Annotated in this window: 106 protein-coding genes, 1 tRNA gene and 1 riboswitch (2 of these 108 running past the window's edge); of the genes, 55 read left to right on the top strand and 52 right to left on the bottom strand. The window is 59.2% G+C overall.

What is annotated here, in order from left to right:
- On the top strand, positions 1-164 hold the 3' portion of the coding sequence (locus tag JZY08_RS18615; RefSeq protein ID WP_216333094.1) for a prephenate/arogenate dehydrogenase family protein. It extends 766 nt beyond the left edge of the window; only the last 164 of its 930 coding nucleotides appear in the window; its start codon lies beyond the left edge, outside the window; the stop codon is at positions 162-164.
- Positions 165-326: 162 nt separating this feature from the next.
- Here the strand turns inward: JZY08_RS18615 and JZY08_RS18610 are convergent, their stop codons facing one another.
- Positions 327-1,328: a DUF2125 domain-containing protein gene (locus JZY08_RS18610; RefSeq protein ID WP_216333093.1), complete on the bottom strand. Its 1,002-nt coding sequence runs from the start codon at positions 1,326-1,328 to the stop codon at positions 327-329.
- 49 nt (positions 1,329-1,377) lie between these two features.
- Between JZY08_RS18610 and JZY08_RS18605 the strand changes: the two genes are divergently transcribed.
- Entirely contained in the window at positions 1,378-1,929 is a 552-nt protein-coding gene (locus JZY08_RS18605; RefSeq protein ID WP_080838054.1) for a gamma-glutamylcyclotransferase, read from the top strand.
- Here the strand turns inward: JZY08_RS18605 and JZY08_RS18600 are convergent.
- The 4 genes from JZY08_RS18600 to ftsE form a co-directional block, all read right to left on the bottom strand.
- Positions 1,902-2,699 carry a 1-acyl-sn-glycerol-3-phosphate acyltransferase gene (locus JZY08_RS18600; protein WP_216333092.1) on the bottom strand — a complete coding sequence of 266 codons (798 nt, stop codon included), beginning with the start codon at positions 2,697-2,699 and terminating at the stop codon, positions 1,902-1,904. The genes JZY08_RS18605 and JZY08_RS18600 overlap by 28 nt on opposite strands.
- Before the next feature lie 114 nt (positions 2,700-2,813).
- Positions 2,814-3,551, bottom strand: a complete 738-nt coding sequence (locus tag JZY08_RS18595) for a YdcF family protein (RefSeq protein ID WP_137039161.1) — start codon at positions 3,549-3,551, stop codon at positions 2,814-2,816.
- A 113-nt stretch (positions 3,552-3,664) separates the two neighbouring features.
- Positions 3,665-4,672: an ABC transporter permease gene (locus JZY08_RS18590; protein WP_216333091.1), complete on the bottom strand. Its 1,008-nt coding sequence runs from the start codon at positions 4,670-4,672 to the stop codon at positions 3,665-3,667.
- On the bottom strand, positions 4,665-5,324 hold the full coding sequence (ftsE, locus tag JZY08_RS18585; protein ID WP_003497447.1) for a cell division ATP-binding protein FtsE: 660 nt from the start codon (positions 5,322-5,324) through the stop codon (positions 4,665-4,667). Before ftsE ends, JZY08_RS18590 begins: the two co-directional genes overlap by 8 nt.
- A 200-nt stretch (positions 5,325-5,524) precedes the next feature.
- Between ftsE and JZY08_RS18580 the strand changes: the two genes are divergently transcribed.
- The 3 genes from JZY08_RS18580 (at position 5,525) to JZY08_RS18570 (ending at position 7,311) form a co-directional block, all read left to right on the top strand.
- Positions 5,525-6,196 carry a DUF3426 domain-containing protein gene (locus tag JZY08_RS18580; protein ID WP_216333090.1) on the top strand — a complete coding sequence of 224 codons (672 nt, stop codon included), beginning with the start codon at positions 5,525-5,527 and terminating at the stop codon, positions 6,194-6,196.
- Positions 6,197-6,266: 70 nt separating this feature from the next.
- Complete coding sequence (gene hpt / locus JZY08_RS18575) at positions 6,267-6,809, top strand: hypoxanthine phosphoribosyltransferase (RefSeq protein ID WP_003497442.1); 543 nt, start codon at positions 6,267-6,269, stop codon at positions 6,807-6,809.
- Positions 6,810-6,951: 142 nt separating this feature from the next.
- Complete coding sequence (locus tag JZY08_RS18570; RefSeq protein WP_003497441.1) at positions 6,952-7,311, top strand: response regulator; 360 nt, start codon at positions 6,952-6,954, stop codon at positions 7,309-7,311.
- A 263-nt stretch (positions 7,312-7,574) separates the two neighbouring features.
- Here the strand turns inward: JZY08_RS18570 and JZY08_RS18565 are convergent, their stop codons facing one another.
- From JZY08_RS18565 to argH, 4 genes are all read right to left on the bottom strand, one after another.
- A complete protein-coding gene (locus tag JZY08_RS18565; RefSeq protein WP_216333089.1) occupies positions 7,575-10,262 on the bottom strand; it encodes a TIGR02302 family protein in 2,688 nt (895 codons plus the stop codon).
- Positions 10,263-10,440: 178 nt separating this feature from the next.
- A complete protein-coding gene (lysA, locus tag JZY08_RS18560) occupies positions 10,441-11,709 on the bottom strand; it encodes a diaminopimelate decarboxylase (protein WP_035222590.1) in 1,269 nt (422 codons plus the stop codon).
- Positions 11,710-11,722: 13 nt separating this feature from the next.
- Positions 11,723-11,926, bottom strand: coding sequence for a lipoprotein (locus tag JZY08_RS18555; protein WP_003497438.1), 204 nt, complete (start codon positions 11,924-11,926; stop codon positions 11,723-11,725).
- Positions 11,927-12,020: 94 nt separating this feature from the next.
- Positions 12,021-13,421, bottom strand: a complete 1,401-nt coding sequence (gene argH / locus JZY08_RS18550) for an argininosuccinate lyase (protein ID WP_216333087.1) — start codon at positions 13,419-13,421, stop codon at positions 12,021-12,023.
- A 24-nt stretch (positions 13,422-13,445) separates the two neighbouring features.
- Between argH and JZY08_RS18545 the strand changes: the two genes are divergently transcribed.
- Positions 13,446-14,114, top strand: coding sequence for a TlpA disulfide reductase family protein (locus JZY08_RS18545; RefSeq protein WP_216333085.1), 669 nt, complete (start codon positions 13,446-13,448; stop codon positions 14,112-14,114).
- 66 nt (positions 14,115-14,180) lie between these two features.
- Here the strand turns inward: JZY08_RS18545 and JZY08_RS18540 are convergent, their stop codons facing one another.
- The 7 genes from JZY08_RS18540 to JZY08_RS18510 all read right to left on the bottom strand — a co-directional run bounded on the left by JZY08_RS18540 (position 14,181) and on the right by JZY08_RS18510 (position 19,497).
- Positions 14,181-15,062, bottom strand: coding sequence for a 3-hydroxybutyryl-CoA dehydrogenase (locus JZY08_RS18540; protein WP_216333084.1), 882 nt, complete (start codon positions 15,060-15,062; stop codon positions 14,181-14,183).
- Between the two features lie 117 nt (positions 15,063-15,179).
- Positions 15,180-16,109, bottom strand: coding sequence for an electron transfer flavoprotein subunit alpha/FixB family protein (locus JZY08_RS18535; protein WP_216333082.1), 930 nt, complete (start codon positions 16,107-16,109; stop codon positions 15,180-15,182).
- A gap of 25 nt (positions 16,110-16,134) precedes the next feature.
- On the bottom strand, positions 16,135-16,881 hold the full coding sequence (locus tag JZY08_RS18530; protein WP_216333080.1) for an electron transfer flavoprotein subunit beta/FixA family protein: 747 nt from the start codon (positions 16,879-16,881) through the stop codon (positions 16,135-16,137).
- Positions 16,882-17,063: 182 nt separating this feature from the next.
- Entirely contained in the window at positions 17,064-17,837 is a 774-nt protein-coding gene (locus JZY08_RS18525) for a rhomboid family intramembrane serine protease (protein WP_216333078.1), read from the bottom strand.
- A 32-nt stretch (positions 17,838-17,869) separates the two neighbouring features.
- The gene (locus tag JZY08_RS18520; protein WP_216333076.1) at positions 17,870-18,448 is read right to left on the bottom strand and encodes a cob(I)yrinic acid a,c-diamide adenosyltransferase; all 579 of its coding nucleotides are present in this window, start codon (positions 18,446-18,448) and stop codon (positions 17,870-17,872) included.
- 1 nt (position 18,449) lies between these two features.
- Entirely contained in the window at positions 18,450-18,647 is a 198-nt protein-coding gene (locus JZY08_RS18515) for a twin transmembrane helix small protein (RefSeq protein WP_003497428.1), read from the bottom strand.
- A 16-nt stretch (positions 18,648-18,663) separates the two neighbouring features.
- On the bottom strand, positions 18,664-19,497 hold the full coding sequence (locus tag JZY08_RS18510) for an SDR family oxidoreductase (RefSeq protein ID WP_216333073.1): 834 nt from the start codon (positions 19,495-19,497) through the stop codon (positions 18,664-18,666).
- 181 nt (positions 19,498-19,678) lie between these two features.
- On the opposite strand from JZY08_RS18510, the gene JZY08_RS18505 reads away from it, so the two are divergent.
- On the top strand, positions 19,679-20,593 hold the full coding sequence (locus JZY08_RS18505; RefSeq protein ID WP_216333071.1) for a YihY/virulence factor BrkB family protein: 915 nt from the start codon (positions 19,679-19,681) through the stop codon (positions 20,591-20,593).
- Here JZY08_RS18505 and gluQRS read toward each other — a convergent pair.
- Complete coding sequence (gluQRS, locus tag JZY08_RS18500; RefSeq protein WP_216333069.1) at positions 20,561-21,460, bottom strand: tRNA glutamyl-Q(34) synthetase GluQRS; 900 nt, start codon at positions 21,458-21,460, stop codon at positions 20,561-20,563. The two genes, JZY08_RS18505 and gluQRS, sit on opposite strands and share 33 nt — an antisense overlap.
- Before the next feature lie 38 nt (positions 21,461-21,498).
- On the opposite strand from gluQRS, the gene JZY08_RS18495 reads away from it, so the two are divergent.
- Complete coding sequence (locus JZY08_RS18495) at positions 21,499-22,155, top strand: DNA-3-methyladenine glycosylase (protein ID WP_216333067.1); 657 nt, start codon at positions 21,499-21,501, stop codon at positions 22,153-22,155.
- Between the two features lie 6 nt (positions 22,156-22,161).
- Here the strand turns inward: JZY08_RS18495 and JZY08_RS18490 are convergent, their stop codons facing one another.
- Positions 22,162-23,580 (bottom strand): short-chain fatty acyl-CoA regulator family protein, encoded by a 1,419-nt coding sequence (locus JZY08_RS18490; protein ID WP_216333065.1) that lies wholly within the window; start codon positions 23,578-23,580, stop codon positions 22,162-22,164.
- A gap of 118 nt (positions 23,581-23,698) precedes the next feature.
- On the opposite strand from JZY08_RS18490, the gene JZY08_RS18485 reads away from it, so the two are divergent.
- From JZY08_RS18485 to JZY08_RS18450, 8 genes are all read left to right on the top strand, one after another.
- Entirely contained in the window at positions 23,699-25,231 is a 1,533-nt protein-coding gene (locus JZY08_RS18485) for an acyl-CoA carboxylase subunit beta (protein ID WP_216333063.1), read from the top strand.
- Positions 25,232-25,333: 102 nt separating this feature from the next.
- Complete coding sequence (gene yghU, locus JZY08_RS18480) at positions 25,334-26,230, top strand: glutathione-dependent disulfide-bond oxidoreductase (RefSeq protein ID WP_082185485.1); 897 nt, start codon at positions 25,334-25,336, stop codon at positions 26,228-26,230.
- A gap of 105 nt (positions 26,231-26,335) precedes the next feature.
- On the top strand, positions 26,336-26,713 hold the full coding sequence (locus JZY08_RS18475; RefSeq protein ID WP_003497414.1) for a hypothetical protein: 378 nt from the start codon (positions 26,336-26,338) through the stop codon (positions 26,711-26,713).
- Between the two features lie 37 nt (positions 26,714-26,750).
- Positions 26,751-27,590: an Abi-alpha family protein gene (locus tag JZY08_RS18470; protein WP_216333061.1), complete on the top strand. Its 840-nt coding sequence runs from the start codon at positions 26,751-26,753 to the stop codon at positions 27,588-27,590.
- Between the two features lies 1 nt (position 27,591).
- The gene (locus JZY08_RS18465; RefSeq protein WP_216333059.1) at positions 27,592-29,595 is read left to right on the top strand and encodes an acetyl/propionyl/methylcrotonyl-CoA carboxylase subunit alpha; all 2,004 of its coding nucleotides are present in this window, start codon (positions 27,592-27,594) and stop codon (positions 29,593-29,595) included.
- 146 nt (positions 29,596-29,741) lie between these two features.
- The gene (gene scpA, locus JZY08_RS18460) at positions 29,742-31,883 is read left to right on the top strand and encodes a methylmalonyl-CoA mutase (protein WP_216333057.1); all 2,142 of its coding nucleotides are present in this window, start codon (positions 29,742-29,744) and stop codon (positions 31,881-31,883) included.
- A 13-nt stretch (positions 31,884-31,896) separates the two neighbouring features.
- On the top strand, positions 31,897-32,313 hold the full coding sequence (gene mce / locus JZY08_RS18455; RefSeq protein ID WP_216333055.1) for a methylmalonyl-CoA epimerase: 417 nt from the start codon (positions 31,897-31,899) through the stop codon (positions 32,311-32,313).
- A 176-nt stretch (positions 32,314-32,489) separates the two neighbouring features.
- The gene (locus tag JZY08_RS18450; RefSeq protein ID WP_216333053.1) at positions 32,490-34,034 is read left to right on the top strand and encodes a glycerol-3-phosphate dehydrogenase; all 1,545 of its coding nucleotides are present in this window, start codon (positions 32,490-32,492) and stop codon (positions 34,032-34,034) included.
- A gap of 17 nt (positions 34,035-34,051) precedes the next feature.
- Here the strand turns inward: JZY08_RS18450 and JZY08_RS18445 are convergent, their stop codons facing one another.
- On the bottom strand, positions 34,052-35,293 hold the full coding sequence (locus JZY08_RS18445; protein WP_216333052.1) for an ROK family transcriptional regulator: 1,242 nt from the start codon (positions 35,291-35,293) through the stop codon (positions 34,052-34,054).
- Between the two features lie 241 nt (positions 35,294-35,534).
- Here JZY08_RS18445 and xylF point away from each other — a divergent pair, with 241 nt between their 5' ends.
- The 4 genes from xylF (at position 35,535) to metE (ending at position 41,503) form a co-directional block, all read left to right on the top strand.
- Entirely contained in the window at positions 35,535-36,575 is a 1,041-nt protein-coding gene (gene xylF, locus JZY08_RS18440) for a D-xylose ABC transporter substrate-binding protein (protein ID WP_003497403.1), read from the top strand.
- An 80-nt stretch (positions 36,576-36,655) separates the two neighbouring features.
- Complete coding sequence (locus JZY08_RS18435; protein ID WP_137039138.1) at positions 36,656-37,969, top strand: sugar ABC transporter permease; 1,314 nt, start codon at positions 36,656-36,658, stop codon at positions 37,967-37,969.
- Between the two features lie 18 nt (positions 37,970-37,987).
- Positions 37,988-38,770 (top strand): ATP-binding cassette domain-containing protein, encoded by a 783-nt coding sequence (locus tag JZY08_RS18430; protein ID WP_082185495.1) that lies wholly within the window; start codon positions 37,988-37,990, stop codon positions 38,768-38,770.
- A gap of 69 nt (positions 38,771-38,839) precedes the next feature.
- A riboswitch (cobalamin riboswitch) is annotated at positions 38,840-39,056 on the top strand.
- A 98-nt stretch (positions 39,057-39,154) separates the two neighbouring features.
- Positions 39,155-41,503, top strand: a complete 2,349-nt coding sequence (gene metE / locus JZY08_RS18425) for a 5-methyltetrahydropteroyltriglutamate--homocysteine S-methyltransferase (protein ID WP_216333050.1) — start codon at positions 39,155-39,157, stop codon at positions 41,501-41,503.
- A 197-nt stretch (positions 41,504-41,700) separates the two neighbouring features.
- On the opposite strand, the gene JZY08_RS18420 is transcribed toward metE, so the two are convergent.
- The 7 genes from JZY08_RS18420 to JZY08_RS18390 form a co-directional block, all read right to left on the bottom strand.
- Positions 41,701-41,934 (bottom strand): hypothetical protein, encoded by a 234-nt coding sequence (locus JZY08_RS18420; protein ID WP_164056790.1) that lies wholly within the window; start codon positions 41,932-41,934, stop codon positions 41,701-41,703.
- A 94-nt stretch (positions 41,935-42,028) separates the two neighbouring features.
- Positions 42,029-42,466, bottom strand: a complete 438-nt coding sequence (locus JZY08_RS18415; RefSeq protein WP_082185500.1) for a helix-turn-helix domain-containing protein — start codon at positions 42,464-42,466, stop codon at positions 42,029-42,031.
- A gap of 136 nt (positions 42,467-42,602) precedes the next feature.
- On the bottom strand, positions 42,603-43,745 hold the full coding sequence (locus JZY08_RS18410) for a hypothetical protein (protein ID WP_216333049.1): 1,143 nt from the start codon (positions 43,743-43,745) through the stop codon (positions 42,603-42,605).
- Entirely contained in the window at positions 43,742-44,455 is a 714-nt protein-coding gene (locus tag JZY08_RS18405) for a TfuA-like protein (RefSeq protein WP_216333046.1), read from the bottom strand. Before JZY08_RS18405 ends, JZY08_RS18410 begins: the two co-directional genes overlap by 4 nt.
- Complete coding sequence (locus JZY08_RS18400; RefSeq protein WP_216333044.1) at positions 44,455-45,672, bottom strand: YcaO-like family protein; 1,218 nt, start codon at positions 45,670-45,672, stop codon at positions 44,455-44,457. Before JZY08_RS18400 ends, JZY08_RS18405 begins: the two co-directional genes overlap by 1 nt.
- 16 nt (positions 45,673-45,688) lie before the next feature.
- Positions 45,689-46,117, bottom strand: a complete 429-nt coding sequence (locus JZY08_RS18395; RefSeq protein WP_003497386.1) for a hypothetical protein — start codon at positions 46,115-46,117, stop codon at positions 45,689-45,691.
- A gap of 8 nt (positions 46,118-46,125) precedes the next feature.
- Positions 46,126-48,078 carry a BTAD domain-containing putative transcriptional regulator gene (locus JZY08_RS18390; protein WP_216333042.1) on the bottom strand — a complete coding sequence of 651 codons (1,953 nt, stop codon included), beginning with the start codon at positions 48,076-48,078 and terminating at the stop codon, positions 46,126-46,128.
- 172 nt (positions 48,079-48,250) lie between these two features.
- Here JZY08_RS18390 and JZY08_RS18385 point away from each other — a divergent pair, with 172 nt between their 5' ends.
- A complete protein-coding gene (locus JZY08_RS18385) occupies positions 48,251-48,742 on the top strand; it encodes a hypothetical protein (RefSeq protein WP_216333041.1) in 492 nt (163 codons plus the stop codon).
- Positions 48,743-48,925: 183 nt separating this feature from the next.
- On the top strand, positions 48,926-49,249 hold the full coding sequence (locus tag JZY08_RS18380) for a hypothetical protein (protein ID WP_253204141.1): 324 nt from the start codon (positions 48,926-48,928) through the stop codon (positions 49,247-49,249).
- A gap of 29 nt (positions 49,250-49,278) precedes the next feature.
- Here the strand turns inward: JZY08_RS18380 and JZY08_RS18375 are convergent, their stop codons facing one another.
- Positions 49,279-50,418: an ROK family transcriptional regulator gene (locus tag JZY08_RS18375; protein ID WP_216333040.1), complete on the bottom strand. Its 1,140-nt coding sequence runs from the start codon at positions 50,416-50,418 to the stop codon at positions 49,279-49,281.
- 93 nt (positions 50,419-50,511) lie between these two features.
- Between JZY08_RS18375 and JZY08_RS18370 the strand changes: the two genes are divergently transcribed.
- The 6 genes from JZY08_RS18370 (at position 50,512) to JZY08_RS18345 (ending at position 56,749) form a co-directional block, all read left to right on the top strand.
- Positions 50,512-51,885 carry an ABC transporter substrate-binding protein gene (locus JZY08_RS18370; protein ID WP_082185509.1) on the top strand — a complete coding sequence of 458 codons (1,374 nt, stop codon included), beginning with the start codon at positions 50,512-50,514 and terminating at the stop codon, positions 51,883-51,885.
- Between the two features lie 68 nt (positions 51,886-51,953).
- Entirely contained in the window at positions 51,954-52,865 is a 912-nt protein-coding gene (locus JZY08_RS18365; RefSeq protein WP_216333039.1) for a carbohydrate ABC transporter permease, read from the top strand.
- A complete protein-coding gene (locus JZY08_RS18360; RefSeq protein ID WP_216333038.1) occupies positions 52,865-53,953 on the top strand; it encodes a carbohydrate ABC transporter permease in 1,089 nt (362 codons plus the stop codon). The genes JZY08_RS18365 and JZY08_RS18360 overlap by 1 nt, the downstream gene beginning before the upstream one ends.
- A 5-nt stretch (positions 53,954-53,958) precedes the next feature.
- A complete protein-coding gene (locus JZY08_RS18355) occupies positions 53,959-55,071 on the top strand; it encodes an ABC transporter ATP-binding protein (protein WP_216333037.1) in 1,113 nt (370 codons plus the stop codon).
- An 11-nt stretch (positions 55,072-55,082) separates the two neighbouring features.
- A complete protein-coding gene (gene ugpQ / locus JZY08_RS18350) occupies positions 55,083-55,808 on the top strand; it encodes a glycerophosphodiester phosphodiesterase (protein ID WP_216333036.1) in 726 nt (241 codons plus the stop codon).
- Positions 55,809-55,834: 26 nt separating this feature from the next.
- A complete protein-coding gene (locus JZY08_RS18345) occupies positions 55,835-56,749 on the top strand; it encodes a TIM barrel protein (protein ID WP_003497370.1) in 915 nt (304 codons plus the stop codon).
- Between the two features lie 83 nt (positions 56,750-56,832).
- On the opposite strand, the gene JZY08_RS18340 is transcribed toward JZY08_RS18345, so the two are convergent.
- Positions 56,833-58,230, bottom strand: a complete 1,398-nt coding sequence (locus JZY08_RS18340; protein ID WP_216333034.1) for a family 16 glycosylhydrolase — start codon at positions 58,228-58,230, stop codon at positions 56,833-56,835.
- Between the two features lie 297 nt (positions 58,231-58,527).
- On the opposite strand from JZY08_RS18340, the gene greA reads away from it, so the two are divergent.
- Positions 58,528-59,010, top strand: a complete 483-nt coding sequence (gene greA, locus JZY08_RS18335) for a transcription elongation factor GreA (RefSeq protein WP_216333032.1) — start codon at positions 58,528-58,530, stop codon at positions 59,008-59,010.
- 83 nt (positions 59,011-59,093) lie between these two features.
- Here greA and JZY08_RS18330 read toward each other — a convergent pair whose 3' ends face one another.
- The 3 genes from JZY08_RS18330 to JZY08_RS18320 all read right to left on the bottom strand — a co-directional run bounded on the left by JZY08_RS18330 (position 59,094) and on the right by JZY08_RS18320 (position 62,397).
- A complete protein-coding gene (locus tag JZY08_RS18330) occupies positions 59,094-60,512 on the bottom strand; it encodes an O-antigen ligase (protein ID WP_216333030.1) in 1,419 nt (472 codons plus the stop codon).
- 128 nt (positions 60,513-60,640) lie between these two features.
- Positions 60,641-61,978 (bottom strand): SGNH/GDSL hydrolase family protein, encoded by a 1,338-nt coding sequence (locus JZY08_RS18325; protein ID WP_216333027.1) that lies wholly within the window; start codon positions 61,976-61,978, stop codon positions 60,641-60,643.
- Positions 61,979-62,256: 278 nt separating this feature from the next.
- Positions 62,257-62,397, bottom strand: a complete 141-nt coding sequence (locus JZY08_RS18320; RefSeq protein ID WP_216333025.1) for a hypothetical protein — start codon at positions 62,395-62,397, stop codon at positions 62,257-62,259.
- On the opposite strand from JZY08_RS18320, the gene JZY08_RS18315 reads away from it, so the two are divergent.
- Complete coding sequence (locus JZY08_RS18315) at positions 62,391-63,539, top strand: glycosyltransferase family 4 protein (RefSeq protein WP_216333023.1); 1,149 nt, start codon at positions 62,391-62,393, stop codon at positions 63,537-63,539. The genes JZY08_RS18320 and JZY08_RS18315 overlap by 7 nt on opposite strands.
- A gap of 8 nt (positions 63,540-63,547) precedes the next feature.
- Positions 63,548-64,639: a glycosyltransferase family 1 protein gene (locus JZY08_RS18310; RefSeq protein WP_216333021.1), complete on the top strand. Its 1,092-nt coding sequence runs from the start codon at positions 63,548-63,550 to the stop codon at positions 64,637-64,639.
- A 38-nt stretch (positions 64,640-64,677) separates the two neighbouring features.
- Here JZY08_RS18310 and JZY08_RS18305 read toward each other — a convergent pair whose 3' ends face one another.
- The 7 genes from JZY08_RS18305 to JZY08_RS18275 all read right to left on the bottom strand — a co-directional run bounded on the left by JZY08_RS18305 (position 64,678) and on the right by JZY08_RS18275 (position 74,336).
- Positions 64,678-65,883, bottom strand: coding sequence for a glycosyltransferase family 4 protein (locus JZY08_RS18305; protein WP_216333019.1), 1,206 nt, complete (start codon positions 65,881-65,883; stop codon positions 64,678-64,680).
- A gap of 87 nt (positions 65,884-65,970) precedes the next feature.
- Complete coding sequence (locus tag JZY08_RS18300) at positions 65,971-67,530, bottom strand: O-antigen ligase (protein WP_216333018.1); 1,560 nt, start codon at positions 67,528-67,530, stop codon at positions 65,971-65,973.
- Positions 67,531-67,609: 79 nt separating this feature from the next.
- Positions 67,610-68,266, bottom strand: coding sequence for a hypothetical protein (locus tag JZY08_RS18295; RefSeq protein ID WP_216333448.1), 657 nt, complete (start codon positions 68,264-68,266; stop codon positions 67,610-67,612).
- Between the two features lie 13 nt (positions 68,267-68,279).
- On the bottom strand, positions 68,280-70,538 hold the full coding sequence (locus JZY08_RS18290) for a polysaccharide biosynthesis tyrosine autokinase (protein ID WP_216333016.1): 2,259 nt from the start codon (positions 70,536-70,538) through the stop codon (positions 68,280-68,282).
- A gap of 128 nt (positions 70,539-70,666) precedes the next feature.
- Positions 70,667-71,575, bottom strand: a complete 909-nt coding sequence (locus tag JZY08_RS18285; RefSeq protein WP_137039118.1) for a hypothetical protein — start codon at positions 71,573-71,575, stop codon at positions 70,667-70,669.
- A 185-nt stretch (positions 71,576-71,760) separates the two neighbouring features.
- A complete protein-coding gene (locus JZY08_RS18280) occupies positions 71,761-72,810 on the bottom strand; it encodes an acyltransferase (RefSeq protein ID WP_137039117.1) in 1,050 nt (349 codons plus the stop codon).
- Between the two features lie 197 nt (positions 72,811-73,007).
- Entirely contained in the window at positions 73,008-74,336 is a 1,329-nt protein-coding gene (locus JZY08_RS18275; protein WP_216333015.1) for a hypothetical protein, read from the bottom strand.
- 480 nt (positions 74,337-74,816) lie between these two features.
- Between JZY08_RS18275 and JZY08_RS18270 the strand changes: the two genes are divergently transcribed.
- The 4 genes from JZY08_RS18270 (at position 74,817) to JZY08_RS18255 (ending at position 80,237) form a co-directional block, all read left to right on the top strand.
- A complete protein-coding gene (locus JZY08_RS18270; protein WP_216333014.1) occupies positions 74,817-76,052 on the top strand; it encodes a glycosyltransferase family 4 protein in 1,236 nt (411 codons plus the stop codon).
- A 162-nt stretch (positions 76,053-76,214) separates the two neighbouring features.
- Entirely contained in the window at positions 76,215-77,693 is a 1,479-nt protein-coding gene (locus tag JZY08_RS18265) for a lipopolysaccharide biosynthesis protein (RefSeq protein WP_216333013.1), read from the top strand.
- A complete protein-coding gene (locus JZY08_RS18260) occupies positions 77,686-79,011 on the top strand; it encodes a polysaccharide pyruvyl transferase family protein (protein WP_216333012.1) in 1,326 nt (441 codons plus the stop codon). Before JZY08_RS18265 ends, JZY08_RS18260 begins: the two co-directional genes overlap by 8 nt.
- An 8-nt stretch (positions 79,012-79,019) precedes the next feature.
- Positions 79,020-80,237: a glycosyltransferase family 4 protein gene (locus JZY08_RS18255; protein WP_216333011.1), complete on the top strand. Its 1,218-nt coding sequence runs from the start codon at positions 79,020-79,022 to the stop codon at positions 80,235-80,237.
- 50 nt (positions 80,238-80,287) lie between these two features.
- Here JZY08_RS18255 and JZY08_RS18250 read toward each other — a convergent pair whose 3' ends face one another.
- The 3 genes from JZY08_RS18250 to JZY08_RS18240 form a co-directional block, all read right to left on the bottom strand.
- Entirely contained in the window at positions 80,288-81,076 is a 789-nt protein-coding gene (locus tag JZY08_RS18250; RefSeq protein WP_003497324.1) for a metallophosphoesterase family protein, read from the bottom strand.
- Positions 81,077-81,337: 261 nt separating this feature from the next.
- Positions 81,338-81,943, bottom strand: coding sequence for a transglutaminase-like cysteine peptidase (locus tag JZY08_RS18245; RefSeq protein ID WP_035242857.1), 606 nt, complete (start codon positions 81,941-81,943; stop codon positions 81,338-81,340).
- Between the two features lie 145 nt (positions 81,944-82,088).
- Positions 82,089-82,364: a hypothetical protein gene (locus tag JZY08_RS18240; protein WP_253204139.1), complete on the bottom strand. Its 276-nt coding sequence runs from the start codon at positions 82,362-82,364 to the stop codon at positions 82,089-82,091.
- Positions 82,365-82,679: 315 nt separating this feature from the next.
- Here JZY08_RS18240 and JZY08_RS18235 point away from each other — a divergent pair, with 315 nt between their 5' ends.
- On the top strand, positions 82,680-83,237 hold the full coding sequence (locus tag JZY08_RS18235; RefSeq protein WP_035242856.1) for an HNH endonuclease: 558 nt from the start codon (positions 82,680-82,682) through the stop codon (positions 83,235-83,237).
- Positions 83,238-83,267: 30 nt separating this feature from the next.
- Here the strand turns inward: JZY08_RS18235 and JZY08_RS18230 are convergent, their stop codons facing one another.
- Positions 83,268-83,783 carry a disulfide bond formation protein B gene (locus JZY08_RS18230; protein WP_003497317.1) on the bottom strand — a complete coding sequence of 172 codons (516 nt, stop codon included), beginning with the start codon at positions 83,781-83,783 and terminating at the stop codon, positions 83,268-83,270.
- A 970-nt stretch (positions 83,784-84,753) separates the two neighbouring features.
- Here JZY08_RS18230 and JZY08_RS18225 point away from each other — a divergent pair.
- The 6 genes from JZY08_RS18225 (at position 84,754) to JZY08_RS18200 (ending at position 91,320) form a co-directional block, all read left to right on the top strand.
- Positions 84,754-86,166 carry an ABC transporter substrate-binding protein gene (locus JZY08_RS18225; protein ID WP_253204137.1) on the top strand — a complete coding sequence of 471 codons (1,413 nt, stop codon included), beginning with the start codon at positions 84,754-84,756 and terminating at the stop codon, positions 86,164-86,166.
- A gap of 75 nt (positions 86,167-86,241) precedes the next feature.
- Positions 86,242-87,249, top strand: coding sequence for an ABC transporter ATP-binding protein (locus tag JZY08_RS18220; RefSeq protein ID WP_216333447.1), 1,008 nt, complete (start codon positions 86,242-86,244; stop codon positions 87,247-87,249).
- Positions 87,246-88,238 (top strand): ABC transporter ATP-binding protein, encoded by a 993-nt coding sequence (locus JZY08_RS18215; RefSeq protein ID WP_216333006.1) that lies wholly within the window; start codon positions 87,246-87,248, stop codon positions 88,236-88,238. The genes JZY08_RS18220 and JZY08_RS18215 overlap by 4 nt, the downstream gene beginning before the upstream one ends.
- Positions 88,238-89,173 carry an ABC transporter permease gene (locus JZY08_RS18210; RefSeq protein WP_216333004.1) on the top strand — a complete coding sequence of 312 codons (936 nt, stop codon included), beginning with the start codon at positions 88,238-88,240 and terminating at the stop codon, positions 89,171-89,173. Before JZY08_RS18215 ends, JZY08_RS18210 begins: the two co-directional genes overlap by 1 nt.
- A 46-nt stretch (positions 89,174-89,219) precedes the next feature.
- Complete coding sequence (locus JZY08_RS18205; protein ID WP_216333446.1) at positions 89,220-90,053, top strand: ABC transporter permease; 834 nt, start codon at positions 89,220-89,222, stop codon at positions 90,051-90,053.
- A 19-nt stretch (positions 90,054-90,072) separates the two neighbouring features.
- Complete coding sequence (locus JZY08_RS18200) at positions 90,073-91,320, top strand: Xaa-Pro peptidase family protein (RefSeq protein ID WP_301183740.1); 1,248 nt, start codon at positions 90,073-90,075, stop codon at positions 91,318-91,320.
- A 33-nt stretch (positions 91,321-91,353) separates the two neighbouring features.
- Here the strand turns inward: JZY08_RS18200 and JZY08_RS18195 are convergent, their stop codons facing one another.
- Positions 91,354-92,265 carry a LysR family transcriptional regulator gene (locus JZY08_RS18195; RefSeq protein ID WP_216333000.1) on the bottom strand — a complete coding sequence of 304 codons (912 nt, stop codon included), beginning with the start codon at positions 92,263-92,265 and terminating at the stop codon, positions 91,354-91,356.
- A 436-nt stretch (positions 92,266-92,701) separates the two neighbouring features.
- Positions 92,702-92,786: transfer RNA gene (locus JZY08_RS18190), tRNA-Leu, on the bottom strand.
- 295 nt (positions 92,787-93,081) lie between these two features.
- Here JZY08_RS18190 and uppQ point away from each other — a divergent pair.
- Positions 93,082-93,723 carry a polysaccharide biosynthesis GNAT family N-acetyltransferase UppQ gene (gene uppQ, locus JZY08_RS18185; RefSeq protein WP_082185551.1) on the top strand — a complete coding sequence of 214 codons (642 nt, stop codon included), beginning with the start codon at positions 93,082-93,084 and terminating at the stop codon, positions 93,721-93,723.
- A 46-nt stretch (positions 93,724-93,769) separates the two neighbouring features.
- On the opposite strand, the gene JZY08_RS18180 is transcribed toward uppQ, so the two are convergent.
- From JZY08_RS18180 to secA, 5 genes are all read right to left on the bottom strand, one after another.
- Positions 93,770-95,041 (bottom strand): GNAT family N-acetyltransferase, encoded by a 1,272-nt coding sequence (locus JZY08_RS18180; RefSeq protein WP_003500218.1) that lies wholly within the window; start codon positions 95,039-95,041, stop codon positions 93,770-93,772.
- 8 nt (positions 95,042-95,049) lie between these two features.
- Positions 95,050-96,465, bottom strand: coding sequence for a Wzx-type polysaccharide biosynthesis protein UppV (uppV, locus tag JZY08_RS18175; RefSeq protein WP_216332998.1), 1,416 nt, complete (start codon positions 96,463-96,465; stop codon positions 95,050-95,052).
- A 57-nt stretch (positions 96,466-96,522) separates the two neighbouring features.
- Positions 96,523-97,725, bottom strand: coding sequence for a glucans biosynthesis protein MdoC (gene mdoC / locus JZY08_RS18170; protein ID WP_216332996.1), 1,203 nt, complete (start codon positions 97,723-97,725; stop codon positions 96,523-96,525).
- Positions 97,726-97,807: 82 nt separating this feature from the next.
- Positions 97,808-98,701 carry a DMT family transporter gene (locus JZY08_RS18165; protein WP_216332994.1) on the bottom strand — a complete coding sequence of 298 codons (894 nt, stop codon included), beginning with the start codon at positions 98,699-98,701 and terminating at the stop codon, positions 97,808-97,810.
- A 144-nt stretch (positions 98,702-98,845) separates the two neighbouring features.
- The gene (gene secA / locus JZY08_RS18160) at positions 98,846-101,563 is read right to left on the bottom strand and encodes a preprotein translocase subunit SecA (RefSeq protein WP_216332992.1); all 2,718 of its coding nucleotides are present in this window, start codon (positions 101,561-101,563) and stop codon (positions 98,846-98,848) included.
- A 243-nt stretch (positions 101,564-101,806) separates the two neighbouring features.
- Between secA and JZY08_RS18155 the strand changes: the two genes are divergently transcribed.
- From JZY08_RS18155 to JZY08_RS18130, 6 genes are all read left to right on the top strand, one after another.
- On the top strand, positions 101,807-102,670 hold the full coding sequence (locus tag JZY08_RS18155) for a peptidylprolyl isomerase (RefSeq protein WP_216332990.1): 864 nt from the start codon (positions 101,807-101,809) through the stop codon (positions 102,668-102,670).
- 92 nt (positions 102,671-102,762) lie between these two features.
- Positions 102,763-104,004 (top strand): bifunctional glutamate N-acetyltransferase/amino-acid acetyltransferase ArgJ, encoded by a 1,242-nt coding sequence (gene argJ / locus JZY08_RS18150; RefSeq protein ID WP_216332988.1) that lies wholly within the window; start codon positions 102,763-102,765, stop codon positions 104,002-104,004.
- An 18-nt stretch (positions 104,005-104,022) separates the two neighbouring features.
- The gene (locus JZY08_RS18145) at positions 104,023-104,799 is read left to right on the top strand and encodes an N-acetyltransferase (protein WP_216332987.1); all 777 of its coding nucleotides are present in this window, start codon (positions 104,023-104,025) and stop codon (positions 104,797-104,799) included.
- Entirely contained in the window at positions 104,796-105,209 is a 414-nt protein-coding gene (gene mutT / locus JZY08_RS18140; protein ID WP_003500233.1) for an 8-oxo-dGTP diphosphatase MutT, read from the top strand. The genes JZY08_RS18145 and mutT overlap by 4 nt, the downstream gene beginning before the upstream one ends.
- A gap of 159 nt (positions 105,210-105,368) precedes the next feature.
- A complete protein-coding gene (locus tag JZY08_RS18135; RefSeq protein WP_003500236.1) occupies positions 105,369-105,683 on the top strand; it encodes a hypothetical protein in 315 nt (104 codons plus the stop codon).
- 96 nt (positions 105,684-105,779) lie between these two features.
- Positions 105,780-105,971 carry a Flp family type IVb pilin gene (locus tag JZY08_RS18130; RefSeq protein WP_003500238.1) on the top strand — a complete coding sequence of 64 codons (192 nt, stop codon included), beginning with the start codon at positions 105,780-105,782 and terminating at the stop codon, positions 105,969-105,971.
- A 15-nt stretch (positions 105,972-105,986) separates the two neighbouring features.
- Here the strand turns inward: JZY08_RS18130 and JZY08_RS18125 are convergent, their stop codons facing one another.
- Complete coding sequence (locus tag JZY08_RS18125) at positions 105,987-106,868, bottom strand: methyltransferase domain-containing protein (RefSeq protein ID WP_216333445.1); 882 nt, start codon at positions 106,866-106,868, stop codon at positions 105,987-105,989.
- A 143-nt stretch (positions 106,869-107,011) separates the two neighbouring features.
- Here JZY08_RS18125 and JZY08_RS18120 point away from each other — a divergent pair, with 143 nt between their 5' ends.
- From JZY08_RS18120 to JZY08_RS18105, 4 genes are read left to right on the top strand one after another with little or no spacing between them, the layout of a single operon-like run.
- Complete coding sequence (locus JZY08_RS18120; RefSeq protein WP_216332985.1) at positions 107,012-107,803, top strand: ComF family protein; 792 nt, start codon at positions 107,012-107,014, stop codon at positions 107,801-107,803.
- A 60-nt stretch (positions 107,804-107,863) separates the two neighbouring features.
- Positions 107,864-108,118 (top strand): glutaredoxin 3, encoded by a 255-nt coding sequence (gene grxC / locus JZY08_RS18115; protein WP_035243594.1) that lies wholly within the window; start codon positions 107,864-107,866, stop codon positions 108,116-108,118.
- Positions 108,119-108,147: 29 nt separating this feature from the next.
- Entirely contained in the window at positions 108,148-109,008 is an 861-nt protein-coding gene (locus JZY08_RS18110) for a carbon-nitrogen hydrolase family protein (protein WP_216332982.1), read from the top strand.
- Positions 109,005-109,433 (top strand): DUF1178 family protein, encoded by a 429-nt coding sequence (locus JZY08_RS18105; protein WP_137039049.1) that lies wholly within the window; start codon positions 109,005-109,007, stop codon positions 109,431-109,433. The genes JZY08_RS18110 and JZY08_RS18105 overlap by 4 nt, the downstream gene beginning before the upstream one ends.
- 130 nt (positions 109,434-109,563) lie before the next feature.
- Here JZY08_RS18105 and ubiG read toward each other — a convergent pair whose 3' ends face one another.
- Positions 109,564-110,310 (bottom strand): bifunctional 2-polyprenyl-6-hydroxyphenol methylase/3-demethylubiquinol 3-O-methyltransferase UbiG, encoded by a 747-nt coding sequence (ubiG, locus tag JZY08_RS18100; protein WP_216332980.1) that lies wholly within the window; start codon positions 110,308-110,310, stop codon positions 109,564-109,566.
- Between the two features lie 258 nt (positions 110,311-110,568).
- Between ubiG and JZY08_RS18095 the strand changes: the two genes are divergently transcribed.
- Positions 110,569-111,369 carry an SH3 domain-containing protein gene (locus JZY08_RS18095; RefSeq protein ID WP_216332979.1) on the top strand — a complete coding sequence of 267 codons (801 nt, stop codon included), beginning with the start codon at positions 110,569-110,571 and terminating at the stop codon, positions 111,367-111,369.
- Positions 111,370-111,437: 68 nt separating this feature from the next.
- On the opposite strand, the gene JZY08_RS18090 is transcribed toward JZY08_RS18095, so the two are convergent.
- Positions 111,438-111,695, bottom strand: a complete 258-nt coding sequence (locus JZY08_RS18090; RefSeq protein ID WP_216332978.1) for a DUF2934 domain-containing protein — start codon at positions 111,693-111,695, stop codon at positions 111,438-111,440.
- Between the two features lie 282 nt (positions 111,696-111,977).
- Between JZY08_RS18090 and JZY08_RS18085 the strand changes: the two genes are divergently transcribed.
- Positions 111,978-112,294, top strand: the 5' end (the start) of a protein-coding gene (locus JZY08_RS18085) for an enoyl-CoA hydratase/isomerase family protein (RefSeq protein ID WP_216332977.1). Its footprint extends 754 nt past the window's final position; 317 of the gene's 1,071 nt are visible here — the first part of the coding sequence; it begins with the start codon at positions 111,978-111,980; its stop codon lies beyond the right edge, outside the window.

Below are 112,294 nucleotides of genomic sequence, written 5' to 3'. Positions count from 1 at the left end.
CCGAGGACCTCGCCTCCCTGCAAAGGGCGATCCGCTGGGGCGAAGGCGACAAGCTGTTCGAGCTGTTTTCCCGCACCCGCGCCATCCGCCGCTCCATCGTCCAGGCCGGTCAGGACGTCGACGCGCCGGACTTTGGACGGCACGCTCTGGATCAGAAGAAGTAGGGCGCAGCGTAAGGCAAACGCGATTCTCTCTTCGTCATGCCGGACTAGATCCGGCATCCAGCCACGGCGCGTCCGCGCCGTGGGATGAGTCTTGCGCGATCAAGGACTTGATCGCACTGGACCCCGGATCTAGTCCGGGGTGACGGAGCGGGATGCGAAAACTCAGATCGGCGGGATCTTGCCAAGCGGAATGAAGCCGCTGACGGTGGCGCGACCGCGATCGACCACGAGATCGACGGACGCCCTGTCGCCGCCGCCGGCGAGCGCGCCGAGCAGCTTGCGGGCCGTGTCGATGGTGGATTGCAGCTGCGGAAACGCCTGCTTGGCATTATCAGACCAGGCGCCGAGCTTTTCGATCTCCAGCTTGAACTGACCGGAGAGATATCCTTCATTATCGAAGGAGAAGGGGCCGCTGATGCGCATGGTGCGGCCCTCGCCGATATCGGCCACCAGCCGGCGAAGCTCGCCGCTTGCGCCGTACAGGCCGGATCTGTCGCTGCCGTCGACCATGCCCGCCTTGCCGGCGAGCGTGACATCAACGATGGCGTCGAGGCGGGGAAGGATCTGCGGCCAGTCCTTGATGACGGTAGCCGAGTCGGTCAGGGTTATTGCACCGTCGAGATCGGCGCCGTTCTGGCGCAGGTGCATTTCCGTCTTTACGGCATCAAAATCGATGGTCTGGCCGGTGACGGAGGACACCGCCTGCGCCTTCAGGCCGTCGATGACGAGCGACGTGCGGTCGATACCCCTGAGCTTGGTGACGATGCTCGATTGCATGTTCTGCCAGGCGGCCGAAATCGTCAGGCCGTGAGCGGTGCGGATTTCCGCCGGCGAATCCAGTTCCCAGACGATGTGGCCGGGATTGTAGACCTGCGCTGCCGAGCGCAATTCGCCAAAGGAAGCGGAAACGCCGTTCTGCTTGTCGTCCACCATCACCTTCGAGCAGAAGAGGCCGATGCGGAACGGATAACCCTTGAAGGCGATATCGCCGCATTCGCCGCTGACATTTCTGGCCTGTGAGGGAGATATCACGTTCAGCACCGTCTGCTTTAGCCTGTCGGCGGCATAAAACCACCCGGCCGTGTAAAATCCGATGACCAGCACAATGGCGATACCAAGCCAGAGGAATTTTTTGGAGGTGCCGGATTGGCTTGACGCTGCCATATTGATCTCCGATGAACAGACTTCAGGTAATTTTGATTTGGCTTGGGATATGGACGATTTTTGGGTCTTTGGCTACGGTTCGTTGATGTGGAACCCCGGCTTCGCCTTTGAGGAGAGGCAGCAGGCGCGGCTGCATGGCTATCGTCGCTCGCTCTGCATCAGTTCCAGCGTCTATCGCGGTACGGAGGAAAAGCCGGGCCTCGTGCTGGGGCTGGAGCGCGGCGGTTCCTGCCTTGGCGTTGCCTTCCGCGTCAGGGGAAAGGACCACGACCCCGTCATGACCTATCTGCGTGAACGTGAACTGATAACGAATGTCTACAAGGAACGTGTTGTTGCAATTGCCTTTGCCGATGGCCGGCGCGGCAGCGCGGTGACCTATGTGGCCGATCCCGCGCACGAGCAATATATTGGCGGTCTGGGTGTGACCGAGGCGGCGGTCATCGTCGCGGCCGCATCGGGTCGCTCCGGCCCGAATACGGACTACGTCTTCAATACCGTGCAGCATCTGCAGGATATGGGCATTCGCGACTCGCTGCTGGAAAGCATTGCCGCCAATGTCGGTACGCTCGCGGCTCAGCCGGCGGCTGTGTCCTTGCCCTGAAGTTCAGCGATACGCTTAATGGCGGTCGGCGGTAGCGGCAGGTGCGGATTGTTGCGCGCGGTGTCCAGCAGCAGTTCGTCGCTCGCCTTCTCCGTCACATCGATCAATCGCTTGAAAAACACGTCGGGGTCGAGCCCCGGCTCGATGGCCGGCAATATCCGCACCTTGAAATGGCCGGGATAACGCATGGTCGAACGGCGTGGCCAGAAGAGGCCGGGGTGCATGGCGACCGGAATGACCGGAACCTGCAGGTCGCGATAAAGGCGGGCAATGCCATAACGATATTCAGGCTCGGCGCCCGGCGGGCGACGCGTGCCTTCGGGATAGATGATCAGTTCGCGGCCGGCGGCCATTTCCTCTTTCGCCCGCTCCATCACCTTCAGCATGACCTTGCCGCGCGCGGCGCGGTTGACGGGGATCATGCGCTGCTTCATCGCATACCAGCCAAATAGCGGGATCCACAAAAGCTCGCGCTTCAGAATATAGACCGGGTCGGGAAGGTTGGGCAAAAGCGCATAGGTATCCCAGAAGGACTGGTGCTTGGGCGCGAAGATGCAACCGGTCTCCGGAATGTTTTCCAGGCCCTCTATCTCGAAAGTCGTTCCGACGATGGTTTTCATCAGCCAATGGTTGGAGCGCGCCCAGTTCTTGGGGATTTCGTAGGCGATCTTGCGCGGCAGGATGAAATAGATCGGCGTCAGCACGATCATGCGGACAATCAGGTTGAGATAAAACAGCGTATTGAAAAGAAAAGAGCGCAGCTTGAGCATCAACAGCCTTCCCGGGATGCAGCCGTTCCGAAACTTTGAGCGCCTCGATGCCGGATGCCGATGCCAGACGCCTACACGAAAACAAGGGGCGGCAGCAAGCGTGTTTCTGGCAGCTTACGAGGAAGCCGCCGTTACTTTCGGTGGAGCGTGATCGGCGGCGCCCTTGCGCAGGCCGTCACCCTTGCCAAAGCCGGTCAGGTCACGCCCGGCCGCCGCCACGAACTTCAGATATTCGTAGAGCATTGTTCTCACCACATCCGGCTCCGCGAACCAGTTGGTGCGGGCAAGGTCCGCGCTGATGACGGGGTAGGCGATGAATTCGGTCTGCGGGCTGGCGTTGCGCAATTCATGCAGGCTGCGATGCATATGGTAATTGTTGGTGACAACGACGATGGCCGAATAACCGTGATCGCGTATCCAGCTTGCCGCCTCATTGGCGTTGCCGATCGTATCAATGGCCTTGTAGCCCATATCCACGCAGCAGGAAAACATGTCCGAAGAGCCCTGCGTCATCTTGCGGATCTGCGAACGGGTGGTGGCGGGGTTGACGCCGGAAATCAGCAGACGTTTGCCCACACCGTCACGCAGCAGGCCGACCGCCTGTTCAATGCGCTGGTAGCCGCCGGTCAGAACGATGATCGCATCGCCCTTCGCGCCCTCCGGCGGGCGCATGGAGGCGACGGAATCGGCAAACCACAGGAAACCGCCCGAAAAAGCACCGAGAGTGATGACGCAAAGCAGGATGAGACCGCGAATAAAACGGCGCAGGCGGCCACGCCGCGACCAGAGGCTCTTTTTTGCCGGTCGCGTGGTCGTCTGATCCTGATCCTGGTCCGTCCGACTCACAAACATTCCTCCTGAATACTCGCCGATTAAGGCAAGGAACAGGCATTTTTGTCCACCGTCCGCAGGTTACATCCGGCTCGTGAAGGTTTCAGTTTTCCCGCAAAATCTCAAAGCCGGGGTCACGATGCAAGGCCGTCACTTTTCGACGGATCGGAGCGCACGCGATCGATATCGTCGATCGTGCGGATGACGGTTACGCGCGCCGTGATGGTGGTGAGAAGCGCGATGATGATCATCGTTGTGGCGATGCCGATGTAACCGCCGAGACCGACCGAAAAGGAGCCGAAAAGCGCACTTGCCTGATCGCTCTGCGGTGTGGCGACAGTGCTCGACTGCCAGAAACCGGCTGCAAGAAAAACCGTCGCCGCCAGCGCGCTGCCCGCCGCTGCCCCCTTGAGGCTGATTTTCAGGAAGTGCTTCTGGAATTCCCGCGCGACGAAGCTGCTTTCGGCACCGACGAAATGCAGGACCTCGACGATGTGCCGGTTGCCGGAAAGCGCGCCGCGGGTGGCGAACACCACCGTCAGCACCATGGCGGTGAAGACGAGAATCAAAACGCCGACGCCGATCATGACCGTGGTTCTGGCCATGGAGACCAGCCTGTCCACCCATGTGCGGTGGTCGTCGAGAAACGCCTGCGGAAGTTCGGCCTTCAGCATGTCGCGCATTGCCTGAAAATCGGGCGGGTTGTTTTCGTCGATGGTGATGACGACGAGGCGCGGGATCGGCAGTTCGGAAAGGTCGAGACCGCTGCCGAGCCATGGTTCCAGCAGGCGTGACGTGGCGGCATCGTCGAGGATCGTGCCATCGCGCGTGCCGACGAAGGTGAGCGCCAGATTGCGTGCCTTGTTCAGTGCCGCCGTCATGTCCAGCCCGTCCTCGGGCTTGATCTGGATGGTGATCTCGCGGGAAATCTGGCTCTGCCAGGTGGCGGCGGTGGCGCGCACCATGGAGACCGCACCGAGTGTGAGGCACGCAAGAAAGGCCATGATGGCGATGACCACCATCAGTGCGTTGCCCTGAATGTTGGATGGCGGCAGAATGGGCGCCATCGGGCGGATGCGCATCGGCGGGCGCTTCGGCGTCGTTGCCTCGGGTCTCAACTGTTTGCGGTTGATCTCATTCATAGATGTCGAGCCGCCCTTCGGTCAGGATCATCCGGCGCGCATCGATCTGGTCCATCAGGCCAAAATCATGGGTGGCGATGACGACGGCCGTGCCCAGCCGGTTGAGTTCCAGAAAGAGGTTGAGAAGGCGCTTGGCCATCGGCGGATCGACATTGCCGGTCGGCTCGTCGGCCAGCAATATTTCCGGCTGGTCCATCAGCGCGCGGGCAATGGCGGCGCGCTGCTTTTCCCCGCCCGAAAGGATGGCCGGCAGCACATTGATGCGCTCGCCAAGGCCCACCCATTTCAAAAGCTCGATCACGTCGTTGCGGTAGGCGCTTTCTTCTTTGCCGCGCACGCGCAGTGGCAGGGCCACATTCTCATAGGTCGTCAGATGATCCAGCAGCCGGAAATCCTGAAAGACGATACCGACGCGGCGGCGCAGCATCGGCAGCTCGCTGCGCGGAATGCGCGACACATCGCGGTTGAACATGCGGATATTGCCGCGTGTCGGCTGCAGCGACATCAAGAGCAGACGCAGAAGCGTCGTCTTTCCGGCGCCCGAAGGCCCGGTCAGAAACTGGAACGAACCCTTGGGAATATCGAAGGTCATGTCCCTCAGGATCTCGGGTCCCATGCCGTAACGCAACCCGACATTTTCGAAATGGATCAACGGACTTCCAGTCTCTTCGTTTCGTGGTGGTTCGCAAGCCGCCGGCGCGTGAGGCCCGGATGCCGCCGTTTAACCCGGTTCCGGTGGCCTGTGCGAGGCGTTTTTGCGAAGCATTAACCAATTAAATTTAAAACTTGGCAGGATTCGTTGCAATGCCCAGTTTTGCGGGCCGGAAAACCTGACCGGGGAATTCTATGGCTATGTTCCGTTCATCTCGCCGGCAAGCGGCATTCGATTTCGACCTCCTGATGCCGGAAGCGCCGGCGCGCCGGGCGGCGCGGGCTGCAGGTCCAGGCCCCGACGTGGTAGACGCGGAATTTGTCACCATCAAGGAAAACCGTGCGCGTCAGCCCGGAAACGACAACCGTGGTGCGGTGCGCCGGCAGAAGGAAAAACCACCCGTCACCGCCGGAGTGCTCGGTTTGGCGTTCGTCGGCTGGGTGGATCGCAAATTGTCGCGCCTGTCAGCGGATGCCTATTCGGCGCTGGTCGCGGGGCTGGCCATTTTCGTTTTCGTCTGCTCCGGGGGCCTGTCGGTCGTCGTGCCGGAAAAATCGGCTGTTGCCGCGCCGGTGAACCCGCTTGCCATTTCCCATGTCACCATCACGCCGCAGGAGGCGGGCGGCATGGATGTCCTTCTCATCAACGGCATCGTGGAAAACAACGGCACCGCGCTTGAAGACGTGCCGGCACTTCGCGCCGATCTCTTCGTCGCCAAGGGGCAGCTGGTGGCCAGCATGGTCATCGAGCCGCCGGTGAAGCAGATGCAGCCCGGTTTCAGCCACGGATTTTCGGCAAAGTTGCGCCATCCCGGTGGAAAAACACCGGAGATCAAGCTTTCCTTCGTCGAGGCGGGTGCGTCCGAACGCTGATTGTGCTAACGCGTGATCCTCGTATTTTTACTGAAAGGTAAAATCGGCAAGGCGCAGCACAGGAGAAAGAATGCCCGTCGTCCGTGGAAAAAACATCGAGCCGCTGTACACGGCCGAGCAGATCGCCGAGCGCAATCGCGATATGGCCAAGCATATAGCCGGCGGCCCGACCAAGGATTTGCTGGTCATTGCCGTGCTCAAGGGATCGTTCATTTTCGCGGCCGATCTTATCCGCGCGCTGCATGACAGCGGCCTTGCTCCCGAAGTCGAATTCATCACGCTGTCGAGCTACGGTGCCGGCACGGTTTCGCAAGGGGTGCGGATCGTCAAGGATATCGACAGCGACGTGAAGGACCGCGATGTCCTCTTGATCGACGATATTCTCGAATCCGGCCGCACGCTGCGTTTTGCCAAGGAGCTGCTCTACGAGCGCGGCGCCCGTAACGTCACCATCGCCGTGCTGCTCGACAAGAAGGTCAAGCGCAAGGAAGATCTGGAGGCCGATTATGTCGGCTTTGAATGTCCTGACTATTTCGTTGTCGGTTATGGCATGGATGTCGCCTACGCCTTCCGTGAGCTGCCTTTCGTCGGCGTCGTGACCGGCGACGCCTGACCCATTCTGCCGTGCCGGTTTGATACATGCCGGAGACGCCTCATTAACCATTCACCCAGCGAAACCCTGGGTGTTTACCTCTTGAAAAGAGGAGCCTGCGATGTTGCTCACGGCTGGAAATGATGCCCAGGAGCAATGATTGATGGCGAAGATTTTGATTACCGAAGATGAGGATGCATTGCGGGCTTTCGTCGCCCGCGCGCTGCGTCTCGACGGTCATGAGACCCATGAGGCGGCAGACGGCGAGCAGGGGCTGGAAAAGCTCCAGGAGACCAGTTTCGATCTTCTTCTTTCGGATATCCGCATGCCGGTCATGGATGGCATCGAGCTGGCGCACCGCGCCGCCGAACGCTTCCCGGCCATGCGCATCCTGCTGATGACCGGTTATGCCGAGCAGCGCGAACGGGCGGACGATCTGGCTGAAAAGATTGTTGACGTCGTCTCGAAGCCCTTTGCGCTTCCGGATATCCGCAAGGCTGTGGCGCGCGCGCTTGCGGCTTGAACGGCGAGACTAAGGAGATTTGAAGGGCGGCCTTCGTGCCGCCTTTTTTGTTGGCCGGACATCACCGCAGTCGTTGTTGCTCTATACCCACCCTCCGTCATTCCGGCCTTGAGCCGGAATCTAGCCAGCCCAAGTCCTTGGGCTGAAAGAACTCTTTCCGCCGCGCAGATGCGCGTCAACTGGATGCCGGATCAAGTCCGGCATGACGGAAAAGTTTAGGCGGTGAGGACGTAACGAGCCGCAGCATTACCTGTGCGTAACCCTCATTGTATATCCAGCAACCGCTCCAGATACCGCCGCTCGATTTCACCGGGCGGATTGTTGCCGAGCTTTTCGCGGATCGCCTCGAGGATTTCGCGGGCGCGCTGCACGTCGATCTCATCAGGCACCTTCACTTGGTCGCCGAAATCCGGGCCCGTCGTGCTGCGTGGGCGGCCGAGCGGGTCGCGGCCGTTCTGGCCGCCCTGGCCCGCCATGCCTTCCTGACCTTGCCCCGGCTGCTGGCCCTGCTGGCGCATCGCCTGCATGATCTGGCCCATCATGTCCTGTGCGCCCTGTCGCAACGCGTTCAGTGCATTGCCCTGGCCTTCCACCGCCTGTTCGCCCTGGCTTTTGCCGAGTGCTTCGCCGGCGCCTTCCATTTCCTGCTGCGCCTTGCCGAAGTTTTCCCCCGGCTCCATGCCGAGATCGCGAAGGCCCTGCTGCAATTCGCCGAGCTGCTTGCCGAGCGCATCCTGCTGCGCCCGCAGGTTTTTCAGCGCCTCGCGCAATTGCTCGGCGGTCATCTGGTCGCTCGGCTGTCCGCCCTGCTGGCCATTCTCACCCTGCTGGCCCTGTTGCGGCTGCTGACCGTTTTCACCCATTTGCGGGTCACCTTCGCCCTCGCCATCCTGTTGTGGATCGCCGCGCTGCATGCGGTCACGCAGCGCCTGATCGAGCTTGAAGGTCTCGTCCATCAGCTTTTGCTGCTGTTGCAGAATTTCGCCGAGCTTGTCGATCTGCTGGCGCATCTTGCTGCTCTGCTGTTGCCCCTGCTGGCCCTGACGCTGCGGCCGGCCCGCCTGCAGATTGTTCATCATGCGTTGCAACTGCGAGAGCATTTCCTGTGCCGCGTCACGGTTGCCGGAGCGGGCGAGGTTCTCGATCTGGTTCATCATATTTTCCAGATCGCGCTGGCGCAGAACGTTTTGCGCCTGCTGGTTCATGTTGGCTTGTGGCGCGTTTTGCATGCGCTGCGCAAGCTCGCTCATGAATTGCTGCATCGCCTCGCGCAGTTCCTGCATCAGCTTGGCAACCTCCTCATCGGAGGCATTGCGCTGAAGCGCTTCGGAGAGTGCGTTCTGCGCATCACGCAGGCGTTTCTCCGCCTGAGACAGATCGCCATCCTCGATGCCGAGCGCGATCTCCCAGAGGTAATCGGCGGTATTCTTCAGCATCTCCTCATTATAGGCGAGCCGCATGCGGGTCTGCGCCGATTGCAGCAGGAGATAGTGCGTGGTGTTGGGAATGGTTTCCTCCGGACGCAGGCCCACCGCCTCGTTATAGGCAATCGCCTTCGGCATCTGGCGCGTGTCGAGCGAAAAGATCTGCCGCTGTTCGGCAATGGAGGCCGCCAGCGGTTCGGAGAAGTTGCGTCCGGGCAGCACCATCTCATGCGCCGGGCTGCGGCCGGTCTGGCCGGCACCGTCGGTCGCCACCAGCGTGATACGAACGCGTTTGCCCGCCATCGGATGTTCGGTCAGGTTGCGGCTTGTCAGCCCCTTGATTTCGCGGTTGTTCTGCCGCGGCAGGTCGAGCTTGAACTCCGGCGGCGGGTAAAGTGCCGTCGCACCTTCCGCAATGCCAAGCGGCTCAATGATGGCATGCGCTTCCTTCAGGCCGTAATCGTCCTTGGCGGTGAAGCCCACTTCAAGCGCGCCATTGACGGCGCGGCGCGGCATGTTGTCGAAGGCGATGGTGGGCGGCTGGTCGGGGATGACATTGAACATCCATTGTTCACCGTTCGCGGTGATCATGCCGCTTTCGGTTACATCCATGGCAAAGGTGCGCGGCGCGACAGACTGGTCCGGCGTGCGGGTTTCCGGCTGAACAGCCACGTCGCCGCTCGCACTGTCCGCACGCTTGGCCTCAGGCGCAAGCTTCTGCAGGGCGCCTGCCGTCTCGGGTTCGAATGTCACTTCTTCGCCGCCATCACCGCCGGTCATGCGGATCGTCAGCTTGGAGGATTGCGGCACGGAAACAGCGTCACGGTTGGTTGCGTCACGTCCGGTCAGGAAAATCGGCGCGCGGCCGGTATAGGATGGCGGCGTGACCCAGGCATCGAGACGGATGTCGGGATTGAGCGGACCGACAGCCGGTCGGCTGCGGAAGGCATCGGCAATCGTGCCCGCGCCGTTGGAATAGGAAAAACCGAAGGCGGCGGCCAGAAGAAGGGCGGGAACGGCGCGCAGCGCGAGGCGGTCATAACGGGCGATATCGGGTTTCGGCAGGCCGGCATTCAGCGCGGCGATGCGCTCCGCCATGCGGATCTGATGTTCTTTCCAGAGCGTTCGGGAAAAAGGCGTATCGAAGGCCGGTTCGTCCTCCTGCACGCCAACCGGCTGGTGCGCGAGACCGTTGCGATCTTCAAGCAGGCGGGACGCGTCGTTATCCGTCGGCCATTTCAGCCGAAGGATCGGCAAAAGCGTGGCGATGAAACTGAAAACCAGCACGAAAACAACGCCGAGTCGCAGGAAATCCGGCATGTGCCGGTAGAGACCGAACCAGGCAAGCGCCAGAAACACGGCGGCGATGGAGAGCGGCCACAGCGTTTTCGGCGCAATTTTTTCCGAAAGCAGTACGATTTTAGCGAAGAAGCGCTTGGCGGCAACCCGGCGGGCAAGGTCCGGCCGCTGCGCGAACGCGCCGGTCGGGCGCTTTCTGCCTGTCCTGTCCTCTCCGGCTGTGGTCATCAATCCGTTCTCCCGGTTCTGGCCACGTCGAACGCCATTCCCGGAACGGCGAGCTGTTTCATGTCACGGAGCAAGGATAACATTCTTTGTGGCGAAGACGAGGGCACCTAAGCCCTCACCCCCATTTTTTAGGCAGCTTCGCTTGATTGTGATCGACCAACCGGTGACGCAGGCGAGATCAATCGAGCCAGGCAGGCACGGAATCGAGCGCGATCAGCTCTTCATAGGTGCCGCGCGGGCGAATGACGTGGAATTTGTCATCCTTCACCAGCACTTCAGGCACCAGCAGGCGCGAGTTGTAGGTGCCGGCCTGCACCGCGCCATAAGCACCCGCGGAACTGACGGCGATCAGGTCGCCCGGCTGCGGCGCAGCCATCTCCCGGTCGAGCGCCAGATAATCGCCGGTCTCGCAGACAGGTCCAACGATATCGGCCTTGATGCGCGGCGCGTCTGCGGCGGGCTGCACCACCGGACGGATGCCATGATAGGCCTCATAAAGCGTCGGGCGGATGAGGTCGTTCATCGCGCCGTCGACGATCACGAAGGTCTTTTCGCCGCCGTCCTTCACATAGATCACTTCGGTCACCAGAATGCCGGCATTGCCGACGATTAGGCGGCCCGGCTCGGTGACGATCTTGCAATTGAGGCTCTTCAGCTCATTCTTGACGATATGGGCATAGGCATCCGGCAGCGGCGGCGGATTATTGTCCTCGCGATAGGGGATGCCGAGACCGCCGCCAATATCGACATGGCTGATCGTGTGGCCGTCGGTGCGCAGCGCCTCGACAAGTTCGCGCAGCAGCCGGAAGGCATCCTCGAAAGGCTGCAATTCGGTAATCTGGCTGCCGATATGCATGTCGATGCCGGTGACTTCGATGCCGGGCAGGGTGGCGGCATGGGCATAGACCGCGCGGGCGCGCTCATAGGAAATGCCGAACTTGTTCTCTTTCTTGCCGGTGGAAATCTTGGCGTGGGTGCGCGCATCCACATCCGGATTGATGCGGAAGGAGACATGCGCCCGCTTGCCCACTTTCACGGCGCGCAGGTTGAGGACTTCCAGTTCCGGCTCGGATTCGATGTTGAAACAGTAGATGCCGGCTTCCAGCGCATAATCCATTTCCGCAACCGTCTTGCCGACGCCGGAAAACATGATGCGGCTTGCCGGAACCCCGGCTGCGAGTGCGCGGCGCAATTCGCCGCCCGAGACGACGTCGATGCCAGCGCCGAGCTTTGCCAGCGTCTTCAAAACCGCCTGATTGGAATTGGCCTTCATGGCGTAACAGACCATGGCGTCCACATCCGCAAAGGCGCCGGAAAACACCTTGTAATGGCGCTCCAGCGTCGCGGTCGAATAGACGTAGAAAGGCGTGCCGACCGCCTTGGCGATCTCAGGCACAGGCACGTTTTCGGCGTGCAGTACGCCGTCGATATAGCCGAAATGGTTCACAGGCTTTTATCCGTCAGAGAAGCTTGTCGAGAATGAACGGCCGTTCCGCCGTCGCCGGCTTTGTCTCCGTTCCGTCGGCATTGCGCTTGTTGCGCATTTCGACCGGCGTGCTCGGCGGGTCGATGTCGCCCTTACGCCCGCAGGCGCTGAGAACAAGGCTGACGGCGAGCGTCATGCCGATGGGAACGATGAGTTTGCGCGCGGTTTTTGAAAGCATGGGCCTGTCCAAAGGAAATATGTGCCTCTCTGATAACGAAAAACAGGGCGCTTGTGCACCCTGTTTCTTGTGATCGCAGCGTAACGCGATTTTATCAGTTGCGTCCGCGCCACCAGGCGATCTGCTTCTTCACTTCCGAAGGGGCCGTGCCGCCGAAGCTGGTGCGGCTGGCAACCGATGCCTCGACGGACAGAACGTCGAAAACGCCCTTGGTGATGCCGGGGTGGATGGCCTGCAAATCTTCCAGCGAAAGATCGGCGAGGTCGCAGCCCTTCTTCTCCGCCAGCGCCACGGCATTGCCGGTCACATGGTGGGCATCGCGGAAGGGCAGGCCCGCTTCGCGCACCAGCCAGTCGGCAAGATCGGTAGCGGTGGAATAGCCCGAACCGGCGGCGGCGCGCATGCGGTCCTTGCGCACTTCAAGGTCGCGGATCATGCCGGTCATGGCGGCAATCGCCAGTTCCAGGCTCTCGGCGGCATCGAAAACCTGTTCCTTGTCTTCCTGCATGTCCTTGGAATAGGCGAGCGGCAGGCCCTTCATGACCGTCAGAAGCGCGATCAGCGAGCCGTTGATGCGGCCGGTCTTGGCGCGCACCAGTTCGGCGGCGTCAGGGTTCTTCTTCTGCGGCATGATCGAGGAGCCGGTGGAAAAGGCATCCGACAGGCGGATGAAACCGAATTGCGGCGTCGACCAGATGACGATTTCTTCGGCGAGGCGCGACAGATGCGTGGCGCAGATGGAAGCGATAGACAGGAATTCCAGCGCGAAATCGCGGTCGGAGACGGTGTCGATGGAGTTGCGGGTCGGCTCGCGGAAACCGAGCGCCTTCGCTGTCATGTGGCGGTCGATGGGATAGCCGGTGCCGGCGAGTGCGGCCGCGCCGATCGGGCTTTCGTCCATGTGCTCGATGGCGTGACGCACGCGGGCGCGGTCACGGCCGAACATTTCCACATAGGCCATGCAATGATGGCCGAAGGTCACCGGCTGGGCCGTCTGCAGATGGGTGAAGCCCGGCATCACGGTATCGGCATTTTCTTCGGCGCGGTCGAGGAAGGCGGCGATGAGAGCAGTCAGCATACCCTCGGTCTTCTGCAGTTCTTCCTTGACCCACAGGCGGAAATCGAGCGCCACCTGGTCGTTGCGCGAGCGGGCTGTGTGCAGACGGCCGGCTGCCGTGCCAATGAGGGTGGCAAGCCGCGCCTCGATGTTCATGTGAATATCTTCGAGCTTGCGCGAGAATTCGAAGGTGCCGGCTTCGATCTCTGACAGGATCGTGTTCAGGCCGTGAGTGATCTTGTCTTTATCTTCCTGCGAAATAATGCCTTTTTCCGCCAGCATGGCGGCATGCGCCATAGAGCCGCGGATGTCCTGGGCGTAAAGCTTCTTGTCGAAGCCGATGGAGGCATTTATCTCTTCCATGATGGCAGACGGCCCGGAAGCGAAACGCCCGCCCCACATCTGGTTGGAGGATTTCTGATCTGTGCCGTCAGCCATGTTCGCAGTGCCCTGGAGTATTCGATGACAGAAAAAAGGCCGTTCAGGCTTCCTTCCGCCAAGTTGGTTGCAATTGCTGCCGTTGCCGGTGTCTTAAGCGGCGCGGGCGCGGTCTGGTTCAGGCATATTGGGTCTGAGAGCCCGGTTCAAGGGGCAGCGGTAACTGACGCCGGTTTATGTGAGGGCGCGGCAAACCGCATTGCCTCGCTGAAGCCGTTTCTGAAAGGGCAGGTTGCGGCCATGTCGGGCACAGACAGGCCGCGCGTCATACCGCTTTCCTTCAAGGGGCCGGAGGCACAGGAGATGACGCTTGCCGATCTCAAGGGCAAAACGGTTCTGCTCAACCTCTGGGCCACGTGGTGCGTGCCGTGCCGGGAAGAGATGCCGGCGTTGAACGCTCTGGAACATGAAAAGGGCGGCAATGATTTCGAGGTGGTGGCCGTCAGTATCGACATTGGCGCGGACGAAAAGCCGAAAGCCTTCATGGACGAATACAAGATCGACGCGCTGAAGCTCTACCGCGACAGCTCCATGGGCGTTTTCAATACGCTGAAAAAAGAAGGCCTCGCTTTCGGCCTGCCCGCGACCATGCTCCTGGACGAAAACGGCTGTCTGCTCGCCGCCATGAATGGCCCGGCCGCCTGGGACAGTGAAGATGCCAAGGCGTTGATATCGGCAGTGAAGGCTAAATAATTTTCCTGATACATGCGGGAGGGGGTTCCTTCCCGCATTCGAGCCTTGAGATATATTTCCTGGAATTTAGCGTGTCGGAACCGGCGTCTCGCCGCGATAGTCGTAAAAACCGCGGCCGGATTTGCGGCCGAGCCAGCCGGCCTCGACATATTTCACCAGCAGCGGGCAGGGGCGGTATTTGCTGTCGGCCAGACCGTCATGCAGCACCTGCATGATCGACAAACAGGTGTCGAGACCGATGAAATCGGCAAGCTGCAGCGGACCCATCGGGTGGTTGGCGCCGAGCCTCATGGCGGTGTCGATGGCTTCAACCGAACCGACGCCTTCGTAAAGCGTGTAGATCGCCTCGTTGATCATCGGCAGCAGGATACGGTTGACGATGAAGGCCGGGAAATCTTCGGCAACGGTGATCGCCTTTTCCAGCGTCCGTACATAATCCTTGGCCGCATCGAAGGTCTTTTCATTGGTGGCGATGCCGCGCACCAGTTCCACCAGCTTCATCACCGGCACCGGATTCATGAAATGGATGCCCATGAATTGCTCAGGACGGTCAGTCGCGGATGCAAGGCGGGTGATGGAGAGCGACGAGGTGTTGGTCGCCAAAAGCGCCTCGGGCTTCAGCACCGGGCAGATCTGCGCATAGATCTTGCGTTTGATCTCTTCATTTTCGGTTGCCGCCTCGATGACGAGATCCATCGGTGCGAGATCGTTGATATCCGTCGAGCCGCTGATGAGCGCCAGCGCCTCTTTTCGGGCATCGTCCGAAAGTTTGCCGTTGGTAACCTGGCGGGCGAGGTTGCCATTGATCGTGGCGAGGCCGGCTTCAATGCCGTCCTTGGAAAGGTCGTAAATATGAACCTTGTAACCCGCCAAGGCGGAAACATGCGCGATGCCGCAACCCATCTGACCGGCTCCGATGACACCGATATTCTTAAAGGGGGCGGTCATATGCTGGTCTCCTCTTGGGGATTTCATCTGCGTGCTGGTCGGCGATGTTACGCATATCGCCGCAAAAGAGAAGGCGGTGCGTTTAAAAAACGCACCGCCCCCGATAGCTGTTGAAAATCACAGCGCCTTTTCGAGTTCCGGCAAGGCCACGAACAGATCTGCGACGAGGCCATAATCGGCGACCTGGAAGATCGGCGCTTCCTCGTCCTTGTTGATGGCGACGATGACCTTTGAGTCCTTCATGCCGGCCAGATGCTGGATGGCGCCGGAGATGCCGGCGGCGATGTAAAGCTGCGGCGCGACCACCTTGCCGGTCTGGCCAACCTGCCAGTCGTTCGGCGCATAACCCGCATCGACCGCCGCACGGCTGGCGCCAACGGCTGCACCGAGCTTGTCGGCGACCGGAAGGATCACTTCCTTGAACTTTTCGGAGGAGCCAAGCGCGCGACCGCCCGAGATGATGATCTTGGCCGATGTCAGTTCCGGACGGTCGGAAGAGGCGAGCGCGTCGGACACGAAGCTGGACAGGCCGGGGTTCTCGGCAGCGCCAATGGTTTCGACCGGAGCCGAGCCGCCTTCGGCCGCTGCCGCAAAGGCGGTGGGGCGCACGGTGATCACCTTCTTCGCATCGGTTGCCTGCACCGTCTGGATGGCGTTGCCGGCATAGATCGGGCGCTTGAAGGTGTCAGGGCTGACCACTTCGATGATTTCCGAGACCTGCGCCACATCGAGAAGGGCCGCCACACGCGGGGCAACGTTCTTGGCCGACGCGGTCGCCGGCGCGATGATGACGTCGTAGGAGGGGCTGAGCGAAACGATCAGCGCCGCCAGCGGCTCGGCGAGCGCATTGGCATAGGACGCGTCATCGGCCAGCAGCACCTTGGAAACGCCGGAGAGTTTCGCGGCTGCATCGGCAGCGCCCTTTGCACCGGAACCGGCGACCAGAACATGCACGTCGGAGCCGATCTGCGTTGCCGCCGTCAGCGTCTTTGCCGTCAGGTCGGAAAGGGTTGCGTTGTCGTGTTCTGCCAGCAGAAGAATGGCCATGAGAATATCTCCCTTTTCCGAAACCTTAGAGGACGCCGTCGGCTTTGAGCTTTTCGACCAGCTCGGCAACCGAGCCGACCTTGATGCCCGCCTTGCGGCCTGCCGGCTCCTCGGTCTTCAACACCTTCAGGCGCGGCGAAACATCGACACCGAAATCGGCCGGAGCCTTCTTGTCGAGCGGCTTCTTCTTCGCCTTCATGATGTTCGGCAGCGAGGCATAACGCGGCTCGTTCAGACGAAGGTCGGTGGTGACGACGGCGGGAAGCTTCAACTCCACCGTCTGCAGGCCGCCATCGACTTCACGCGTCACCGCAACCTTGCCGTCGGACGGCTCGACCTTGGAGGCGAAGGTGCCCTGGCCCCAGCCCAGCAGCGCCGCCAGCATCTGGCCGGTCTGGTTCGAATCGTCGTCGATCGCCTGCTTGCCGACGATGACGAGGCCGGGCTGTTCGGCCTCCGCCACGCCCTTCAGAAGCTTGGCGACGGCCAGCGGCTCGACCGCTTCGTCGGTCTCGATCAGGATGGCGCGGTCGGCACCCATGGCGAGCGCCGTGCGCAGCGTCTCTTCCGCCTTGGCCGGGCCGATCGACACGACCACAACCTCTTCGGCCTTGCCTTGCTCCTTCAGGCGAAGCGCCTCTTCCACCGAGATTTCGTCGAACGGGTTCATCGACATCTTCACATTGGCGAGCTCAACGCCTGAACCATCCGCCTTCACGCGGATCTTGACGTTGTAATCAACAACTCGTTTGACGGGGACAAGGATCTTCATCGGTGGCTTTCCTCAAACTCCTGTCCGCGAGGCGATGAACCGCGCGGACCTCCAAAAACAGGTTGGCGACATGGATAAGCATTTTTCCCGCAATTACAACGGAGCAATGTTCATTATCACATGCACGCAAGGCATATCTTACGTTGACGTTAACGTAAATACGTTATCTCTCCGTCAAGGGCTCATCCGCTCCCGTCATAGCCCCGTTCGGTTTGCGACAACCCTGTCGTTTGCGACGGATTCTTGAACTGCGCCGCCCTTGGCGGAACAATGGTGCGGTCGAACAGGGGAACGTCCGGCCTGCGCATGAAGATCACCATGATCGCACCTGCCAATATGCCGCCCACATGCGCGCCCCAGGATACGTTTTCTTCCAGCCCGAGTGCGAGCATCAGGAACTGCTGGCCGATCCACAGCGCCAGCGGAATGAAGGCGGGCAGGGGAAGTGGAATACGCATGAAGACCAGCACCCAGACGCGCACCCTGGGATGCAGCAGAAAATAAGCCGCGACGACTCCGGAAACCGCGCCGGACGCGCCAATCAGCGGGCCTTCGGAGGTGGGGGCGACAAAGCCGTGTAACAGTGCACCCGCGATGGCGCAGGCGATGTAAAAGATCAGGAAACGGAAGTGGCCGAGCGCATCCTCGACATTATCACCGAAGACCCACAGGAACAGCATGTTTCCGGCCAGATGCCAGAAATCCAAATGCAGAAACGCATAGGTTATGACGGTCAGATCATCCGGCACCACCTGCAGGGCAGGTTCCAGATAGGCGTAATCGAACACCACCGCCGGGATGAAGCCGAGGCCGAGCGCTGCGGCATTGGCCTGGACGTCACTGGCAAGCACGCCGGTAAACAGCCAGACGAGCACATTGACCACGATCAGGCCGATCGTGACATATTGCAGCCGGATGTGTTTGAGGGAATTCGCATCGTGCAGCGGTATGAACATCGAATGCCCTTCGGTTGCGCAATCGAGGCGCTTCAGCGGTTCTTGCCGGGAACCCACAATATGTCGGCCTTGCCCGCGTCATTGGCGAAACGGGCGGCAACGAACAGGAAGTCGGACAGGCGGTTGGCATATTTGATGGCCGCCGGGCTGACGATTTCGGCCTCGGTGACCGAAAGCTCCACCATCAGCCGTTCCGCCCGGCGGCAGATGGTGCGCGCCAGGTGCAGATTGGCCGCCGCCGCATTGCCGCCCGGCAGCACGAAGGAGGTCAGCGGTTCAAGTGTGGCGTTAAGGTCGTCGATCTCGTTTTCCAGCCGCGTGACCTGGCTTTCAACGATACGCAGCGGTTCATAGGAGAGCGGTTCGCCGCTATCCGGGGTGGCGAGATCGGCGCCCAGATCGAAGAGGTCGTTCTGGATACGGAACAGCATCGCATCCAGCTTTTCCATTCCGCCGGTATGAAGCCGCGCCACGCCGATCGCCGAATTCGTCTCGTCCACGGTGCCATAGGCCTCGACGCGAAGATCGTGTTTCAGGCGGCGCGGGCCGGAAACCAGCGCCGTCGTGCCCTTGTCGCCGGTGCGGGTGTAGATCTTGTTCAGTTTCACCATATCAGCGGCCGCCGCCGGTGAGCCACAGGGTGAGCATGATGAGCACGATGGCGATGGCCTGCAGGAGAAGGCGAAGCTGCATCAGCTTGTTGGAACGGTTGGCGTCCTGCCCCTTCAGCATGTTGAACAGGCCGCGTATCAGCACGATGACGACAAGGCCCATGACAATAAGGGCGAGAACGGTGGTGAAGCCGGACATGCGGGGTGATTCCTCCTCAATCGAACCTGCGCAACAGACGATAGAACAGTCCGGCAGGCAAGAGCCGTTTCAGCAAGAGCCCCTGTTTGGCTGGAACGGTGACGGGATAATGCGGCTTGGGCCTTGCGGCGGTCAAGGCATGTTTCAGCACGGCGTAGACGGCATCGGGGCCGAGCTTGTGACGGCTGACCGGGCCGGAACCGTCCATCCGTGCCAGCTGCCGTTTGTATTCCGCCGCATGGGCCGAGTTCTCCAGATCGATATTGCCCTTGATGTGGGCAAGCGCGGTCGCGGTGAATTTCGAGGTGATCGGACCCGGTTCGATCAGGCTCACATGAATGCCGCTGCCCTGAAGCTCCATGCGCAGGGTAACGCCCAGTCCCTCGATGGCGAATTTCGATGCGGTATAGGCGCCGCGATAGCGATAGGGAACGAGGCCGAGAATGGAGGAGCAATGCACGATGCGCCCTGAACCGCGCTTGCGCATGAACGGAATGACCCGCCGCGTCAGGTCGTGCCAGCCGAAGACGTTGGTTTCGAATTGCTGGCGCAGCGCCTCGACGAGCAGATCTTCCACCGCGCCCGGCTGGCCATAGGCGCCGTTGTTGAAGAGCGCGTCGATGCGGCCGCCGGTTCTGGCCGCCACCGTTTCCACAAGCGCGGCGATGGTTTCCGGTTTGGTGTAGTCCATGATCAGGGTTTCGATGCCCTGATTTTCCAGTGCTGCCATGTCAGTGATACGCCGCACGGTGGCAAAGACCCGCCAGCCGTCGCGGTGGAGCGCGCCGGCGCAATGGGCGCCGATGCCCGAGGAGCAGCCTGTGATGATGATGACGGGTTTTTCAGACATCTTTGCCGCTCCGGGAAGCCGAATGTTGCTGTGGCCCGATGGTCTGGCCCGTGAAAATTGAATTGCGCAAAATCCTGTTCCATCGGGAACCGAAAGGCAGGTCTGTGCGCTGTACAAAGCGGAGCTGATTTCCCATATTCGCGACGAAGTTACAAATGAAATGCCGATGAATGGAGGTGACATGGTTGCCGCAGTGCGCCTGGCAGGCAAGGTTGCCTTCGATGCCTATTCCCATTTCGCCGAGGATGACGGCTGGGCGATGGCGAGCCATATGGCGCTTTCCATTCTGCTGGCGCTGTTCCCCTTCCTGATCTTCGGCACGGCGCTTGCCGGTTTTCTGGGCGCGGACCAGTTTTCCGAAACGGCAGTGCATCTTATTTTCGATACCTGGCCGGAAGCCATTGCCGGTCCGCTCGCGGCGCAGGTGCAGCAGGTTCTGACCATTCCGCGCGGCGGGCTGCTGACGATTTCGGTGCTGGCAGCCGCCTATTTTGCGTCCAACGGTGTCGAGGCGCTGAGAATTTCACTGAACCGCGCCTATCGCGTCACCGAAACGCGGTGGTGGTATATCACCCGCCTGCTCAGCCTGCTTTACGTGCTGATTGCGGTGGTGGTTTTTACCGGCATCAGCATCGTGCTCGTTGCCGTGCCGGTTGCCATGTCTTTTGCCGAGCAGCGTTTTCCCTGGCTGACGGATGTGCTGAACACGGTCTCCAGCCTCGGTCTTTACGGCACCATCGTGGTGCTGACGGCGGGGCTTGTTGCGGCGCATCTGTGGCTTCCGGCCGGCAAGCGCCGCATCTGGGATGTCTGGCCCGGCATTCTGCTGACGATGATATTCTGGGTCATCGGCGCTGCGATCTTTGCCTATTACCTTTCCACCTTCGCAAACTATGCCGCCACCTATGCCGGTCTCGCCTCGGTCATGGTGGTGCTGGTGTTTCTTTACATGGTGGGCGTCATCTTCATGCTGGGAGCGGAGGTGAATGCCGCGCTCATGAAATACAAGGTCCGGCAGATCATCCGCCGCAATATCAGCAGCAGCGCGCGCCGCGAGCAGGTGCTAGACGAGCCCGACAAGCCGGCGGATATCTGAGGGCGACGCACCTTCGGCGCGAAGGGCCGAAAGGCCGGTGCTGCCTTCGCTTTTCGAGAGCTTGCGTCCGTCCGCGCCCAAGATCAGCCGGTGATGGTGGTAAGCCGGTTGCGGCAAGTCCAGCAGGTGTTGCAGCAGCCGGTGAATGGCGGTGGCGTGGTAGAGATCCATGCCGCGTACCACATGGGTTATGCCCTGTAGCGCATCATCCATCACAACGGAAAGATGATAGCTCGACGGCGCGTCGGAACGCGACAGTACCACATCGCCCCAAAGCGCGGGCAGGGCCTCGATCTGCCCCGCCTCGCCATCGCCGCTCTCTTCCCATAATAGAGGGATGCCGGCGGTGCGGATCGCCTTTTCCATGTTGAGCCGCCAGGCGTGCGGACGGCCGGAGGCGAGCAGCGCATCCCGCTCCGCCCTTGGCCTCTCGCGGTCCATGGCCGGATAAAGCGGCGCGCCATCGGGATCGCGCGGCCAGATCCCTCCCTCCGCCTCGAAAATACGAACGATTGCCTTGGTTTCTCCCCGGCTCAGAAAGGCAGGGTAAGCGAGCCCTGCCTCGATCAGCCTGTCCAACGCCACGCGGTATTCATCGAAATGCTCCGATTGCCGCCGCACCGGTTTCTCCCAGTCGAGACCCAGCCAGCCAAGGTCATCATAGATTGCCTGTTCCAGCTCCGGTGTGCAGCGTGTCTGGTCGATATCCTCGATACGCAGCAGAAAGCGGCCGTCATTGTCTCGCGCCATATCCTGGTTCAGGAAGGCGGAAAGCGCGTGGCCGAGATGCAGCAGGCCATTGGGACTTGGTGCAAAACGGTAAACCGGTTTTTGACGGAGAGGCGAAGGCATGGTTTCTTCTGCCATGTTTTAAAGCACCCCGCCAGCGGCTGGCGGCATATGGAATGACGGACATGAAAATCATTACCGGGATGGATGACATCAGCGAGGGGCTGGAGCATCTCGCCCACCTCGATCCGGCTCTCGGCCTCGTCATCGAAAAAGCCGGTCCGCTGGAACTGCGCATTCATGAGCCCGGCTTTTCCGGCCTTGCCCATATCGTCGTTTCGCAGATGGTGTCGCGCGCCAGCGCCAATGCCATATGGGCGCGTATTCTTGCCGGCACCGGCGGCGTGGTCACGGCGGAAAATTATCTCGGCGTACCCGAGGAATTGCGCGCCACTTTCGGCCTTTCGCGGGCCAAGGCGACGACGCTGGAAGGGCTGGCGCGCGCTGTCACGGAAGGGCAGATCGATCTTGACGGCGTGGTGCGCAAGGAGGGGCGTGCGGCCCTTTCCGAGCTGGTTGCGCTTCGCGGTATCGGCCCGTGGACGGCGGAGGTCTATCTGATGTTCTGCGGCGGTCATCCGGATATTTTTCCGGTCGGCGATGTGGCGCTGAGATCGGCGGTGGCTCATGCGCTAAGCTTGGAGGTCAGGCCAGAAGCGAAATGGCTGGCGGAGCGGGCAACAATCTGGTCGCCATGGCGCTCCGTGGCCGCGCGGCTTTTCTGGGGCTACTACGCCAATATCATGCGGCGCGCCATGGTGCCTCTGCCCTGAACGGGGTCAAAAATCGGCGATACTGTAGGGCAGGGCTCCGCGCGAAAGATGATCGAAATGCAGCTTGCGTTTCAGCGGCGGTACGGCGCGCTGCACGCACTCCACCCTTTCACAGACCCGGCAGGAAACGCCGATGGGCTTGAAGGAGGCGGTATTGGTGAGATCGAGCGTATCGGCATAAACGAAATTCTGCGCGTGGGAAATTTCGCAGCCAAGCGCGATGGCATAACGTGGCCTGTCCGTGTTGAAACCGGCGCCCGCTTTTTCGATCTGGGTGGCGATGGAAAGATAACGCACGCCGTCAGGCGTTTCCGCCAGCTGGCGCACGATCCTGTCGGAGCTTTCGAAGGCCTGGTGGATGTTCCAGAGCGGACAGGCCGCGCCGAAACGGGCAAATTGCAGCCTTGTGGCGCTGTGGCGTTTGGTGATGTTGCCGGCACGATCGATCTTGGCGAAAAAGATCGGGACACCTTTCTGTCCGGGGCGTTGCAGGGTGCTGAGCCGGTGGGCCACCTGTTCGAGGCTCGCGCCGAAGCGAACGGCCAGAAGTTCCAGATCGTGGCGCAGCTCCTGCGCTGCCCGGTGAAATTGGCCATAGGGCAGGATGAGGGCGGCGGCGAAATAATTGTAAAGGCCGATGCGACAGATTTCCGCGGCTTCCGCGCTGCGGAAACCGGAGGCGGCCAGCACTCTGTCCACCGTCGCTCCCGCATGAAGCTGGGCAATCTGAAGCGCCAGCTGAAAACAGCGGGTTGGTGCTGCCAGATAGGAACTGAGCGCGAGTGTTTTCCCAGCCGGATCGAAATGCCGGATCAACCCGCCAGCCGCCTCTATTCTGGTGATGTGGACACCGTAACGGCTGCGCAGGTGGGCCGCCAGAATGCCATAGGTCTCACCGCCCTCTATCTCCAGTTCGTCCGCAAGCTCCTCCGCCAGAAGATCGATTTCGGCGACGTAATTGTCGACGAAGTGGAAGAAGTCGCGCACCTCCTCATAGGGTGTTCTTTCCACCTGCGCGGTTCCCCGCCCCAGCCTGTCGTCAAGCTGCACCAGCTGCTCGCTGTTTTGCCGGTAGGCCTGGTGGGCGCGCAAAAGCGCATGGGCAAAGCCCGGCGCGTTCTGGGCAATCAGCTTCAGCTCCTGCAGCCCCGGCTCGTAATTCATGAACAGTGGGTCTTTCAGGGCCTCGCGCACGGCGGAAACCAGCCGGTCGCTTTCGCCCGTTGCCAGTTCCGCCATGTCTAGCTGGAATTTTTCCACCAGCGTCACCAGAACGCTGGCCGAAACCGGGCGCTGATTATTCTCGATCTGGTTCAGGTAGCTCGCGGAAATGCCGAGCCGTTCGGCGAATTGCGCCTGCGTGGCGCGGGCATTTTCGCGAAGGCCGCGGACCTTGCGGCCGATGAAGAGTTTTTCCGTCGCCATGTTGCAACTTTGCAAAATTAAATATTGCAAATATTTATGGCACGCATACGCGCACGATCAAGGCTTCTAGGAGAATGTTTTCTAAGCTATTGATTTTGAGGAAACGCATGGAGGAAACATGCCCAGCATTCTGGAGCAATTGCAGACGCGCCGCGATGAAGCGCGACTTGGCGGTGGCGTCAAGCGCATCGAGGCGCAGCATGCCAAGGGCAAACTGACGGCGCGCGAGCGCATCGATGTGCTTCTGGATGAAGGGTCCTTCGAGGAATACGACATGTACGTTACCCACCGGGCGGTGGATTTCGGCATGGCGGAACAGAAGGTGGCGGGGGATGGCGTCGTCACCGGCTGGGGCACCATCAACGGCCGGCAGGTCTATGTGTTTTCCCAGGATTTCACCGTTCTCGGCGGCTCGCTGTCGGAAACCCATGCCCAGAAGATCTGCAAGATCATGGATATGGCGGTTCGTAACGGCGCACCGGTGATCGGCCTTAACGATTCCGGCGGGGCCAGAATTCAGGAGGGTGTCGCCTCGCTCGGCGGTTATGCCGACGTTTTCAAGAGGAACGTCATCGCCTCCGGTGTCGTGCCGCAAATCTCCGTCATCATGGGGCCTTGCGCTGGTGGTGCGGTCTATTCACCTGCCATGACCGATTTCATCTTCATGGTGCGCGATACCTCCTACATGTTCGTGACCGGGCCGGATGTGGTGAAAACCGTGACCAACGAGATCGTCACGGCTGAGGAGTTGGGTGGCGCTTCCACCCACACCAAAAAATCCTCTGTTGCCGATGGCGCTTATGAAAACGACATCGAGACGCTGGAGCATGTGCGGCTGCTGTTTGACTTCCTGCCGCTGAATAACCGCGAAAAACCGCCCGTCCGACCGTTTCATGACGACCCCGCACGATTGGAGGCGCGTCTCGATACGCTGATCCCAGACAGTTCGAACAAGCCCTACGACATGAAGGAACTGATCCACGCGCTGGCCGATGAGGGCAATTTCTTTGAGTTGCAGGAAGCCTTTGCCCGCAACATCATCACCGGATTTATTCGTCTCGAAGGTCAAACGGTGGGTGTCGTCGCCAACCAGCCGATGGTGCTGGCGGGATGCCTCGATATCGATAGCTCCCGCAAGGCGGCGCGTTTCGTGCGTTTCTGCGACGCCTTCAACATTCCGCTGCTGACGCTGGTGGATGTGCCGGGTTTTCTGCCCGGAACGGCGCAGGAATATGGCGGCGTCATCAAGCACGGCGCGAAACTTCTCTTCGCCTATTCGGAGGCGACGGTGCCGATGGTGACGCTGATCACCCGCAAGGCCTATGGCGGCGCCTACGACGTGATGGCCTCGAAACATATCGGTGCGGATGTGAACTATGCCTGGCCGACGGCGGAAATCGCTGTCATGGGTGCGAAGGGTGCGGCGGAAATTCTCTATCGTTCCGAGCTTTCCGATCCGGAGAAGATCGCCGCGCGCACCAGGGAATATGAGGAGCGTTTTGCCAACCCCTTCGTGGCGGCGGAGCGCGGTTTCATTGATGAGGTCATCATGCCGCATTCCTCGCGTCGCCGCATCGCCCGGGCCTTTGCCTCGCTGCGCGGCAAGAGCGTGGAAACCCGCTGGAAGAAACACGACACTATTCCGCTCTGACCTGCTCCGGGGCTGGAAAATTGCTTCGGCCACCTTACTATATGTTTGTTCAGGCGCCCGGATGTTCGGATGCCCTCCCGAAACACACAAGGACAGATTTTTATGGCCGAGAATTCCTCCGCAGATAATTTCCCCGCCGGATATGAAGTGCCCAAGGTCTGGACCTGGGACAAGGGCAATGGCGGCCAGTTTGCCAATATCAACCGCCCGATCGCCGGTCCCACCCATGAAAAGGAACTGCCGGTCGGCAAACATCCGTTGCAGCTTTATTCGCTGGCGACGCCGAACGGCCAGAAGGTCTCGATCATGCTCGAGGAATTGCTGGCTGCCGGCCACAAGGGCGCCGAATATGATGCATGGCTGATCAGGATCGGCGAAGGCGACCAGTTCGGTTCCGGTTTTGTCGGCGTCAATCCGAATTCCAAGATCCCGGCGCTGATGGATCATTCGACCCCTGAGCCGACCCGCGTTTTCGAAAGCGGCTCGATCCTCGTCTACCTCGCGGAAAAATTCGGCGCTTTCCTGCCGAAAGAGGGCAATGCCCGCACGCAGGCGCTGAACTGGCTGTTCTGGCAGATGGGTTCCGCCCCCTTCCTCGGCGGCGGTTTCGGCCATTTCTACGCCTATGCGCCGGTGAAGATCAAATACGCCATCGACCGTTACGCCATGGAAGTGAAACGCCAGCTCGACGTGCTGGATCGTCATCTCGCCGATAACCGCTATCTGGCCGGTTCGGAATATACAATCGCCGACATGGCCGTCTGGCCTTGGTACGGCAAGATCGCGCTTGGTCAGGCCTATGGCGATGCGGGTGCTTTCCTCGAAGCGGATGGTTATAAGAACCTCATGCGCTGGACGCTTGAAATCGGCGAACGCCCGGCGGTCAAGCGCGGTGTGATCGTTAACAAAACCTCAGGCGATCCGTCCGAACAATTGCATGAACGCCACGATGCCTCCGACTTCGAGACGAAGACGCAGGATAAAATCGGCAAGGCATAACGAGAAGACCAGAGCGCTGAAAACGCTCTAACTATTTGAATTGATGCATTGTCCTGACGTAAAAGCGGACCCGCTCTTACTGGAAATGCTTTGGAAGGACTAGAGATGGCGAACCTGCCCGAAATGACCAAACACAAGGGATTTCCCTCCGGCATGCCAAGCACGGGCGTCCAGTTCACCATCCGCCGCGCCAATCCCAAAGGGGTAACGCCGATCAAGGTGATACCCCGCAGGGCGCGGGACGATTCCAAGGAGCATCGTATCGATGCGGCCTTCCTGCACTCGCTCTGGCACCATTTCGGTGCCGAGCCTTTCGAGCGCGGCAATCTCGATGCCGCCCGTCTCAACCTGCTGTTCGGCCGCGAGGTCGTGCCGGCGGAAAAGAACTTCGATCCCGTTTCATATCAGGCGATGCTTGTCATTGACGAACGTGTCGCCCGGCAGAATTTTCCGGAATCGTTTGAGAATTTTTTCGAGATTTGAGTGCAGCCTAAAAATCTTTGGTAGAAAGCGGGGATAAATGACAACCGACATCGGGCTGCCTGTTAAATTCGACGTAGGTGTAAGTGCGAAAGCCGAGTTGTCTGCGCAAATAAAAACAGAGATTCCAGCGGAAGCCTCCGGCCATTTTGTGGAAATGGTCACCGACATTTTTCGTCCGTTTAGCGAGGCAAGGGGTTTAAAGGCGGATCAAATTAGACTTCAACGCGAAGATGTTCTCTTTGAAATCGCTCAGAGAGCCAATAAGCGCCTAGAGCTTTTGAAACCCAAGGTTCCATTAGAACTTAAATTCCTTGTGCCGTTTTTAGAAAAAGCTTCGTATGAATCCACGAAATCGAGTTTAGTCGATTGGTGGGCAGGTTTATTGGCTGGCGCAATGTCAGATAAAGACGCCCAGCATCCTCTTTACATCGATTTTCTATCAAAAATGACACCAGCAGAGGCCGATCTATTAAATAGACTGTGGGGAGATGTATCTTCTTTTATCGGTGCTGCCTTTAGTGCTCGGGACTTCGTGATGGGAATCATTATCGATGCAGTTGGGGAGACGAGTGCCAGTACCGAACGCTATGAAGCTGCAATTCGACAGGGCGTGTCAAACTTGCTCGAAAGTGCGCCGTCACGCGGCGTTGTAATTTCTCGGTTCAGTTTTCCGTCTGTAAGCGATGACAATATTTTTGTTTCGTCCAGTATCGACGTCGTGACGCTGGAAAAGTGTGTTTCAATAGGTGTCCTTAGAAAAGACGACACAACCTTCACGGTCCTCGCTCCCTTCATAGGTGAGTATCGCTGCTCCGCAGAATTTTACTCTTTTTCGCAAGTTGGTCGAAGCCTTATGCAGGCGTGTCATAGGGGTTGATATGATCAAGAAAATCCTCATTGCCAATCGCGGCGAGATCGCCTGCCGGGTCATCAAAACGGCGAAGAAGATGGGCATCGCAACGGTTGCGGTCTATTCGGATGCGGATGCCAATGCGCTGCATGTAAAGATGGCGGACGAGGCCGTTCATATCGGCCCCGCACCCTCGTCGCAGTCCTATATCGTCATCGATAAAATCCTTGAGGCGATCGAGAAGACCGGAGCGGATGCGGTGCATCCGGGTTACGGTTTCCTGTCGGAGAATGCCGCCTTTGCCGAGGCGCTGGAAAAGGCGGGCGTCATCTTCATCGGCCCGCCGGTCGGAGCCATCCAGGCGATGGGCGACAAAATCACCTCCAAGAAGTTGGCGGCGGAAGCCGGCGTTTCCACCGTGCCCGGCCATATGGGTCTGATCGGGGATGCTGACGAGGCAGTCAGGATCGCATCGCAGATCGGTTATCCCGTGATGATCAAGGCCTCGGCCGGTGGCGGCGGCAAGGGCATGCGCATTGCCTTCAACGATGCCGAGGCGCGCGAGGGCTTCCAGTCCTCGAAAAACGAGGCGAAATCCTCCTTTGGCGATGACCGCATCTTCATCGAGAAATTCGTCACCCAGCCGCGCCATATCGAAATTCAGGTGCTGGGCGATCAACACGGCAGTATCCTTTATCTCGGTGAGCGTGAGTGCTCGATCCAGCGCCGCAACCAGAAGGTCATCGAGGAAGCGCCGTCGCCCTTTCTCGATGAGGCGACGCGCAAGGCCATGGGTGAGCAGGCCGTGGCTCTGTCGAGGGCAGTCGGTTACCATTCGGCCGGAACGGTTGAGTTCATCGTCGACGGCGAGCGCAATTTCTATTTTCTGGAAATGAATACCCGTCTGCAGGTGGAGCATCCGGTGACGGAACTCGTCACAGGCATCGATCTGGTCGAGCAGATGATCCGCGTCGCAGCCGGAGAAAAACTCTCCTTCGGGCAGGCAGATGTGAAGCTGAACGGCTGGGCGATCGAAAGCCGGCTTTATGCCGAAGATCCCTATCGCAACTTCCTGCCGTCGATCGGCCGGCTGACGCGCTATCGCCCGCCGGAAGAAGGCGAGCAGGAAAACGGCACCATCATCCGCAACGATACCGGCGTCTTCGAAGGCGGCGAAATCTCGATGTATTATGATCCGATGATCGCCAAGCTGTGTAGCTGGGGTCATGATCGTAAAACCGCCATCGATGCCATGGGGCAGGCGCTGGATCGCTTCGAAGTTGAGGGCATCGGCCACAACCTGCCGTTCCTGTCGGCCGTCATGCAGCATGAGCGCTTCCGGGCCGGTCGCCTGACGACGGGTTTCATTGCCGAGGAATTCCCGGAGGGCTTTTCCGGGGTCGAGCCGGATGAGGCCTCCGCATGCAAACTTGCGGCCATCGCCACCGTCATCCACCAGCGACTTCAAAACCGCGCGGTGGAAATTTCCGGCACCATCGGCAATCATCGCCGCATCGTCGGTCAGGACTGGGTCGTTTCGTTCGGAAAATCCCATCGGAGCGTCAGCCTGGAAACCGATACGGATGGCACGGCAATCCGTTTTGAAGACGGTGCGGCGCTGAGCGTCGACACCGGCTGGCTTCCGGGCCGCAGCCTTGGTCTGTTCACGGTGGCCGGTGAGGTGATCGCCGCCAAGGTCGATCTTGCCGGTGCGGCGGTTCGCCTGCGCTGGCGCGGCATGGATATCCTTGCCCATGTGCGAAGCCCGCGTGTGGCAGAACTGGCATTACTGATGCCGGAAAAGTTGCCGCCGGATACGTCGAAACTGCTGCTCTGCCCCATGCCCGGCGTCATCACCGGTATCTCCGTTGGCGAAGGCGACGAGGTGGAGGCCGGCCAGGCGCTTGCGACGGTGGAGGCCATGAAGATGGAAAACATCCTGCGTGCGGAAAAACGCGGCCGCGTCGCCAAAGTATCGGCAAAACCGGGCGACAGCCTCGCCGTGGATGAGGTCATCCTCGAATTCGAGTGACGCTCGATCCTGTCTTTTGAGGAACGGATGAGGGCTGGAGCGGTTTACGGGGTCGGTTGGTTTTGACCGGCAAGGCGGATCGCTGGATTTCGGTCACGATTGCCCGCCACAGTGCGGAAAAATGAAATGCAGAAGGGGAGAGATGCATGTCGGGTGAAAAAACGGTGCGGGACTGGCTGCAGCTTGCCGAAAAGGAGCTGAAGCGTTCACCGGATTCACTGGTCTGGCACACGCCCGAAGGCATAGAGGTCAAACCGGTTTACACGGCCGATGATCTGCAAAAGGTTTCCCATCTTGAAAACCTGCCGGGCTTTGCGCCTTTCACGCGCGGCCCGCGCGCCACCATGTATGCCGGGCGGCCGTGGACCATCCGCCAATATGCCGGTTTTTCCACGGCGGAAGCCTCCAATGCATTTTATCGCAAGGCGCTTGCCGCCGGCCAGCAGGGCGTTTCCGTGGCCTTCGATCTCGCCACCCATCGCGGTTATGACAGCGACCACCCGCGGGTGGAAGGCGATGTCGGCAAGGCAGGCGTGGCGATCGACAGTGTCGAGGACATGAAAATCCTGTTCGACGGCATACCGCTCGAAAAGGTCTCGGTGTCCATGACCATGAACGGGGCCGTCATTCCGGTTCTCGCCAATTTCATCGTGGCGGGGGAAGAGCAGGGCGTTTCGCGCGCCGCCCTTTCCGGCACCATCCAGAACGATATCCTCAAGGAGTTCATGGTTCGCAACACCTATATCTACCCTCCGGAACCTTCGATGCGGATCATCGCCGACATCATCGAATATACCGCGAAAGAGATGCCGAAGTTCAATTCCATCTCCATTTCCGGCTATCACATGCAGGAAGCGGGTGCGACGCTGGTGCAGGAACTGGCCTTCACGCTGGCGGATGGTCGCGAATATGTGCGGGCCGCCCTAGCCAAGGGGCTGAATGTCGATGATTTCGCCGGCCGCCTGTCGTTTTTCTTCGCCATCGGCATGAATTTCTTCATGGAGGCGGCAAAGCTGCGGGCCGCACGTTTCCTTTGGTCACGCATCATGGAAGAGTTCCAGCCGCAAAAGGCTTCGTCGCTGATGCTGCGCACCCATTGCCAGACATCCGGTGTCTCGCTTCAGGAACAGGATCCCTATAACAACATCGTCCGCACCGCCTTCGAGGCCATGTCCGCCGTGCTCGGCGGCACGCAGTCGCTGCACACCAATTCCTTTGATGAGGCCATTGCCCTGCCGACGGAATTTTCTGCCCGCATCGCGCGCAACACCCAGCTTATCCTCCAGCATGAAACGGGCGTTACGAAAGTCGTCGATCCACTTGCCGGTTCCTATTACGTCGAAAGCCTGACGGATGAACTGGCGCAGAAGGCCTGGGCGCTGATCGAGGAGGTGGAGGCGCTTGGCGGCATGACCAAGGCGGTGGCGGAAGGCCTGCCGAAACGACTGATCGAGGAGGCGGCGACGCGCCGTCAGGCCGCGGTGGACAAGGGCGAGGAAGTGATCGTCGGCGTCAACCGTTACCGTCTGGAAACCGAAGAAGATATCGACGTTCTCGATATCGACAATGCCGCAGTGCGCGCCGCGCAGATCCGCCGCCTTGAGGACACCAAACGCCGCCGTGACGGCGGGGACGTTTCCAGGGCGCTGGCGGCACTGTCTGAAGTCGCCCGCAGCGGCAAGGGCAATATTCTCGAAGCTGCCGTTGTCGCTGCCCGCGCCCGTGCCACGGTTGGCGAGATCTCCGATGCGCTGCGTGTGGTATTCGGCGATCATGCTGCCGTGCCGGAAGTGGTGAGCGATATCTACGGCGAGGCCTACAGGGACGAGCCGGAGCTTGCCACGCTCGCCGCCCGGCTTTCCGGCGTGAGCGAAAGGATCGGCACCAAACCGCGTATCATGGTGGCCAAGCTCGGGCAGGACGGGCATGATCGTGGAGCGAAAGTCATCGCGTCTGCCTTTGGCGATATCGGTTTCGATGTGCTGGCCGGGCCGTTGTTCCAGACGCCGGGGGAAGCGGCCGATCTTGCCGTCAACAACAAGGTGCATGTGGTCGGCATGTCGTCACTTGCCGCCGGTCACAAGACGCTTGCGCCACAACTGGTCGAGGCGCTGAAGCAGAAGGGCGCAGACGATATCATCGTCGTCGTTGGCGGCGTCATTCCGCGCCAGGATTACCAGTTCCTGCTCGATCACGGCGTTTCGGCGATTTTCGGTCCCGGCACCAATGTCATGGAAGCGGCCAACAGGGTTCTCGACCTGCTCGAAGGTGTCAGGCGCAACGCGTGAGGGGAAGACGGCCATGTTCGGAAAATTGAACCACGTCGCCATCGCCGTGCCCGATCTTGAGGCCGCCATTGCCCGCTACAGGGCGCTTGGTGCAAGGGTCTCGGAGCCGCAATCCCTGCCGGAACACGGCGTGATGGTGGTTTTCATCCAGGCGGAAAACACCAAGATCGAACTTCTTCATCCGCTCGGGGAAAATTCACCGATTGCCGCCTTCCTCGAAAGAAATCCGGGCGGCGGCACGCACCATCTGTGCTTTGAGGTGCCGGATATTTTGGCGGTCCGAGACGATCTCGTCCAAAAAGGCATCCGCATTCTGGGCGATGGCGAGCCGAAGATCGGCGCGCATAGCAATCCCGTTCTCTTTCTGCATCCGAAGGACATGGGCGGCGTGCTCTACGAGCTGGAGCAGGTTTCCCCGACACATGGCTGAAACACAGACCCCGTAACACACTGGCCATGCGGTTCGGCAGTGGCAGGCGGTCGATCGTCCATGCCTGGAATGCGGTTTCGTTTGTTTTCTTTTGACATTCGTTTTATTTTCGCTTTTATGGCAGTCGTCTTTCAACGATGGGGAAAATGATCCCCCGGCGCTGTCGTGGAGGCCTTATGTCCGGCGAAAACATATTCGATCTTTTTGTCATCGGTGGTGGCATCAACGGTTGCGGCATTGCCCGCGATGCGGTGGGCAGAGGCTATTCCGTGGCGCTTGCCGAAAAGGGCGATTTTGCCTCCGGCACTTCGTCCGCTGCCACCAAGCTCATCCATGGCGGCTTGCGTTATCTCGAACATTACGAGTTTCGTCTGGTGCGAGAAGCCCTGATGGAGCGTGAAATCCTGTGGGCCATGGCCCCGCACGTCATCTGGCCCATGCGCTTCGTTCTGCCCATCCAGAAGGGCGGCGTGCGTCCCTCGTGGATGGTCCGGCTCGGTCTGTTTCTTTATGACAATCTCGGCGGCCGCAAGCTCTTGCCGCCGACCCGCACGCTTGATCTGAGGCAGGATCCGGCGGGCAAGCCTCTGAAGCCGGTTTTTGCCAAGGCTTTCGAATATTCCGATGGCTGGGTGGACGACGCCCGTTTCGTTGTCCTCAACGCGCGCGATGCGGCGGATCGCGGCGCGACGATCATGAACCGCACGCGGGTCGTCTCCGCCCATCGCGAAAGCGGTCTGTGGCTTATCGAAACGCTGGACGAAAAAACCGGCCGCTCAGTCACGCACAAAGCGCGCATGCTGGTCAATGCCGCCGGCCCGTGGGTGGATAATGTCCTGTCTGGTGTGTTCGGCCGCAACGATGTGCACAATGTCCGCCTCGTGCAGGGCAGCCACATCATCGTGCGCAAAAAGTTTTCCGATCCGCGCGCCTATTTCTTCCAGAACCCTGATAACCGCATCATCTTCGCCATTCCCTATGAGCGGGATTTCACGCTGATCGGCACCACTGACCGCGACTACAAGGGCGATCCCGCCAAGGTGCGCATCTCCGAGGACGAGATTTCCTATCTCTGCAATGCCGCCAGCGAATATTTCAGCGAGCCGGTGAACTCCGACGATATCGTCTGGACCTATTCCGGCGTGCGGCCGCTTTTCGATGATGGTGCTTCGAAAGCGCAGGAAGCCACGCGCGATTACGTGCTGAAAGTTGAAGAGGCAGAAGGCGAAGCGCCGCTTCTCAACATTTTTGGCGGCAAGCTCACCACCTATCGGCGGCTGGCGGAACATGCGCTGGAAAAGATCGGCGCGGCTATCGGCGAAAAGGGCAAGCCCTGGACGGCGGGTTCCCACCTGCCGGGCGGCGATTTCGGCGTTGAGAGATATGAAGCCCAGGTAACGTCGCTTCTTTGCAATTACCCATTCCTTGACCGTCGCCATGCTGAGCGGCTCATCAGAAACTACGGCACCAAGGCGGCGGACCTGCTCGGAACCGCCTCCGATGTTTCCGGCCTCGGCCGGCATTTCGGCGGCACGCTTTACGAATGCGAAGTGCGCTGGCTGGTGGAGCGCGAATGGGCCTTCACCGCCGAGGATATTCTCTGGCGACGCACGAAACAGGGCCTGCGGTTGAGCAGGGATGAAGCCGCCATTCTGGGCGAATTCGTTTCCATGTTGACTGGCGTCCCGGAAAAGGCTGCGGCTTTGGCTGAACAGGCCTGAGCCCACGAGTTGCCCTGTCAGCCCGCGGAATTCCTCACCGCTCTGTCAGGGCCGTCGGCGCTCAATATATAATCGTCGGCGGCGGAAAGCGCGTGTTCCATATGCCCTTCGAACACCAGTTCCGGTTCGTCGGGTGCGATGCCGATTTTTGGCATTCCGCCGAAGCGCACGGCCTGGGATTGCGCAAGGCCGTCATGAAGTCCACTTTCCAGAAGGTCGAAATAGCGTGTGCCGGGGCCGGTGATGAAAACCGGCATATGGCCATGCAGGCTGAACAGGCGTGAAAGACCGTTGCCGAGCGCAAGTCCCGCAGTCCGGAAGGCAAAACGGGCCATGCGCGCGCCGGCGCGGGCGGAGGCGGCGATCTTGTCCACTTCGGCAATCGGCACGAATTTCGCCGGTTCCGCCTGCGGCGGCGCTTCGAAGGCCGAGCGCAGGATCGCATAAAATCCGGAATAGGCCTCGATACAGCCTTTGGTGCCGCAGCGGCACAGCGCGCCATCCGCCAGATGCAGCATATGGCCGAAATTGGGGGCACTCACCTTGATCGCCCCATCCGGGGTGGCCCGGGCAATGCCGAGGCCGATGCTGTGCCCCAGCGAAAGGGTAACGAGCGCCTCCGGTGCCGGGCTCTCCTTTTCCTTTGCCTGCTGCCGCACCCAGATGGCTTTTGCGGCCAGCAGGGTTTCGTTGTTCAGCGTCACGCGGATGCGGCCGTCCTGCGAAATGAGTTGCTGGAAATCTATCTTTTCATTGCCCAGCACCGGTGACCAGACGAGTGCCGCCGTTGCCGCGTCCACAAGTCCCTTGCTGCTGATCGATACCTGCAGAATATCGTGCCGGTCGATGCGCGAGCGGTCCGCAAGCCTTGCCAGACCGGCCAGAATCGATTGGCCGAACATGCCTTTTTCAGCGGCGATCCTCTGTTCGGTGAAGCGGTCCACCAGCTTGCCGGCGTAATCGACGAGCGAATATTGCACGCTGTCGGATGAAATGATGACGATGGCGACGTGGCAGAAGGCGCCGCGCGGCCCAAAGAGAATCCTCGGCCGCCCGCGGCCCGTAGTGGCAAGCTGCTCTTTGCGCAGGATGAGGCCTGCGCGCTCCAGCTCCATGGTAATGGCGGAGACCGTGGCGGAGGCAAGCCCGGTGAAGGACGACATTTCGGTATGCGAAAGGCTGCCGTGCAGGCGCAATGCCGCCATTACAGACAGGCTGTTTTTCTGGCGCACCAGTTCCGTACTTGCAATGGCGGACATGGGCTGGGGCCTGCTCCCTGAACGGCTTTTTCCTGTCGTGCTCACCCGTCTGATGGCGCATGCCACACACAAGATCAAGGCACCCGGATGCTGCCCGCAGCCGTTGTTGACAGCATTAGGAATCTCTGACATTAATTTTCTCGACTGTCGAGAAAATTGTGAAACCACAGAGACCGGCAGCTTTTTTCCGGGCGTTTTCCCTGCATGGAGGTGCAGGCTTCGCCCTTACCGGGAGGACATCATGAATTCATTTGCCAAGCTTTTGGCGGGTACGGCCGTACTCGTTTCCCTGCACACCGCCGCCATCGCGGCCGATCTCGTTGTCGGCGTTTCCTGGTCGAATTTCCAGGAGGAGCGCTGGAAGACGGATGAGGCGGCCATCAAGGCAGCACTCGACAAGGCCGGTGCTAAATACATTTCCGCCGATGCGCAGTCGTCTGCCGCAAAGCAGCTGACCGACGTGGAGTCGCTGATTTCCCAGGGCGCAAACGCGCTGATCATTCTGGCGCAGGATAGCGACGCGATTGGCCCGGCGGTAGAAAAAGCCGTTGCCGAAGGCATTCCGGTCGTTGGTTACGACCGCCTGATCGAAAACCAGAACGCCTTCTACATCACCTTCGACAACAAGGAAGTCGGCCGTCTTCAGGCAGCCGAAGTCTTCAAGGTCAAGCCGGAAGGCAATTACGTCTTCATCAAGGGCTCTTCTTCCGATCCGAATGCGGACTTCCTGTTCGCCGGTCAGCAGGAAGTGCTGAAGGCTGCCATCGACGGCGGCAAGATCAAGAATGTCGGCGAGGCCTATACAGATGGCTGGAAGCCGGAAAATGCCCAGAAGAACATGGAGCAGTTCCTGACCAAGAACAACAACAAGGTCGATGCGGTCGTCGCCTCGAATGACGGCACGGCCGGTGGCGCGATCGCCGCTCTCGCCGCGCAGGGCCTTGCCGGTTCGGTTCCTGTTTCCGGTCAGGATGCCGATTTCGCCGCGCTTAACCGCGTCGCGCTCGGCACGCAGACGGTGTCGGTCTGGAAAGACAGCCGTGAACTTGGCAAGGAAGCGGCCGGCATCGCGCTGGAACTGGCCGGTGGCAAGAAGATGACGGAAATCAAGGGCGTCACCAGCTTTGATGGCGGTCCGAAAAAAGTGGCAATGCAGTCGGTCTTCCTCAAGCCCATCGCCATTACCAAGGACAATCTGAACGTCGTCATCGACGCCGGCTGGATCAAGAAGGAAACGGCCTGCCAGGGTGTGAAGGCCGGAACCGTCAAGGCCTGCAACTGAGACCGATAGGTTGACGTTTTGGGCGCCGCGCCACGGCATGTGGTGCGGCGCCTTTCAGATGTAAGGAGGACCGGCAGTCCATGGCCGACATGACACAATCCAATTCCACAGCGTCCCCCAAGACGGAAAAGACAGGCTCGATTACGCGCTTCATCAGCGCCACGGAGCTGGATACTCGCCTGCTCGGCATGGTCGGCGCGCTTCTTCTGATCTGGATCGGTTTCCACATTCTTTCGGGCGGGCTGTTCCTGACGCCGAGAAACCTCTGGAACCTCTCCGTGCAGACCGCTTCCGTGGCGGTGATGGCAACCGGCATGGTGCTTGTCATCGTCACCCGCAATATTGATCTCTCGGTCGGGTCGATCCTCGGTTTTTCCGGCATGATCATGGGTGTCATGCAGGCGGAAATCCTGCCGCAAATCCTTGGCTTCGAACATTGGGCGACATGGATTGTCACGCTCTTGGTCGGCATCCTCGTCGGCGGCGCCATCGGCATGCTGCAGGGCTCGATCATCGCTTTCCTGAACGTGCCGTCGTTCATCGTCACGCTCGGCGGCCTGCTCGTCTGGCGCGGCGGCACCTGGTTCATCACCAGCGGCCGTACCGTGGCGCCGATGGATTCCACCTTCCGCCTGATGGGCGGCGGCACCAGCGGCTCGATCGGCGCGACATGGAGCTGGATCGCCGCCATTGTCGCCTGCGTCGCCATCGTTGCCGCCATTTTGAATTCCCGCCACCAGCGCCGCCGTTTCGGTTTTCCGCTGCGGCCGGTCTGGGCGGAATATTTTCTGGTGGCGCTCGGCTGCCTCGTCGTTGTCGGTTTTGTGGCTGTGGTCAACAGCTATCCCTGGCCGATCAACATCGCCCGCAACTATGCCGACGCCAATGGCATCGCCTGGCCGGAAGGCGGGCTGTTCATTTCGCACGGCATCGCCATTCCGGTTCTGATGGCACTCGCCGTCGGGGCGGTGATGACCTTCATTGCCACACGACTGCGATTCGGACGTTATGTCTTCGCCATCGGCGGCAACCCTGAAGCGGCGGAACTCGCCGGTATCAAGACCCGCTGGGTCACGGTGAAGATATTCACGCTGATGGGCGTTCTGTGCGCCATTGCCGCGGCAATCTCGACTGCCCGCCTCAACGCGGCCACCAATGCGCAGGGCGAACTGGACGAGCTCTATACGATTGCGGCGGCCGTCATCGGCGGCACCTCGCTTGCCGGTGGTGTGGGAACCATTGCGGGCGCGATGCTCGGCGCGCTCGTCATGCAATCGCTGCAATCCGGCATGGTGCTCGTGGGGATCGATACGCCCTTCCAGCGCATCGTCGTCGGTGTGGTTCTGGTCGTCGCCGTCTGGCTCGACACCATTTACCGCGCCCGCGCCAAGTAAGAACCGAGGAGAACCCCAATGACGGACCAAGTCACGCCCCTCGTGGAAATGCGCAATATTTCCATTTCCTTCGGCGGCATCCACGCGGTGGAAAACGCCTCTGTCGATCTTTTCCCCGGCGAGGTGGTCGCTCTTCTCGGCCACAATGGCGCGGGAAAATCGACGCTCATCAAAATCCTCTCCGGTGCATATCGGCGTGACGGCGGCGATATCCTCATCAACGGTGAGGATGCGGATATCCGCAATCCCCGCGACGCCAAGAAATACGGCATCGAGACCATCTATCAGACGCTGGCTGTGGCGGATAACGTCGATGCGGCGGCCAATCTCTATCTCGGCCGTGAGCTGAAGACAAAATGGGGCACGCTTGATGATGTCGCCATGGAAGCCTCGGCCCGCGAGGTCATGGGGCGTCTCAACCCCAATTTCCGGCGGTTCAAGGAGCCGGTGAAGGCGCTGTCCGGCGGTCAACGCCAATCCGTCGCCATCGCCCGCGCCATTCTGTTCGATGCCCGCATCCTCATCATGGACGAGCCGACGGCAGCACTCGGGCCGCAGGAAACGGCGCAGGTCGGCGATCTCGTCAAGGAACTGAAACGGCAGGGCATCGGCATCTTCCTCATCAGCCACGATATCCACGACGTCTTCGATCTGGCGGACCGGGTCTTCGTGATGAAAAACGGCAAGGTGGTCGGCCATGCCCGCACTGAGGATGTGACGAAGGACGAGGTTCTCGGCATGATCATTCTGGGTAAGGTGCCGCCAGGTGCCGTGCCGGGACCGGGTGCGGTCGTCTCCTGAGTAGTCGTCCTCAATGAAATAAAGATATAAAGATTTCTTTATGTCTATTGACATCATGATGCCCGTGGTGAGAAATGCGGGTGTCATGGTTCTCCGGGCCTGATTGTTTCAATCCCGGAGCTAAGAGGGAATCCGGTGCGCCATTAATTGGCAAGACCGGAGCTGCCCCCGCAACTGTAAGCGGCGAGCCTTTGTCCATCAACGTCACTGGGGTGAAAGCCCCGGGAAGACGGGCAAAGGCGACGACCCGTAAGCCAGGAGACCTGCCAGGACAAAATAACGTCCACGGGCGGGGTGTCCCGGTGGTTGCTCGTTGGCCCGGCAACGGCTGGGCCCGCACGCGTCCGCTTTACCCATGCCCCCACAACCAAATGGGGTATGACAATGTCAAACAAGACCATTCCAGTCGCATCGCTCGGTTTCCCGAGGATCGGCCGCCACCGCGAATTGAAGTTCGCGCTTGAAGGCTTCTGGTCGGGAAAGATTTCCGAGCCGGAACTTCTTGAAACCGCCGCTAAACTGCGCGCCGAAAACTGGGCGCTTCAGCAGCAAAAAGGGATTACCCATATCCCGTCCAACGATTTTTCCCTCTATGATCACGTGCTCGATACGGCCGTGATGGTGGGCGCCATTCCCTCCGTTTACGCATGGACGGGCGGAGAAGTATCGCTGTCGACCTATTTCGCCATGGCGCGCGGCAGCCAGAGCGAAGGCCATGCGGGTTGCGGCCATGGTCATGAAGGGCATGCGCACCACGGTCAGGGCGTTCCGGCGCTGGAAATGACCAAATGGTTCGACACCAATTATCATTACATGGTCCCGGAGGTTTCCGAGGATCAGCATTTCGCGCTCACCTCGCAAAAGCCGGTCGATCATTTCCTTGAGGCAAAGGCGCTCGGTATCCATACGCGTCCGGTCATCCTCGGCCCGGTCACCTTCCTGAAGCTAGCCAAGGCGCGTGGCGCGGCCTTCAAGCCGCTCGATCTGCTGGCCAGACTGCTGCCGGTCTATGAAGAACTGCTGCTCCGCCTGCATGCGGCCGGTGCGGACTGGGTGCAGGTTGATGAACCGGTTGCCGCCCTGGACCTTTCCGAGGGTGAGCGTCATGCGCTGACTGTTTCCTATCAGGCTTTGTCGAAAGCCGCGCCGGATCTGAAAATCCTCGTCGCGACCTATTTCGGCGGTCTTGAGGATAATCTGGAGGCTGTCACCGCACTTCCGGTCGCGGGTCTTCATATTGATCTCGTGCGTGCGCCCGGTGAACTTGAGCCGGTGCTGAAAGCATTGCCCGCAGAGAGCGTCCTGTCTCTCGGCGTCATCGACGGCCGCAACATCTGGCGTGCCGATCTCGCCGCGATCATCGGCAAGCTGGAAGCCGCAATTGCCACGCGGGGCGCGGCGTCGTTTCAAATCGCGCCTTCCTGCTCGCTCTTGCATGTCCCTGTTGACCTCGAACTGGAAACAGGTCTTGATGCTGATCTGAAAAGCTGGCTTTCCTTCGCCACCCAGAAGCTCGGTGAGCTTGCCACGCTCGGCAGGGCGTTCGGTGAGGGCAAGGCAACTGTGACTGCGGAGCTGGAAGCCGCCACCAAGGTGATTGCCGAACGTGCATCATCGCCAAAGGTGACTGATGTGGCCGTGCGGAGCCGTATCGCAACGATTGGCGAAGCCGACAGGAAGCGGACGAGCGCTTTTGCCGAGCGGCAGAAGGTGCAGTCGCAGGCCATTGCGCTGCCGCTTTTCCCGACAACCACCATCGGCTCCTTCCCGCAGACGCCCGAGGTGCGAAAGGCCCGCTCCGCGCATTCAAAGGGCGCCCTGACCGACGCGCAATATGAAAGCTTCCTGCAGAAGGAAACGGAAGCGACCATCCGCTGGCAGGAGGAAATCGGCCTCGACGTGCTCGTTCATGGCGAGTTCGAGCGCAACGACATGGTGCAATATTTCGGGGAACAACTATCCGGCTTCGCCTTCATGCAGCACGCGTGGGTGCAGAGCTACGGCTCGCGATACGTTCGCCCACCGATCATTTTCGGTGATGTGTCGCGTCCGAAACCGATGACGGTGCGCTGGTGGGAATATTCCCAGTCCCTGACCGAAAAACCTGTCAAGGGCATGCTGACCGGGCCGGTGACGATCCTCAACTGGTCCTTCGTTCGCGACGATATCGCCAGAAGCCTGACGTGCCGCCAGATCGCGCTTGCCATCCGCGACGAGGTCAACGATCTCGAGGCAGCCGGGGCGAAGATGATCCAGATTGACGAGGCAGCGTTGCGTGAGGGCCTGCCGCTTCGACATCGCGACTGGCAGGACTATCTCGGCTGGGCGGTTGAATCCTTCCGCATTTGCTCAAGCGGCGTGGAGGACCGGACACAGGTTCACACCCATATGTGCTATTCGGAATTCAACCAGATCATCGATGCGATCGCGGCCATGGATGCGGACGTGATCTCCATCGAGACCTCGCGTTCGAAGATGGAATTGCTGGATGCCTTCCGAACCTACAAATATCCGAGCCAGATCGGCCCCGGCGTGTACGACATCCATTCGCCGCGTGTGCCGGCAGTGGGAGAGATGGTCGATCTTCTGGCGCTGGCGCGGAAGCGGCTTGACGACCGGCAGCTCTGGATCAACCCCGATTGCGGCCTGAAAACCCGCAAATGGGAAGAGGTGAGGCCGGCGCTCGTCAATATGGTGGCTGCGGCCGCCGAGCTTCGCCGGGCCGTGGTCTGATATGAAGCGAGGCCCGGCAAACCGGGCCTCGCTCATCGCTTGCGCGAAGAAAATTGGGAAGGGGTGTAGGGATGCTTTTGTCCGGCAGGATGGAGCCGGCCGGACCGGCAAACGGAAGCGATCCCGAGCGTTTGCGACTAGAGGTCGATATAAACGCTCGATTTCGCGGATTTACGCCATTTCGGACGCGGAAGCGCTCAATGCAGATCGGACGATGCGAAGCCGCTGCCGTTCAGTTCTGCGCCTGCCAGCGGCATTCCTTGCTGGTTGATATCCTGGGCCAGCGACAACAATGCCATTTCGAGGAAATAGGTTGACATGCCCAGTTCCATGGATTTCGAACGCTGGCAAAGATAGGAAACCATCCTACCAAGGGCCAGAATCTCGTCTGCATTGTCCTGTTCAAGTATTGCTGTGGTAGACGCCGCCATGCTTCCCTCTCGACAATCGACAGTATGAAAACGCGTGGATATCGCGTTGTTCAATTTCGACCATATCGAGCGTCACGCGAGCGTCACACCTGCGTCAATCATCGTTCTTGTTTTCCGGCGTCACTGCATTTTCCGCTGTTTCAGTCGCAGCGAGCGATGTGACGAGTGCAACAATGCTTCTGCGCACGGATGTGCTCTTGATGCGGGCAAATGCCTGGTTCAGCGAAAAGCCTTCGTTCGAAGCGACGAATGTCTGCATGGCATTGATCGTGCCAAGGGCCGGATTGCCGGCGCCGCCATCGGGCGTTGCATTGGCGAACAGGGAGCTGACATCGACGCCGAGAACGGACGCAATGGCCTGCAGACGCGACGCGCCCACGCGATTGGCGCCTTTTTCGTACTTCTGGACCTGCTGGAAAGTAATTCCCAACCGGCCTGCCAGCGCACTCTGACTCATGCCGAGCGACTTGCGGCGCATTCTGATTTGTGCGCCCACATGTACGTCGATCGGGCTGGGTAGTTTGGCCTGCATGTTGAATTCCTCCAGTTGTGAGGTCTTAAATCGGATAAATATCAATTAATATTGTTGAAGGTATACATTCAACACAATTTCCACGGGTATTGTAGTCCATTATTGAGAAAATAACGACGTTTTTCCTTTGCCAACCCTATGCAGGGCCACGGTTTATCACCTTGGTTGCACATCGCAGCGCCCCGTTGCGACTAGCAAGATGGCTCCATCCCGCGATGCCGACGGCGTTAAACCCGAGGCTTTCCCATATTTGCCGGTTTTCTCGGTCGAAAATCCCAAGCGCTTCCGTATCGCCAAAATGCGGGATCCAGACGAATGGTCGTTTTTGACTGGAACGTGTGACATTTTCAAGAAAGACGTTGTTGTAAAGCCGGGGCAGGCATTTCTTCGTATCGATGGCGGGTAAAACCGGGATAGGATTTCGCAGGATCGCAAAACCCTGCCGCGCCAATGAAAGAGCCGATGCGTCCAGTTTCCGTTTCAAATCGGCGGCGGCACGGGCATCGCAGCCGTCAAACGCGACCGGCTCGGCCACAAGCAACAGGGGATGGCCATCGCGTCTCAGGCCGGTAACTGAAACAAACTGGTCGACGTGGAAACCACATTGATGCATTTTTCCGCCGGCCATTGTCGGTGCTGAGGCCCTCGTTTCTGAAAGATCGGATGATGCCGAGGCATTGGCAAGGTCTTCCGGCCGATATCCGAAACTATGCACGGTTCTGCCGTCGAGCGCCTGAACCCGTTGCCATCGTTCGTGACGGTCGTTCGCAGCACTCCGCCCGACCCCGCCATCATCCTGCAGGCTGGAATGGCCCACCAGCCGAAAGTCAGGGCCAACAAGCTGGTTGCCGCCCGCCAAGGCCACATCCGAAAACTCCGCTGCAAACCCGAGACGATCGGCAAGTCGACCGGCGAGAGCATTTCCCGCCGTCATGACCAGTTCGCCCGCGCCTTCCTTACCCGCCCGGACGTGGAACATATCCTGTATCCACGGATGTGTGACACCGCTGTTTCCATCAAGCGGCATCAGCGTGACGGTGCAGGTGGCTCCCAGCCGGTCGAGCCAATTTTGCGCAAGCAGAAGACTGATGCGATCGACGATAACAATGGCCGTTACATCGAAAGGCAGGGCCGAAAGCAGGTTTCCGATTGGGACGAGCGGTGACACGCTGTTGTCAGGCCTGTCGTCCGCGAAAAAAGATGCGGGCAGCGCGATCGCGATGGTGCGGATCAGCCCGCCGCAATCGGGCACCAGCGACAGGGAGCCGGTAGCGCTCAAGACGCTGTTTCCCCTGCCGTCTGCCGCGCGGCCAATTGCTGAAAAAACATCGTGTTCTGGAATTTCCAGGACAGCGGCAGCGGAGGTGGCAGCGGTTCGCCACCCAGTATTGCCAGAAGTCTGGTCGCGTCATTTTTTTTGATCGACACTGCGTTTGCGGCCAGAAAATTTGCGGTCTCTGAGCCAAGGCCCGCCTCAGCTGCGATGGCACGCCATGTCCTGCGGGTAAAATGCAGCTTGCGGGCAGCGCGGAGCAGGGCGTCGTGTGCCTCCGGCTCCATAGAGGGGCGGCATGCTTCCAGCGTCGCTTCGGCATCGACCAGCGCGATCGTAAGAGGGCGAAAGTCGAGTTCGCCGGGTGCGTGGCTCACTGCCACATCGGCATCGGAAAAACGTCGCCCGTCGTGATAGGCTTCGAAGATTTCGCCGATGCCCGTCATGCCGAAGGCCGCGCATTCCGCAGCCCTCAACGCCCCCATGCTGGCGGCGCCGAGTACGGAGACACCACTCGTCAGCGCATGCAGGATTTCCTTGTGCCAGACGGCGGCGCAATCACCATAAAGGCCATCGATCAATGCGATGACGCGGTTACCCTGCCGAACCGCATCGAAAATATCGCCGCAGGCGGCCGGTCCGCGAAGATCGAGGCCGGAGAGGTGGTCAGGGGCAATGCCGTGGATGGACGGGCCTGCAAAAACGACGGGCTTCATCAAAGCCCTCCGATGTTGAGGAGGCCGTCGAGCGTCCGTTGCGATATCTGTTGCAGGCGGCCACCGGCCGGGGAGAGGCCGCTTGCCATAACCCGCACGACATGCAGGCCGGAGACGCCGGTTTCCAGGGGGAATACGTAGATATCCTCGATGCCGCCGGCGAACAGACGTTCCGCAAGCTTTTGCCATTGCGGCAAAGACGGATCGCCATGCGCAAGATCGAGATTGACCGGGGCCGTTTCCACCGGTCGCGCTGCCGAGGCGGAAGGCCCCGGGGAAAACATGTCCCGCTGATAGCGCAGAGGAGAGAGGTCATCCCTTGCGCCGCTGATATCCGTTAATCGCGACTGTATCGCCTCCAGCAATGCCGCAACGGCAGCATGATAGGCGCTCGGCCGGCAGGCGGCGCCCGCAGCACTGCGTGTCGCAAGACCGTCCTGCGCGTGGATGGACCGGGGCAGGCTCGCCATCACCACCGGCACGCCGAGCGCATTGGTAAGGTCGAAAAAGGATGGCGGCAGTCCGATATCCGCGAGGCGTTGAACGAGCGCGTCGAACGAGGCGTGAACGCCGGGGGGAAACAGCACCGGTTGCGGGGCCATAGTGCGGGTTTCGAAGGTATCGACGAGAAAGCAGGCGTCGTTTTCGATGAGTTCGAGCAGGGCGTGGAGAACCGCATGGTCATGGTCAAAACCGGCGGCAAGACCCTGCGAGCTCATGAGGAAGGCTCGCCGGTCCCAGGGGAAATCCGCTCGGAAATCCATGCCGATGAGCTCATAGGGAGCAAAAATCTCCCGCTGCCCCCGAATGGATGTGCCCTTTACCCAGGCGCGCTCGTTTTGCAGCTTGAGCATGTCCAGGTTGACCCGGCCGACCGTCCCAAAAGGAACGAGCGGAACGCCCTTGTCGCGCATGTCGCGAATGGAGCCGAAAACGGCGATATGTTTACGGGTGTCTTCGGCGACGGCACCTTCGATCGCTTCCATGATTGCCGAAAGCCGGGCCTGCTCCGCGACAAGTCCCTTGCCCTGCGAGACCGACAGGCCGCGTGAATTGGGTCGCGTCGCGAACCAGACGGGTATGCCGATAATATCGAGACCGGTCACATCGCCAACACGGGTAATCCCGAACCGCCGAAGCAGCTCGGGATCGAAGAACGAAGCGTCCGCATGTCTTGAAGCCGCTGTCGCTGAATTGGGAGCACCGGCAGCGGTCAAGGCTGCGGGACCCTCATCAGGGTGCCGCGTTGGTGTCGTCGGCCAGGATGGCGTCGAACAGTTCGCCGGTGATGGAACCCGCCGGTCCGACAGCCTTCAGTGCGGCCTCGATCGGTGCCTGCACCATGCGGTTGAAATCCCAGCCGGCATCGACCACTTCGCCGATGAAAGCGAAATCGGCCTCGGAAACCACGGCGCCACCGGCGACGAGGGCTTCGATGCCCTGGATCTGGACCTGATCCAGTTCAGCCTCGGGCTGACCGTCCTGACGAACGAGCATGGCCTTTGCAGCCGCTGCAACGCGGGCATAACCATCCACACCGGGATGGCTCGCTTCATAGGCGGCAATCGTCTCATGCGAGACGGACGCAACCCGGAGCGGCGCCGTGCGAATGAAGAGAACGCCGAAGTCCTTTTTTCCGACAATGAAGAAATGCGAGGACATAATATCTCCTATTTGATCCCAGCTAATCGAAGTGCGTGATAGAATTTTTCATTCGCTATCGGGTCGCGGTCTGGAGACAGACTACTGATCTCCCTCGCCGACATACCCGGATAGTTTTCCTGAAGCCTGCTGCCCGTTTCCCGGGCGGCGGCCAAATCTCCGTGCAGCGCATGGCTTGCGGTCAAGACCCGCAGCGCCGGCTCGTCATTTTCCATGCGTGCGCATAACTCCACCGCCGTGCCGTAATCCTCGCGCTTGAATGCGATGCTGGCACCCGCCCACCAGTAGATGTCGGGCGCAAGCGGGTTGAGGTCTATGGCCTGCTGAAACTTCTCCCAGGCGATCTCGGCATCGCCGAAATGGGCGAGCGCATCGGCGTGCTGGAGCAAAAGGTCGGCGGAGTTGGGCGCAAGCGCCTCCGCCTCAAAGAATTTTTCGGCGGATATGTCGAAATCGCGTTGATAGAGCGCCACCACGGCGCACATCCAGTGGCCAACGCCAAGCGCAGGGTCGATTTCGACGGAGGCGTCGGCCTCGGCCTTGGCCCGGTGTAGCAGGTGGGGGTCGTTGCCGCCCAGCATCAGCCATTCCAGCTGCAGGCTCTGCGCCACGCGGGCGCGGGCAACCGCCATGCCGTGGTCGATATCGACCGCCTTGCGAAACATCGAACGGGCTCTGCGCAGCAGCGGCAGATCACATTTGCCGCGCAGAAGCTGCTGGCCCTCCAGCAATTGCCGGTAGGCCTCGCCGCTGTGGTTGCGGTCGGGCTCCACCTGAAGACGCTCGATCTCGCGGGCAAGGGCTGCGGCCACCTGTTTGGACAGCAGCCGGAAGGCGGCGTGAATCTGCCGTTCGGTCAGGACCGCTTCCAGCGACCAGACGATTTCGCCGGTCGCTTCCTCGATCAGCGCCACCGACATGCGGGTATCGTCGAAAACCGTCGATATGATGCGGTAATCCGCCCGCAACATGGCGTAACTGTCGTCGGTCCGGTCGCGCGTCAGTGCAAAGGTACTGTGCGGTGAAAGGACGATGAAGGTCCGGTATCGAACCAGGCTGTTGGCGACATCCTCGACGAAGGCCTGCATCACCGGTGAGCCCGGCAGCCCGTCCACCCGCGCCGGCCGGCTAAAGGCGACGCGTGGTTTTGCCGCGGCTTTCCGTCGGCTGCTCTCGTCCGGCTCGGTAGGGGCGGCGATTGTCGAGACGAGACTTTGTATCCTGCGCCGCAGCGCCACGGTTTCTGCTTCCGGAGAGCGCTCTTCCTGGCGCAGCTGTTCCAGCAGAAGCTGGAAAATTCCCTCGCAGGCGCTGGTGTTTCCTATCCGCGCATAGGCTGCCATGGCGGCGCGGTAGGTTTCTTCGCGCTCCGGCTCGATTTTGCGCGCGCATTCGACAAGCCTGGCAATATCGTTCGAACTGGCACGGCCGAAGCGCGTCAGTTCCTCCAGCAGTTGCACATAGCTTGAAAAGAACAGGTCCCTGAGGTGGCGTCGCTCCGACAGCAGCCAGAGGTAGAGATGATCCTGCCCGGTCTCCAGCCCCTCCAGCAATTCGCCGCCGAATTCAAGCAAGGCGTGCAGCCGTCGCATCGGCTCTTCGGCCCTTGCACCGGCAAGGAAGATCGCAAGGTCGGTCCGCTGGGCGAGCTTCCCGGCCTTCAGGTCGTTGCCTTCGGTCAGAAGGATGGCTTCGTCCCCGTTGGAGAGCTTCTGAAGGCGCAGAATGAGCTGCCGCAGATTGCCAAGAGCCCTTTTCTGCTCGACATTTTCCCATAGCAGCGATGCGGCGTGCTGGCGGGACAGGGACTGGTTCGGAGCAAGGATAAGGGCGGCGGTAAGGGCAAAACCCTTGGACGGAAAAAAGGCGTCCCGCACCGCTTCACAGCGCGGGGTTCCAAAAAGCCGGATCGATATCAGTTCAGCGTTCCCAGCCACTTTCGTCCCCTCATGAATCACCATCTAACAACGTGCCCGGGAAATTGAAAGTCATCATAGCGTTCCATTTGACGCTGGTGTGACGCGGCCTGGCTATTGTCGCAGACAGAAGCGTGAATGACGGGCGGAAAACAGCGAACATGCAGCGGGCAGGCAGCGGGAATTTTCGAAATTGATAGCGTTTAACGGAAGCTACATGGCGTTCGAGCCGCGTATCGAACCTTACCAGCGTGCCGACGACGTCGGTTATGCGGTCAGCGAATTCATGTGGTTCAAGGGCCGGCCCTTCTATCCGGTCTCGGCGCTGGTTCACGCGAAAGTTGCCCATGCCAGGCTGTCGGCGCAGAAAAGTGACGATCAGGACGAAGACAATCTCGATATTCTTTTCCGCATGCCGGTCGTGGCGGGCGGTCATTTTTTCGAGATCGTCCTGCGTTCGAACGAAGGCACATCTTACGGCGGCTGGCTGTGGGGGGAAGAGCTGGAGATCCTGAACGAGTTCGTCAACGGCTATCGCGTTCTGGCGGGGAAGTTCGACGAAAGGTTGATCCGGTTCGAATATTCCAAGCGGTTTCAGCGCTACCGGACGGCCGAGCCGCTGCCGGTGGAAAAATCCGTTTTCCTGATCCAGCGGGAGGCCAAGCCTTACGCGGGAAAAAGGGAAATTCCGGGAAGCCCGGCACGGTAATCGCCCGGGGGGCGCCTATCCGTTCAGGGGAGCGGAAGGCGTGGGGAAGAGGTGGTTCGACAGGTACTGCGCAAACTGCGCGCAGCACAAGCATGCCCGGCAAAGCCATGGCTTTATCGGATGTCTCGGGGTGAATTTTTTATTTTTATTGTGTGGAAAATTATGATGCCCAATAGAGGTAACATGCGTAACAGGCGGGTGTCATCGCAACTTGTCGCGGTGAATTGCGCCCCAGGCGACGAGGTGCTTTCCATTGAGGAGAGCGCCGACGACAAGCCGCGCCCATTCGTTCCGAACGACAGACTGCACGTCGTGGGCGAGCCGGTTTCCAAGACTGTATTCGGGTCTCGCCCGTCGGAGAGCCGGGTGGGAGAAGACACATTTCGGGTGACGGAAATCAGCAACACGGTCATCGACGCTGATATCAGGGTCGCGAAATGGGCCTGGGCGGCGCTGGTGATCGCGCATTGCGGGCTTATCTATTTCATGGTGCAAAATCTCGGCTGAGCGGTTTGCCCGCAAACATGGTCCACCCTTCAGCCGGCGTCGCTGACACCATGCAGGATCATCGCCGCGGCACCGAAGGCCACGGGATCTGTGGCCACCACTTCAGGCAGCAGGATTTGCGGCTGTATCACGCTTGCGCCGTTGAACGGGTCAGAGCGTTCGTAGTCCAGCCATTGCGCCAGCCTCTCTCGCGCGATCCTCGGTAAGGTGCCGCCGACGAAGATGGCGGTGGGCGCCAATATGGCGCTGACGGCGAAGGCGAGACGGGCGACTTCGGGGCCTGCCCGCTCAAGCCATGCATCAAACACGGCGGAATTGCGCGACAGATAATCCGTCCAGACATCGGGTGCACGCCCCGAAGGTTTCTCACCCACATGCTCGAGACACCATGCGGCCAGATCTTCGAAAGAGGGGCGCGATGCGCCGCGGCCGCGCAGGGCGCCGATCTCGCCGGCATTGCCGAGATAACCGCGAAAAAGCTCGTTCTTGATGATGATGCCGCCGCCGATCCCTTCTGACAGATAGAGATAGGCGAAGTTTTCATGCCCGGCCGTGTTGCCGAGCGTGAGTTCGCCCATGGCGGCGGCATTGGCATCGTTTTCGATAATGACCGGGCAGCGCAACGCCTCGCGCAGCATGGCGGAAAGATCCGATCCCGCCCAGGAAATCACCTCTTCGGCAAGATCGAGCGACATGGCTTCCTTGCGAAAGCGGGTGGGCATGGCGATCGCAGCGCCGATCAGGTCGCTTCTGCTGATCGCGTTTTTCGCAAGCAGTTGCTCGGACCCGTCCTGAAGCGCCTGCTGGACATCGGAGAACGCGCCATAGGAACCCCGCAGCTGCAATTCGCCGACGATCTCCCCGCCGAAATTCAGGAGCGTCAACATCACCGAATAGCGGTTGGCATGCGCGCCAAGGGCGTAGCCGACGGTTTTTTTGAGCGTGAGGTCTATATGCGGTGCACCGCGACCTTCCTGCCGGCGTGCGCCCTCCTCGATAATGCCACGCTGAAGCAGATTGCGTGTCATCATGCTGACGGCTGCCGGGGTTATGTTGCAGTACTCGGCGAGCTCTACGCGTGAGGCCGAGCCCTTGCGCCTGATATATCCCAGAAGCGCGCCCTGTGTTGCACCGATGCCGGTCAGGTCGCCGTTTCGTCTCTCATTCAATGTTCCGCTCTCCCAGCCTTATCTCCGGAAATGTCATAAAGCTGTAAATTAAGCAACTTAATTAAATAATCAGTTTCAACGGGAATGGATCCTATGTTCAAGTCTCTCTCCTTGGCGGCGACGGTCGCTCTCAGCGCGCTTTTGCCCGCCGTTGCCTTCGCCGAAGACATCAACATCAAGCTCTGGACGCTTGCCGACAAGAACGCGCCAGGCCGTGTCACCAACATCGAGGCCGCGGCTGGTATCATGAACGCGCAGTTCAAGGCCGCAGGTGTCGACAAGCGCATCGTCATCGACATCAACAACAGCAGCGTACAGGGCTGGGATGCCTTCGCGCTCGATACGCTGAAGGCGTTTTCGGTGGGGCAGGGGCCGGATATCTACGTTCTGCCGCATGAGTGGATCGGCCAGTTCGCGCAGGACGGCTATGCGATGGCGATGGAAGGCAAGATCGCTGCCACCCCGTGGGTTTACGGCGATATTTTGCCTGTCCTGTGGGATTCGGCAAAGGCGACGGACGGCAAGATCTACGGCATTCCGCAGGACGCGGAGATCCGCATGTTCTTCTACAACAAGGACATGCTGCGCAAGATCGGCAAGGATGAGGCCTTCATCGAAGGCCTGCCGGCCAAGGTTGATGCCGGCGAATTCACACTCGATGATCTGACGGCGCTGTCGAAGGAAGTGGTTGATGGCAAGGCCGCGCAATATGGCATGCTGCACCGTCCGAATGTCGGCATCGATTATCTGATGGTATTTCAGTCCTATGGCGTGAAGTTCATGGACGAAAAGACCGGCAAGCTGATGTTCCCCAAGGCTGAGATGGCCAAGGCGCTCGGCTGGTACGAGCGTAACGCCAAGCAGGGCGTGACCCCAGTCGACAACACGGCCATGAGCTGGGAAGCCATCCAGACCGCATTCAAGCAGGAGAAGGCCTTTATTTTCCACCAGGGCGTCTGGGCGGTTGCCTGGCAGGTGGGTGAAAAGAACGGCGCGACCTGGCCGACCGATGGCGAGGGATATTTCAACAAGATCGGCTGGATTTCCGCACCGGCTGCCGAAAAGGGCGGCAAACCTTCCAACCTGTCGCACCCGCTGCTCTACACCCTCAATCCGAAGAGCAAGAATGCCGACATCGCCGCCGATCTCGTGGCGCTCGCGACATTGCCCTATTTCAACAACGAGCATGCCGTGACCTCCTATCACACGGCGATCAGCAACGCCCAGACGGCAATGCCGAAATATCGCGACAACTGGGTTCTTTCCGCCGCGTCGCCGATGATGAAGGATGCGCAGTTCGTGCCCAACCACACCAAGTTCGGCAGCTATAACAAGGTGCTGTTCAGCGGTCTGCAGGCGGTTGAGACCGGCAAGATGACGGCTGCGCAGGCGGTTGATTTCATCGCCGACGAACTCGAACTGCAATTCGGTGCGGAGATCGAAATCCGCGAAGCCGCAAGCAACTGAGTTCGCCCGAAACCACGCCGTCCGGCTTTGCCGGGCGGCTTTTCCGCGTTTCCCACCGGTATATCGTAATGTCAAAATTCCAGCTTCGGACGCGTCGTCCGGCCCGGCCGATCTTTTATCTGGCGCCCGCACTTGTCCTGCTCGGCCTGTTCTTTCTGGCCCCGATCGTCGTCAATCTGGTGATCGCCTTTACCGATATGGGCGCAAATCTGAAGGTCGGCAAATTCACGGTCGAGAATTTCCAGCGCATGGTCCAGCGCGACATGCGCCTGCCGATCGTGCTTCTGACGACGCTTGTTTATGTCGGCGCGACGCTGTTCCTCTTCAATATCGGCCTGGGTGCGCTGCTGGCCGTCACGACGACGGCGATACCGGACCGGCTCGGCAATTTCTTTCGCGGCCTGTGGCTGCTGCCGCGCATGAGCCCGGCCGTACTTTATGGCGTGCTGTGGATATGGATCGCCGATCCAACCTCTTCCGGCCTGCTCAACCAGTTTCTCGGCGCGCTCGGCGCACCCGCTCTCAACCTGCGCAATGACTTTCCGCTGCTTCTGGTGGTCGTGGCGAACGGCGTCGTCGGCGCGTCCTTCGCCATGGTCATCCTCACATCGGCCATCCGCTCCATACCCTCGCATCTGGCCAATGCGGCGCGTGTCGATGGCGCCAGCGAATGGGGCGTGCTTCGCCATGTCGTCGCACCGGCGCTCTCGGCGCCCATCCGTTTCATCACGCTCTATCAGGCGCTTTCGCTGATGACGACCTATGAATATATCCTGCTGATCACCGGCGGTGGCCCTGTCTACGACAGCACGACCTATGCGCTCTATATCTACCGGCGCGCCTTCGAAAACGGCGCTTACGCCTATGGCGCGGCACTGGCACTCGGCCTGATGGCCATCGGCGTTGCGGTGACACTCGTCCAATGGCGTCTCAGCAACATGCGCTCGACCTTTGCTCCCGCCAAAATCGAGGTACTGTGATGACGCTCGCCCACTCCCATGCGCCTGCCCGTAACAGGCGCGCGCTTGATCTGAAGCCGGACTGGACGCGCCTTGAAAGGCGCAGTCTCGTCCATCGCGCCGGCTTTATTCCCGTTATCCTCGTGTTCCTGACGGTGGTCTCGGTTCCCGTTCTCCTGCCCTATCTGTGGCTGTTGGTGAAATCGCTGACGAGTTCCGACGACAATCTCAGCCGGCTTGTGCTGTGGCGCAGCGGTGCAATCGCCGCTTTTGCTTATGGCGGGGCGATAGCGGTCGCACTTTTCTCCGCGCGCCTGCGCAATCCCGTGCTGCTGTGGCTGGCGTTTGGCGCCGTTGTTGCAGCACTCGTTTTCGTGCTGGTGCTGCCGCATCTGACCATCGAGAATTATAGCTTCCTATGGAGCCGCGATATCGAGAAAACCGGCACCACGCGCATGGCGCTGATGCCGTCGATCTGGGCCGCGATGCGCAATTCGCTGCTGTTTGCCGCTTCCCAGACCCTGATCGTCGCGCTGGTCGCCACGCCTGCCGCCTATGCGCTGTCGCGCTTCACCTTTGCCGGGCGTGAAAATGTGCTGCGCGGCCTTCTGTTGCTGCATGCATTTCCAGCGCTCGCGCTCACCGTCGCGATCTTCGTGCAGCTGCATTACATGGGCCTGCTCAACAATCTCTTCGGCGTGGTGCTGGTGATGAGCGCGCTGGAGCTGCCCTTTGCGATTTTCGTTCTCAAGGGCTTCTTCGACAACGTTCCCTGGGACATTGAAATGAGTGCCGTCACCGATGGCGCGACCCGCTTCCAGGCCTTCCGCATGGTGGTTCTGCCGCAGGTGAAAAGCGGACTGATCGCGGTCGCCACCTTCACGTTTCTACGCGGCTGGGAGGAATATGTCTTCGTCCAGACGCTGCTCATCGAAAAAAGCCAGATGACGATGAGCCTCTATCTCTTCTTCGTGGCACAGGACAGCGTCGGCGTGAATTACGGCATGATCGCCGCCGTCGGCATCATCTATCTGCTGCCTGTGCTGATCATTTACATCTTCACGCAGAAATACATCACCCAGATGAGTTTCGGCGGGATCAAAGGATAATCGCCATGGCCAGGATCACCCTAACCGACGTCACAAAAAGCTGGGGCGACACCAAGGTTCTGCAACCGATGACGCTTGCCATCGAAGACGGCGAATTCGTCGCCGTTCTCGGCCCGTCGGGATGCGGAAAATCGACCACGCTTTTCCTGCTTGCCGGGCTTTACGCGCCGACCGGTGGAGAGATCGCCTTCGACGGCCATAACGTCAATCGTATCGATGCGCGCGACCGCAATGTCGGCATCGTCTTCCAGTCCTATGCACTTTATCCCAACCTGACGGTGCGGCAGAACATCGCCTTTCCGCTGCGTTTCAAGAATGTTGCGCGCGAGGAAGCGGCGCGGCGGGTGGAGGAGGCGGCAAGCCTCGTGCAGATCAGCGCGTTACTCGACCGGCGGCCCTCGCAGCTTTCCGGTGGCCAGCAGCAGCGTGTGGCGCTTGCCCGGGCGCTGGTGAAGGAACCCAACATCCTCCTCCTGGACGAGCCGCTTTCCAATCTCGACGCAACGCTGCGCATTACCATGCGCGCCGAACTCAAAAGCCTGCAGAAACGGCTGAAGATCACCACGCTGATCGTCACCCATGACCAGATCGAGGCGATCACCATGGCCGACAGGATCATCTGCATGAACAATGGCGCGGTCGCCCAGATCGGCACGCCGGATGATCTTTACCGCCGGCCCGACAATCTGTTCGTGGCCGGGTTCATCGGCACGCCGCCGATGAATCTCTTGAAGGGATGGGCGCAAGGCGGGCAGTTGCAGATTGGCGATGCCCTGCTCGATCTCGATGGTCCTTGCGACGGTGAGGTCACCTTTGGCCTGCGCCCGGAAGATATCGCCCTCATTCAACCCACGGAAGCGCGGCTTTCGGGGCAGGTCACCACCGTCGAGCCCATGGGGCGCGAGGTGTTCTACACGATCGACACGCCCGCAGGCGTGATCCACGCGCTTGAATATGGCGAGACCATACGCCACTCGCCGGGAGATCATGTCGGGATCAGCTGCAAATCCGGCCTGACGCTTGTTTTCGACGCATCCGGCAACCGCATCGCCGGACTTCACGCTGATCTTTCCCACCATTCGACCGTTCCGGCGCGGGAGCCGGAGCCCGCAAACTGACAGGACTTTCCATGCCCAAAATCGTCTCCCACCGTGGTGCCAATCAGTTCGCACCCGAAAACACCTTCGCCGCTGCCGACCTCGCCTTGCTTCATGGGGCCGATTATATCGAGCTTGACGTGCGCGAGAGCGCAGACGGCGTTCTTTATGTTTTCCACGATGAAACGCTGGACCGAACCACCGACGGCACGGGGCCCATCGGCCACGCCCTGTCGAGCGAGATTGATACGCTGGATGCCGGCGGCTGGTTCGGTGAAAGCTTCAAGGGTGCGATTGTACCCCGGCTCGATGCTTATCTGCGCCATTTGCGCGGCCGCTGCGGTGTCTATGTCGAGCTGAAATATTGCGATCCCGTCAAGGTTGCAGCGCTGGTGCGCGGCCTCGGCATGGTGCGCGATACCTTCTTTTTCTCTTTTTCCGAGGAAATGCGCCGGGGCCTGGCTGCGGCTGCACCGGATTTCCGCAAGATGATGACGCTCGACACCGCCAAGTCGCCCTCTCTGGCGGCGGCGGTGCACCATGCCTCGATTGTCGAGATCACGCCGGAACAGATGCGCAAGCCCGGCCTTGTCGAGGCATGCCGCAACGCGGGTCTCGAGGTCATGATTTATTATGGGGGCGATGATGTCGACCTTCATAAGGAGATCGCATTGGCTGGGGTAGACTATGTCAACGTCGACCGCCCGGACCTCTTCGACACGGTGCGGCGTGCCGCGCGGCTGCCTGAACTCGCATAAACTTCTTTACATCTGGAGATGATGACATGAGCAATCTTATTGGTACCGGTTTTAACGCCGGCTCGGACGACGGCGAACTGGCCACCCTTGAAAACGATCTGCGCGCACTGGCCGATATTGGCTGCGACACCGTTGAACTGGCTGTGACAAGCCTCGATCTGATCGCAGGCGGCCGCATCATCGAGGAGCGCGCCGAACGGTTCGTGTCGCTCGCGAAACAGTTCGATTTCCGCTACACCGTGCACGGGCTGGTGTCCTCCAATTTCATGGATCCGGTGACCTGCCGTTACCAGATCGATGCCGCCAAGGCGCTGGCCGTCCTCTGTGACCGCATCGGTGCCGGCATCCTCGTTCAGCATGGCGGTGCGCTGCGTGCGGACCAGATCGCCGAACGTGCCGATGCCGATGCCCGTGAGCGGGAAGCGCTTTTCGAGCTTGCGGAATTCTGCAAGCCCTACGGCGTACGTATCGCGCTTGAGAATATCTTCTCCACCGAGCCGGGCCAGTATCGCCAGACGCCCGCCGAAGTGGCGGCGACCGTGAAGGCCGTCGGGCACGACAATGTCGTTGCGCTGATCGACTTCAGCCATGCCTATATCGAATCCACCTATCGCGGTCTCGATTTCCGCGAGCAGCTTCGCGCCATGGCGCCGGTCGCCGGCCATCTGCATGTCCACGATTCCTTTGGCCGGCCGCAGGGCTTTTACCAGCCGTATTTCGACCAGGAAAATACCGCGCTTGGCATCGGCGATCTGCATATGCCGCTCGGCTGGGGCGATATCGAATGGGAAAGCATCTTCTCGGAGCTGACCTTCCTGCCCGATACCGTCCTGATGATGGAAATCGGTCGCCGCTACCGGGCCGAACAGCCGGCGAGCCTTGAAAAGGCGCGGCGCCTCATGTCGCTCCACGCCGATCGAATGCAGATCGCGGCTGAATAACGAGCTTCAACAAGGCGCAGCCCCGATAGGCTGAAGCCTGAAACGCCGGCAGTTCTGGACGCGACTGCCGGCGTTGTCGTTCCTTACGCGGCCCAGTCGGAAAGCGAATAGGCCCTGATGTAGTCGATCATCATCTGCGAGCCATCGCTAAAATCACCCGCAGACGGCGTTCCCGCCATGCCGCCGACGGCAAGATTGACGAGCATATACATGGGGTCATGCATGTCGTCGGGCGTATCCGTTTGTGCCACCGCGACATCGTCAAAATACCAGGTGATATGTTCCGCGTCCCATAGCACGCCATAGGTGTGGAAGCCTTCCGTGCTCGGCACGCTGACATTGTTGATCACCGATGTCTGTTCGCCCGTTGCATTGGAATGGGTGGACATGATCAGCGTATTGGGGTTCTGGCCGCGCATTTCCACGATATCCAGTTCCGGCGGCCAGGAACCGTCTTCCGGCAGAAGCCAGAAGGCTGGCCACGCCCCCCGGTCGGTCGGCATATCTGCGCGGATTTCGAAATAACCATAGGTCTGGCTGAAGGAGGAATAGGTGTTCAGCATGCCAGACGTATAGTCGTAACCCTCGACCTCGGCGGCGATAGACTGCGGGGTTTCAGCGGCGGTGATGGTCAGCACGCCGTTTTCCACGCTGAAGGGATTGACCTCGGATGTCCCCGCATAAGCGGGGTTGATATACCATTGCGCCTCGCCATTCGTCGTCAGCGAACTTCCCTTTTCCGGTGCCCACCAATATTTGGCGTCCCAGGTTCCCTGATCGCCGCTGCGCAGAGAAAGCGCGTCGAATTCGTCGGCAAAGGTCTGGGTGAGGGATGACCGGTCAAGGCTGAGTTCGAACTGGTCTGCCTGAAGGTCGTCAATAGTGGTTCCGGCAAGCACAACGGCTTCACCATTTGCGAAGTTCAGCCAGAGATCGGCACCCTGTTGGGTGGAGTTGCTGACGAGTTGATCGAAGGATGTGATGCCGTAACCATTCAGCCGGATCGTATCGTTGGCGCTGAAGTCCATGATGAGATCGGTGCCGTTGCCGCTGGTAAAAACGAAAGTATCGGCACCACCACCGCCGATGAGCACATCGTTGCCGGCGCCCCCATCGATCGTCTGGCTGCCCGATCCGCCGGTGATGATATTGTCGAGCGAATTTCCGAAAGCATAACGGCCGTCTCCCGTGACCCGCAGATTCTCGAAATTCTCGGGCAGGGTGTAGCTCATCCAGGTGTCGATCGTATCGATGCCCTCACCGGCATTTTCGACGGCGCGATTGATGCTGGAATAGAGATAATAAATATCGTCGCCTGTGCCGCCCGCCATCGTCACATTGACGGAGCTGTCGCCCCACATGGAATCATTGCCGGCAGTGCCTGTCAGCAGGGGGCCGGAACCCGTGGCGGAAAGAAATCCCTGGGAATTGCCGCTGTAATAAAGTGTGTCTCCAAGCGCATTCACTACTGTCCGGGCCATGAACTGTCTCCTGTCCGTTAGCGTTGGCTTCCTCCCTCCTCCTGCGGAACATCCTAACAGGGCAAAAAGCCTCCTGTTAGGGCCAGAAATGAGGGGTGCGTGTGTGCCGGGACAGATTGCGTAAAAGCGTCGATCTGATTAACGGGCGATGTCGCAACCAGCCAGTTCCGCTTCCTTCACGTCCGTTTTTGAACCTGTGGCTGTGTTTCCGCTCTTGCCGCGCTCCACTCTGCGGTGGCAGGATTGGACCGAAAAGGAGATGCCTGAGATGGCATCTCATCGGAATGGAGTACGAGATTGAGTGTAGCCTTCACCAAGGAAGACAGTGCCGAAACCGCAGCCGAAACCGTTCTGCCGGATCGGGTGATTTCGCCGCATCCCAATCTGGTGACCGAGGCGGGCCTGAAAGCGCTGGAACTGCAATTGCGGCTGGCGCGTGAGGCCTGCGAGGCGGCCAATACCGTCGAAGACATCAATGAAAGACGACGACTTTCCGCCAGCCCTCTGCGGGACGTCCGCTATTTCGCGGAGCGCATTCGCACCGCCCAACTAATGCCGAGCCCGCCCGCAAATGGCATTGTTGCCTTCGGCAGCCTTGTAACCTTCAGCCGCGATGACGGGCGGACGCAACAGTTCCGGATCGTCGGTGAGGATGAGGCCGACCCTGCTGCGGGATCGATGTCCTATGTTTCTCCCGTGGCGCGGGCTTTGATGGGGAAGACGGCTGGCGATGTGGTTAATCTGGGTGGCAGGGAGATTGAAATCATCGAGGTCGGCTAGCGCGCCGGTTTAAGGCTGGAGCCTATGGCCGCCGCTCAAATATACGATTTTGATCGCCTTAGCGCTTGTCGTCCACGCTTTGGTTAGGAGGTCGGATGCCTCAAGCCGCCCAATTTATCCGTGAAGCTCCCTTCATCGCCGCCGCGTACGTTCTGCGTTATCGCGGCCATCCGCATCGCCGAATTCTTCATGAAAAGCCTGAAATCGAGATCGATGAAAGCATAGGCGAGGGCAAGTCCAACATGCGCCATGAAGACAGGATTGAAATTCAGCTCTTCGAACTGGTAGCCGATGATGACCCCAACCGCTGAGTAGGCGAAGAAGCTGACTTTTCGTTTTCGGAAGACGGCATAGATGGTTGCAAAGGCGCTTAGGATACAAAATCCAATGCCGGATGCATAAGCGGTCGCCAGAAAGCCGTTATGAGGCGTGCCAACCTTCGTCAATTGAGACAATTCGCCATATCGAGCGGTAAAGCCAATACCCAACGGATGGTTGAGCATCACCTGGACGCCACCGACAATCGTTTCCCAGCGTTCCTGTGCGTTATTACTCGTGTTGCTGTCCTCAAGAAACCGCTTCGAAAACACTTGCTCCGCAACGTCGAAAGCGCCCAATGGCAAAACAGCTGCGATGGTCAGGGCAGATAGAGCAAAGCCGAAATATGTACTGAGCAGCATACGGATAGAAAAATTTCTGATGTAGAAATAGAGCCCGATGACAAGAACCGCAAATATCCCCGACCGGTTAAGCGTGAGAGTGAAGGTGGCCAAGTAGATAAGTAAAAATACTGCGAATAGTGCAGGGCGCGTGTTGCGTTCTGCAAGATAGGCTGCCGCCGCGCCGGCCAGAGCGAACACCGGTCCCGCCGTATTCCCCACCGGCCAGATGCCTCCCGCTTTTTCGACGCGTAACAGGAGCGGGCTTATTTCACCTTTTGCCGCAGCTTCCAGCACCCCGGCTTCATCGAACATGAAAGACAGGCCAAGGGACGCAAGCTGGTCGTGAATGAAGATGTCGAGAAACAACAGTATCGTTACCGCAATGAAGCCCGCGAATATGCTCCAGCAGAACAGTTCGAGAAGATTTTCCTTGAACAGCATGTAGGCGAAAAACAGAAAATAAACCGCGTAGAAATAGGTCATGGCCGTGGTGTAAAATTCGCCATCGCCGCGTTCATCGGCAAAGATAGTCGTCAGAGCGAAAAACGCTGTCAGCGGAACGAGATATAACAGAGTGATCGAAGGGGTAAGGCACCGAATATAGAGCAACGCGATAACGGGTAACGTCACCAGCACCAGCAAGTCGGTGATGTTGAGAAAGCGCAGGCCGATATTGCTCGTCAAGACATTGCACTGAATGAAAAAACCAATCGAAAAAACAAAAATGGACAGAAAACGGCCGGGAACATTGACTGTTTTTGACGGGTAAAGCGGCATTGCCAGGACGAAGCCCGGTAACGGGAACTGACGCGCTGTCAGCACATTTGCGCTTCGGGTCATTCGCGGCCTGTCTTTCGATGGCGGACCTGGAGTGGCCCTGTTTGAGGGCGTTATCCCCGCAAGGCTACAGGGGGATGACAGTGAATAGTGGTCTTGACAGCATTGCCGCGCAAGACAATTTTTCTGTTTCAGCCGCTCAGATTGCCTTTCGGCAGGGGGCCTTCCGCGACGATCACCCGCTGGATATAAAGCGGTTCATTGGAATTGAGTGGATTAGCACCGAAGGCTGGATAGATTTGCAGGTATAGGCCGAAACCGCTGGGGCTAAGGTCGGGGTCGATGGCGATCTCATTGGCGACGGCCCATATCCAGCCACTATTGCCGATGGCGTTCATTCCACCAAATTGCAGGGCTGCGGCATTGATCGTACGGGATGTGCCCCCGCTTTTCACAACCAGGACAACAAAGGGTGGGCGTTGCCCCTCGGAGTATTTGTAAAGCACCGCAAATGAAACGGTTTTGCCAATCATCGCTGCCGCTTCGGTACTGCGGAAGTAGCGAAGTAGCCCGACGGTCTGGCTGCCATTCGCACGTAGAGCGAGGCTATGGGCGAAGGCGGGAGAAAAGGTGACATCGGCGGCTTTGGTAACAGAACCCGGCGCGTTCAGGCTCCACCCCGTCGGAACCGAGCCTGACCAATCGGTGAAATCGCCGTTGGCGATGAGATTGGTGGCGGGAAGCCTCGGCCAGCAAGGAGTCTGAAAGCTGCTGTCGGGCGCAGACGCCAGATAACAACCGAACAAGGTTCGGGCGATGAGCCGAGAGCCGGCATCGTTCGGGTGAACATTGTCCCGGTAAAGCGCTGCGTCCTTGCCGTTCGCCACAAATGCCGCATGCGTATCCACCAGCGTCAGGTTCGGATGAGACCGGGCCACATCGAGGATCGCTTGATAGACCTTGTCGTAACCCGTGTTGTCGCGCCAGGGATTTTGGGTGGTGATCAGTTGGGGAGTGCCATGCCATTGCCATTCTGTCATGCCCAGCGGCCCGAGCAGGGTGGATCGCCCCGAACTCAGGATGCCGCCGGGTGCCTCGAAGCTCTGCATATTGTGTCCATGATGCATGATGCATACGTCGGGGCGTGGAATTTTCAGCGCTGCCGCCCGTTGTTCCGCGAGCATGTAAGCCGCCGTCCCGCCTGGCAGTGCGGCGAGATAGACCGTGAGCGTCGGGCCATTACCGGCGCGCAGCGTGACCGGTTCGGCATAGGCTTTCGGTCCGGTGGGCGCATCTGTCTGCCATTCGGCCCATCGGTACACCACCACCTTCATATCGTGTAATTCACCAAGCATCATGGCAAATTGCTGGAATGGGCCCACATCAGCATAGGCTGTGCTGTCGCCATTCACGAAGATCGTTGCACCCTGTCCCGCGGTCAGACGAGCGCGTAACGGCGAGAGAGCGTTCAAGGCCGGGACCAGGGCGCGCATATTCCCGGGGACGATGCCGAGCGTTACGCCGATCATGCCGGCACCTCTTCCGTTCCCGTCCTATATATGCATATGTTATGTTTGAGCGCAGTCATTGGTCGTTCTCCTCGTCTGGCCGCAGGATAACCCTGCCGTAAGATCCGGGGAAAAACGCGAAGAACCTGAGCGTATAAATCTGAACGTCACGCATTTTTCTTTGAATTATTTTAAAATACAAAAATAGAATATTTTTCTTTTATTTTAAATGGACCGGATTTTTGATCCGCATAAAGGTTTAAATGTCATTTTTTTTAAGCGTAAGCAAGCATTGTCGTTCATACACTGAAGCTCATGATGAAGATATGCCTGTCGTCACCGATCATCTTGGTGCCGCTCACGGCCAGCCTGTTCGTGCCCGCAATGATGGGCAATTGCCAATTGCGTGCTGCGACACGCTGCAGGTGACGCCATGACATCCGCTCTTTTTGTCAGCCATACCGGTGAGAAGGGCGGCGCGGAGCTTTTTTTGACGGATCTGGTCAAGGCCGGGCCACATTCCTGGCGCGCCTGCTTTCTCAGCGGCGGCGCCGCCGCGGATGATCTCGAGGCCTCTGGGCGGCCGCCGATCATGTTGTCCGCCGGCAAAAAAATGCTGTCGATCCGCCGTGATTCATCGGTTGGTGCAATGCTGCGTGGAGCAGCCGACGTGGTGGCCGTCGCCTGGCAATTGAGCCGGGAGGCGAGACATTACGACGTCATCTGCGCCAATTCGCAAAAGGCGCTTTTTGTTTGTGCGCTTGCAGCAAAGCTCAGCCGCCGCCCGCTCGTCTGGGTTTTGCATGATATTGTCACCGATCCAGCCTTCAGCGCTGCCAATCGTCGCACGTCGCTTGCATTTGCGCGCCTTTTTGCGAGGGTGGTTGCGGTCAATTCGCAGGAAACGGGCAGGGCTTTCATCGAAGCTGGCGGTGAGGCAGATAAGGTCCGCATCGTTTACAATGGCTTCGACCCCGCAAAGGCCGCCACTTATGATGCCGGCAAGGCCGCGCGGCTGCGCGCGGAATTGGGTCTTGGCCCCGAGCCTGTCGTCGGGTTGTTCGGCCGGCTGAGCGAATGGAAGGGGCAGCATATCTTCCTGGAAGCAATTGCGGCCATGGATGGCGTTCAGGCCGTCATCGTCGGTGGGCCGCTGTTCGGGCAGGAGGCCTATGAGGCACGTATCCGCGACCAGGCATCCCGTCTCGGTCTGGATGGTCGTGTCCGCTTCCTCGGTTTCCGTTCGGATGTTCCCGAGCTGATGGCAGCGATGGATGTTGTCACTCACACCTCGATTGTTGCCGAACCATTCGGCCGGGTCGTGGTCGAGGCGATGATGTGTGGCCGGCCGGTTGTCGCTACGCGCGGCGGCGGCGTTACCGAAATCATTCGCGATGGTGAGACGGGCCTTCTCGTGCCGCCGGGTGATGCTTCGGCACTTGCTGCGGCACTTTGCTGCATCCTGTCGCATCCGGCGCTGGCAGAAAGGCTGGCGCAGAAGGGGCGGGAAGATGTGAGCCAGCGTTTTTCGCTGGAGGAGACCTGCAGAGCGGTTTCCGCGCTGCTGGCTGAAGCGGCATGAAGCCCCCGATGCGCATTCTCGTAAATATGCCGAGCCAATATGGTGGCAAGGCTTCCGGCGTCGCCCGCGTTACCTTCAGCCTGCTGGAGCAGCTTTTAGAGCAAACGCAGGACGATTATATTCTGCGCTCTCCCTGGACGCGGGCGCAACTGCCAGAAAGCCTGCGCGACAGCCGTCTTCAATTGATGGAAACTCCGCGGCCGCGTATCATGGTTTTCGATGTGCTGCGTCAGGCCGTGGCCTTGCCTGCACTTTGCCGCCGGCACCGTATTGATGTGCTGTTCAACGCCGATCCTTTTGGAAGTCCCCTCGGCGGTAAACGACGCGTCACGCTCGTTCATGATCTTTATTTCAAGACAATTCCAGAACAGATCGGCTGGCGGGCGACCTTGACGACCGATTTCATTTTCCGCCTGATGATGGCCGGTTCGGACCGCATCACTTGCGTGTCCGAAGCGACACGAAGGGATTTGGCGCGCTTTTATCCCTCTGCCGCCAGCAAAAGCCTGACCATTCACTCCGACAGCACCTTGAAGGTTGATCCGGAGGCTGTAAACGGGCCGTCGCCCGTTGCCGGGCCTTATATACTGGCGGTCGGAAACGCGACCTCCAACAAAAACTTCACCCTTCTGGGCAAGGCATTTGCGGTGCTTGGCAAGGCAAGGCCGGATTTGCATGTCGTGCATGTCGGCCGCGACGATGTGGAGGAAATCGGCAATGTGCTCGACGACCCGGAATTGAAGGCGCGGCTGATCCGGCTTTCCGGCATAGACGACCGGCAACTGGCTGAACTCTATCGCCATGCCGCCTGCCTTTGTGTGCCTTCGACCTATGAAGGGTTCTGCCTGCCGGTTCTGGAAGCGCAGCAATTGGGATGCCCGGTCGTCTGCTCCAACCGCTCCGCGACGCCGGAGATCGCTGGCAAAGGCGTTCTCACCTTCGATCCCGCCGACCCGGATAGTCTTGTCGCTGCACTTTACCGGCTTTTCCAGGAACCGGGTCTGGCGGACGATCTTCGCCGGGCGGGTTACGAAAACCGCAAGTTATATTCATGGCAGAAGGCGGCGGAGAGCTATACGCGGCTTTTCCATAATATCTGACGTCTAACGGGCGCGTTTTCGCCTTGGAATCCCATGGCTTATGACCGGATGCGGTTGTGCAGATCCGCATAAAGCGTTTCATAGGCCGCAACCACCCGTTCGGGCGCGACGCCTTGCGAAATCCGCTCTATAGTTTCGGATGTCTCTTTGAGAAGCGAGGGGTTGCGCATCGCTTGGGTCATGCGTGCGGCGAGTTCAGCGGCATTGCCGGGCGTAAACAGACGCTCCGGTCTGTCCCTGCCGATCTGTTCTGCAACCCCGGCGAGATTGGCACCGATGACGGGAACGCCACGCAGAATGGCCTCCGCGACAGTGCGCCCGAAAGCCTCCGGCCACAAAGGCGGTACGATAAGGCAATCTATGCCCGCGAAAAAACTATCGGCATCGACATAGCCGGGGAATTCGACGGGTAGGTCGGCGCACTTTTGCCGATAGGCTTCGATGCCGCCTGGTGCCCGGCCTGCCATCACCAGCCGCCAACCCTGTGTCGGTAAAAGCCGCAAGGCCTCCATCAGCAGGTCTGCGCCCTTGGGCGCCTCGATACGGCCGAGATAGCCGAAAACAACCGGCTCATCCGGCCTGCGCGGAATGCGCTCACTCTGTGAAGCCGGTGGCGTTATGGCGTTCCAGATCACCACGCGGCGGTTTTCGGGCACATCAGTGAAAAAGCCGGCCTTCACATGACGCTCGACAATATCGCGACCGACACCGGCGACAGCATCGACGGCGCATTGGCAACGACGGTGCAGATAGGAAAAGGTGCGGCATTTTTTGCTGCTTCCGTCGCAAATATGCCCGTCGTGATACAGGGATCCATTGGTGCACATGCTGGTGAAATCATGCAGGGAATGAACGAGCGGAATGCCGCGCTTGCGGATCATCGGCCAGATCAGCGGTGTCAGTTCCGACAATGAATGGGTGTTGACGATGTCTGGACGGAAATCATCAATGACAGCTGCAAGCCGGCGCACGAGGCGCGGGTCCAGTTGCACGGCGATTTTATAATATTTGCGCTTCCATCCCGGCTGCTGCTCCCAGTCGCCGATAAAAAACGGTGTGGTGTGCCCCAGTCGATGAATGGCGAAACCATCGCGCAGCTCCACAGCCTCCTGTTTCCGGGAGATTGCAGCCACCGCAACCGCGTGTCCCTTTTCCGCCAGACCACGTGCAAGGTCCTCCACGAATATCTCCGCGCCGCCGACCCGGTCAGGAGAAAATAGCGATGTTACCTGCAATATCCGCATGCCAATTTCTCGCGCCTATCTGGTTCTGCAATCACTACAACTATTTCGCATCGCCGGAATATGGACCATGTCCCGGCTCCACGACTGCTAAAACGTGGTTTTCAACGTTTCATCCTGACCGACTACACCCGCCATTGCCGGGTCGGCTGAAGATTGTCTGCGCCGCCGTTCGTCCCGCTCCACTCCGGGTGGGCGAAGGCAAAGAGTGACGATGGGGGCAAGGAAGGCGGCATAGGCCATGGCGAAGCCGGGCACCTGCAGCGAAAAATCAAGTGTCGAATGGAGCATGACGAGCAATAGTCCGGCAAGGCCGAGATGGGAGGCGTAACGATAGCTTTTGCGCCTGCGCGCCCCGCGAATAAAAATAACCAGTTGGGCAAGCACAAAAAAAGCCGCGTAAAAGGGAAAGGCGATGCCGAGCGTCAGCAGGCCTTCGGCATAGACATTATGGGCATGGGTGACGACGGCATCCACGCCGCATTGTGCCGCATGATAGGGCGCATAGTTTTCCGCAAAACTCGCAAGACCCGACCCCCAGGGCCAATTGTCGGCGATGGCCCGCATGATGCCCGGCATATAGCAGAAGCGCATGTCGTCTTCCACACGCGTTTCCATGCGAAGCGCCACCCGGCTGGCGAAAAGCGAGAACAGGGCGATGGCGATGGCGAGCATGAGTGCTGCCCTGCGTTTAAACCCACGCCGCTTACGTCGCGAGGCGGCCGCTTTGCGGCCCGTTCTCAACGGAGCGTTGAATACGGTGAGAAGAATAAGGAGAAGCACCGCTGCGAAGCTCGACATGATCCCCGCGCGCGATCCGGTCAACATCAGTGCGAGAAAGCAAAATGTGGTGAGAACGCCGATGAAGGCGGCTTTGCGAATGAGGCGTTTCTGCTCATCCGGCACCGCCAGGCGGTTGGCCACCAGCGCCCTGATCATTCTCCAGTCTGGAGCCACGAGCCTTTTGTGCAGCAGCGCCGCCAGGGTGAGAAGGATGAGGCCGAAGAACGTCGCGGCTGTGTTGCGATTGACGAAAAGACCGGTCAGGCTGCCGAGATAAAAGCGTTTCTGAATAAAGCCCAGCATTTCCGGGAAAAGCAGAAATTGCAGGATGGACCACAGCGCCAGCCAGCCGCCGGCTATTGCAAACCACCGCAGCGCCTTTGCCGCGCGCTCGTCACTATCGAAAATCACAAGGCCGGCCATGAAGACCCCGAAGGGCAGGGCAGCGCTCAAAAGGCCGAGTTGATCATCCGCCGGAGTGAGTGAGATTGTGGCCGCAGGCACGGCCTGTGTGAACATGGCGGCGGTTGCCCAGGCCGGATTGGGCGGGGCGATGCCTGGCAGGGACGATGTCTGTAGCAGCGCCTGGACGATGAGTGCTCCGAGCAAAAAGCTGGCGGCTGCCAGCGCTTTGCCGGATCCGCCCTGTGGCGGCCCTAACAGCAGAATGGAAGGCACCAGCAGGACATAAATAGCGATGGTAACGACAACGCGGCTTTCGATCTCGGTCGCACCACGATTGAGAAGCGCGAGAAGGAATATCGCCCAGAACGCGACTATCGCGGCCACCCGGAAATAATCTTGAAATGCGGCCGGTCGCGGCGGCGAGAAGGACAGCGGTTCTGACTGGGCTTCGAATGGTGGCATGGGGTTCGGCTTTGTAAGAAGTTTGCGGCGACAGTGACGGAAACGAAAAGGCGCTATCCGCCACTTCGCATATTTTGCCTCACGACACGGGCTTGGAACGTTTCGTGCTACCCGCTGGCTCTTGCGGACAGGCATCCCGCAAGGTCCAGCGTAGAATTTCACCTTCCCTGCCACAGACGACCGCTGTGTCTGCGTCTCTGGCCGCTTCGGCCTGCGGCAGCGCTTCTTTTGAAAATTGTTGCCACATTACGAAACGTCCGCGTATCAGATTGGCGTCGGCCGGCCCGTAGAGATGGGAAAAATTCATCAGCACGGCAATTTCCAAGGGCGAGGCGTTGCGCAGCGCACGAACCATGGCAAGACGCAACCAAACATCGCCGTTTGCCGGAAAACAGAAGAGCGCGTGGCGAACATAGGTTTCGGCAAAACCAAGACGCGCCGCCCCGGCCTTAGATGCCACGTCTTTGCCATTCGCATCGAGATCGGCCAGAACCAGTCGCAATCCCGCTTTGACGATATCTGAACGGCAGATTCTTTCTGCAATGACGGGGCGAAGTCCATCGACCGCCTGGGCTAACATATCGGGTGCAAGGCCGTTGCGGTCGTCGGCAATTCCTGCCATCGCGACGACATCGGAGAAACGTCGCGTTTCGGAGAATGCCTGTGCCGCGATCGACAAAACGAACACGGAAACGATGAGAACCGGCACGACTGCGAAGACCTTGCGCAGGCGCATCACGCCGTCCCGTCTAGTCATGGTAATATCTGGTATAGCGCGAATGATAATATTCGCTCGAGCCGTAAGCCCGGTAGAGCTTCAGCTTTTCCGTATCCACCTTGTTGAGAATGACGCCGAGGCATTTCTTGCGGATATGGACTTCGTTTTCAATGGTATTTCGCACGGCCCTGCGGGCGGTTTTGCCCCATTCGGTGACGAAAACGAAACCGTCGATCCGGCTGGCCATGGCGCGGGCGTCGACCACCGGCCCGAGCGGCGGCAGGTCGACAATGATGTAGTCGAAGACGCTGCTCGCCTCGGCCAGCAATTTGTGCATCTGCGCTGACGTCAACAGTTCGGAGGAATGCGGCACGCGTTGCTTGACGACGGTCGGGAGGAAAGCAAGCCGGGTCTTTTCGTCATGCAGAAGCACATCGCGAATATTGCGGCCTTCCAGCAGTACTTCGAGCAGGCCCTCTGTGGCGTGACGCGCCAGAGCCCGTGTGGCGCCGGGATTGCGGATATCGGCATCCAGCAGCAGCACCCTTGCGCCCTGTCCAGCCAGAAGCTGCGCCAGATTGATGGAGATCGTCGATTTCCCCTCGCTCGGAAGGGCGGATACGACACCCACCACCCGCGCGCCATGTTTCGTGGCAATGCCAAGATCTATGGCAAGCCTTGTGCTGCGTAACGTTTCGGCAAAGGACGACAGCGGGTGGTCGACAGCGTAACGGGCGACGCTGGAAGGGCGTGTTGCGGCGGGTGCTTCATCTTGCCCCTTCGGCACCGCGTCCGCGCCAGGCTTGGTCTGGACGAGGGGGGTGTTGCCCAGGAACTCCAGCCCAAGAACGTCGCGCACCTGTTCCCCGGTCCGGAAGAAGCGGTCGCGGAATTCGCGGAACACGGCGATGCCGCCGCCGGCGGCTGCGCCCATGATCATGAACAGTGCCAGGATCATGGTCTTGTTTGGCTTGCTCGGCGTATATGGCGGCATCGCCTTGGAAATCACCCGTGCTTCTGTGACGGGAAAGGATTGCTGCTGCATCGCTTCCTGATAACGCTGCAGGAAGGTCTGATACATGTTCTTGTAGGTTTCGGCTTCACGCTGCAATTCGCGAAGCTGAACCTGGGTCTGGCTGGCGGAGGTGCTGACGTTGGTGGCCTTGGCGACGCTCTCCACGAGCGATTTTTCTCTTGCTTCAGCAACCTCCAGATCGCTTTTGTAACTTTGCGCGATCCGGCTGATTTCCTGGAACATCAGTCGGCGATATTCCTGCATTTCGTTGCGCAGACGCACCGCCTGAACATGGTTGCTGCCGAGCCGGCTTGTGATTTCCGCTTCGAGTTTTGAGGATTCGAGATATTTTTTGCGCAGATCATTTGCAACCGCGCTGTCGAGAATATCGGTGACGACCGCATCGACATCATCGGTGGCAAGAATATATTCGATGCGCTGCACGCGCGCCCGCGCCCGCGCCGTGTCGGACTGCGCGAGGATCAGTGCACTGTTGGACGCCGCCAGTTGCTGGTCGGACAGCAGGCCGCTGGTGCCCGTCTCGATCAGATTGTGCACGGCCCGAAATTTTTGCACGGCCAGATCGGTTTCAAGAGCGCGCTGGCGCAATTCGGCGATGCGGTCCGACAACCAGTCGCTCGCCCGCTTCGTCGCCTCATATTTGGAGTTGAGCTTATCCACCAGATAGGCTGACGCCACGGCGTTGACGATCTGTGCGGCGAGAACCGGCGACGTCGAATTATAGGTCAGTTCCAGCGCATAGGTTCGGCCGATGCGCTTGACGCTGAGGCCCTGAAGCAAACGGTCCGACAGCGATCTCTTCAGGGTTCCATCGTCAATGACAGTCTCTTTTTTGACGGGTGAAAACCATTGCGAAACATTGACCACCGAACGAACGGTGCTGAATATCGAACTCAGAAGCGATGCTCGCGTTGCCCGGAATTCCTGGTTTTCCGCCAGATTGAGACTGTCGACCACGGCAAGGCCGATTGTTTCGGATTGCAGGACTTCGACCTGGCTGAGAATGGAGGCTTCGTCCTCGATGACGCCGCCGATTGTCGATAGCTGCTCGACGATCTGGCTGTTGTTGCGATCAATCAAAAGGGTCGCCGAGGCTGAATAGATCGGAACGGCCGTTGCGGCGAAAGCGAGACCAATTGCCCCGGCGACGGCAATCGCGGCAAGGACGATGCGCCATTGCCGGCGGATCATCGCAAGAGCGGCGTCGATATCGATAAAGTCGGCTGTAAGTCCGCTCTTATCGTAATCGGTCATCGTCAGAGGATCGTGCCTTTGCAACAACTGTCAGCCTCGCTTTTTCCGGCGGGCGCAATGCCCGCCAAGTCTCGGTTGCATCGTGGAACAGTCGATCGCCATCTCCGGAGGAAATGGCAAAACCAGGCTCAGACGGGACTTGTGCTCGTTGGCGTGCTGGTGCTGCCGGTTGAAACCGTTATGGACAGCAAGGCGCCGGTGGCACCGGTTGTTGTCGTTGTTGTTCCACTTCCACTTCCTCCACCGCCGACGGGCGCTGCTCCACCCCCGGCTTGTACCGTCCCGCCCGTATCACCCGCAGCACCTGAGCCGCCGATGCTGTTGCCGCTGGCAGGCGTGGAACCGGCGCCGCCGATAGGAGATGCAGCTGCTGCGGCGGCTGCGGGTGCAGCCGGGCCGGCAGCCGTTCCCTGGACGTTTTCGCTAAAGGCGATCAGCAGGTCGGAGGGTACGCCGGTACCCTTTGTCTGCAACTGTATCGCGGCCGCAAGTATCGTATTGCCCCTCTGCATTGCCGTGGAGTAAGCAAGTGCGAGACCTTCGCCGACAACTTCGGAGAAGTCCTTGTTGGCGACCTTCTGAGCCAGTGCAACGACGACGGGCAATTGGCTGGAATCATTCAAAACCATGGCAGAAAGCTGTTCGGAGAATTGAGCAGCGCTGGTAGAGACGGCAATGATCGGAAACCCGTTCGTGACTTCTCCTGCGATGTCGGCGGTTGCCGCATCGGTGCTTGAGGCGATGGTGATCAGATCCTTGACCGTGCCAGGCGCCGGCGACTGCTTGAACAATTCTGCAGCGGAAAGAGCGACGGTGCCCGGATTGGCGCTATGAACGCGCGCCAGAAAAGCGGCGTTGGTTTCATCTGCGGCCTTGACGGGCGCGCTTGTCGCGGCGCTTTCAACGGGGGGCGTCTGCTCCTGAACAGCGGCAGGTGCGTTTTCGACAGTCTGGGCGTTGGCAGCTGCGGAAAAAAGGCCAATGCTGGTAACCAATATCGCACCAGCGAGCGTCGAGCCGTTACGAAGGCGGGACATTACAACTCTCCAAATTTTTAAAATACAAACTTAAGTATGCGTAATGTCGAACAGGGTTATCCAACATTTAAAATTTCTTCTTAAATCGCACAGGCCAAGCAAACGATCAAGTGTTAAAATACGCCTCGGGCCGCAAGCTGCAGCTATCCTTAATGTCCAACTAGTATGGATTTCCGTTGAGAGGATCAGGATACGGCGATCTTTGTTCGAGGCGCTATAATCCTGTCACGAAGCCATGTTGTCGTCGGCATTTCGACGAGGCGGTGAAAGGCGTGCGCTATCGCGATGGTGCTGACCACGACAAGCAAGTAAACCCCATTGTTCCATCCCTGCGGAAGCGCGAGAACACCTAAAGCTCCCTTGAATCCGAGAAAAATGAATGGATGCAGCAGGTAAAGCGCATAGGAGGAGTCTCCGAGCGCTGCGAAAGGCTGCGCGAAGCGCGGTAGAGTAATCCCTTTCGTCAAAGTGGCAGCGATCATGAGCAAAATTGCGCCGCCACCCAAGACAAACAGCCTCGGAAATGAATAGAAGCCCGGATTTCCATAGGATTCGAACACACTCAGGTCGACAAGTGTCCAAATCGCCAGCCCGCAGGCACCTGCCGCAAAACCAACCGCTGGCGGAAGGCGCAAGCCCCTCAGAAAAAATACGGCGAGTACCATCCCCGCAACAAATTCGAGAACGATAGGCTGGAGCCAGAAACCGAAAGGCAAGGTAAAATCAAAAACGGAGCCGATCAGGACGCCGGCGCACAGGGTGCCTGCTGTCGCCCAAACAGCGCGTTCCAGCGGCAGGACGATGAAAAGTGCAAACACGGCATAAAAAAACATTTCGTAGTTCAGTGTCCAGCCGAGATCGAGGATCGGGAACGGATAGGCGTCGCCGTAACCCATGCTGTCATACGGAATGAAGAAATAAGAAGTCAGGATTGCCTGTAATGACGGGAAAGCCTTGACCCCGAGAAGGGCGGCTGCTGCCAGCGCCGTCAACCGCAGCGTGAGCGCAAACCAGTATAGAGGAAGAATGCGGATTAGCCTTCGCAGGAGAAAGGCAGATCGTCCGCCGGTCGTCGCGAAATAGGGTCTTGAAGCGTAAACGATGACGAAGCCGGAAATAACGAAAAACAGATCAACACCGGCACCGAGCTTTGTGGTGGGGAGTGGAAAAAGAGAAAATTCCCAATTGGCGTGCGCGTGTAGTGCAACAATCATCGCTGCTGCTGCTGCGCGCATGATCTGAAGCACGTCTAGACGTTGTGAGCCAGTGACTGGCGAGTTTTTTGATGTTTGTGTTATCATTTTTATCTACAAAAAATATATTTAATAGGATTTTCTGCTCGGCCGTACAATATGCATTTTCCCATCTCATAACATGCCGCCGACGAAGCAATGCATGAAATCAAGGGAGTAGGAACGCACCCCTTATGCCACTAAAACACTTCCAAAACCGTGAGCTGGTCGCTAGTGGGAAGCCTGTATTGCCCCTCTTCCTGCGCAATCACCTGCTGCGTTACAGACCCGTCATCGTGGAACCTGTGTGCGATGACCTGGCTATGTGTGCCCGTTACCGAAAAGACCGCGGACCGTTCAGCAGGCGGGTTTTCAATCCCTGCAGGCCATTGCCAGCCCCGGATTGCGAGCCACACCGGCACGAGTAAAGCGCCATCGGGTCTTGTCAGCCGCAAGGATACTCTTTGGAGATCGTTCTGGATAAAATCGACGCGGCGTTCGGCTGGCGCTGTTTGCCGTCTCGCCTTGCAAAGCGAAAGCAGGGCGCGGACGGCCTCGTAGGCGGGCGTGCGGCTTAGGTCGTAGCGCAACAGACCGAAGGATGTTTCTGGATTTGTGTCATCATCAGCGAAGCTGGAAACCATCTCGTAAATATAGGACCGGCGGATACCGCTTACGAAACACCATAAAAGCATGCGTGGCATATAGCGCGCCTTGATGCCTTCGGTCACAGGAAAATGGAAGCTCTTGGTCTTCAGGGAGGTGTGGTAGCCGATCTCTGTGGCGAGTATCGGCCGGCGCGGCGCGATGGGCGCCGATGCGGTCACAAATTTTGAAAGCTCCCCAGGACCGGTCGTTTCGGGATGTTCCATGCCTGCATAGGGGTGAATGTTGCCGAAGTCGCACATTTCCTCAAGATTTTGCGCCAGCGGTATGTTCGTCTGGATATAGCTCGGTGCGACAACGCCGAGGGCATTCAAGCGCGGAGTGGAGCGGATTGTCTGGTAAAGTGCCGCCTGATGTTGCGCGGAGCGGCGCGGCGCATTTTGAGGATCCTTCGTCAACACCGGTTCGTTGCTGCCTTCGAAAAGCTCGATGCCGCCATCACACCAGTCATAGAAATCCGCGAGCCTGTCGAGCGGCGTGGAGACGTAGGGGTTGAGATCGTCGTAGCAGATGATTGTGAGGCGAATATTTGCCGCCACGATCTGCCGCAGACGCTGGAACACGGGGCTGTTGCGTCGGTCTGTAGCGTTAATCAGGCCCTCGTCACGCAGGTGGCGTATGCCGAGGGCTTCCAGTTCGGGCAGGATTTGTTCAAAGCGTTCCGGATAGACGCCGTTCGTGCGGGCAAAATGACCACACACGCCGACACTGTCCAGAAATGCTTCCGTGTCGGCAGAAACGGCGGGCTGCGCCTCTGCAGTTGTGGAACGCAGCCCCGTCGCGGCGACCAATGCGGCAGGTGCGGCGGAAAGAAGACCACGCCGTGTCAGACGGCCCATGGCAATCGGCAGTTTTCCGTTCATCTGCGTCTCCTGGCAATCCGGGCGAAAGTCTATCGTAGCCGCCATCGGGCGAGATGGCGCTGGTTTAAACGGCAGCGAAGCCTGTCAGAATGTCCTGGAAGTTTTCGGCATTTTCGGTCGCCATCAAATCCATTTTTCTGAAACAAAATAAATATATAAAGCAGTAATATTTCGATCTGGCGTGGCGGAGATTTCCCACGTGAGCCTAAACATTTCTCATATAAAAGGAGCCTAACACGAGACTGGTTCTTTTCGCAACACGGGATGGCTTTTGCCGCGCCGCGAAAAAAATGACTTGAAATGGCGTCAATTACCGTGCTCTTTAAAAGCAGATTTTTGGTTATTCATATTTTCAAGCGTTAGATCTGTTCCGTCTTTGTATTTTTGCAAATGTCCATTTGTTCTCGATCGTTCGGGGATATGGGCGAGGCCGGAGTGGATGTCATAAATTTTCGATGAAGGAAAATAGAGCGTATCCGCATGCGAATTCTCCATCTCAGCAGCCTTTATCCGCCGCATATTGTCGGTGGATGCGAACGCTCGGTCGAACATCTCGCCGAGGAACTCGTCTCCATGGGACATGACGTCGGCGCCGCCTGCATAGAGCGGCAGGCCGAACCCAAAACGGTGCGCAACGGCGTCAGCGTTTACCGCATGTTCCACAACAACGATTTCTGGCTCGAGGACTGGCCGCAATATACGCCGCAGCAAAGGCGCATGCAGAAGCTCAAGCAGCAATGGAATTTCGACGTCGAGAAGCAGTTCGAAGCTGTTCTTGACGATTTCAGGCCGGATGTTCTCAACACCCATTCGCTGCTGGACGTTACAACGCTGGTGTGGCGCGCGGCCCATAAGCGCGGCATTCCGATTGTTCACACGATCTGCGAATATGATCTCCTGTGCGGCAACGCGGCGATGTTCAAGGGCGGCAAGCCCTGTGAGCACATCCATTTCGGCTGTCAGGTGGTGAATTTCACCAAGAAATTCACGCAGCGTTATATTGGCGCAGTTGCAAGCGTCGGCACGGAAATCCTGAAGACGCATGTTAATCACGGGCTATTCCATCACATTCCGGAAAGCCTGCGCCGCGTCATCTTTTATTCCTGCACCGTTCCGGATGGCGATCCCGTCGCACGCCGGCAGATCGACCGGGCCGGACGGCCGCTGACCTTCGGTTATATAGGCCGCATCAACACCGAAAAAGGCGTCGGCAACATGGTCGATGCCTTCAGGGAAATCGGCCACGGCAACTGGCGCTGTCTGGTTGCCGGTCAGGCCATGGACGATTCCATCGAGCGGTTCAAGGCTCAGGCGGGTGACCTGCCGATCGAGTTTATCGGCTGGGCAAAGCCCAAGGAATTTTTCGAAGAGATCGATGTTCTCATCGTCCCATCCTTTTGGGCAGAACCTTCGCCGCGCACGATATACGAGGCCTATGCCATGGGCGTGCCCGTTATCGGTGCCGCATCCGGCGGGATTCCGGAACTGATTGGCGAGACCAACCACGACTGGCTGTTCGAGCCGGGCAATGCCGCAGATCTTGCCGCGCGTATTCGTCGCGTATTGACGCTTTCGCGCGAAGAATTGCCGACCGAGGCGGATTTCGGAAACATCGTCGAGGAGTCCACCTCGCGGCGAGTGGGCGAGAATTATGTGAAGCTTTACGAGGACGTGCTGGCAAAGCAGGGCGAAAACCGGACCTTGCGCGCATCGTAAAACCGGTAAGGGCTCTCCCTGAGAGCCTGGTTTTCTTCGAAGGAAATGGCACATGGCGGAAAGTAATACCGATAGAGTCCGTTTTTATATGCTGGACTTGGATCGTTTTCTGGTTGCCAGGGATGTCGTTCCGTGTCGACTGGCTTTGCAGGCGGCTAATTGATGACCACTTCAAATTCGATAGGCAGCGCGGCGGTTCGGGGAGTTTTCTGGTCCATCGTCCAGAACTGGGGCGGGAAGCTTTTTACATCCGTCCTCTTCATCGTTCTCGCCCGTTTCCTCAACCCCACAGATTACGGCATGGTCGCGACTGCGGGGCTGGTTCTGATGCTGATCCAGATGCTGTCGGAATTCGGGTTCGCGGATGCGATTGTGCAGAAACGCGATCTGGAGCCGAGCGACGTCAATCTGCCATTCTATGTCTCGGTCGCGGTTGCGACGCTGCTGGCCATCGCCGTTTGTGTGTTTTCGCCGGAACTGGAAAGCTGGTTCGAGGTGGATGGGCTGGCACCGATCATTGTGGCGATCTGCATATTGCTGCCGCTGAATACCGCCTCGCTTTTTCAGGAAGTGAGCTATCGGCGTGCACTCGCCTTCAAGCCGCTGGCGATCAGAACGTTCATTTCGAATATTATCGGCGGTGTCTTTGCGATTGTTTTCGCCATAACGGGCCTCGGCGTCTGGAGCCTTGTCGTTCAGGGCTATGTCGCGACCGTCGTCAACCTCGTTTGGCTGTGGCGGAAGCCCTACTGGCTCCCAGGGTTTACGCTCAGGCCTGACAGTTTTATCGGATTGCTTCGCTTCGGTTCGTCGGCGCTCGGCTTGCGTATTGTGGAGTTCGCGTCAACGCGCCTGATCGATTTCATCATTCTGGGACGTTATGGCGTGGCTGCCTTTGGGCTCTACACCGTTGGCAGTCGTCTCTACCAACTTATGATGCAACTGCTTCAGTCGGCACTTTATGACGTGTCCCTGACGGTTCTTTCCCGCGTATCGCACGAGCGTGAGCGCATGGCGGAACTCTACAAGCAGTTGATCGCCATATCCGCAATCGTCTCGACGCCGGCCTTCGTGCTTTTTGCCGCTTTGGCGCCGGAGATTTGTCGTGTGCTGTTCGGGGCGCAGTGGCAAGGGGCGGATGAAATCGCGCGGCCCCTGCTTCTTCTCGGCGCCTTGCAATGTGTGCAGTTTCAGAACGGCCCGTTTCTCTCCGCGCGCGGAAACCCGAACAAGGTCTTGATTGCCGGTACCGTCAAGTCGGTTGCAACAATCCTCATGATCCTGTTGATACCAACAGACAGTATCGGTGAACTCGTCGTCGTCTACGTTTTCGGGCAACTGGCATCCACACCCTTCACCTTCTTTTTTGTCTCGCGTGAACTGGATGTTCCGCTCCGGCGCATATTTCTTGTGCTGCTACCGAGTTTTGCCGCGAGCGGTTTGTGCTTCGCGCTGGTTCACTGGATGCGACCTGAAATCGCCGGACTGGGCCTGGGCGATTTCATATCCGGCATCCTGCTCGGATCCACCTTCGTCGTCACTTACTTCTTGCTCATGGCGTTGGTTGCCCGGACACAGGCTCGATCGGCGCTGATGTTCATCATGAGCAAGGTGCTCTCACGGAAGGAAGCGCATGCGTAAACTTGTCAAAAAGATACTCCCCGCACCGCTGCATCGTGAATGGGTGAAATACAACGAGCGCCGTAATCAAGATATTGCGATTCATCGCTTTTTTGATGCTCTGCAAGAGCAGAAACAACAGATAAAGCCGCTTGGCGGTGGAGATCAATTAAGCCGGCTTTTGATAGTCGCTTGCGATCCTTTTTCCGTTTTTGGCTCCATTGGTGATGACGCCATGATCACCGCGACGATACAACATGCCTACGCCAGGAACTCCAATGTTGAAATTGATGTCCTTGTTGAAGGGGACGGTGCTGTGGATGTGGTTCGGCAGAGGGGATTAAATCCCATCAATATCTTCGGCGAAGCTGATTTCATCGGAGCGCTTTGCAACCAGTTCGCGGCCAGGCAGTATGATTTTGTCGTGGTAGTGGGTGCCGACGTCATGGATGGATATTATCATCCGCTGGTCACCGCGAAACTTCTGGCAAGTGCTGATTTGGCCGCAGCTGCGGGTATCAAAAATGTCATCCTCGGTTTCAGTTTCAATGAAGCACCTCACGCCATTCTTTCCATGTTTTATAGCGCGCTTCATCCGGGTGTCTCGATCAATGTTCGCGACCCAGTCTCTCTCGACCGATTAAAATCCTTTGCTGAAACAAAGGCGGCGCTGGTTGCTGATTCAGCATTCAGTCTCGTTGCGTCAGAGCCTGATGAGGACACGAGCGCTTGGATCGCGCGGAAGCGCGCCGAGGGCTACAGGGTGATGGGCTTCAACCTGCATCCCATGCTGTTCAAAAATGCGGATCGGAGCCAGATTGAAACGATCATCAGGCGCGGGGCCGAAGCGTTACGGTTTGTGGCTGATGAACGGCCAGTATGCTGGCTGCTTATACCGCATGATTACCGGGAAGGTTTTGGTGACCAGTTCTGCCTTCAGGGGGTTGCCGGTCTCGTGCCCGCATCATTGGCGGATCGGGTTCGATATCTGCACGGTCAATGGTCGGCACCTGTTCTCAAGGGGATCGCAGGGCGGCTTGATGGAATTGTCAGTGGGAGAATGCATCTTGCCATAGCAGGACTTGGCAAAGGCGTTCCGGTCATATGCATCGCCTATCAGGGAAAGTTCGAAGGGCTTTATCAGCATTTTGGACTGTCGTCCTCGGATCTGCTGTCTCCCTCCGCGTTCTATACGGATGACGGTATCAGAAATGCGTTGATGGAGTTCGTCGACAATGTCGATGCCCTCCAGGAGCAGGTCAAACAGAAACTGCCCGATGTCCTCGCCCTATCAAAAAATAATTTCAAGATATTCGAGACCTTTCCAAAACAAAATTGATTGATGTCATGAAAGTCGCTTTTGTCTCAGCTATCTCTGCCGTTCCTGCCAATGAGGGTAACCGTAGCCGGATACTCCAGTTGACGCGGGCTGTCCGCCGCCTTGGGCACGACGTGCATTTTGTCTATATTGATACGCCGATAATAGCCGATTTCGATCCTGCGGCTCATGAAGCAGAATTCGGCTCTGGGCACCTGCATTTTGTCTCGCGGCAGCCTGGCGGCGTTAAAACACGGCTTGTCCAGGATCTGGGTTTCGAGCTTGGGTTCACAGCGTTTCGCGGCGTCCGAAAGGTTCACCGGCTTCTCGGTCACGATCGTGGTTTCTACAATTACCTGGACGAGTTCTATTATCCGGAAATAGGCCGGCAGGTCCGCGATATTCAGCGCCGGCTGGGAATTGACGCCGTTATCGTGGAATATGCTTTTCATTCGAGGGCTTTTTTGGGCCTGCCTGACGATGTGCGTCGCATCCTCGATACCCATGATTCCTTTGCCGACCGTCACAAGGCATTCATCAACACCGCCAACAAATACGGCTATTGGTTCTCGGTCCCCCCGCAGGTGGAATGCAAAGCGTTCCGCCGCGCCGATGTGGTTGTCGCCATACAGGAGGAAGAGGAGCGTACCTTCAGGCAGCGGCTGGGCAAAGAGGCACCGGCCGTCGCAACTGTCAGTCATATTCTCGACCTTGACGGAAGGGTGGAAGACCTCACCTCGAGTGACTTCCTGTTCCTTGGCTCAGGCAATGATGCCAATATTATTTCCCTGAATGCATTCCTTGATAACGTCCTGCCTCTCATCAGGGCGGCGCGTCCGGATGTTCGTCTGGTCGTGGCCGGTAGCATATGCGGCAAGATCGAAGACAGGGAAGGGGTTGTTAAACTTGGCCGGGTGGACAGCCTGAAGGATGCGTTTACACGCGCACCCCTTTCGATCAATCCCATCGCGCTTGGCACGGGCATCAACATAAAGCTGCTCGATGCGCTGGCAGCCGGTATTCCCACGATCAGCAGCCGGACCGGCGTAAGGGGGGTGCCTGAGCGCTATCGCAGCGGTGTGGTCGTCGTGGAAGACAATGATCATCAGGCTTTTGCCGAGGCTATCCTGCAGCTCTCCGCCAGCCGGGATCAGCGTGAGGCGCTGGGAAACAAGGCGTTTGAGGACGCTGTGGAATGGAACCGCCAGCAAATGACGGCGCTCGGCAACATTCTCAGTGGCAGGTAACCTTGATTTCAGGCAAATCGCGATCGTCGTGACGCGACCCACCGCCATGATCAAATCAGGTACAATCCCGCATCCGATAATTTCAGCACAGTAAGCCTGCCGGTCGTAAAAGCGCCGGTGTCGATGCCGATGCGTTGCGGGCCGCTTTCCGGTTCCGCGACCGGCGTGTGGCCGTGGATGACGAGAAGGTCGAGGCCCGCACCTTCCGAAAGGAAGGGTTCCCTGATCCACAGCATATCCTCATCCGTCTGCATCTCGAGCGGTATCCCGGGCCTCAAGCCGGCATGCACGAAAATGTAAGGCCCGATGCGGGCGTAGATTGGCAGGCTGGACAAAAGCTGGCGGTGGGTCTGTGGGACTGCGCCGATCAGTGCGTCCTTGAACGGCTGAAGCCGCAGGCGACCCTTGTGCAGGAAATAGTCTATATCGACGCCGTAGGACAGAAGCGTCTGGCGGCCCCCGAAATCCAGCCAGTGCATGTTGTCTTGCGGATTTTCAAGAAAATCGCTGAATAGCTGCTCGTGATTGCCGCACAGAGCAATGCGACGCAGCGGCGCCGGCGGCGGTTGCAGCAGATGCTGGAGAACACCGCAGGAATCGCGTCCGCGATCGACATAGTCGCCAAGGAGAATGACCAGAGCGGGGGATGAACTGCCTGCCAGGTCCGCGAGGATTTTCCGTTCCGCCTGCAGCAGCAGATCAAGGCTGCCATGCACATCGCCGATGGCGTAGATCGGAAAGGAGACCGGCCTGTCGCCAAGGTCCAGTCTGCGCCGCCTCCGGTCGTCGCGGGGGGCTGGCTGCTTACGACCGCGAATCCAGTTGAACACCTTGGGCATAGCTGGCGATACTGTCTCTCCGGCACCAGGTCAATAGCGTTGAAGGCGGATGCCTGCTGCCCGCCAATAGAGGGTTGGTTAGAGGGCTTGCTGGCTTCCGTCAAAACCCTTCTGAGGGACATGTCCAGAGGCCTGCATGGGCTGATGCTGGCGGCATCGACAGCAAAGCAGGCGCCGGTTTTTCGGAAGGTTCAGCGGGGGCAACTGAGGGGGCATGGCCCCCTTTCTTGTTCGAACGAGAATATCCCGAAAGGCCCTGGCCTAGAGTTTCAGCCAGACACGCGGGTTTTCATGCGACTGGATCTTGATCCATTTCAGATCCACCGATTTCCACGGCTTGACGACATTGGTGCGGTTGTCCAGCACCAGATCGCCCTGACTTGTGCTGACCACCAGAACGGCGTGGCCGACGCCATCGGTGGTGCGGGCGGTGGCGATGCGCAGGGCGCCCGAGGGCCAGCCGGCGCGCAAAAGGCGTTGCCGCTTGGTCACTGCGTAATCATCGCAGTCGCCGCTTGCCGGGTTGAGCTTCCATTCATCCTGTCCGTCCAGTTCGCCGACATAGGCTATCGACGTATTGATCTCCGAGTTGATGCGCTGCAGTTCTGTGCGCTTCTGTTTCGTCAGCTCAACCGTGTCGCGATCGCCAATCCGCACACATTGGTCGGCGGCATTGTCGCAGAATTTCGCAAAGGCGATGGGCGCGATGGTTGGACGGCTTGTGGTCATGAACTGGCCGGGCCGCGATGCGGCGGGGTTCTTTGCCAGGCCACCAAGCGGGACGGCAGATACCGTTGTTGCGATACTTACGGATATACCCGTGGCGACTGCCAAAGTCTTTGCCAGACGGAATGCTTTATTCGCCATGTCTTGCCCCTGCACAGTTGTTTTCTCTTGTACCAGGGAAGATAGCGGCCCTTTCTTGCAGGCCGTTTAAGTCGATAGATTGCTTTTTAAGGAAATTGAATTTTATCCTCCGTTGATAAAAGACGGTGAAATCGGTGTTAAGATCTCAGTTGCAGCGGGTTCGGCCCTGGGTGTTGTCGATAATGCAGGTCTGCTGCGGGGCGGCATTGCGCTGGTCGCGCCGGGCCTCCGGCGAGACGCGGTTGCCCGCCGGTGGCCGGTCATGATTGCGATAGACTTCGAAATTGCGCCCGCCAATCGTGCCCTGCGCACCGCCGCGTCCATCCGGCGTGACTTCGAAATTCTGATATTGCTGTGCCTGGGCGAAGGTGGTGAGAGCCATCAGCACGGCAAAAGCACCTACCGCCGGACCTTTCCGCAATCTTTCTGCTTGATGCCTGTGCGAGACCATGGCCATTTCTTCCGTTCACGGAACGATGGTTGATTGTATCACCGATGCCCCGTCGTGCGTGAGAATGATTTCGCGTCCACTAGCCCGAATCGCCGCCGCGCCACCGTTGCGCATCAGCAAATGGCCGGGGAGGAGGCCGACCCGCCGCCCGGTCGTCAGAACGTAAAAAAGACGTTTTTTAAGCCGAAAAATTAAGCTCTTCTCCGCTGCATTTATAGGCTTCACAATCCTGTAACAACGGACCTAATATACAAGTGCAGATGCCGAATCGCTCAGGAGAAGCCCTTGACGATTGCAGTTTCACCACAGGCCCTGCCGGCGCTCGTTCTGAACGCAGACTACAGGCCACTGAGTTATTATCCCTTGTCGTTATGGTCCTGGCAGGACGCGATCAAGGCTGTCTTTCTAGACCGTGTGAACATCATTGCAGAATATGATCACGCGGTGTCGTCCCCCAGCTTTTCCATGCGGCTGCCGAGTGTCGTCAGCCTCAAGACCTATGTGCAGCCCACCCGCAACCCCGCCTTCACACGCTTCAACGTTTTCCTTCGGGACAAGTTCGAATGCCAGTATTGCGGCACGCGGGACGAACTGACCTTCGACCACGTGGTTCCCCGCGCACATGGCGGCGAAACCACTTGGCACAATGTCGTGGCGGCGTGCTCACCCTGCAACCTTAGAAAAGGCAGCAAGCTTCCCAAGCAGGCGGGCATGTTCCCGGCGCAGAAGCCCTTCCAGCCGACGGTTCAGGATCTGCACAATAATGGGCGTCTTTTCCCGCCCAACTATCTGCACGAAAGCTGGATGGACTATCTCTACTGGGATACCGAGCTGCAGCCCTGATTTTTTGAGGACTGCAACGCGGCTTTCCGATTATCGGCTTTTACGGCTTGCGCCAAAGAAGGCGATGGCCGCCAGTGCGATGCTTGCAATGACGTTCCAGCCGGCGAAGGAAAGGCCGAGCACCCGAAGAGCGGCGTCGTTGCAGGAAGGTGCCTTGATGGCATTGAGATTGCCCAGCAGATCACCGGCATTGGTGGTGATGGACGGTGCGCCGGTGGCGCAGGTGATCGGGCCTTCCCAGAAACCCCATTCCACACCGGCGTGATAGACGCCAAGCCCGGCGCCGATCAGCATCGCCACACCGATGAGGGCAAGCAGCAGGCGGGTGATCTGAACCGGCAGCTTGAAGACGCTGGTGGCAATGGCCAATATGCCCAGCGGAATGGCGTAGTAGTAGGGGTCGCGCTGCAACAGGCACAAGGCGCAGGGCGTGTAACCGCCAATATGCTGGAAGCCGAGGGCGGAGCCCACGGTGAAGATCATTCCCGCCGTTACGCCAAGAGCGGCGAGCGTGCGGCTGTTGTCGGCGGTCGTTGCAGTGGCCATGATGTTTTCCCCAAACTTCGCGAAGAAGCAGATATCCCGAACGGGCTTTCAAAAAGGCGGGCGTGATGGCGAAATTAAGTCGCCAGGTCTCAACGGTTTGTCACAGGATGCGTCTAATCCAGTCCGTTGCGTCTGGCAAATGAAAGCCCGGTAATAAACCAGGTACGTGAGCAAAGTTTCGTGAGGATGCCGGCGGCCAGTGCCAGCTGTAGCTTGCGACTGTCAGATAGCGAACAACCTGCTTAGGGTTCTGACGGGCGTCGCGGCTCGCGAGGCTAATTTTGTGATCTTCGAGTCATGTTGGCGACATGTACGCCAACCGTGCTTGTTCTACCGCTCGCAAGCATCAAGGACGCGGACTTGTCTGAAGGTGGGCAAAATCACGAAAACATTCTGAAAATCGGCGGATAAGACGCGGGCGGGGTTTGGAACGGCCGCAATATCGCATCGTTAAAGACAATACACGTTACGCAGCTTCAGGCTGTTTATCGTAGTAAAAACGCCGTTCGTCGCGATGAGCTCACATATTTTAAGCCTTGCTAAAGTCAGCATCGTAAAAAAATAAGCAGCGCCGGTGATGGGGTGACATGTTTTATTTTGTTTAGAATGGATCTTATTTGTTTCCGATTATTCATCGAAGTATATTGTAGCATCGATCTAATAATTCGATGGATAGTCACGCTTCTGTTGCACTGCAGTGCAAGGAATCCATCGCATCCCGGGTGAACGCCCAAACCTATCACAGCAGGAACAGTGAGACCTCAACCTAGCGGCGGCAGCGGTGCCGCGCGAACCTGTGCAGGAGCCGACAATGCCTGATTTCTCGATGACGCGTCGCAACCTTATAGCGGCTGGGGCGGCAAGCGGCTTTCTGGCCGCAAGCGGTGCGCCCTTCGCAATGGCGCAGAATGCTGCCCGCCGGACCCTGCGTGTCGGCATGAGTGGTTTTCCGGCCACTCTCGATCCGGCAATGGCCAATGCCACGGCGGTACGGCGCGTCGTAACCAATATGTTCGACAAGCTGGTCGCTTTTGATCAAAGCGCCAACATGGCGCTGCGTCCGGCGCTGGCTGAGCGCTGGGAGCGCGTGAGCGGCAGCGCATTGCGTCTTTTCCTGCGAAAAGGTGTGATGTTTCACGACGGCAGTCCGTTCACGGCCGAAGACGTTGCCTTTAGCCTCAGCCCGGATCATCTGCTTGGTCCGGACAAGGCCGGGAAAACCACGGCCATGCAAACTCTCGATACAATCGACCAGGTGGAAATTATCGACAGCCATACTGTGATCGTCCACACCAAAGGGGACGACGGGTTGATCGAGAAGCGGCTGGCATCCTGGCATTCGGAAATCGTCAGCAAGCGCGCTTTCCTGGCTGCGGGTAACTGGGATGCCTGGCTGGCGGCGCCGGTGGGCACCGGACCCTACAAAATCGTCAGCAAGACCCTCGACGTCGATATCGTGCTCGCCTCGCACGACGCTTATTGGGGTGGGTTGCCGCCGTTTTCCGGCGTCCATTTCCGCATTATTCGTGAACTGGCGTCGCGAATGAACGCGCTGGTCGCAAAGGAAGTCGACTTCATCACCGACATCTCGCCGGACATGTTCCCTGAAATCGAACGGCACGGCGAGCTCGAGATTGCCGGCGGCCCTGTGCAGAATATCCGTTCCCTGACGATCGACACGACGGACCCGGTCTTGGGCAAAGTCGGGGTTCGGCGCGCGCTCAGCCTGGCCCTCGATCGCAAGGCTCTGGTGCAGGCGCTTTGGCAGGGCCGGCTTCCGGTTCCAAACGGATACCAGCTCGCGACTTTCGGCGAAGCCTATATCGAAGACTTCCCGGCGCTGGCCCATGATCCTGAACTCGCACGCAAGCTCCTGCGCGAGGCCGGCTATAATGGTGAGAAGATTACCTACAAGCTGCTCAACAACTATTACCCCAACCAGGTATCCGGTGCGCAGATCATGATCGAGATGTGGCGCGGGGTAGGGATCAATGTCGAAATCCAGATGATGGAGAATTTTGCGCAGATACAGAAAAAACCGATCCACGCTATCTATGACAACTCCAACACAGCGATCTTTCCCGATCCGCTGGCCCATGCGTGGCGTCTGTTCGGACCCAATGGGGAGATGCCTAAATTGGGTATCTGGAGCAATGAAGAATATTTCCGCATCGGCGAGACACTGAAGAAGACCATCGATCCCGCAGCACGGCGGCCAATTCTCCGCAGAATGCTGGAAATCACCACCAATGACGACCCCGGTTGCATCATCCTGCACGGCTCGGGCCAGTTCTACGCAAAGCGCAAGGATTTTGGCTGGACGCCGGAACCGAGCCTCGATCTGGACTTCGGCCCTCTCAACCTCGCCTATGCGAAGACGTAGCCTGTGACGCCAGAAAACAGGCAAGGAATCGCCCCGATGCAACCTGTGGCCGATTCCGCGCCGGGACCCGCCCTGATGGCGGGTTCCCAGGTGCGGCCTTTTCTTGAAATCGAGGCCCTGAATGTCGCCTTTGACGGTATTCCGGTCCTGCGTGGCATCGACTTTGCTGTGGGGCAAGGCGAAGCGATCGGTATCGTCGGAGAGTCGGGCAGCGGTAAGTCTGTGACATGGCTTGCCGCGCTCGGGCTGCTGCCGAAAACCGCTGTTATATCGGGAAATGTGCGGCTTGAAGGTAAAGAGCTGCTGTCGGCCGGAAGTGCTGAACTCGATCGGATCAGGGGCCGGCGGATCGCTATGATCTTTCAGGACCCGTCGAGTTCTCTCAATCCGGTCATCCGCGTCGGACGCCAGATTGGAGAGGTGCTTTCCCGCCATTGCGGGTTTTCCGGGCGTGCCATAGCCGCCGAGGCGAGGCGGCTGTTCGAACTGGTTGGCATGCCCGATGCCACTCGCAGGCTGGACGCCTATCCCCACGAATTGTCGGGCGGCCAGAACCAGCGGGTCATGATCGCCATGGCTCTGGCTGGCAAGCCGGATCTGCTTATCGCAGACGAGCCGACGACGGCCCTCGATGCGACGATACAGGCTCAGATACTGGACCTTCTGACGACGATCCGGCGGGAAACCGGCATGGCGCTGGTTCTCATCAGCCACGATCTCGGTGTTGTTTCCGAAACATGTGACCGTATCGCGGTGATGTATGGAGGGAAGATTGCCGAAGTGGCGTCCGCCGAAGCGATTTTCGAAAGTCCCGCGCATCCCTATACGCAAGGGCTGCTGGCAGCAATTCCTTCCTTCGAAGGCGAATTGCATCGGCTGATACCGATCGAGGGACATGTGCCGGAACCGGCGCGGATGCCGCCCGGCTGCGCCTTCGCGCCGCGCTGTCCGCAACGCCAGCGAATCTGCGAAACCGTGGCTCCGAACCTCGCTGGAATCGGCGATGGGCAGTTCTGCGCCTGCGTTGCGCCCGTCAAAGCACTGAAATCCGCACCGCAGCGACAGGAAAGCATGCCGGCATGACGATGAACATCCTGGAATTGCGCGGCATTTCTAGACGCTATGCAATGCGCCGAGGTTTTTTGGGCCGCAAGATGGTGGTACACGCGGTCGATAATGTCACGCTTGCGGTTGAGGCTGGGCGGACATTGGCGCTGGTCGGTGAATCCGGTTCGGGCAAATCCACCACCGGGCGGATTGCCCTCGGCCTCGAAAGGCCGGACGGAGGTCTTGTCACGTTTCGCGGCGAAGAGCTGCCGGCCGCAGACACGCCGGCCTGGCGGCATATGCGGGCCGCGATGCAGATGGTCTATCAGGATCCCCTGGCGGCAATGGACCGGCGGCTTCCCATCGTTGAACAGGTGCGTGAGCCGCTGGACATTCACAGGATAGGACCCGCGGCGGGGCGGCGGCAAAAGGCGCTGGCGACGCTTGATACGGTTGGCATCAATGCCGATTTGGCGCAGCGGCGTCCTGAGGAGCTTTCGGGTGGGCAGCGCCAGCGTGCGGTCATCGCCCGGGCTCTTGTAATGAAACCGGCCCTTTTGGTTTGCGACGAGCCGGTCTCGGCACTGGACGTATCAATCCAGGCACAGATCGTTAACCTTTTGATGGATCTGCAGCGCGATCTCGGCCTCAGCATGTTGTTCATCAGTCACGATCTGAAGGTGGTACGCCACATCAGCCATCGCATCGCGGTCATGTATCTCGGCCGTATTGTGGAATATGGCGAGACGCTAAGCGTATTGTCGCAGCCGGCACATCCCTATACGCAGGCGCTCGTTTCGGCGGTTCCCGTGGCGGGACGGCGCACACGCCAGCAGATCATCCTCAAGGGCGAGCCACCCAGCCCTGCATCGCGGCCATCAGGTTGTGCTTTCCATCCTCGCTGTTCAATAGCAGCCACCCTGTGCCGAAGCGTCTCTCCGTCTTTGTCGGCCACGGCACTCGGGCGAATGGTCGCCTGCCACGCGGCCGTGGACGGTTTCCTTGCCGGGGAGGTGGGAAATTGATGGTGCGTTTCGTTGCCGTTCGCCTGCTTCGCGCCCTTCTGACCATCGTGCTGGTCGTCACCTTTGCCTTCATTGTTCTCAGGCTTTCCGGTGATCCGGCTCTTGCCATTATGGGTAATGAGGCTCCGCCGGAAGCGCTGGCCGCCTTTCGTCGCGAATGGGGTCTCGACGATCCGCTATGGCTGCAATATCTGACCTATTTCCGTGCTATTTTCCGAGGGGAGTTCGGGATTTCGATGCGTGGCGGCGGGCGGGCCCTCGATCTCGTGATGTCGCGTATTCCCGCCACGCTGGCCCTCACTTTGCCGGCACTGGTTCTCAAGCTTTCGATCGGCATTCCAGCGGGTATCTATGCGGCACTGCACCGGAACACACGCATCGACCGTGCGGTGATGGTCGCCGCGGTTACGGGATATACGGTCCCAAGCTTCGTGCTCGGCCTTCTATTGGTGCAATGGTTCTCTATCTGGCTGGGCTGGCTGCCGACCGGCGGTGGCGGCGGTTGGCCGCACCTTCTCCTGCCGGTCCTCACGCTCGGCATTGGCGGCGGGGCGGTTCTGGCGCGCTTCGTGCGCAGCGCAATGCTGGAGGTGCTGGGTCAACCCTATATTCGTACTGCCAGTGCCAAGGGCATCCCCTGGGCGGCAGTCGTGCGCGGGCACGCTTTGCCAAATGCCGCCATTCCAACCGTCACCATCATCGGCTTCCTCGTCGGCAATCTGATCGCTGGCGCGGTGGTGGTGGAAAGCGTGTTTTCCTGGCCCGGCATAGGCAACCTGCTGGTGGTTTCCGTGACGGCGCGTGACCTGTCCGTCGTGCAGTGCATTTTGCTGTTCGTGACGGTTACCATGGTCTTTTCTAACCTGACCGTGGATTTCCTTTACGGCGTTCTCGACCCGCGCCTGCGAAACACCGGCCAAAGTGGGGGACACTGATATGAGCGCCTCGAAGGAAGGCCAGGACAGCGCCGCCCGAACCGTCATGACCGAAAGGAAAGCGAAGCTTCGCACAGTGCCGCCCGCGGTATTCGTGGCGATGCTGTGGCTCGGTCTGGTGCTGATCGTGGCAATCGCTGCGAGTTTGATCGCGCCTTACTCCTATACCGCACTCGATCTGGCCAACCGGCTTGCCCCGCCACTCCATCCGCAACATTGGCTCGGAACGGACGAGCTTGGCCGCGATATCCTGTCACGCCTGATCTTCTCCGTGCGCATCTCGCTGCTGGTCGCCTTCGGAGCGACTCTGATTTCGGCCTGTTTCGGTACGGTGATGGGCTTTGTCGCAGCCTATTTTCGCGGCGGCGTAGAACATGCGATCCTGATGCTGGCGGATTTCCAGGCCGCCATTCCTTTCCTCATCCTGTCGCTCTCGGTGCTGGCCTTCCTTGGCAATTCGCTGCCGCTGTTCATCGGCTTGATGGGGCTTTATGGTTGGGAGCGCTATGCGCGCATCTCCCGGAGTCTTGCCATATCCGCAAGCGTACAAGGCTATGCCAGCGCCGTGCGCCAGACGGGTGCCGGACCGCTGCGGGTCTATCTCCGCCACATCCTGCCGAACATCTCGTCCACCCTCATCGTCTCCATGACGCTGACCTTTCCGGAAGTCATCCTCATGGAAAGCAGCCTTTCCTTTCTCGGTCTTGGCGTTCAGCCGCCGATGACGAGTCTCGGCAATATGGTCGGTTACGGTCGGGAATATATGACGCGCGCGCCGTGGATCATGCTCTCACCGGCAATGCTCATCGTGGTGACGACGCTGTCGGTAAGCCTTGTCGGCGACTGGCTTCGTGACCGGCTGGATGCCGACCTGAAATGATTTTCATTCGGCAGGGAGTATGACTTTGACACTGCACCTCCTTAACCGGCATAGGGCTCAAACCCTGATGCAACGCAAAGGGTTGGACGGCCTCGTGCTTATACAGCCTGAAACAATCCTCTATGCCACCGGCGCGCGGCCCGGTAGTGCCACGGCCTGGCGGCGAGCCGGCGCGGCTTTTCTGATTGTGCCCGCGAACGCCGCAGAACCGATGACCGCCATTATCGGCGATTTCCACGCGCGCGAATTTCATGCCGCCTCGGGCATCGAGGATATCGTTACATTTCCGATCTGGGTTGATCTCATCGATATCGCCGATGTTCCGGGCCAGTCGCTCGTCGAACGCCTCGCAACCGCCCGCCCGCCGCAACAGGCGCGCGCCAGACCCGCAACTTTTGACCGGCAGGAAACATTCGCCCTTCTCGCGGACACGCTCCTGCGGCGCGGCCTTCATTCCGCACAACTGGGTACGGAATATGCTTTTCTCCCGGCGGCGGATATGGCCTGTTTTGCCGAGGCCTGCCCGAATGTCCGATGGCAAGACGCGTCGGATATTGTTGGCCGTCTGCGGATGATAAAATCGGCAGAAGAAATTGAGCGGCTCACCGCCGCCGCCATTGCGACGGAGGCGGGAGCAAGGGCCGCAATTGCGCATATCCGTCCAGGATGCACCGCCGACGATCTGCTGGCGGTGTTTCGCAGCGCTTCCAGCCTGCGCGCGGCCGAACTTGGATATGGCGCACCGAGCTTTCCGATCAGTTCAATCACCATTGGTCCCGGTGCAACTGGAAAGGGGCGGCGGGCGGAGAAGGGTGACATCGTCCGGCTCGACCTGGCCTGCTGCATTGACGGTTATGTTTCCGACTGCGCGCGCACGGCGGTGATCGGCCGGCCTAGCGCCAACCAGCAGGCGATATACGATGCGCTGCGCACAGCTTTCGATGCTGGCGCGGTGCTGTTGCGCCCGGGCGTTGCCTTGGGAGACGTGTTTAGGGCAGTCATGTCGTCGATGCACGGACAGGGCTTCGATATGTATCGTCGCGGCCATTTCGGGCACGGTGTCGGCGCTTCGCTCTTTGTCGAGGAGTGGCCATTCATCGCCGCCGATGAGCCAACCGAGATCGAACCGGGCATGGTGCTGGCCTATGAGGTGCCGTGGTATATTCGCGGGCTTGGTGCTTTTACGATTGAAGATCAGTTCACAATCGGTCGGGAAACTTCCGATCCCTGCTGGGGTCTGTCTCGGGACTTGTTGATATGCGACTGAAACGCTTCTTGTTCATCGCCAAGAACGATAAATCTACTGTACGGACGTGATCGCGGTCACCTGTCTGCACAGGCGAACGAGCCAACGGCAGAATGTTCTGGAGAGATCAGGGTTGCCGCTACGGTCGATGGAGTAAGCGCGATACTGCATGCCGCTGGGAGCTTGTGACCCGGGAATGACCTTGTAAAGCCCGTCGCGCACAAGATCGCTGACGACGATTTCAGGAGCGACGAGAAGGCATTTTCCAGTCGTCACCGCCGGGAGAGCGAGATAGTGATGATCGTAGCGCGCGCCGGAATGGATATCGGTCGATGTCAGGTTCATGGACCGCAGCCAGGTTGGCAGAATATCCGGTCTTGAAGTGATGTTGAGAATGGGCATCGAACGAACAATCGAAAAGTCTTTGCCTGTGACATGCGCGGATGCTCCGACGCACACGATCTGCTCATTATAGATCTCCCAATGATCGGCGGGCTCGATGATCGACAGATCTCGGGTAATCAGCACGTCGAAGACATCGGAGGACGTCGGCATCGAAAGCGAACTGATGACATCGACAACGGCCCCTCCCATTTCATTTGAGAATTTCTGAAGATTGGGGATCAGCATCGTATAGGCAAAGGTCGCGAGTGAGGTTCGCACGACGATCCGGTTGACGTCCGCCCGATTGTGTCGGCGCATGCGCCGTGCGGTGTACCAGATTGTGTCGAGCGGCTCCGCGACTGTGTTGGCGAAAAGCCGACCAAATTCCGTCAGTTCGCTGTTGCGCCCGCGCCTCTCCATCAATTTGGCACCAAGATAATCCTCGAGCACCGCCAGATGCCGGCTTACCGAGCTTTGCGTAACGCCCATGGCCTGCGCAGCCCTCGTAACGCTTTTTTCGCGTGCGATGGTCACGAAGGCGCGGATCGCGTTGAGAGGCACGTCTTGATCGTCTTCGGTCATGTCCCTGCTCCAACGTTCCTCGCAGCCGGCGAACAGATCGAATCCTTTTGGCCTATCCATCGTATTATTCGATGTTTGTCACGGTTTTGTTGCAGGTCGACAATAAACAGAGTGACCTGTTACGCAGCGGTATTGCTGGAAATAAGTTTTTTATTTCTTGCTGTGAGAACCAGTTTGTGAAGGCTGTAATTGTCGGTTTTGATTGGACTGCGCCCCTATCTCATCAGTGAAGACCTCGTTGCCTTGCCGCAACACACTTCGATGACCGGGCGGAGGCTTCGCAAAGTGCTGGGACAAGCGTTGACAACCTGCCGCCCCCCACACCGGTGATCAACATGGAGATTAACACGGCTCCGCGCTGGCGAAACGTGTGGCGCAAGCTGATAGGGGGCGCTCGCCCGTTAAGTGTGTTGAAAATCAATGCTGATTTTGGAAATGGTACCCCAAGCCGGGATCGAACCAGCACTCCTTTCGGAACCGCATTTTGAGTGCGGCGCGTCTACCAATTCCGCCATTGGGGCAACGGTGGTAATTCCACGGCGTCTATCACGGTCAAGGCCATGCGTGCAACCCCAAAGCTGACTTATCCTTCTTAATTGCGCGCGTTTGCGGCTGCCATTCGTTCTCTTTACGGGGCCTGGAAAGAAGGTGCTGCGGGCCTCCTCCATCCCACATCGATACACCTCCAGTTGCGCCAGTAATGTAATATTAGGCACCTCTAATAAATTAGAATATACGCAATTGCTAATTGAATTATGATGCCCGGGTGGAGTTTCCACGCGGGGCGGGATTGGCCTAACTCATATGGAGGAAACTATGAGGGCGCTTTCTCGCAATTTGTTATTGTCTGCCTGTCTGATTCTGCCGGTCAACGCTCACGCGCTGGATATCGGGATCGGCGGTGAGAATGGGGTGAATGCCAGTGTCGGCGGCAATGGCAGCGGTGGGCTCGGTGTCGATGCCTCCGTTGGCGGTAGCAATGGCGTCAATGCAAGCGCTGATGTCGGCGGCAGAAGTGGCGGCGGGCTGGGTGCGGATGTCAACGCTTCGGTCGGTGGCAGCAATGGGGTCAATGCGGATGTCAATGCATCCGTAGGTGGATCGAGTGGTATCAACGCGGGTGTTAATGCCTCGGTTGGCGGCTCGGGCGGCATCAATGCCAATGTCGGTGCCAATGTGGGCGGATCGAGTGGTCTTGGCCTTGGCGTCGGGGTTGGCATCGGAGGCTCAGGCTCCTCAGGGAACCCCGGAAATCCCGGAAACCCGGGCAATCCATCCAATCCCGGCAATCCGGGAACGGTTTCTCCCGGTGGCATGCGCAATGCGCTGCAGGCTTATAATGATATGTCACGCACCGAGCAGATCAAGCTCGCCCGCCGTTGCATTGATATTCTGGGCGGCGGCTACGATGCGGCCCTGACGCAATTGTGCAAGATGATCCGCACAGCCTCGCGCTGAGACCGCAGGCACTGAGACCGAAGGGCGTCATCCGCGGCCTTCGGTTTCAATTGCCCTTGCGTCCGAAGGACAGGATTTTCTGTCGCAGGCTGCGGGCGAGATTGCGGGTATTGCGGTACATATCCACCTGCGTGGACACCTGCCGCACGTCGCGGTCGCTGTTCTGGGTCAAACCCACGACCAATGTGCCCATTTCCTGACGTTCCTGCCAGAAACGGCTCATGATCGGATGATCGGGCACGGCACAGCTGTCGCTGCGCATGATATTGGCGTCGTCCAGATGCCAGCCGGTCAGTTTCTGTACCAGCAGCTTGCCGGGCGAAAACTGCGCATAGTTTTCGTCAAAGGCGGTTTTCCACGTATAGGCCTCGCCGGCTGTCATGAAGACGACCATGGACGCGATGGCGCTGCCGTTGAGATCGATGGTGTGAATGCGCACCGCATCCGCCTCGGCCAGATTGGTTATTGCTTCGCGGGCAAACGCTGCGCGATAACGATCATTGACCAGTGCAGTGCGTTTGCGGCCCTTCCAGCCGCTCGCCTCCAGCGCCAGGAATTCCTCCATCCGGTAGCGGATGTCTTTCGGCTGCCGGGCAACGGTGTAGGTGAGGGGGCCAAGCTTTTCGAGCTGCCGCCACTGTCGGCGCATTTCCCGCATGTGGTGCGGCGCAAGTGAGCCGCGCAGATAGGCCTCGCCGTCGAGAAGGCTCTCCAGCATCGGCCGCTGATAGCTTCCGGTCGTCGTCAGCGGCAGGTTGCGGCTGAGCGCGATGGCCCTGAACATGCTGGCGAAAGGCCCTTCAAGCCGCACATCCGGCAGCACGAGCACATTTGGCAGACGCATCGCCGGGTCCGAGAGCGCATCGAAAAGATTGTCGAGCGTTTCCGCAGCACCTTCGGTATCGACCAGCGGCGTGCCGAGAGGGCCAAAAGGATTGGCCCAGACGCGGATAATGGAAGGGCCGATGGAAAAGCCCGGCTTTTCCACCGTGAAGGGCATCAAAAAGCGCATGCGGCTTCTGGCACCGTTTTCGTCGCGAATAAGGGCGAAGCGCACGGACTTGTCATCGATGCGCGGCATGGCGGGTGCAAGAAGCCGACCGGTGAAGAAGACATTGGCTTCCATGACGCGGTTGGACAGGAAGTCGAGCTCCTCCTGCATCTCGTAACCGAGCTGCCCCGGATAGATGCAGAATTCGCGGCCCTCGCGTCCCACGCGCCGGCTACTGTCCGCCACGGGGCGGTCACGCTCCGCAGCCGCCATCAGCGCAGCAATGCGCGGGTCCTGAAAATCCGGATTCTTTGGGTCGCTGGACATGCTTATCGTTACACCGCCTTCCCAGTGTCTTGACCCGCCCGGGGATCGTTGAAGGCAAAAAGGACGATCCCGAGTGTACGGCGAATGGCAATATGCAATAGCACAGCTTCTATGCACATGGCTATCGCCACCGCCGCCGCGGCTCCTGTCAGACCATAGACCGGAATCAGCGCCATGTTGAGCAGAATATTACAACCGAAGATAATAATATAAAGCGCCACGCACAATTTTTGTTTGCCGGCCATATTCAACAGGGTCTCTCCGGGGCCGATCAACGCTTTTGCAAGGAAGCCCGCAAACAGGAAGAACATCAACTCGTAACCCTGAACGAAGCCCGGACCGAATAGCGACAGCAGGAAAGGGCCCGCCAGAAGCACGACGCTGCCGACCGCCAGCGACGGCCAGAAGGCCCAGCGCGCCGCCTGGCTGGCGAAACCGGCGAGCCCCTGCCTGTCATTTGCCGAAATCAGGGCGGCGAGACGCGGCGCTGCCGCTGCCTGCACCGAGAAAAACACGAATTGCATCAGCACGATGGTTTTTGCCGCGGCGAAATAGATGCCGACCTGATCGGGCGGCAGATAGAGACCAACGATCACCACATCGGAATTGGTCATCAGAAAACCGATGCCGTCGATCAGGAAAACGGGAAAGGCGAACCGCAGCCAGTGGCGGAAATGGACCTTGCGGGTAACGCTGCGGAAATGCCGGTTGAGCCGGCGGTTCATGAAGGCGAAATGGAAAAGCGTGGTCACATAGGTTGCCATGAGGGCCGTCAGCATCGCCGTCGTCGCGGTCTTTTCAGCGCCGAGGCCGATTGCCACCAGCATGAACAGCAGGATCAGCACAGGACGGACAATATAGGTGGGGCTGAGCGCGGAGATCGCCCAGCCATTGGCGCGTGCGGTGCCGTTCAGCACGTCTCCAAGCGCCACCATCGGCAGGGTGAAAAGCGCCAGTGCAACGGGAATGAGATAATAGCCAGCGATCCGCTCGCCGAAGAAATGGAGAAAGATGAAACCGAACAACGCCAGCGCGCTCGCCGAAAGCATGGCGAAGATACGCGCGGTCGAGGTCAGGCCCATGATCTTGTCATGGGCTTCCTCCAGACGGTAGCCGGGTAAAAAGCGGATGACGGTGGTGTGGAAGCCGAGACAGGACAGATTGCCGAACAGGATCACCAGAACCCAGACGAAGGCGAACAGGCCATATTCGAATTCGCCCATCAGGCGGGCAAGGATGATCTGAGAGATAAAAGCGATGCCGGCGCTGACGATACGCACTGCGAAGGCGACCAGCGCCATGCGCTGGGCGCGGGAGACGTCATCTCCACCGGAGGTAATGACAGCGATTTTCGCTCCCAGCGGCGCGAGTTTCGCACGCAGGCCTGCGGGTAGGGCTTTTTCCGCCGTGTTGAGGATAGCCATGATCCACACGCCATCATTTCCAGTTGAGTAGGCAAGCCGATTGTAAGCGCTCTATCATTAACGAAGGGTGTGGGAGGCGGTAACCTGTGTCCCGATATCGTTTGCCACAGGCGGTTTGCGGATGCCGTTGAACAGAAAAAGGGCAAGCGGACTGCGGCGTATCGCCTGATGCAGCATATAGGCCGCTACCGTGGTCGCCACGACGATGATGGCGAATTCGAAGGCAGGTGGCAGCGAGATGAGGATGAAAAGCGTACCGAAGGCATAGATCAGCGGGTGATGAAGCAGGTAGATGGTGAAGGAGGCATCCGTCATCCGTCTGGCAAGCGGGCTCGGCCTGTCGAAATAGCGGCAGGCGAGGTCGATGAGCAATCGGCTCATCGTCACCGCGGCGATTGCCGAGGCCAGAACCAGCATCGCGGAGTTTACGAAGGGATTTTGCAGCCGCAGCGTTACCGCCGTCGCGATCGAGCCTGATGCAACGATACCCGTCAGCATCCCCGTTTGTCGAAAGCGGTGAAAAAGCGCTCGATCACGCCGAAGCAGAGCTCCAATGAGGAAGAACGGCAGGTAGCGCGCATAGGGATCGGAGGCCCGTTCATATATAAGAAAAAGGCCGTTTTCGCTTTTTGCTGCAAGCAGGCCGGAGCCGTAGACCATCCATTCCCAGAGGACGGGAAAGATACAGAGAGCGGTGAAAAACAGGAGCGGATATCGTCCACTCACCCTGTAAAACCAGTCTTTTGCCTCCACCAATGGTGGTCGTTCCAGAAGATATAGCAGGCCCGCAAGCAGAACCGAGTAGGTGATGAGGGCGGGCAGGAACCATAGATGCATGATCCATTGTTCGCTCGGCTGCAGCAGATCCGGCAGGCTCTCCATCATCTGGGTGACGGTGATGTCGCCTTTGGCAATAGCGGACAATTGCAGCATGAAAAGTTGCAACGGCCCAAGCAAGAGCACGGCGACAATGAAGGGTAGGCCGAGCCGAAGGAAACGCTGCCTGAGCCAGCGCATCTTGCCCTTCTTGCCGATGACCATGATCGAGAAATACCCGGCGACCAGAAAAAACGCCGGCATTCGGAAAGTCACGAGTGCCGCGCCAAGCGCGCTCAGAACCGGGCTGGTCTCGAAGTCCTTGATGTCCCAGGGCAGGGCATGGCTATAGAGCAGGGAGGCGTGATAGGGAACGCCGAGCAGCATCAGGAGAGCCCTGAGAGGGTCCCAATAGTGCTCATAATCTGAAGTGTCCGGTTGCATTTTCCCCTCGCGTCGAAAACGCGATCCCCGTGTGATCTGTCACGATCGGCACGACTATTAGTCGAAAACGCTAATAAAGCCTTCATGCACCGGAAGGCGTGGGCGGAGCCTTTCTCTTGGGCAGGAGATCGAGCACCAGGGCGCAGCCCAGAATGATGATGCCGGCGCCAAAAAGCTGGGGAAGCGACAGGGGTTCATCAAGCACCAGGGCGCCGACAAGCACTGCGACGACCGTTACCGCGAACTCCACGCTGATCGCCTTGGTCGCGCCGATGGAGGAGACAAGCCGGAAATAGGTGATGTAGGTGAGGCCGCTCATGACGACCGCCTGGATGAGAAGATATCCGTAATCGACAAGACCCGGCGTTCCGGGCAAGGGTACGGCGAGAAGAAGCGGGAAGGTCATCAGGCCGCCAGTCAGGAAGGAGCCGATGGTGATTTCCCAGGAGCCCACCCCTTTCAGGTGAAGGCTCGCGTAATTGCTGCCATAGGCGGCGCAGATGCAGGCGGCGACAGCGGCGGCGCAGCCGATGATGAAGCCGGTGGTAACGGGCACGGCGGGAAAACCGACAAGCAGGACAATGCCGGCAAAACCGATGACGAGACCCGCAATTCCCTGTCGTGTCAGCCGCTCGATCCCCCATATCTGCGAAATGAGCATGGAAAAAAGTGGGATTGTGGCGACCAGAATGGCGGCCATTGCGGTGCCGATCTGGGGTGTCGCGTAGGACAGGCCGATCAATTGCCCGGCGACCGTCGTTGCGCCGACAATTGCAAATGCCCGCCAGCCTGCGGAAAATGTGAGCTTCCGGCGCGCCGCGAGCGCGATGAGAAAGAGGGCCACGGCGGTCATCAGTGAACGAAGCGTCACTGCGCCTATCCAGCCGAAGGCGGCCACAACATGGAGAAGCAGCAGGAAAGACACACCCCATGCGAGTGCGAGAAAAATATAGGCGGCGAGATCGCGAGGGGCCATGGGGCAGTTTCCAGCAGATGATCCGGCTCCCATATGGAAAGTGCCAATACCAGTCAACACCCCGATCGGTGGCAACGATCCGCCACAAACAAAATCGCCCGTAACGCGGGTTACGGGCGATTTTTCATTTCTGGTCGACCGGGCTTAGGCCTGTTCGTAAACGCCGTGGCAGTGCTTGTATTTCTTGCCCGAACCGCAGGGGCACATTTCGTTACGCCCGATACGGCCCCAGGTGGCGGGGTTGTTCGGATCACGTTCCTCACTTGGAACGAAAGCAACCGGCGCGACTTGTCCAATATGCGACATCTCGTCTTCGCCCGTGACCGGATCGAGGTGGTGCGCGGTCATTTCCGGCAGTTCCGGCTGCTGCGGCTCCTGCTGCACCAGTTCAACGCGCATCAGCTGGGCGGTGACGGCTTCGCGCAGATTGGTCAGCAGCGTCTGGAACAGCTCGAAGGCTTCCGCCTTGTATTCCTGCAGCGGGTCGCGCTGGGCATAACCGCGGAAACCGACGACGGAACGCAGGTGATCGAGGTTGACGATATGTTCGCGCCACAGATGGTCGATCGTCTGCAGCACGACCGAGCGCTCGACATAGGCCATGATCTCGGGGCCGAAACGCTCTGCCCGCTCGGCGGCGTATTTATCGGCAGCCTCGGTGACACGCTCCAGAATATCGTCTTCGGCGATGCCTTCTTCCTTGGCCCATTCCTCCACCGGCAGGTTGAGGTTCAGGAACTGCTCGATACCGGCTTTCAGGCCCGCAATATCCCACTGTTCAGCATAGGCATTTTCCGGAATATGCTTGGTGACGAGCGCTTCGATGACTTCATGGCGCATATCGGCTGCGGTTTCGCCGATATTGTCGGATTCCATCAGTTCGAGGCGTTGCTCGAAGATCACCTTGCGCTGATCGTTCAGCACGTCGTCATATTTCAGAAGGTTCTTGCGGGTCTCGAAGTTGCGGGCTTCGACCTTCTTCTGGGCGCGTTCCAGCGCCTTGTTGATCCAGGGATGGACGATGGCCTCGCCTTCCTTCAGGCCGAGCTTCTGCAGCATCGAGTCCATGCGCTCGGAGCCGAAGATGCGCATCAGGTCGTCCTGGAGCGACAGGTAGAATTTCGAACGGCCGGGGTCACCCTGACGGCCGGAGCGGCCGCGCAGCTGATTGTCGATACGGCGGCTTTCGTGGCGTTCGGTAGCGATGACGTAAAGACCGCCGGCGGCGAGCGCCTTTTCCTTCAGAACCTTGATCTCGGCGCGGATCGCCTCTTCCTTGGCGTCACGCTCAGGACCCGGCTCCATGCCTTCCAGCTCGCGCTCGAGGCGCATGTCGACGTTGCCGCCGAGCTGGATGTCCGTGCCGCGGCCAGCCATGTTGGTGGCGATGGTGACAGCGCCGGGAACGCCGGCCTGCGAAACGATGTAAGCTTCCTGCTCGTGGTAACGGGCGTTCAGAACCTGGAAATCGGTAAAGCCCGACTGGCGCAGCATATGGGCCAGAAGTTCCGATTTTTCGATCGAGGTCGTGCCGACGAGAACCGGCTGGCCACGCTCATGCGCCGCCTTGATCTCGGTGATAATCGCCAGGAATTTTTCCTCGCCGGTGCGGTAAACCTCGTCGTCTTCGTCGATACGCTGGATCGGCAGGTTGGTCGGCACTTCGATGACATCGAGACCGTAGATGTTGCCGAATTCTTCCGCTTCCGTCGATGCCGTACCGGTCATGCCGGCAAGCTTTGCGTACATGCGGAAATAGTTCTGGAAGGTGACGGAGGAAAGCGTCTGGTTTTCCGGCTGGATCTGCACCTTTTCCTTGGCTTCCAGAGCCTGGTGCTGGCCTTCGGAATAACGGCGACCCGGCATCATGCGGCCGGTGAATTCGTCGATAATGACGATCTCGTCGTTGCGGACGATGTAGTCCTTGTCGCGGGTGAAGAGCTTGTGGGCCTTCAGCGCGTTGTTGATGTGGTGAACGATGGCGACGTTTTCGATGTCGTAAAGCGATTCGCCCTTCAGAAGGCCCGCCTGCCGCAGCAGGTTCTCGAGCTTCTCGGTGCCGTCTTCGGAGAAGTTGGCCGAACGCTGCTTTTCATCGATCTCATAGTCTTCCGGCGACAGAAGCGGAATGAAGGCGTCGATCGTGTTGTAGAGATCGGAGCGGTCGTCCAGCGGGCCGGAGATGATGAGAGGCGTGCGCGCCTCATCAACGAGGATGGAGTCGACTTCGTCGACGATCGCATAATTGTGGCTCCGCTGCACCATCTGGGCGCGGTCGTATTTCATGTTGTCGCGCAGATAATCGAAGCCGAGTTCGTTATTCGTCGCGTAGGTAATGTCGCAGGCATAGGCCTCGCGTCGCTGGTCGTCATCAAGCCCATGCACGATGACGCCGGTCGTCAGCCCGAGGAAGCCATAAAGCCTGCTCATCGTGGCCGCGTCGCGCTTGGCGAGATAGTCATTGACGGTGACGACATGCACGCCCTTGCCGGCGAGCGCATTGAGGTAGACCGCAAGGGTCGCCACCAGCGTCTTGCCTTCACCTGTCTTCATTTCGGCGATGGCGCCGCCATGCAGGATCATGCCGCCAGTCAGCTGCACGTCGAAGGGGCGCATGTGCAGAACACGGCGCGACGCCTCACGGGCGACCGCGAAAGCCGGGATCAGCAGATCGTCCAGCGACTTGCCGTCCGCAAGCTGCTGGCGGAACTCCGCCGTCTTTGCCGCCAGTGCTTCGTCGGAAAGAGCCTTGGTGGCCTCCTCCAGCGCATTGATGGCTGCGATCTTGCTTTTATAGGAGCGGACGCGGCGTTCATTTGCCGAACCGAACAATTTGCGGGCTATTCCGCCGAGGCTGACCATCTTACTGGCCCTTTCTGAAATTCCGTTTTCGCAGGCGCTTTTTTCCATCACGCCGATTTCGGCAACAAATGACAGACTTCGCCCTTCAACGTATCTGGACGCGAGGTTGCGTGACAGATAAGAGGGGGGGCAAATGATGTCAACGGTTCTGCCCGTTACAGAATGGCCACAATCAGGTGTTTGGAAGTTTTTTCAGAGCCGGAAACCATGTCTGGAGCCGGCATTGTCCCCGAAAGGTTCAAAATGTTGCGCTATAATAAAATTGCGGCTGCGGTGATTGTGGCCACGCTCGGCCTTCAGTTCCCTGCTTTTGCACAGGAAGACAAGGTTGTTGCCAAGGTCGGTGATCTGGAAATCCACCAGTCCGAACTCGACCTCGCCATGGGCAATCTCGATCCGCAGCTCGCGCAGCTTCCCGATGAGCAGAAAAAGGTCGCAGCCCTTTCCGGCGCGATCGACGTCAAGCTTCTCGTGAAGAATGCCAGCGCCGAAGGTCTGGAAAAGACCGAAGATTTCAAGAAGCGCATGGAATTCATTCAGGACCGTGAGCTGCACAATGCCTATTTCCGCAAGCATGTGGTCGATGCCGTCACCAATGAAGAGGTGAAGGCGCGCTACGACAAGGAAGTCGCAGCCCTGCCGCAGGAAGAAGAAATCAAGGCCGCCCATATTCTGGTCGCGAGCGAAGACGAAGCCAAGGACGTCATCAAGCAGCTTGATTCGGGCAAGGATTTCGCAGCCCTCGCCAAGGAAAAGTCGACCGATTCCAACAAGGATGACGGCGGCGATCTCGGCTGGTTCGGCAAGGGCCGCATGGTGCCGGAATTCGAAGAGGCTGCTTTCGGCCTCGAAAAGGGCGCTTACACCAAGGCCCCGGTGAAGACCCAGTTCGGCTTCCACGTCATCAAGCTGGAAGACAAGCGCATCGCTCCGCCGCCGGCTTTCGAGCAGGTCGAGCCGCAGGTTCGTCAGCTTGTCATGCGTGACAAGTACGTTGCCCTCATCGAGAAGGCAAAGGCTGACCAGAAGATCGAAATCATGGATGAGACGCTGAAGAAGGGCTACGACGAAGCCACGAAGGAACAGCAGGCTCAGCCGCAGCAGTAATAACTACTCTTGTTACGGGGCGGCCTAGAGGCTGCCCCGTTTCATCTCAGGCATTCCATACTCCTCGTTTCCAGAATTTCAGGCGCTTCCCCATGTCCGTTGCCGTTTCCCCGCTCGCTCCGAACTCCTATCCCGATATGCCCGCGCTGCGTGGCGTTCGCATGGCGACGGCCGCGGCCGGCATCAAGTACAAGAACCGCACTGACGTTCTTCTGATGGTGTTCGACAAGCCGGCAAGTGTGGCCGGCGTCTTCACAAAATCGAAATGCCCGTCTGCCCCCGTCGATTTCTGCCGCGCCAATCTTGGCGGCGGCGTGGCGCGCGCCGTGGTGGTTAATTCCGGCAATGCCAACGCCTTTACCGGCGTCAAGGGCAAGGCTGCGACCGAGCTGACGGCGAAATCCGCCGCCGCGGCCGTCGGCTGCTCTGAACGTGAAGTGTTTCTCGCATCGACGGGCGTGATCGGCGAACCGCTCGATGCCTCGAAATTTGCCGGTGTTCTCGGCGACATGAATGTCAGGGCGGAAGCCGATTTCTGGCAGGAAGCTGCCAAGGCGATCATGACCACCGACACCTATCCCAAGGTCGCGACCCGCACAGCCGAAATCGGCGGCGTGATCGTGACGATCAATGGTATTTCCAAGGGGGCGGGCATGATTGCTCCCGATATGGCGACGATGCTCTCTTTTGTGGTGACGGATGCCGACATTGAGCCTGCCGCCTTGCAATCCCTGCTTTCCGCCGGTGTCGGCCCAACCTTCAATTCCGTGACGGTCGACAGCGACACGTCCACGTCGGACACGCTGATGCTGTTTGCCACGGGTGCGGCGGCTGAAGATGGCCAGGTGAAGATAACGAGCGCCGATGACGAGCGCCTGTCGTCCTTCCGCGCCGCGCTCAACGATCTTTTGAAGGATCTGGCGTTGCAGGTGGTGCGTGACGGTGAGGGTGCGCGCAAGATGGTGGAAGTCACCGTCACCGGTGCGGAAAACGATGCCGCCGCCAAGAAGATAGCCCTGTCCATTGCCAATTCCCCGCTGGTCAAGACTGCGGTTGCGGGCGAAGACGCCAATTGGGGCCGCGTCGTCATGGCCGTCGGCAAATCCGGCGAAATGGCGGATCGTGACCGTCTCGCCATCTGGTTCGGCGATGTGCGCGTGGCCGTCAATGGCGAGCGCGATCCGGCTTATTCGGAAGCCGAGACCACCGCCGTGATGCGGCTCGAAGACATTCCGGTAAAGGTGGATATCGGTCTCGGCCAGGGCACTGCCACCGTCTGGACCTGCGATCTGACCAAGGAATATGTTGCAATCAACGGCGACTACCGGAGCTGACCGTTGGAGCCGCAAAGAATGCAGGAAAACAAGCCCGTCAATCTGCCGCTGGTGCGTCGTCTGGAAGCTGTCAGCTTCCGGGCATGGCCGGCCTCGTCGGTGATTTATGACGGCAGCTGGCAAATCCGCCTGACGGGTTCGCATCCCTCCAAGCGCATCAACTGCGTGGTGCCGCTCGATCCGTCCGACTATGGAAACTGTGCCGTGCGGCTGGAGAAGGCACGCAAGCGTTTCGAAGATTTCGGCCGTCCGCTGGTGGTGCGTGAAACGACGCTGATGCCGCCGCAGCTCAAGGCCTTCCTTGTGGAGGATGGCTGGTCCGTGTTCGAAGAGGTCAAGGTCATGACGGCTGACCTCGCGGCCATGGAATTGCCGGAAACCCTCGTCAGCCTGCCAAGCCACGATATTGGCCGTTTTGTCGAAGCGAGCATCAAGGTCAGTGACGGTGATCCGGCCCAGCGGCCGGCAATCGCGGAAATCGTCAGTTCGATCAAGCCGACGCTCGGCCTCTTCATCAATGAAGAAGTCGAAGGCAGCGCGCTTGCGACGGTCATCTGTGTGCAGGATAACGATCTTGCCGGCATTCTCTCGCTCGATGTCGCCAAAACGCAGCGCCGGAAGGGCCTTGGCACACAGATTCTGGCGTCAGCGCTGCGCTGGGCGCGGATCAGTGGTGCCAAAAGCGCCTGGTTGCAGGTTGTTTCAACCAACGCCCCAGCGATCGCTCTCTATGAGAAGTTCGGTTTCACCGAGGCCTATACCTATCGTTATTGGCGCAAGGGTGCAGAAGAATGAGCGAAGCGGGCAAAAAAATCCTGCTGGTTGCCGCCTGCGCGCTTCTCGATCAGGACGGTCGCATTCTTCTGGCCCAGCGTCCGGAAGGCAAGTCGCTTGCCGGTCTCTGGGAGTTTCCGGGTGGTAAGGTGGAGCATGGTGAGACGCCGGAGGAAACCCTCGTCCGTGAACTGGATGAGGAACTCGGTGTGAAAACCAAGGTCGCCTGCCTTGCGCCGCTCACTTTCGCCAGCCACACCTACGAGACGTTTCACCTGCTGATGCCGCTTTACGTGTGCCGCCGTTATGAAGGCATTGCGCATGGGCGGGAAGGGCAGGCGATCAAATGGGTGAAGCCGCAGGCTCTGCGCGACTACCCCATGCCGCCGGCCGACGAGCCGCTCATCCCCTTCCTCCAGGATCTGCTTTAAGGCTCAGCCTGCGCGCCTTACATCGTAACAGCTTCGTGAAAAGCCTCTGTCTCCCCCGTTTTGCCGTGCCAAAACGGGGCTGCGTTAAGAGATCGTTCAGCACCCTCTGGCAGATTGTTAATCTAAAGAAGCGGTAAACTGCGCGAGACGAGGTTGGTCATGAACGAGGATTTCTGGAAGACGGTGGAAGGTCGTCACTCCTATTCCAACAAATCCCGTCGCACCGGCGTTCTCAATGTCGCGCTGCTTTTCGGGACGGCGGTGATTGCGCTTTCCCTGATCGTCACCCCTATGCTGGCAGGCAAGTCCTCGACCCGGGTGGCGCAGTTTCCTGATAATTACGACATGATAAGCACAGGCTCCATCAAGAAGACCGATGCCGGCAAGACCTATTCCATCCGTCGCAGCATAACACAGCCGATGCCGGAAATGCCCTGTGTCGTCACTGGCTATAGCAATGAAAGCGGTTGCTGATCGTTTACCATCATCGGTAACGAATCCCTCATGCGCTCGGCCTTAAGATAAATCCGATTTCAATATGTCATAATGCCGGCTGGCTGAGCGCACCGGATGGCGGATGGGGAATATCCTGTGCTGCATTTTTTGATCGGTTTCTATAAGGACGAACGTGGCGCGACCGCGGTCGAATATGGCTTAATTGTCGGACTGATTTCCGCCGCACTCATCGGTGGCGCAACCGCCATCAGCAGCAATATCAATACAGTGTTCCAGCTTATCGCCGACACTTTCGCCAACAGCTGAACCCGCCCCGGTAGCTCAGGACAGTTTTACCTCAGTTGTCTTCAGAGCGTCGGCAAGGCGCATCTTGGCGGAGCCAGGCTTCAGTGGTTTCTGCTGGCTCTCATGCGGTGCCCAGCCTGAAACATAGATGATGGAGAACGTGGCTCTTATCCGCCCGTCCGGATCGGAATAACGCTCGGCGTAAAGTTCCGCTGCCCGCAGGAAAAACCCCCGATTGAGCGGTTTTCTGCTGCGGCTTGCCAGCGGATTGGCCATGCCCATGGCGCGCAGGTCGCGCATCAGGGGGAAAATCGAGTCGTAACGCACCGTATAGGTTTCCGAATCGGTGACGGGGAGCGCAAAACCGGCGCGCTGCAAAAGCGCACCGACGTCGCGCACATCGGCAAAGGGAATGACGCGCGGGCTTGCACCGCCGGTCAGTTCCGCCTCGGCGGTCAGCAGCACGTCGCGCAATTCCTGCAAGGTGCCGCTGCCGGGAATGGCGCCGAGAAACAGCCCGTCCGGTTTCAATGCCCGCCTTATCTGGATCAACGCACCGGGCGTATCATTGGTAAGATGCAGGGCAAGCGGCGAAACGACGAGATTGGCAGAAGCCTCCTCAAGCGGCAGATGCTCCATGGAAGCGGCCTCGGGCCTATTTCCATCCGTCGTAAAACTGCTCTCGGTCTCGATGCGACGGATGGTATCCACCTTGCCGGTCTCGGCCACGCGCCGGGCGGTGACGCCCGTTCCGCCATGCAGTTCGATTGCGGTCTCGAACCGGCGCTCGACGATGGCAAGCCTGTCGGCAAGCTCCTCGGCTGCCATGTCGAGAAGAAACAGGGCCTTGTCGTCACGCCGGCTCCACGCCCGGTGGCGGTTTTGTTCAATCAGGGCCTGGTCAAAGAGAATATCCATCGTCTTGCCTGCTCGGCCTCCAGCGCCCTCATGATCGGCGGGCCGCGTCGTTGCTGTCATGCCGCTTCGGCATCGTTTTGCCGGTGTGAGACCGGACCACATCGCTCTCGCAAAGGCACCCGTTCGGCGGTAAAGTCAACCTCATGGGTGCTGGTGACGATCTGTTTTCGGAATTGCTGTCGAAGACTGCGGCCGTATCGGCGGCGGCACGCGGCACGTTGCGCTCGGCCTTCCACCTGGTCTACCCGCCGACCTGCGCAGGCTGCGCCCGCATGACCGGCGGCGAGGCCGCCCTGTGTTCGGATTGCTGGCGGGATGTCACCTTTATCGATCGCCCCTTCTGCGAAGTTCTGGGCATTCCCTTTGCACGCGATCACGGGGACGGCGTCGTCAGCGCGCAGGCCATTGCGGACCCGCCGCCTTTTGATCGCCTGCGTGCTGCTGCAAGCCATGAGGGAACCGCGCGCAAGCTCGTGCATCGGCTGAAATATCAGGATCGGACCGATCTTGCCCGGCTCATGGCGCTGTGGATGCTGAGGGCGAGCGACGGCACGGTGGATGCCTGCGATTGCATTGTGCCGGTGCCGCTGCATCGTCACCGTTTCTGGCGTCGCCGGTTCAACCAGTCCGCGGAACTCGCGCGGCATCTGGCCAAGGCTGCCGGCAAGCCTCTGCTTGTGGATACGCTGTTGCGGGTAAAGAAGACCGAGCGGCAGGTAGGCCTTTCGGCACTTGCCAGAAGAGACAATGTGCGTGGCGCTTTCGCCATAGCGCCCGGTCGGGAAATCGGAATTTCCGGCAGGCGTGTGGTGCTGGTGGACGATGTTTACACCACAGGTGCGACGGTTGGTGCGACAAGTCGCGCGCTGCGGAAAGCGGGTGCCGTGGATGTGACCGTTTTGACCTTTGCAATGGCCATTTCCGGGCCTATATGAAGCCTGAATACCATGAGGAAATAGTGCGCTTCGGCGCATGTTTGCGAGGCTTTGAAGAACATGGCACCGGTGACGATCTATACGCGGGATTTTTGTGGTTATTGCGCGCGCGCCAAGGCGCTACTGGACAGCAAGGGCGTCGACTACGCTGAATACAACGCCACGACGACGCCGGAATACCGGCAGGAAATGATCGAAAAATCCGGCGGCACGACCTTCCCGCAAATCTTCATCAATGGCGAACATGTCGGCGGTTGCGACGATCTGCATGCACTGGAGCGTGCCGGTAAACTCGACGAAATGCTGGCCGCCTGATTGGCGCAATTTTTGGCATGGAGGATGTGATGACTTTCAAGGCTGCCGCCATTCAGATGCGCTCCGGGGTCGATCCGGTAAGGAATGCCGCCGATATGGAGCGTCTGGTGCGCGCCGCTGCGGCTGAAGGTGCCGTCTATGTCCAGACGCCGGAAATGACCGGCGCCCTGCAGAAGGACAGGCAGGCGCTTCGCGCCCAGCTACGTGATGACGATGGCGATATTATCGTTGCGACCGCTGCGCGGCTGGCGCGCGAACTTGGCATTTATGTCCATGTCGGTTCGACGGCGATTGCCCGTCCGGATGGCAAGATCGCCAATCGCGGTTTTCTTTTCGCGCCGGATGGTTCGCGCATCTGCAGCTATGACAAGATCCACATGTTCGATGTCGATCTCGACAATGGCGAAAGCTGGCGTGAAAGCGCTGCCTATGAACCCGGCGTGGAGGCGCGCGTCGCCGAACTTCCGCTGGCGAAATTCGGCTTTGCAATCTGCTATGACGTCCGGTTTCCGCAGCTTTTCCGGGCGGAAGCGCTTGCCGGTGCCGAGGTTCTGACGGTTCCGGCCGCCTTCACCCGCCAGACGGGGGAAGCCCATTGGGAAATTCTGCTGCGCGCCCGCGCCATTGAAAACGGCGCTTTCGTCATCGCCGCCGCCCAGGCCGGGGTGCATGAGGACGGGCGAGAGACCTACGGCCATTCCATCATTATCGACCCCTGGGGCAGGGTGCTGGCAATTGCCGGCGGTGTCGGGGAAGAAATCATTTTCGCCGAGATCGACACGTCGCTCGTGGCTGCCGCGCGCGGAAAAATTCCCAATCTGCGCAATTCCCGCGAATTCGCGCTGGACACGGTTATTCCCCTTAAATCTGCCGGAGGTGAGGCGGCGTGATCCGTTATGCGCTGGCCTGTGAAAAAGGCCATGAGTTCGAAGGCTGGTTTTCCGGGAGTGACGATTTCGACAATCAGTTGCAGCGCGGCTTCCTGTCCTGTCCGGTCTGCAATTCCGTGCAGGTCTCCAAACTTTTAATGGCGCCTTCGGTCTCCACCGCCCGCAAGAAGGATGAACGCCAGACGCTCGCCATGGACACGGCGAAAAAAGAAGCGCTGGCAAAAATCCGCGAAGCCGTCGCCAATATTCGCGCGAATGCGGAAGATGTCGGCGATAAATTTCCCGAAGAGGCCCGCAAGATCCACTATGGCGAGGCCGACGAACGCGGCATCATCGGCCATGCCTCGGCTCAGGATGCCAAGGCATTGATTGACGAAGGCATCGAGATTGCGCCGCTGCCGGTGCTGCCCGACGATGTTAATTGAGTTTACCTTTTTAGAACCTTACCCACATACTCGGCGTCATCCTCGGGCCTGGCCCGAGTATCCATCCCGACAAGCGGCGATCGATGGTCGGTTCAAGCCCGACCATGACGGAGAGTTGGGTGCACTACCTTCACGACGGCCTTTTCGCCAGCATCATATAATTGACATCCATATCCGGCGAGAGATTCCAGCTGTCCTGCAGCACGTTGTAGAAGACGCCGGTGCGGTGGACGATATCCATGCCGCTCGCCACCAGCGGCCGTTCAAGCTCTTCCGGGCGAACCAGCTTTTCATATTGGTGTGTGCCGCGCGGCAACCAGCGCAGCACGTTTTCAGCGGCGAAGATCGCGAGCGCCCGGGCTTTGAGCGTGCGGTTGATGGTGGCGGCAAACATCAGCCCGCCGGGGCGCACCATTTTCGCGCAGGTGGTGACGAAGAGATCGACATTGGCCACATGCTCCACCACCTCCATATTGAGAACCACGTCGAAGGTTTCGCCTACCTCCAGCAACTGTTCGGCGGTTACGGCGCGGTAGTCGACGGTGACGCCGCTTTCGCGGGCATGGGTGGAGGCAATGCCGATATTCTTTTCTGAGGGATCGGCACCCACCACATCCGCGCCCATGCGTGCCACGGGTTCGGAAAGCAGGCCGCCGCCGCAGCCGATATCCAGCACGCGCAGGCCTTCCAGCGGGCGGTGCGCCTTCGGGTCACGGCCGAAATTGTCGCAGATGCGGTTGCGGATATATTCCAGCCGCACGGGATTGAATTTGTGCAGCGGGCGAAACTTGCCCGTCGGGCTCCACCATTCCGCAGCCATCGCGGAGAAGCGATCCACCTCGCTCTGGTCGACGGTCGTCTTTGCGGTTTCGCTCATGGTTCTGCTCCATATTGCTGTTGCATTGAAGTCGGATGATTGCCCCCCGAAGTCAAGACCGGCGGTCCATTCGGCGGTCAAATTGTCGGGTGCGTCATTGCCGCAGGTGGAACTGAAGCGGACCGTCATTTGTTTCATGCTGCGTTCATGGAGGAACGCGTATTTTCAGATCGTGGCAGTATGCGGAACGCATACTCGTCCATCGATAGCGATGGATGCCGACAAGGGCAAAGCGGGCCTTTGCTTGAGGAGAGAGAAGTGAAGAAAAAACTGTTTGGCGCAATCGCGCTGGTGGCCATGCTCGCCGCGCCGGCACTGGCCGAAGCCGCGACGCGCGGCTTTGCCACCGTGAATGTGAATATGCGCTCCGGCCCGAGCACGGCCTATCCGGCCGTCGTTGTCATCCCGGCTGGCGCGCCATTGACGGTGCATGGCTGCCTGTCCGATACGCCGTGGTGCGATGTCTCCTTCGTCAGTGGTCGCGGCTGGGTTGCCGGTCGCTATATCCAGACGACGTACCGGCAAAACCGGGTCTATGTCGAGCCGCGTTATTACCGTGATCTCGGCGTTCCGGTGATCACCTTCGAAGCCGGTCGTTACTGGGACCGTTATTACCGCGACCGCGATTTCTATCGCGAGCGTGACCGCTGGCGCCGCCCGCCGCCTTCCGGTGGCTATTGGAACGCTCCGCCGCCACGCGGCGACTGGGATCGCCCGCGTCCGCGTGACGAATGGCGGGATGGACGTCGCGATGAATGGCGCGATCCGCGTCAGGGCGGCGGACCAAATGACGGCCGCTGGGAGCGCCGTTACGGTGACTGGAACCAGGGCGATAGAAACCAGGGTGACAGAAATCAGGGCGACAGGCCCCGTCGTGAGGAAAACCGTCCTCGCTTCGAGGAAGAGAACCGGGATCGCAATCGCGATCGCCAGCCAAATCAGGACGAAGGCCAGCGTCGTCCGGAACGCCGCCAGTGGGATGATCCACGCCGCGCGCCCGCCTCGGAAAACTTCCAGGGTGGATGCCGGATCGGCGACCCGGGCTGCGACCCGCGCTAAACAGACAAAGCCCGGCGAGATTTCGTCGGGCTTTTCATTTGCTGCTCTTGATTATTGATAGAGTGCGTTTACTTCGCAGTGGCAGCCTTGCGTGCACGGGCCTTGGGTTTCGCCGGGGCTTCCACATCCGGTGCGGCTTCAGCGGAAACGGCCTTGGGAGCTGCCTTCTTGCGCTGCGCGGGCTTTGTCGCTTCCGATGTCTTCAGAAGTGAAAATTCGTGTTTTGCCTGTGCCCAGTGGTCCGCATCGCGGCCATGCGGGTGGCCTTCCTTTTCCCAAAGAGTATAGGCCCGTTTGCTGATCCATTCGTTTTCCGAAACCTGCATGCTCGTCTCCCGTTGCTGTTTACAGCGCCTTTGAGAAGGCGACATTACGCTTGGTCCGGCACACGCTCGACAGGAATCAATGCCGGCATTTCCAGGACCCATTACATGCCATGATTTTCCGGGCGTCAAGCAAACATGCTGCATTGCGAAAGCGGATTTCAGGCATTTTACGCCGGTGAAAGCGGTTTGAGCGAAAGACGTTCCCAAACGATAACATCAACGTTGCGTGATCGCGCCAACCCCGCCAAGATAGGCGGATGAATGGCAGCGGAGGAGGCGAGCTTGGAACTTGCAACGGCAGCGGAGGCGCAGGTCATCGTCGAGAGGCAGGGAGGGGCTGGTATCATCCGTCTCAACCGCCCGAAAGCCATCAACAGCCTGACATTACCGATGGTCCGCCTCCTGTTTCAGGCGCTTGCCCGTTTTGAGGATGACCTCGACGTTTCCTGCGTGGTGCTGACGGGAGAGGGCGAAAGAGGCCTTTGCGCCGGTGGAGATGTGCGGATCATTCATGATCTCGGCAAGGCGGGCGATCCTCAGGTGCTTGATTTCTGGCGGGAAGAGTTTCCGCTGAATTATCGCATAGCCCGCTTCTCCAA

Source organism: Rhizobium sp. X9 (assembly GCF_018873185.1).
GTDB classification, from domain to species: domain Bacteria; phylum Pseudomonadota; class Alphaproteobacteria; order Rhizobiales; family Rhizobiaceae; genus Agrobacterium; species Agrobacterium oryzihabitans.
This window is presented reverse-complemented; position numbering and strand designations above follow the sequence as displayed.

Excerpts from the sequence above, each read along its gene's own strand:
- JZY08_RS18610 (WP_216333093.1), bottom strand. The coding sequence starts at position 1,328 with ATGGCAGCGTCAAGCCAATCCGGCACCTCCAAAAAATTCCTCTGGCTT.
- JZY08_RS18605 (WP_080838054.1), top strand. The coding sequence starts at position 1,378 with ATGGACGATTTTTGGGTCTTTGGCTACGGTTCGTTGATGTGGAACCCC.
- JZY08_RS18600 (WP_216333092.1), bottom strand. The coding sequence starts at position 2,699 with ATGCTCAAGCTGCGCTCTTTTCTTTTCAATACGCTGTTTTATCTCAAC.
- JZY08_RS18595 (WP_137039161.1), bottom strand. The coding sequence starts at position 3,551 with ATGTTTGTGAGTCGGACGGACCAGGATCAGGATCAGACGACCACGCGA.
- JZY08_RS18590 (WP_216333091.1), bottom strand. The coding sequence starts at position 4,672 with ATGAATGAGATCAACCGCAAACAGTTGAGACCCGAGGCAACGACGCCG.
- JZY08_RS18580 (WP_216333090.1), top strand. The coding sequence starts at position 5,525 with ATGTTCCGTTCATCTCGCCGGCAAGCGGCATTCGATTTCGACCTCCTG.
- hpt (WP_003497442.1), top strand. The coding sequence starts at position 6,267 with ATGCCCGTCGTCCGTGGAAAAAACATCGAGCCGCTGTACACGGCCGAG.
- JZY08_RS18570 (WP_003497441.1), top strand. The coding sequence starts at position 6,952 with ATGGCGAAGATTTTGATTACCGAAGATGAGGATGCATTGCGGGCTTTC.
- JZY08_RS18565 (WP_216333089.1), bottom strand. The coding sequence starts at position 10,262 with ATGACCACAGCCGGAGAGGACAGGACAGGCAGAAAGCGCCCGACCGGC.
- JZY08_RS18555 (WP_003497438.1), bottom strand. The coding sequence starts at position 11,926 with ATGCTTTCAAAAACCGCGCGCAAACTCATCGTTCCCATCGGCATGACG.
- argH (WP_216333087.1), bottom strand. The coding sequence starts at position 13,421 with ATGGCTGACGGCACAGATCAGAAATCCTCCAACCAGATGTGGGGCGGG.
- JZY08_RS18545 (WP_216333085.1), top strand. The coding sequence starts at position 13,446 with ATGACAGAAAAAAGGCCGTTCAGGCTTCCTTCCGCCAAGTTGGTTGCA.
- JZY08_RS18540 (WP_216333084.1), bottom strand. The coding sequence starts at position 15,062 with ATGACCGCCCCCTTTAAGAATATCGGTGTCATCGGAGCCGGTCAGATG.
- JZY08_RS18535 (WP_216333082.1), bottom strand. The coding sequence starts at position 16,109 with ATGGCCATTCTTCTGCTGGCAGAACACGACAACGCAACCCTTTCCGAC.
- JZY08_RS18530 (WP_216333080.1), bottom strand. The coding sequence starts at position 16,881 with ATGAAGATCCTTGTCCCCGTCAAACGAGTTGTTGATTACAACGTCAAG.
- JZY08_RS18525 (WP_216333078.1), bottom strand. The coding sequence starts at position 17,837 with ATGTTCATACCGCTGCACGATGCGAATTCCCTCAAACACATCCGGCTG.
- JZY08_RS18520 (WP_216333076.1), bottom strand. The coding sequence starts at position 18,448 with ATGGTGAAACTGAACAAGATCTACACCCGCACCGGCGACAAGGGCACG.
- JZY08_RS18515 (WP_003497428.1), bottom strand. The coding sequence starts at position 18,647 with ATGTCCGGCTTCACCACCGTTCTCGCCCTTATTGTCATGGGCCTTGTC.
- JZY08_RS18510 (WP_216333073.1), bottom strand. The coding sequence starts at position 19,497 with ATGTCTGAAAAACCCGTCATCATCATCACAGGCTGCTCCTCGGGCATC.
- JZY08_RS18505 (WP_216333071.1), top strand. The coding sequence starts at position 19,679 with ATGGTTGCCGCAGTGCGCCTGGCAGGCAAGGTTGCCTTCGATGCCTAT.
- gluQRS (WP_216333069.1), bottom strand. The coding sequence starts at position 21,460 with ATGGCAGAAGAAACCATGCCTTCGCCTCTCCGTCAAAAACCGGTTTAC.
- JZY08_RS18495 (WP_216333067.1), top strand. The coding sequence starts at position 21,499 with ATGACGGACATGAAAATCATTACCGGGATGGATGACATCAGCGAGGGG.
- JZY08_RS18490 (WP_216333065.1), bottom strand. The coding sequence starts at position 23,580 with ATGGCGACGGAAAAACTCTTCATCGGCCGCAAGGTCCGCGGCCTTCGC.
- JZY08_RS18485 (WP_216333063.1), top strand. The coding sequence starts at position 23,699 with ATGCCCAGCATTCTGGAGCAATTGCAGACGCGCCGCGATGAAGCGCGA.
- yghU (WP_082185485.1), top strand. The coding sequence starts at position 25,334 with ATGGCCGAGAATTCCTCCGCAGATAATTTCCCCGCCGGATATGAAGTG.
- JZY08_RS18475 (WP_003497414.1), top strand. The coding sequence starts at position 26,336 with ATGGCGAACCTGCCCGAAATGACCAAACACAAGGGATTTCCCTCCGGC.
- JZY08_RS18470 (WP_216333061.1), top strand. The coding sequence starts at position 26,751 with ATGACAACCGACATCGGGCTGCCTGTTAAATTCGACGTAGGTGTAAGT.
- JZY08_RS18465 (WP_216333059.1), top strand. The coding sequence starts at position 27,592 with ATGATCAAGAAAATCCTCATTGCCAATCGCGGCGAGATCGCCTGCCGG.
- scpA (WP_216333057.1), top strand. The coding sequence starts at position 29,742 with ATGTCGGGTGAAAAAACGGTGCGGGACTGGCTGCAGCTTGCCGAAAAG.
- mce (WP_216333055.1), top strand. The coding sequence starts at position 31,897 with ATGTTCGGAAAATTGAACCACGTCGCCATCGCCGTGCCCGATCTTGAG.
- JZY08_RS18450 (WP_216333053.1), top strand. The coding sequence starts at position 32,490 with ATGTCCGGCGAAAACATATTCGATCTTTTTGTCATCGGTGGTGGCATC.
- JZY08_RS18445 (WP_216333052.1), bottom strand. The coding sequence starts at position 35,293 with ATGTCCGCCATTGCAAGTACGGAACTGGTGCGCCAGAAAAACAGCCTG.
- xylF (WP_003497403.1), top strand. The coding sequence starts at position 35,535 with ATGAATTCATTTGCCAAGCTTTTGGCGGGTACGGCCGTACTCGTTTCC.
- JZY08_RS18435 (WP_137039138.1), top strand. The coding sequence starts at position 36,656 with ATGGCCGACATGACACAATCCAATTCCACAGCGTCCCCCAAGACGGAA.
- JZY08_RS18430 (WP_082185495.1), top strand. The coding sequence starts at position 37,988 with ATGACGGACCAAGTCACGCCCCTCGTGGAAATGCGCAATATTTCCATT.
- metE (WP_216333050.1), top strand. The coding sequence starts at position 39,155 with ATGTCAAACAAGACCATTCCAGTCGCATCGCTCGGTTTCCCGAGGATC.
- JZY08_RS18420 (WP_164056790.1), bottom strand. The coding sequence starts at position 41,934 with ATGGCGGCGTCTACCACAGCAATACTTGAACAGGACAATGCAGACGAG.
- JZY08_RS18415 (WP_082185500.1), bottom strand. The coding sequence starts at position 42,466 with ATGCAGGCCAAACTACCCAGCCCGATCGACGTACATGTGGGCGCACAA.
- JZY08_RS18405 (WP_216333046.1), bottom strand. The coding sequence starts at position 44,455 with ATGAAGCCCGTCGTTTTTGCAGGCCCGTCCATCCACGGCATTGCCCCT.
- JZY08_RS18395 (WP_003497386.1), bottom strand. The coding sequence starts at position 46,117 with ATGTCCTCGCATTTCTTCATTGTCGGAAAAAAGGACTTCGGCGTTCTC.
- JZY08_RS18390 (WP_216333042.1), bottom strand. The coding sequence starts at position 48,078 with ATGGTGATTCATGAGGGGACGAAAGTGGCTGGGAACGCTGAACTGATA.
- JZY08_RS18385 (WP_216333041.1), top strand. The coding sequence starts at position 48,251 with ATGGCGTTCGAGCCGCGTATCGAACCTTACCAGCGTGCCGACGACGTC.
- JZY08_RS18380 (WP_253204141.1), top strand. The coding sequence starts at position 48,926 with ATGCGTAACAGGCGGGTGTCATCGCAACTTGTCGCGGTGAATTGCGCC.
- JZY08_RS18370 (WP_082185509.1), top strand. The coding sequence starts at position 50,512 with ATGTTCAAGTCTCTCTCCTTGGCGGCGACGGTCGCTCTCAGCGCGCTT.
- JZY08_RS18365 (WP_216333039.1), top strand. The coding sequence starts at position 51,954 with ATGTCAAAATTCCAGCTTCGGACGCGTCGTCCGGCCCGGCCGATCTTT.
- JZY08_RS18360 (WP_216333038.1), top strand. The coding sequence starts at position 52,865 with ATGACGCTCGCCCACTCCCATGCGCCTGCCCGTAACAGGCGCGCGCTT.
- JZY08_RS18355 (WP_216333037.1), top strand. The coding sequence starts at position 53,959 with ATGGCCAGGATCACCCTAACCGACGTCACAAAAAGCTGGGGCGACACC.
- ugpQ (WP_216333036.1), top strand. The coding sequence starts at position 55,083 with ATGCCCAAAATCGTCTCCCACCGTGGTGCCAATCAGTTCGCACCCGAA.
- JZY08_RS18345 (WP_003497370.1), top strand. The coding sequence starts at position 55,835 with ATGAGCAATCTTATTGGTACCGGTTTTAACGCCGGCTCGGACGACGGC.
- JZY08_RS18340 (WP_216333034.1), bottom strand. The coding sequence starts at position 58,230 with ATGGCCCGGACAGTAGTGAATGCGCTTGGAGACACACTTTATTACAGC.
- JZY08_RS18330 (WP_216333030.1), bottom strand. The coding sequence starts at position 60,512 with ATGACCCGAAGCGCAAATGTGCTGACAGCGCGTCAGTTCCCGTTACCG.
- JZY08_RS18325 (WP_216333027.1), bottom strand. The coding sequence starts at position 61,978 with ATGATCGGCGTAACGCTCGGCATCGTCCCCGGGAATATGCGCGCCCTG.
- JZY08_RS18315 (WP_216333023.1), top strand. The coding sequence starts at position 62,391 with ATGACATCCGCTCTTTTTGTCAGCCATACCGGTGAGAAGGGCGGCGCG.
- JZY08_RS18320 (WP_216333025.1), bottom strand. The coding sequence starts at position 62,397 with ATGTCATGGCGTCACCTGCAGCGTGTCGCAGCACGCAATTGGCAATTG.
- JZY08_RS18310 (WP_216333021.1), top strand. The coding sequence starts at position 63,548 with ATGCGCATTCTCGTAAATATGCCGAGCCAATATGGTGGCAAGGCTTCC.
- JZY08_RS18305 (WP_216333019.1), bottom strand. The coding sequence starts at position 65,883 with ATGCGGATATTGCAGGTAACATCGCTATTTTCTCCTGACCGGGTCGGC.
- JZY08_RS18300 (WP_216333018.1), bottom strand. The coding sequence starts at position 67,530 with ATGCCACCATTCGAAGCCCAGTCAGAACCGCTGTCCTTCTCGCCGCCG.
- JZY08_RS18295 (WP_216333448.1), bottom strand. The coding sequence starts at position 68,266 with ATGCGCCTGCGCAAGGTCTTCGCAGTCGTGCCGGTTCTCATCGTTTCC.
- JZY08_RS18290 (WP_216333016.1), bottom strand. The coding sequence starts at position 70,538 with ATGACCGATTACGATAAGAGCGGACTTACAGCCGACTTTATCGATATC.
- JZY08_RS18285 (WP_137039118.1), bottom strand. The coding sequence starts at position 71,575 with ATGTCCCGCCTTCGTAACGGCTCGACGCTCGCTGGTGCGATATTGGTT.
- JZY08_RS18280 (WP_137039117.1), bottom strand. The coding sequence starts at position 72,810 with ATGCGCGCAGCAGCAGCAGCGATGATTGTTGCACTACACGCGCACGCC.
- JZY08_RS18275 (WP_216333015.1), bottom strand. The coding sequence starts at position 74,336 with ATGAACGGAAAACTGCCGATTGCCATGGGCCGTCTGACACGGCGTGGT.
- JZY08_RS18270 (WP_216333014.1), top strand. The coding sequence starts at position 74,817 with ATGCGAATTCTCCATCTCAGCAGCCTTTATCCGCCGCATATTGTCGGT.
- JZY08_RS18265 (WP_216333013.1), top strand. The coding sequence starts at position 76,215 with ATGACCACTTCAAATTCGATAGGCAGCGCGGCGGTTCGGGGAGTTTTC.
- JZY08_RS18260 (WP_216333012.1), top strand. The coding sequence starts at position 77,686 with ATGCGTAAACTTGTCAAAAAGATACTCCCCGCACCGCTGCATCGTGAA.
- JZY08_RS18255 (WP_216333011.1), top strand. The coding sequence starts at position 79,020 with ATGAAAGTCGCTTTTGTCTCAGCTATCTCTGCCGTTCCTGCCAATGAG.
- JZY08_RS18250 (WP_003497324.1), bottom strand. The coding sequence starts at position 81,076 with ATGCCCAAGGTGTTCAACTGGATTCGCGGTCGTAAGCAGCCAGCCCCC.
- JZY08_RS18245 (WP_035242857.1), bottom strand. The coding sequence starts at position 81,943 with ATGGCGAATAAAGCATTCCGTCTGGCAAAGACTTTGGCAGTCGCCACG.
- JZY08_RS18230 (WP_003497317.1), bottom strand. The coding sequence starts at position 83,783 with ATGGCCACTGCAACGACCGCCGACAACAGCCGCACGCTCGCCGCTCTT.
- JZY08_RS18225 (WP_253204137.1), top strand. The coding sequence starts at position 84,754 with ATGGCCAATGCCACGGCGGTACGGCGCGTCGTAACCAATATGTTCGAC.
- JZY08_RS18220 (WP_216333447.1), top strand. The coding sequence starts at position 86,242 with ATGGCGGGTTCCCAGGTGCGGCCTTTTCTTGAAATCGAGGCCCTGAAT.
- JZY08_RS18215 (WP_216333006.1), top strand. The coding sequence starts at position 87,246 with ATGACGATGAACATCCTGGAATTGCGCGGCATTTCTAGACGCTATGCA.
- JZY08_RS18210 (WP_216333004.1), top strand. The coding sequence starts at position 88,238 with ATGGTGCGTTTCGTTGCCGTTCGCCTGCTTCGCGCCCTTCTGACCATC.
- JZY08_RS18205 (WP_216333446.1), top strand. The coding sequence starts at position 89,220 with ATGACCGAAAGGAAAGCGAAGCTTCGCACAGTGCCGCCCGCGGTATTC.
- JZY08_RS18200 (WP_301183740.1), top strand. The coding sequence starts at position 90,073 with ATGACTTTGACACTGCACCTCCTTAACCGGCATAGGGCTCAAACCCTG.
- JZY08_RS18195 (WP_216333000.1), bottom strand. The coding sequence starts at position 92,265 with ATGACCGAAGACGATCAAGACGTGCCTCTCAACGCGATCCGCGCCTTC.
- uppQ (WP_082185551.1), top strand. The coding sequence starts at position 93,082 with ATGAGGGCGCTTTCTCGCAATTTGTTATTGTCTGCCTGTCTGATTCTG.
- JZY08_RS18180 (WP_003500218.1), bottom strand. The coding sequence starts at position 95,041 with ATGTCCAGCGACCCAAAGAATCCGGATTTTCAGGACCCGCGCATTGCT.
- uppV (WP_216332998.1), bottom strand. The coding sequence starts at position 96,465 with ATGGCTATCCTCAACACGGCGGAAAAAGCCCTACCCGCAGGCCTGCGT.
- mdoC (WP_216332996.1), bottom strand. The coding sequence starts at position 97,725 with ATGCAACCGGACACTTCAGATTATGAGCACTATTGGGACCCTCTCAGG.
- JZY08_RS18165 (WP_216332994.1), bottom strand. The coding sequence starts at position 98,701 with ATGGCCCCTCGCGATCTCGCCGCCTATATTTTTCTCGCACTCGCATGG.
- secA (WP_216332992.1), bottom strand. The coding sequence starts at position 101,563 with ATGGTCAGCCTCGGCGGAATAGCCCGCAAATTGTTCGGTTCGGCAAAT.
- JZY08_RS18155 (WP_216332990.1), top strand. The coding sequence starts at position 101,807 with ATGTTGCGCTATAATAAAATTGCGGCTGCGGTGATTGTGGCCACGCTC.
- argJ (WP_216332988.1), top strand. The coding sequence starts at position 102,763 with ATGTCCGTTGCCGTTTCCCCGCTCGCTCCGAACTCCTATCCCGATATG.
- JZY08_RS18145 (WP_216332987.1), top strand. The coding sequence starts at position 104,023 with ATGCAGGAAAACAAGCCCGTCAATCTGCCGCTGGTGCGTCGTCTGGAA.
- mutT (WP_003500233.1), top strand. The coding sequence starts at position 104,796 with ATGAGCGAAGCGGGCAAAAAAATCCTGCTGGTTGCCGCCTGCGCGCTT.
- JZY08_RS18135 (WP_003500236.1), top strand. The coding sequence starts at position 105,369 with ATGAACGAGGATTTCTGGAAGACGGTGGAAGGTCGTCACTCCTATTCC.
- JZY08_RS18130 (WP_003500238.1), top strand. The coding sequence starts at position 105,780 with ATGGCGGATGGGGAATATCCTGTGCTGCATTTTTTGATCGGTTTCTAT.
- JZY08_RS18125 (WP_216333445.1), bottom strand. The coding sequence starts at position 106,868 with ATGGATATTCTCTTTGACCAGGCCCTGATTGAACAAAACCGCCACCGG.
- JZY08_RS18120 (WP_216332985.1), top strand. The coding sequence starts at position 107,012 with ATGGGTGCTGGTGACGATCTGTTTTCGGAATTGCTGTCGAAGACTGCG.
- grxC (WP_035243594.1), top strand. The coding sequence starts at position 107,864 with ATGGCACCGGTGACGATCTATACGCGGGATTTTTGTGGTTATTGCGCG.
- JZY08_RS18110 (WP_216332982.1), top strand. The coding sequence starts at position 108,148 with ATGACTTTCAAGGCTGCCGCCATTCAGATGCGCTCCGGGGTCGATCCG.
- ubiG (WP_216332980.1), bottom strand. The coding sequence starts at position 110,310 with ATGAGCGAAACCGCAAAGACGACCGTCGACCAGAGCGAGGTGGATCGC.
- JZY08_RS18090 (WP_216332978.1), bottom strand. The coding sequence starts at position 111,695 with ATGCAGGTTTCGGAAAACGAATGGATCAGCAAACGGGCCTATACTCTT.